Below are 115,343 nucleotides of genomic sequence, written 5' to 3' on the forward strand. Positions count from 1 at the left end.
GTGGTGGGTCGTGCTGGATTCGAACCAGCGACCAATTGATTAAAAGTCAACTGCTCTACCAACTGAGCTAACGACCCACATATCAGATTGTTTTAGATAGATTTTGCAGAAGAAGTGGTGGGTCGTGCTGGATTCGAACCAGCGACCAATTGATTAAAAGTCAACTGCTCTACCAACTGAGCTAACGACCCTTCTTCATGTGCCTCTCGGCGACGGACGCGTATAATACTGAAATCTTAGCGAGGTGCAAGGAGAAATTTCACAAATATTGCAGAAACATGATCGAACGGTGAATATCTCCACAGTTCGACCATATTTACATCACTAATTCGCACCGTCTCTGATATTTTTAAGGCGCGTTTCCGCAAGGCGTTTTTCCGACGCATCGGGATATTCGGCAATCACCTGCTCAAATAACTGAGTGGCTTTGGCGATATTAGAACGCCGTTGGGCAATCACACCGAGTTTCAGCAACGAATCTGCACGCTTTCCTGAATCTGGATAAAACTTAACAACCTGTTCAAAGTGTTGCTCAGCATCGCCAAATTCACGCTTATTGAACAATAACTGCCCTAACCAATAATGTGCATTGGGTGCGTATTCTGATTGCGGGTAGCTCTTCAAAAACGCACGAAACTCAGGAATGGCTTCGTCGTATTTCTTTTCTTTGAGGATTAGGTTAACGGCACCATCATACATTTGTGACTCAAGCTGAGTTTCATCTACCACCGTTTCCGGGACCGCAGGTTCGCTGGCCGGGCTTTGAGCCAGAGACTCAACCCGCCGGTCTATTTCCAGATATAGCTCTCGCTGCCGTTGTAAAATCTGTTCTAACTTGTGGGTGTGTAACTCTACTGCACCACGTAACTCGTTGACCTCCAATTGCATTTCATCCAACTGGGTCTGAATCACTTGCTGAGCATCGTTACGTGCCGAAATAGTCCGTTCGAGGATGGTGAGCCTTTCCTGAAGGCTTTTTGAGTTCAGGTTTTCTACTGGTGCCTGGGCAGCCGCATTGGCTCCCCACAACACCAGAGTACAACCAACTAGCTTGTTAAGTTTCATTAACATTCAGCTTAGTTGTATACCAGAACTGCTCTACGGTTTTGTTTGAAAGCGCGTTCTGTATCACCCATAGCGACAGGTTTCTCTTCTCCGTAAGATACGACAGAAATCTGTGAAGCGCTCACACCCGCATTTTGCATGAATGTCTCGATAGACTTAGCACGACGCTCACCCAGCGCAATGTTGTACTCAGGTGTACCACGCTTGTCACAATGGCCTTCGATAGTAACGCGCTGAGAAGGATTGTTACGTAGGAACTCAGCGTGCTCATTCAACAGGCTGTAAAACTCACTGCTGACACTTGAACGGTCGAAGTCAAAATACACAATCTGGTTGCGCATCAGAGCTTCTTTTTGCTCCTGACGAATTTCTTCAGGCGATTTTTCTTGTGCTACGGTGCCAATTTCAACACCGGTATTTTCTGAACCAGAGGTCTGTGAACTCGCAGCAGACTCGTTTCTCGCTTTTTCAGCATCAGAAGAGCTCGGGCTAGATGAACAGGCCATAAGCGTAACGATTGGCAGAGCGATGAACACTCCTTTCATGATTTTATTTAGTTGCATCCTCTTGATCCTTATTATTTATGAATCTTATTAACAAATTGTTCTACAGTAGAAAGGGTGACCAGCTTGGAGATTTCACCTCGCCTTCTACTGCAGGTATTCTTGCTTTAAATCGACCATCCAGCGACACCAACGACAACACTTGCTGACCTTGATGTAACGTACTGTATATGATCATAGCTCCATTAGGTGCAATGCTCGGAGACTCATCCAGATAAGTCTTCGTTAAAACTTGCATTGTACTGGTTTTAAAATCTTGTCTGGCGATATGATAGTCGCCTCTCGTCCGGTTTACCATAACCAGCTCATTGCCGTCAGGGGTCACAGTACCGCCGAGATTCATTTCACCTTCGAAAGTTATTCTACGAACTTTACCAGATGCTAAATTTACGCGATAAATCTGAGGTTTACCACCCCGTTCTGAGGTAAATATGATGCTTTTTCCATCCGGAGTCCAACTTGGTTCTGTATCTATATACCTGTTACGGGTCAATCTGCGGGTTTCTCTACTTGCAATATCCAATAAATAGATTTCTGCGTTGCCATCTTTTGACAGCACCATAGCGATTTGCCGACCATCAGGCGAAAACACCGGAGAACCATTAATCCCTTCAAAATCCGTCAGTCTGGTGCGGCTTCGCGTGTAAATATCCTGCATAAAAATTTGCGGACGACGATTCTCAAAACTGACATACGCCAACTTGTTTCCGTCTGGTGACCAGCCCGGAGACATCAATGGCTCAGGAGATTTAAGTAAAACATTTTCATTTTCACCGTCATAATCAGCCACAACTAACTGGTAAGGCGTTTTGTTGCCTTCTTTAATATTAACCGTCACATAAGCGATTCGGGTCCGAAAGGCACCTTTAATACCAGTTAATTCTTCATAAATAACATCACTGATGTAATGGGCATGACGCCGGAACTTATTGCCATCCACCACAATCTGACGTGTATCTAAAATGTGATCTTGTGAATCTACCAGTTTGCCGGCACTCAACACCCGGGCATTACCACCGGTAATTTGACCGCGGATCACATCAATAAGTTCGAAGCTAACCAGGTAGCGGTCCAGTGAATAAGGCTCCACCGTACCCACAAGGATCACTTCGACACCTTTAGACGCCCAGGCTGTGTAATCAACTTCGGCATCAGCTGTGGGAAACTGTGGCATATCTTGCTGCGACAGCGGATTAAATTTACCGCTGCGCATCAGGTCAGCAGAAATAACATCGGCCAAAGTGCCGGGCATAAGCCCCTCGCCCTTCCATTTAAAAGGAACGATACCCACCGGACGAGCGGAATCGATCCCTTCAGTTATGACGATTTCCAGCGCAGCATTAGCTTTGCCAGCAGCAAGTATAAACAGCATTAAGCTGTATATTTTGAGTCGGTTTTTTAGCGCTTGAATCGATTTAATTATTGTCATATGTACTTAAACACCATTAGGGTTTTAATGTTAAATTAATTTCTTTCATTTCCGCAAACACGTCGGGATCGGATGAAACCGGCAAGGTTTCCGCTTTTAACACCGCAGATTGCGCTGACCGGCATACATTAGCATCCCCCGCTAATTGGGTCACCTGTATTACCAGGCCGCTCGAAGCCAGACGTATGTTCAGGCGACAAGACTTACCTTTCATCGAAGGGTCCACGATCCAGTTGCGTTTGATAGTTTGCTCAATTAACGCGGTATACTTTCCTATTTCTGACAGCACCTGGCGTTGTTTACGCGCATTTCTGGCCGCTTGTTCTGCTTTCAGTTGCTCTTCTAATATGCGTTCCTGCTCTGCCATTTCAAGCGCTTCCTGTTCTTTGCGCCTGGCTTCCTCTTTGGCCCGCTCTTCTGCTTCTTTTTGTTTTTTTGCTTCTTCGGCTTTTTTGCGCTCAGCTTCTTTTCGATCTCGCTCTTTCTTTTCCCGCTCTTCTTTCAGACGCCTGGCCTTTTCCTGCTCAGCAATTTTTCGTTGTCTGGCCTCTTCAGCAGCGCGTTGCTCCTCTTCCTTCTTTTTGCGCCGCGCTTCTGCTGCGGCCTGCTCTGCCCGCCGAACTTCTTCTTCCCGTTCCCGAATTCGGCGTTCCTGTTCTTCTTTTTTGCGCCGCTCAGCATCCTGCTTTTCACGTTTTTCATCTTCTATTTTTTGCAATTGCTTGTTTATTGCTGCAGCGTCTACCACCACGGCCTCAATGGGCTGCACTGACGCGTTCAACTGAGGCACATCGGGTGTCGGCGAAAAGTGCACGCTGGTGACCAGTACGGCCCCCAACATAAAATGTAACGCAACGGATTTCCCGACGGGATGCTCAATAAATTTCATTGTTCAGGCATGTCAGTCATCAGCCCAACCGATGGCGCACCGGCTCGTTGCAACAGCACCATTAGCTGGATCACATTATTGTAGGGGACATTACCATCACCTTTTACCACTACAGGAGTTCCGGGCTCTTTCTGCAGATGCTTTGCCACCAGTACCGCTAAATCCTCAGCACTCATGGGGTCTTTTTGGGTATCCCCGACATTGAGATAATATTTCCCCTCGGCATCAACAGACGCAATCAAGGGAGGTTTTGTGTCTTCTTTCAAAGGTTCAGCTTCAGCTTTGGGTAAATCAACTTTTACCCCCTGAGTAACCAGTGGCGCTGTCACCATAAAGATAATGAGCAATACCAGCATCACATCAATGTATGGGACTACATTGATTTCAGAGACCGGACGTCTGCGCTTTCTGACGTAAACAACCATGCGTCGCTCCTGTCTTTATTGCTCTTCGCGGCTATTCGCCAAAGCCTGTCGGTGTAAAATACTGGAAAATTCTTCCATAAAATTAGCGTAGTTGTTTTCCAGCTTTTCAACCTGATGACTAAAGCGGTTGTAAGCGATAACCGCGGGTATGGCGGCAAACAATCCCATCGCAGTTGCAATCAGTGCTTCCGCGATACCCGGAGCCACCATGGCCAATGTTGCCTGGTGTTGTCCACCTAACGCGATGAATGAATTCATGATCCCCCAAACCGTGCCAAACAGGCCTATATAAGGGCTGATAGATCCTGCGGTAGCAAGAAAGGGCAAATGGCTTTCAAGATTGTCTACTTCCCGGGACAATGACACACGCATCGCTCTGTGAGTACCATCCATGATGGCATCCGGATGTGTTGTTGAGCTCTTACTCAAGCGAACAAATTCTTTAAAACCAGCGCAGAACAAACTGGCCAGCCCGCCAATGGATTGTCTCGCTGAGAGTTCCTGATAAAGACGGTTCAGATCTGCCCCCGACCAGAAGCGATCTTCAAACTTTTTAATCTCTTTGCTGGCCTGCGATAACGCCTTATTGCGTTGAAAAATAAATGCCCAGGAAACCACCGAAGTAATTAACAGGGTTAACATTACCAACTGTACTAAGATACTGGCCTGCCAAAACAGGTCGAAAAAGGATAGCTCAGACGACACGAGAAAGTTCCCCTAAAATTGATTTTGGAATAGCCAGCGGTTTCATTTTATTTAGATCTACGCAAGCTACTCTAATTAACGCACTGACCAGCTTATTATTGCTTTGATTTCGTATTTCCTGTTGGAACACTAAACTGGCTCGTTTTAATTCTACAATTTGACTGGAAATACACAACAAATCATTAAACCTGGCGGCTTGTATATTTTCCATTTCCACGTGTCTGACAACAAAACCGACAGATTGTTGCAATAAATCAGTTTGTTCTATGCCTAAACTGCGCAACCACTCCGTTCTGGCACGTTCCATAAACTTTAAATAGTTGGCGTAATAAACAATACCTCCAGCATCAGTATCTTCGTAATAGACTCTGATTTGCCAATTGTGCATCTTATTCCTCATTGCGCGTTTGAAATGGCTAAATTCCTGCTGCATGTAAGATAGCACATTTGGTTGGGAATCCGTTCAGCCAGGATTCATTCTGGTAAAAGGCCTTATTTTAATAACCATTGAAGTAGAATCAGTCCAAACAACTAAAAACCCCGAAATAACACCCTATCCTACTGTTTTTATTATTCTTTTAACAAACATTAAATAATTAATAGCTTAGAATGCTGTAATAACGAGGATTTTTATTATTTAAATTTTGATACAAAATCCATGATCACTGCAAGCAACACCAATACCTCACCAAAAAAGCCGCAGCAAAACTTAAATTAATAACAGGATGGTTTTATTCAAAAAGATATACAACATTGTTTTATATAGGTTTTATTTTATTTTTGTTTAAATATGAGTCAAATCAAAAAATCTTTAACCATTTTTTAACATTAGTTAATCTAATCTGAAGTATTAATTTATTTCAGTTGAAGGAAAAGTGCAGCAAGGTACAATGCTCGCATCTTCAGAGAGGCAAGCAACTGTTTAAATTTGCACAGCAGTTCTTCAAAACTTGATTCTCATGGATATGTTCCTTGGATTTATTTTCCTTCAACACTTGTTGTTTTCGCCCGCTTTTTAGCGGGCATTTTTCTTTCTGCCACCAGCAAAAATTACTTTCGTGTTTTACCGGCCTTGCTCTGGATTTTCGTAGCTCAATCCAAAATGGGTGAATGTGCGCTGTGTGGCAATTCGGCCACGGGGGGTGCGTTGCAGGAATCCTTGCTGGATCAAAAAGGGCTCTATCACATCTTCGATTGTATCTTTGGCTTCGCCAATTGCAGCGGCTAAATTGTCTAAGCCCACTGGCCCGCCTGAAAATTTCTCCAATATCGCAGTTAGTAACTTTCTGTCCATGTAGTCAAACCCCTCCACGTCAACATTCAACATATCAAGGGCTTTTGACGCAATATCTTTATCTACGACACCATTGCCCTTAACATCGGAATAATCACGCACCCGACGCAATAACCGGTTGGCAATTCTGGGGGTACCGCGCGAACGCGCTGCGATTTCAAATGCACCGGCTTCGCTCAAATCCATATTCAAATAGCGCGCGGACCTGGCCACAATACAGGCCAGGTCTTTGACGTTATAAAACTCCAGGCGCTGAACAATGCCAAATCGGTCCCGCAGTGGCGACGTTAATGACCCTGCCCGAGTTGTCGCGCCGATGAGGGTAAATGGCGGTAAATCTAACTTAATAGAACGCGCTGCGGGGCCTTCGCCAATCATAATATCCAGTTGATAATCTTCCATTGCCGGATAGAGTACTTCTTCCACCACAGGACTCAGACGATGGATTTCATCAATGAACAAAACATCGTGAGCTTCCAGATTGGTTAACATAGCCGCCAAATCACCGGCTTTCTCTAACACCGGGCCCGACGTCGTTTTTATGTTTACATCCAGTTCGTTGGCGACAATATTAGCCAGGGTGGTTTTACCTAATCCGGGTGGGCCAAAAATCAACAGATGATCCAGGGCGTCCTGTCTTTGCCTCGCCGCCTGAATAAAAATTTCCATCTGGGCACAGACGTGATCCTGTCCGGTGTAATCCGCCAGCATTTTTGGTCTGATAGCGCGATCAACGGCTTCTTCGTCGTTCCGTACATCGCTGGAAATAATGCGATCAGCTTCAATCATAAATCGTTGTGGTCCTGGCCGTTAAGCGACGCTTTTAAGTGCATCGCGAATTAACTCTTCTGCCGAAGCAGCATCATTAAACACTGTCTTCAGCATTTTCTCCGCCTGTGGCGGTTTGTAGCCCAGAGCCAGTAAGGCGCTCATGGCTTCGTCTCTGGCACTACCAGCAGTGCTGGCCACCGCCACTTCGCCAATATCCACTGGCGTAATCGTCATGGCATCCACATCACCAAATACGGTTTTAAGTCGGTCTTTCATTTCAACCAACAATCGCTCAGCTGTCTTTTTCCCTACACCGGGAAGTTTAACCAGCGATGAGACATCCCCCTGGTTTACCACCTGCGCAAATTGTGCAGCAGTCATGCCTGACATAATAGTCAATGCCATTTTCGGTCCGACCCCGTTTGCTTTAATAAGCTCCCGAAACAATGCCCGCTCCTGACGATCAGCGAAGCCAAATAACAGTTGCGCATCTTCACGAACCACAAAGTGCGTATAGACAATCACTTCAGCACCTAATTCCGGCAATTGATACAGGCTGGTCATTGGCATCTGGATTTCATAACCGACACCAGATACATCAATCAATACCTCTGGTGGTAACTTTTCAACCAGTTTGCCTCGAATACGGCCAATCATGCAGTTCCTCTTTCATTCACTTTGAAACTGTTTTTTTATACAGTATTAATACTGTTAGCGCAAGCGGCCCCTTACTGTTTTAGAGGCCTGGCCAGCCAGTTTGATTAAATTTTGTTGAGTATGCAGATGACACATGGCCACAGCCAGGGCGTCTGCAGCATCGGATTGTGGCTTTTTATTAAGCGAAAGCAAATGCATGACCATATGCTGCACCTGGGCTTTTTCGGCGCTGCCTTTACCCACCACAGATTGTTTTATCTGACGTGCGGAATATTCACTCACCGGTAGCTGCTTTTGCGTAGCTGCAACAATAGCTGCGCCACGGGCCTGTCCCAGCTTCAGGGCTGAATCCGGATTTTTGGCCATAAACACCTGTTCAATCGCAAATTGTTGCGGCTGGTATTGTTCAATAACCTGGGTGATTCCGGCAAAGATCTGTTCCAGTCTGCCGGCTAAATCTTCCCCCTGCACTCTGATACAGCCACTACCCACGTAGCTGGTACGGTTTGCGCGTTGTTCTATGATGCCAAAGCCCGTCACCCTGGACCCGGGATCAATACCTAAAATAATAGCCAAATTGATTTTGCCTGCGCCAACATGACGAGGCTCCGTTTATTGTGGTTGTTCTGAAGGTACAACAATCGAGAAGTGTCTTGCAATGGCGTCTTTGTTACTTTGAGACCAGACTTTATGTTGCGCCTGCTCTGGCGTGATCCAAAGGTGCGCCAGGTGTTCGGTTAACGTGAGAGGCAGCGCACTGTCAACACAAACACTGAACACATATTCAGTATTTGTGAACTCACCTGGTGGGTACTTGTAACGCCATTCCGGACGAATCTGGTATTGATTAATAACCCGGGTATCCACCAAGTCATAACCACTGGTCACAATATCAATGCCGGTTTCTTCCAGCACTTCCCGAATTGCCGTTTCGATGGGCAATTCATCCGCTTCAATAGTACCGGTCACTGACTGCCAAAACTCAGGATCGTCTTTGCGCTGCAGTACCAGAACCTGGCCCAGATGATCATAAATCATCACGAGCACAGATTCGGGTCTTTTATAGTTCATGGCTTAGTCGTTTTCTTTGGCAATCGAAGCTATCGCCAGTTCCTGCAACTGTTGTGGATTTGCAAATCCGGGGGCGTCGGTTAACGGACAGGCCGCGGTAGTGGTTTTCGGGAATGCCATAACATCGCGAATAGAATCGGAACCTGTCATCAACATTACCATGCGATCTAAACCAAAGGCTAAACCAGCGTGCGGTGGCGCACCAAACTTTAAGGCGTCTAATAAGAAGCCAAATTTCTCTCTGGCTTCCTGCTCATCAATGCCCAGAATTGAAAACACCTGTTGTTGCATTGTCTGATTGTGGATACGTACCGAACCACCACCTAATTCAACACCGTTTAACACCATATCGTAGGCATCAGACAATGCCGTGCCTGGTGACTGTGCCAGTTCCTCTGGCGTCATATTACGCGGTGCAGTAAAAGGATGATGTAATGCGTGGAACTGACCGTCGACTTCTTCAAACATGGGGAAGTCAACCACCCACAGTGGACGCCAGTCGCCTTGCAACAATGACAAATCATTGCCTAACTTGAGGCGTAAAGCCCCTAACGCTTCGCACACTACGGTATAGCTATCAGCACCGAATAACAGGATGTCACCAGTTTCAGCGCCTGTGCGCTCCAATAGGCCTGTGGCTACTTCTTCCTGCAAGAATTTCAGAATAGGTGATTGTAAGCCGTCCATACCAGCGGACTTATCATTAACTTTTAACCAGGCCAGGCCCTTGGCACCGTAAATACCCACAAACTTGCCGTATTCGTCAATGTTCTTACGGGACAGGCTGGCACCGCCTGGTACCCGAATCACGGCAACACGTCCTTTAGGATCGTTGGCCGGGCCACTAAACACCTTGAAATCCACGTCTTTCAGCAGGTCAGCAACGTCCACAATTTCCAGTGGATTACGCAAATCAGGCTTATCACTGCCGTAGCGCTGCATGGCCTCGGCATAGGACATTTTAGGAAATTCCCCAAACTCCACGCCGAGTAAGTCTTTAAACAAACCACGCACCATCTCTTCGGTTACCGCCATCACACCGTCGGCATCCATAAAGGTAGTTTCAATATCTATCTGAGTGAATTCAGGTTGTCGGTCAGCACGCAAATCTTCGTCACGGAAGCATTTTACGATCTGATAGTAACGGTCCATGCCTGACATCATCAGTAATTGCTTAAACAACTGTGGAGACTGAGGCAGAGCAAAAAACTGGCCTTTGTGGGTACGGCTGGGTACCAGGTAATCACGGGCACCTTCCGGTGTCGCTTTGGTCAGGATTGGGGTTTCAATATCCAAAAAGCCATTTTTATCCAGAAAATTGCGTACCGCGCTGGTGACTTTGGCGCGAAACTTAATCTTTTCAGACATCTCCGGACGACGCAGGTCCAGATAGCGATAGCGCAGGCGCTGCTCTTCAGAGTTTTCCTGATTAAAGTCTAATGGCAGTACATCGGATTTACTTAAAATTTCCAGGCCTTTACCCAGAATTTCAATTTCACCGGTGCGCATATGCTTGTTAACCTGGCCTTCAGGGCGTGCTCTGACCAGACCTTCGATTTTTACACAAAATTCCTGACGCAATGAATTGGCGGTATCAAACAATTCTGGCAAATCGGGATCATAAACCACCTGGACTATCCCTTCTCTGTCGCGAAGATCAAGGAAAATAACGCCTCCCAGATCCCGTCTGCGATTCACCCAGCCACACAAGGTAACAGTCTGGCCTACATAACTTGCATCTATGTTTCCGCAATAATTCGTGCGCATTAAAAAACCTTTATTTCTTAATATTTGATGGCAACCGGCGTTGCTGTAACTGGCAACGCCATATCAAAAAGCGACCCGGCAAAAGCAGTCGGGCCAAAAATCAGAGGATTATAAACTAAAGCGTGCCACAGCACAGCATAGAAATCAGGCGTCTGCGCATTAATCGCTAATAAATAACAGTGACAAGGCAGGCCAGTAAGTGATAATCAACAATGAGAGCAATAAAACGGCCATAAAGCCCAGTGTTGCTTTGTAAATTTCGGTGATGGGTTTGCCAAACCGGTAACTGGCGATAAACAAATTCATCCCCACCGGCGGGGTCAGATAGCCAATCTGCATGTTTGCCAGAAAGATAACCCCTAAATGCACCGGGTGAATGCCAAAGGAAACCGCGATTGGCAAAAGTAACGGCACCATAATCACAATGGCAGAGAATATGTCCAGAAAGGCGCCGAGCACCAACAAAAATACATTCAGAGTAATCAAAAAGCTAAGCGGACTCTCAATTTGTTGGCTAACCCAGTCAAACAATCGGGTAGGCGCTTCGATTTCAATAAAATAGCTGGTTAACACCAATGACGCGGTGAGAATAATCAGAATTCCACCCACCATCACCATAGATTCGCAAATCAGACCAGGCAGTTTTTTAATGGCTATATCGCGATAAATCAGTACCTGCACAATCAACAGATAAACCACGGTAACTACCGCAGCCTCTGACAGCGCAAACAAGCCTGAATATATTCCGCCTAGCAGTACCACTGGCAACGGAATTTCCCATTTTGATTCTTTAATCGCTGCGCAAAGTTCCTGAAATGAGAACGCCTGACGCGCAATGCGATTGCCCCGCTGCATCCACATACTCCAAAGCGACAGCATGGCGATCATCAGCAGGCCCGGCAACAACCCTGCCACCAGCAAATCTTCGATGGTCATGGATACCGGCATATCCAGTTGCAGCGCAATTACACCGAACAAAATTAAAGGTAACGAAGGCGGAAATAGTAACCCCAGGCTGCCTGAGGTAGTTACCAGACCGAGACTAAACTTTTGTTGATAGCCTGCCTGTTGTAAAGCCGGATACAATAAAGCACCAAGCGCCACGATGGTGACACCGGATGCCCCGGTAAAAGCGGTAAACAACGCACAGGTGATAAAGGCGACTATCGCCAGACCACCGGGTATCCAGCCCAAAATGGCCTGGGTTAGTTTAACCAGACGTTTTGAACTTTGACTGGCACTTAATAAATATCCGGCAAAGGTAAACAGTGGGATGGCTTCGATAAGAGGTGTTTCTGTAATACGGTACATATCTATGGCGATCACCATAAGATCAATCTCTACCGCATAAAACCCCAACATAGCAATAGCCAGAATACCGGCAAACAAAGGCATGCCCATCAGGAGCATAGCCACCACCAGTGCCATCATTAATAAAATCATGAATGCTCCGGTTCAATTTCTTCGGGCAGAAATATACTGACCCACACAAATCGCAATGCCATCAGACTGAGAACCAACGGGATAATAGCCTGTGTGAACCAGGTGGGTACCTGTAAAAAGGCAGGAGTTGGGTCTTCCAGTTCCAGCAGAACAAACTGAAAACTGGACCAGGCCGCAGTCACACATATCGCGGCGGTTAACAGGAATAAAGAACGTCGAATTAACCGGGCAGACGCCAGTGGTAAGAATCGGGTGACGACATCAATACTGATATGCCGGGCACCTCGGGTTGCATATAACGCACCGGTCATTGCCACCCACAAAACCAGGACTTTGATGGCATCGTCGGCCCACACCAATCCCGAATCAAAGATGTTGCGCAACAGGATTTGCGTCAGCGTCAATCCCAGCAACGAGAAAAACAGCATCACCACAATCGCTTGTTCCAATGCCATAAGCAACCGTGTAACCGCTGGAAACTTCCCTTTTTTTGGTTTCATCACACTATTCAGCGTCCGCTAGTAAGCTTTCCAGTTTGTTCACCATTGGCTGCGAGACAGCCCCCTGCGCTATCATCGCCTGGGCCGCTTTATTCCCCAGCGCTTTCCAGGCAGCAAGTTGCTCAGCGTCAGGAGTTATAATATTGATCCCCTGGCCTGCCAGCGCTGCCAGCGCCTTTTCATTGTCTTTTTCACTTTCTTTATCCAGTTCGACAAACGCCTGAGAAAATACCTTGCGTACAATTAGCTGATCTTCGGTTTTGAGTTTATCAAAGGCTTTTTTCTGTACTGCCATCACCGCATACAGGTAAATCAACGGCACTTTAGTTACATGCTTTATCTGTGTGTGCCACTGCAGTGTGATCGCCGCCACCGGAGAAGTGGCAACAGTATCGATCAACCCCGTCTGCAACCCCGCCAGTACATCGCCAATGCCCAAGGGGATTGGCGAAATTGAAAAGGTATCAAATGCGACGACTGTGGCAGGATCGGCATTAGGTGCCCAACTTTTGGTACCGCGCAAATCTTCAGGGTGAGCAATGGGCTTTTGTGACATGATGTAGGCGAATCCGCCACCAGCCAGTCCAAATGAAACAAAGCCACCGTCTTCATAACCCTGCAATATTTCGGCGTCTATTGCTTCCCGCACCTGACTAACCTGACCCAGGCTGTCAAATTTGAGGGGCAATGAATATACCTGACTATCCGTATAATAACGCGCTAACGAGCCGCCCGTCATGGCGCCCCCATGCAATTGTCTGATTTTAATTTTCTTCAGTACGGCTTCATCGTCGCCCATGACGCCGCCTGGGTAGAACTTAATTTTTACCCGCCCGTCTGTCTGCGATTTAATGTCAGCAGCAGCTTTGCGAAACTTCTGCATCCAGGCAGAGCCTTCCGGCGACAAAGTGGCTATTTTTAATGTGGCTGCCGAAACGGACACAGACAGCACAGATAAACAAATAATCAGAACTCTGAATAACATTGGGAAATTGCTCATAGTTAAAAGTAATCTTCTGCACTGGCCAGCAATTGCTGCGCAGCTTGCTGCGCCAGTGTATTGTTTAAAGTTAAATCAGGTACCACCGGATCTGCAGCCAGCACCTCATTGAGAAGTTGGTCATGCAATTCCTGGTCAAACATCATACGGGCATATTGTTGCGCGTAAGTGACTTTGACCATCAGGTTCTTCCCTTCAGACAACTCAATTGCGCGCTCAAAGTGCAGCTTAGCGAGTTCTGGTTTGCCACCTACTGCGGGCGGAGTCAAAGAATGGATTAATCCCAGGTACAAATGCCCGTTACCCTGCTGGAAATCATCTTCGATGGCCACCAGACGTTCCATTAATCGGGTAACTTTCGGAAGATCCGCTATCGCATTAAAGTCGTCACTGTTGGCCTTTAGCCAGTTTCCCCAGGCAACGCCGAAAGTGGCCAAAACGGCAACGTCGTCTTCTTCCACCTGCTCAAGTAGCGTTAAAAAACCGGCATAATCGCTAGATTTTAGCTCACAAAACTCTTCATTGTGCTGACAAACAGCGAGTTTTGCGTAGTCAAATCCCCGCTCGGATAACTTTTTCTGCCGGTCAATATCCTCAACAAATGCGCCACTGTAGGCGATATACATTTCTGCCGCAGCCAGCAGCATGTCGGTATCGGGTTCTTCTTCATCTATAAAGCTCTCCAGCATCAACATATAACCGGGTAGCGCAGCTTTAATTAATTGCGGATCATTGTGATTGGACATGGTTGTTTGTAGTTTTTGCGCCAGGTCGCGTGAAGCTTCCGACATAACAGAGGAGCATCCAGACATCAGGAGCGTTGTTACCAGCAGCGCAAGAACGCCGTAAAGCGAAAAGTAACCTTTGTAAAACATATATTTACTTTTGAACCGTCAAAGTTAAAACAGCCACACCTGGTGATCGGAAGGCCTTAAAAATGCAGGCGCACTGTACCATCAAGTGCGCTTTTGTTGAAGTATACGATGGTCTTATTACTTAAGTCATCGGAGCATTAAGATGGGTATTCCACAAGCGAAAACTCGGTACCACCGGGGGCATCGATATAGATATGACATTGCCCCCAGGATTCAGGAATAACAAAGCCTTGCTGCTTAATGCCACCATACGTTGAGCGTTTGTTTTTGCAACGAATTTCAATGCGTTCAAAGGCGGCACCTTTGGAAACTAAATCAAATTTATTTAGTAACAATTGATGATACCAGGCTTGGTTCTCTGAAATTTTACCTTCGACATAAATGGCATCCTGCGTCGCCACGAAATGCTTTACTTTTGCCACCAGGTCATTGATGGCTGCCAGCCCCTCAGCATCCGGGCTTACAGTTTCATTAACCTTTTCAGCCAATTCATAGACGTCGGAGATCCTGTTTTGCTCGATCAACAGCAGGAGTAATTTACCGGTCATGGTAATGTAAGTTTCATCCCCAAGATAACCGTGGCCGTTGTTGGCGACAGTCTGCAGTTCCCTTTTGAGGGCCGGTAGCTCATGCTTTGCTTCGTAATACATGGCGGAAACCACAGCGGCGTGAACTGTTTCAGCAAAATTGTGATGCGCCTCATCGGTAAACTCAGCAAACAACCTGTCCGCTTGTGCTTCATCGCCGGAAACAATGGCATCTTTAAGTGCCTGGTATTGACTGCGAAAAGTGCGGGTTACGCCTTTTTGAGAATTATAGAGTTTAAAGTCCAGTTGCACTTTAGAGTCACACTGTTCCACCGGCTCCCCATCAAAACTCGCCGGACTGTACTTCCACTTTTTTACCGCCTTAATTGCGGCTTTTTCAAAAGCTTTAATGCCAGAAGAGTCGTGAACAATGGGATCCTGAACATTGCCGTCTTCATCCACCACAAAACTGACGCGAACCCAGCCTTCCTGACCTTTGCGGGCGGCCATTTTGGGATACTTGGGAACGGCGCGATCCACTGGCTCAGCATTGATTAAGGTAGCCAGTGACATATCACCTGAATCGTTATTGTCAGCAAATGATGAAGCACTGCCCAGTGCCAGGGATAAGGCCAGCGGTAATAACCTGAATTTCATAAATCCATTTTTCATTGAGTAATCCTTTATAGCTATAGCAGAGAAATTAAGTTTGCCGGGAATAAATTACCCGGCCACCGGCCGGGATGTCAATTCTCAGGAAGACTTTTTCTTAACGTTGCGGGTCTTGTGCTTTTGAATAGAGCGACGCATGCGCGACAGGCGAACATGATCCAGTTTGCCTTGTTCCTTTTTGATTTTGGTTTCGGTTTCAGGCGGCAATTGCACACTGCTGCGCAACTTGTTGATGTCCTTTAACTCCATTTCGACCCAGGCACCTTGCGGCAAGCGCTTGTTCAGTTCAACGCTGCCATAACGAGTGCGTACCAGGCGACTCACCTGAACGCCTTGAGACTCCCAGATTCGGCGCACTTCGCGATTGCGACCTTCGGCGATAGTGACACTAAACCACTGATTGTGGCCGGTATCTTCCGGATTGCGTCGTTTAACATCTAAAAATTTGGCCTCGCCATCTTCCAGCATCACACCTTTTTTTACAGTGCGCAGCATAGCGTCATCCACTTCGCCAAATACTCTGACTGCATATTCGCGCTCTACCACATGACGGGGATGCATAAGCCTGTTAGCTAACTCACCATCATTGGTGAACAGCAATAAGCCACTGGTGTTAATATCCAGACGGCCAATGGAAATCCAGCGTCCTACAGCAATATTGGGTAGACGCTCAAAAACGGTGGTTCGGCCTTCGGGGTCTTTACGGCTACAAATCTCACCTTCAGGCTTGTTATACATTAACACCCGACAAAAGGTTTCGGCCGGATTTTGTCTCAACGGTTCACCATCCACCCGGATGTCATCGTTGCTTTCAACGCGGGCTCCCAACGTGGCAATTGTGCCATTCACGGAGATGCGACCGGCTTCAATCCAACGCTCCATTTCTCTGCGGGAGCCAATACCAGCGTTAGCCAGCACTTTCTGTAATTTATCACTCATGCTTTGTTATTTCTCAATAATAATTAGTGTATCAGGCTTCTTCCCGGACGGGTTCGTCAGGGAAAAGCGGTTGATTATCGTGTTTCTGATGCTCTTCAAATAAAGCAACAGATGGCAGTTCTGCCAGTGTCTGTAAACCAAAATAATCCAAAAATTCACTGGTAGTGGCATACAACGCCGGTCTGCCAGGGACTTCTTTATGGCCAACGGTTTTAATCCAGTCGCGTTCCATCAACGTTTTGATGATATTGGAACTGACACTGACACCGCGCACCTGCTCTATTTCACCCCGGGTAATGGGCTGTCGATAGGCAATCAGGCTCAGTGTTTCCAACAAGGCACGTGAATAACGCGGCACCTGCTCCTGCCACAATCGCCCCACCCAGGGGTTTAAACTGGCGTCAGACTGAAAGCGATAACCGGAGGCCAACTTAACCAAATGGATACCTTTGTCAGCGTAGTCCTTTTCCAGCTCATTGAGCAACTGCGTCAGGTATTTTTTCGACAGCTCAAATTCAGCCAGTATCGACTCCTGCAGCAACTCATGGGTTACCGGTTTATCGGCCACAAAAATAGCGGCTTCGATAATCTGTTTTAACTGTGCCTTTTTAACCTTTGCCACGTGCTTATTTCGTTTTTCTGTCAGCTGTCGGAATATTCGTCATCATTGTACAGTTTAACATGAATCAGACCATAGGGTTCCTGTTGTTGCACCATCAACATTTTTTCTTTTACCAGTTCGAGGATCGCCAGGAACGTCACCACCACGCCGGCTTTGCCTTCTTCAGCGCTAAAGAACGCTTCAAACCCGGTGTAGCTGTGCTCCGTTACCATATCTAAAATCTGGCTCATGCGTTCCCGAGTGGATAAGGCTTCGCGTTCGATTTGATGATGTTCAAAGGCGGCCGCGCGTTGCAATGCTGACTGAAAGCTATATACCAGCTCCTGCAGGCTGACGTCTGGCAAAATTTTAAGCGGCTCACAGGCTTCATCAGCCATGGCTTTGGCTCGCCGGAAATCACGCTCCATACGCGGAATGCCATCCAGTTCTTCAGCAGCCCGCTTTATCAATTCATATTCCCGCAAACGACGTACTAATTCTGCGCGAGGATCTTCTTCTTCATCATCGTCATTAATAATTTTAGGAAGCAGCAAGCGGCTTTTGATTTCTGCCAGAATGGCCGCCATTACCAGATACTCTGCGGCTAATTCCAGTTTAATATCTTTCATCACCTCAACATACTCCATGTACTGTTGTGTGATCTGCAAAATGGGCAGGTTCACCACATCAAAGCGTTGCTTCCGGATCAAATACAAGAGCAAATCCAGCGGCCCCTCAAAAGCCTCCAGAATCACTTCAAGTGCATCCGGAGGAATGTATAAATCCTCCGGTTTATCCAACAACGCTTCGCCATTGATAAAGGCTAAGGGCAATGGCTGTTGCTGGGTAATTTGTTCGGAGCCTGACTCCTGAACTTCTTCGCTCAACTTAGAATCCCAATTTCGTCAGATCACCGCTTCCTTCGCGGACCAGTTCAATATTGCCTTCCGACATATCCACTACCGTTGTTGGCTGTTCACCCAGATAGCCGCCGTGCACAATCAGTCCCACCAGCTTTTCTAACTTATCGCGAATTTCATCAGGGTCCGATTCGGCCATTTGCTTGCCGGGCAATATCAGGGTGGTGGACATCAGGGGTTCGCCCAGCTCTTCCAGAATCGCCAGAGCAATCGCATTGTCCGGCACCCGGATTCCAATGGTTTTCTTCTTGGGATTCAGTACCCGTTTGGGCACATCTTTCGTGGCTTTTAGGATAAAAGTATAGGGACCCGGCGTGTTGTTTTTAATGATGCGAAACGCTTCGTTATCCACCCTGGCGTACAGGGACAGCTCCGACATATCACGACACATCAGCGTAAAGTTATGATTTTTACCAATATCACGAATGCGGCAAATTTGTTCCAGGGCGTTTTTATTGTCCAACTGACAACCCAGTGAGTAGCCGGAATCGGTTGGGTAGACGATGACTTCACCGTCTTTGATCAACTCACAGGCCTGGCGTACCAGTCTGGCCTGCGGATTATCCGGGTGAATGTAAAAAAATTGGCTCATGATAATACTTCTTTGTTGTTATCGTTGGTTATAGAAGACCAGTTATGCCAAACCGGCGTCAGGTGTGCTGGAATGTTTAAGTGTCGCCCCAGCTCAGTCCAACGTCCAGGTGCGTGAAAATCAGAACCGGCAGAAGCCAACAACTGATATTCCTGTGCATAGGTGGCCATCTGACGCTGCCTGTCTGGCGGCAAATGAGGGTGGCATACTTCCATGCCATCTCCGCCGGCCTGTTTAAAGTAGACAATCAGGCGTCTGAGCCATTTGCCGCTGAGATCATAATGACCCGGATGCGCCAATACGGCACTGCCTCCGGCTTCCTGAATCCACTGAATGGCCTCGTCGATAGTGATCCACCTGGGGCTGACATGAGCCCGCTTGCCCTTCCCTAAATACTTTTTAAAGGCGGCATCAAAATTGTGTACATGGCCCTTTTCCACCATCACTCTGGCAAAATGAGCACGGGTGATTTGCCCTTTTCCGGCATAACGACAGGCCGCATCATAAACGTCATCAAGCCCACATTTAGCCAGCTTTTCAGCAATGGCCAAAGCACGCTCCTGCCGTGCCGCAGCTTGCTGCTCCAAACGCTGTCTGAACACAGTATCTTCACGGTTCACATTTAAACCCAAAATATGAATATCGAATCCATGCCAACCAGTGGATAATTCTATCCCGGGAATAATTTTTAGTGCCCGTTTTTGCTGCGCCTGAAACGCCATGGCTTCATCCAGTGCAGCAACGGTGTCATGGTCAGTAATTGCCAATGCATCCAGTTGCATATTGTGAGCACGCAGGATCAATTCTTCCGGACTGAGTTGACCATCAGAGTAGTAAGTGTGGCAGTGTAAATCGATTTTCATTCAAATAATCTGGTGTGGGGACAAGATGTTTGCAGACAGGCACGAGTAAAAAGCGGCAAATTCCTGCTTGACATAAAACCCATTTTGTTTTCTTCTATATATCATAACGGCAAACAAAGTATTCACCAAAAGAAAGTCTGCATAAAACATAACCAGACGCGACTTTGTAAGCAGTAATCAGACAGAATTATTCATAAATTATAAGATTTAAAAGCAATGCAAAACGTAACAGTAAAAACAATCTGGTGGTGGCACGTCCTGACATATCGCGGGTTGTGACCTTTTTGCATTGCTGAAATTTGTGAAAAACCCGCTCCAAGAGCGGGTTTTTTAGTTTTTATCCCTGGAAAATATAGAGAACAACATGAGTCTGGCAGAATTAAGCGAGCAACCGGGAAAGGTTGCCACAATAGAGAGTGAATGCCCCTATATTCACGATCCACTGGATACCTTTATCAGCCTGTGCGCCAAACAGTCTAATTGCATGCTGTTGGAATCGGCGGAAATAGACAGCAAGAACAGCACCAACAGTTTGATTATGGTAGATGCCGCCGTGAAACTCACCTGTCAGGGCAACAGGGTATCTGTGGAAGTGCTTAGCGACAACGGTGTGCCGGTATTGAGCTTTTTACACAATCAGTTGCTGTTGTTGCAGGGTGCAAATTGCACTCTGGACAATCGGGTATTAAACGTTGCGTTCTCCGGCACTGAAAGCATACTGGATGAAGATGCCAGACTTAAATCCGCTTCGGTGTTTGACGTTTTGCGTATCTTACAACGTCAACTGGAAGCCTTAAGCTCCCATCCAATGGCAATTTTTGTGGGTGGTACCTTTGCCTATGACTTATTAGCCACCTTTGAAAACTTACCTCAGGTGGATGAAGGCGACAACGATTGCCCTGACTATGTATTTTATCTGGCTGAAACCCTGATCACCATCGACCACCAGCAACAAACCTCACGCATTCTGGGCAGTGTGTTTAGTGGTGAACAGGTGGCGCAATCCTATTTTCAGTTAAGCCAGCGCATTGAGTTTTTGAAACAACAACTGCAGAGTTCTACCACAGCGGAGTCGGATGAGCAGATTAGCCAAATCGATAATACATTGCGGGTTAACCAATCTGATGAGGTGTATTGCCAGCATGTGCGAAACCTGAAAGAAAATATCCTGGCAGGTGATATTTTCCAGGTGGTTCCCTCCCGAACTTTCTCATTGCACTGCCCTTCTCCCTATCTCGCCTACCGCAAATTAAAACAAAGTAATCCCAGCCCTTATATGTTCTACATTCAGGACAGCGATTTTGTGATTTTTGGTGCCAGCCCGGAATCCGCCCTGAAATATCAAAAAGATAACAATGTAGTAGAGGTTTACCCCATCGCCGGTACCCGCCCCAGAGGTAAGCGCGAAGACGGCAGCATCGATCACGACCTGGATAGCCGCATAGAACTAACCTTGCGGGAAGACGATAAAGAAAAATCCGAACACTTAATGCTAGTGGACCTGGCGCGTAACGATATCGCCCGGGTATCCACTCCCGGCACACGTCACGTCAAAGACCTGTTAAAAGTGGACAGATATTCTCATGTGATGCATCTGGTATCCCGTGTAGTAGGACAACTTCGGGAAGACCTGGACTGTCTACATGCCTACCAGGCTTGTATGAATATGGGCACCCTGGTGGGCGCTCCGAAAGTGAAAGCCGCTACCCTGATCCGCGAAGTTGAACAAAAGCGTCGTGGAAGCTACGGAGGTGCGGTGGGTTATATCAATGGTCACGGAGATATGGATACCTGTATCGTGATACGTTCTGCCTACGTCAAAAATCAGACCGCCTATGTACAGGCAGGTGCCGGTGTCGTTTACGACTCAGATCCCCAATCTGAAGCCGATGAAACACGCGGTAAAGCTCAGGCCGTTATCAGCGCCATTCAACAAGCCAACCAATCATTAACGGTAGAGGGATAGCACCATGTCAAACGTCGTTTTATTGGATAACTTTGATTCGTTTACTTATAACCTGGTGGATGAACTCAGGGCAGCGGGTATGTCTCTGACCGTATTTCGCAACAACGTACCGGCCGAACACGTACTGAATAAAATGCAGGAATTAGGCCCTGACACCCTGCTGTTGTTATCCCCCGGACCGGGTAACCCGGCTAGCGCCGGCTGTATGTTAGAACTCATTGCATTAGTCCAGGGTAAATTCCCGATTTTGGGTATTTGCCTGGGTCATCAGGCCATAGTGCAGCATTACGGCGGTGAAATTGTCAGAGCGCCGGAAGTGCTGCACGGCAAATCCTCTTTCATCAATCACTGCGGCGATAAAATGTTTGCCGATTTACCCAACCCTTTCCCTGTTGCGCGCTATCATTCATTGGTAGCGGAAAACATGCCAGAAGAGTTGCAGTGTATTGCCCGATACGAGCCAGAAGATGGCAAAGATATTATCATGGCGGTATGGCATGAGTCCGACAAGATGCTGGGGATGCAATTTCATCCGGAATCCATTTTAACTTCTCAGGGTAGTAAACTGCTTAAACAAAGTATTTTATACCTCACCAATAATTTTAGCGGAGCATAAACCATGGCGGATATACATGCGTTACTGGAAAAGATTTACGCACAAGCGGATTTAAGCCAAAGAGAAAGCCAGTGCTTTTTTAATGCGGTGATGCAGGGTGATTTAGACGACATCATTTTGTCTTCAATGCTGACCGGATTAAAAATCAAAGGTGAAACCCCGGAAGAAATCGCCGGTGCCGCTGGTGCCATGATAGAAAATGCAGCGCCTTTCCCTCGTCCGGAATATGCTTTTGCCGATATTGTTGGCACAGGTGGCGATGGTCATAACACCATTAATATCTCATCGGCATCGGCAATTGTTGCGGCCAGTTGTGGATTACCCGTGGCTAAACATGGCAATCGCAGTGTGTCCAGCAAATCCGGTTCGGCAGATTTATTTCGCGAATTCGGTTTAGATCTCACCATGACGGCAAAAACAGCGCGTCAGTGTCTGGATGACAGTGGCTTATGCTTTCTGTTTGCGCCGAATTACCACGCCGGTGTGCGTTACGCCATGAACGTGCGCACCACCCTGAAAACCCGCACTTTATTTAATTTATTAGGGCCATTGGCGAATCCGGCTAAACCCAGTCACATTATGATTGGCGTTTACAGCCCGGAATTAATTTCGCCTTATGCCGAAACGTTGCAATTACTGGGATATCAAAATGCCATGGTGGTACACGGTGACGGCCTGGATGAAATCGCCCTGCATGGCACCAGTAAAGTGGCCGAAATCCATGGTGACAAAATCAGTTACAGTGAAATCAGCGCCAAAGACTTTGATTTACCGGCTTATCCTTTGGAGGCTATCAAAGGCGGTGAACCGGAAGAAAATAAAAAGCTGATTGAAGCCGTATTACAAGGCAAAGGCGAACCAGCTCACATGGCTGCGGTTGCAGCCAATACCGGTGCCCTGTTGAAACTGGCCGGTATCGCCCAAAGCTTTGCACAAGGGGCTGAATTAGCCATGCAAAGTATGCAACAGGGTAAGCCTTTACAAACCATCGAGCTGGCAGCACAAATCAGCCAGCACAATCAAATCCAGCACGACACAGTGGAGTAATGGCAAACACGATGAATGTATTACAAAAAATCGTCGCCGATAAAGAGGTTGAATTACAGCAGTGCAAAGCTGAATTGCCGCTTGAATCATTTGTAGCGCAACTCACCGCGTCTCAGAAAAGCCTGTTTGAGGCGTTAAAACAGCCTAATGCCGGCTTTATTCTGGAGTGTAAAAAAGCCTCGCCATCAAAGGGGTTGATTCGTCCAGTATTCGATTTGGATGAGATCCTGCAAGCCTATACCCCGCATGCGGCGGGTATTTCAGTACTGACCGATGAAAAGTATTTTCAGGGCAAGTACGAGTATCTTGAATATGTCACCAGTCGGGTGCCACAGCCGGTACTCAACAAAGACTTTTTTATTGACGAATACCAGGTGCACCTGGCGAGAAAGTATCAGGCCGATGCCATTTTGCTGATGCTTTCGGTATTGGATGATGAGCGCTACAAAGCGTTAGCCACCCTGGCTGAACAGTATCAGCTGGATATTCTGACTGAAGTCAGTAACCAAGAAGAGGCCCATCGAGCGGTGGCATTGGGCGCTAAAATCATTGGCATTAACAACCGCAATTTGCGGGATTTAAGTACCGACCTTGGGGCCACTGAGCACCTTGTGCCACTCATCAAGCAACAACTGGATTATGATGCAGTGATCATCTCAGAATCTGGTATTTATACTCATCAGGACGTGTTGCGTCTGGCGCCACTGGTAGATGGCTTTTTGGTGGGCAGTTCGCTCATGGCTGAACAGGATCTCAATCAGGCAGTGAATAACCTGGTATTAGGCAAAACCAAAGTTTGTGGTATTACCCGGGTTGAAGACGCAGCAAAAGCCAAATCGCTGGGAGCCAGTTATCTGGGACTCATCTTTGCACCTAAATCCAAACGTTGCATTGATAAGCAAACGGCACAGCAAATAGTGGCTCAGGAGCCGTTTGACTATGTAGGCGTGTTTGTTGACGCTGATATCAAAGACGTAGCGAATCTGGCCACAGAACTCAAGCTGGAAGCAGTGCAATTGCATGGTCATGAAGACCAGGACTACATCACTGAATTACGGCATTTACTGCCGCAAAGCACGGCCATTTGGAAAGCGAAAGGCGTAGAAAATGTCCTACCGGAATTCCATGAACAACAGGTGGATTTGTTTCTGCTGGATTGCAAAGTGGGCAACGAAACAGGCGGTACCGGGCAGCAATTTCCCTGGCACCTGTTACAAAGCCTGACACAAACCGATCGTTTTGCGCTGGCAGGCGGTATAAACCCCGGCAACATTAAAAGTGCAGTGGCTCAGGGATTACACCTGATTGATATCAACTCCGGTGTGGAATCGGCACCTGGCATCAAAGATCACCAAAAATTAACTGCGGCCTTTGCCGCCTTACGAGAATATTAAGCTAAATCCGAGTATTAAAACCTTATGAACAAATTAGACAGTAAATTTGGCGATTTTGGTGGTATGTATGTACCCGAATTGCTGATCCCCGCGTTAGATCAATTAGAAGCTGCTTTCATCGAGGCGCAGGCCGATCCCGAGTTTCAAAAACAATTTTATGAGTTGCTAACCGACTATGCTGGTCGCCCTACTCCGTTATTTTTGACCCGCAACCTGGTCAGCAACCCCAAGGTTAAGCTGTACCTGAAACGCGAAGACTTGCTACACGGTGGTGCGCACAAAACCAATCAGGTATTGGGACAAGCGCTATTAACCAAACGCATGGGTAAAACCGAAGTGATCGCTGAAACCGGCGCCGGTCAACACGGTGTAGCTACAGCATTAGCATGTGCTCTGTTAGGCTTAAAGGCCCGAATTTACATGGGTGCAAAAGACGTAGAGCGCCAGGCACCCAACGTATTCAGAATGCGCCTGATGGGGGCCGAGGTGATTCCGGTAAATGCCGGTTCTGGCACCCTGAAAGATGCCGTAAACGAAGCCATGCGCGACTGGTCTGCCACCTACAACGACGCCCACTACTTATTGGGCACAGCAGCTGGTCCACACCCGTTCCCCACCATTGTGCGAGAGTTTCATCGTATGATCGGAGAAGAAACTCGCAAGCAAATTATGGAAAAAGAAGGCCGCCTGCCGGATGCCGTTGTGGCCTGTGTCGGCGGTGGCTCCAACGCCATTGGTATGTTTGCCGATTTCATTGAGGAACCCAGCGTACGCCTGATTGGTGTAGAACCCGGTGGTAAAGGCATTCACACCGCAGAGCACGGCGCGGCTATTGCGACAGGCAGCAAAGGTATTTTGCACGGTGCTTACAGCTACATTATGCAAACCGAGGAAGGTCAGATTGAAGAGTCGTATTCAGTTTCTGCCGGTCTGGATTATCCGGCAGTTGGACCACAACACGCCCATTTACACGCTACTGGTCGCGCTGAATACGTGGCCATTGATGATGATGAAGCCCTGAACGCCTTCCAGATCCTGGCGCAAAAAGAAGGCATTATTCCGGCTCTGGAATCTTCTCATGCGCTGGCACATGCGTTAAACATGGCCGATGAAGCCGAAGAAGAAACCATCATAGTCGTGAACCTTTCCGGTCGCGGAGATAAAGATCTGACCCATGTTCACTCTATCCTGGAAGCTCGCAACAAGGAGGCAAAATAATGGCTGACAAAACCCAACGCTACGACAATTTATTCAAGGCTCTGGCAGAAAAAAACCAGGGTGCATTTGTGCCATTCGTCACCATTGGCGATCCGGATAAACAAACCAGTGTTGATATTATTTGTGCATTGGTGGACGGCGGTGCAGACGCGCTGGAACTGGGTATCCCCTTTTCTGATCCCATCGCTGATGGTCCCACTATTCAAAAGGCCAGTATCAGAGCATTAGGTGAAGGTGTTTCACCCAACGACTGTTTTGATATTATCAAAGCTGTGCGTGAGCGCCATCCAGAAGTCCCCATTGGTTTATTGTTGTACAGCAACCTGGTACTGGCACAGAGCATCGAAGGATTCTACCAAAAGGCAGCCGACGCTGGGGTGGACTCCATTCTGATCGCCGATGTTCCGGTACGGGAATCTGCGCCATTTATTCAGGCAGCCAACAACACCGGTATTCAGCAAATACTTATCGCCCCACCTAACGCCAGTGAAGAAACCTTAGCCACTATTGCAAAACACAGTGAAGGCTACACCTATTTACTGGGTCGTGCCGGGGTAACAGGGGCGGAAACCAAAGCAGAAATGCCCGCCTCTGAACTGGTAGACAGACTAAGTGCCCTGAAAGTAGCCCCACCGCTATTAGGCTTTGGCATTTCTAAGCCGGAACAGGTGAAAGAAGCCATCAGTGCCGGCGCAGCCGGAGCCATTTCTGGCTCTGCGACGGTTAAAATTATTGAGGACAATCTGGGCGATAAGCAGGCAATGCTGACAGCACTTAGAAACTTTGTTGCTGAGATGAAGGCCGCAACCAACAAATAATCCCCTCGCCAAGTAAATGCGGTCGAGGTTTATACAACTCATTCGAACAGCGTTAATTGAACGCTTCGGACTTGCCGGCTCTGTGTCCGGCAAGTCATTTCCCCCTATTAGTTCTTGTTTTACAAAGACAAATTCCATACCATAGTTTGGTATCAAAATTACCCTCACCGCTGTGTGAATTAAAAGGAATTTGCTTATGTTGCAACGTCGTGCTTTAGCCTGTTTGATATCCGTGCTATTGATTAATGGATGTGGTTCTGACAGTGTCACCAACATTACCATTATCGAAGTGCCCAAATCGCCTCAGGCTCCGCTGGTATTTAGCGCAGCTACGCAGAGCTATTACATCGACGAAACGCCCGAAGCCAATCGTGTTTCCGGAGGCTCCGGTGCGGGAAACCTGGTATACACCAGTAGTAACCCTGAGATTGCAACAGTGGATGCCGACACAGGCATCGTAACCCTGTTAGACGATGGAGCCGTGACCATCACCGCCACTAAAGCAGGTGATGATATTTATGGCGCAATTTCCGCCAGCTATGCGTTAACGGTCAGCAAGTATGACAGATGGTATAACACCCAGTGGCAATTTGTAGAGCAGGAGTACAGGGTTGCTATGGCTAACAATGAAGTCGCCGGGAACACCTTTATACCCACCAATCAAACCCCCGTAGCGACTACACAGGTAAGGCTGGAAGCGAATCTACCGGCTGCAGAGAGCTACATCGACCCGGATGATTTCAATCCTGACGATACCAGTACCTACAACGCCTCTGTGTCCTGGACAATTTACGATAGTCTGGGCGAGTCTCACCTGCATTCGCTGTATTTTATCAAAGAATTTGGCAACGAATGGTTGATGGTAACGGCGATAGATGACGAATTTTATGATATAACCAATGCTGACGGTTCTGATCCTGCAGATGCATGGGGAGCAAACGATGGCCCGAGGGCAGGAGTACCTCAGAATTACGTAGGATTTGGGCAAACCTTATCCACGGCAGGTGGTACAACAACAAACCGAGGGATCTGGGGAAGCCGCCTGGTCTTTGATTCATCAGGAGACTATATCGCTATTCAGGCTGCAGATGGCAAAAGTCTGCCTACCGGTGTAGCAGGCGATATGATCCTGCCCACAACGGTTGCTATAATGGGCCTGACCACCGGCGCAGATACTTCACAAACTATCGCTTTCAATACCTGGTTAGACACCAGCGGCCCGCAAAACGACGGTTTTAGCCAATATGCCAGCCCATTCGAAATATCGCGCCTCGAACAAGACGGGCTACCCATCGGCACATTGGAACCCGCGTTAGTAAGCTATCACTCTGCTGATACCAACATTGCCCTGGTAAATGAAAACACCGGTTGGTTAACGCTGATCAGCAATGGTGAAACAGATATTACGGCCACCATTGCCGAAGATGAATACTATGCAGAAACGCAACTATCTTATCGACTCATTATCCAGTAAAGAAAGCTTGTCATCCACGCATTTAGTGACTGAGCGTCGTGTAATAAACGCAGTAAGCAACGGGATTTGGACGTGTTTGGAGGAATTGGGAGGAATTTGGAATCAAATTGATTCCAGACTCAGATCCCGCTTTTGATGGTTCTCAACAAACGCGAAAGCCTGCTCCGCGGTTTTAAACACCCCTACCGGATGCAGGTGAATGTCCTTAAGTTCAGACGGTGATTTCATAGTATCGTCTACCCAATCACATACCGGCTCTACTGCGAAGTCCCGTTGCTCCTCACACCAAAGCACAACAACCGGTGCGCCTTGTTCCAAATCTTTAAAAATCAGTTGTTCCGCCATCATGCTCAAAAAACCGACAAAAGGTTATTTTATTAACCTTAACGCCACAACGGTAAATTTTCAAGGCTTTATGATGTGATCAGCCGATGATTTAGCCTTGCAGCAAACTCACCGCACTGAGCACCAGCATAATGGCAATCAAAAAATTGAAAGCTTGACGATTAGTGCGGTTTTGCAGTTTAACCATCAGTAAACTCCCCGCCCAGGCCCACAGTGCGATAGAAATAAAGCAAACAACGCAATAAATACCTAAAAATGTGGCAAACTCCAGGTCAGTTTTACCGATAACAAAACCTGAGGCACCGGCAAGACACGCTACCCAGGCTTTGGGGTTTAGCCATTGCATCATGGCTCCACTCATAAAACCCTGTTTCTTAGAATTCGACTGATCACTAATCTCACCACTTCGGATCACTAAACTGGCCAGATAAATCATGTAAAGCGCCCCGGGATAACGCAGCAAACTGGCATACTGCTCTATATAAGTACTCAACAGGCCCCCGGTAACCCCTACAACAAACAATAACAGGATAAATCCCAGCGTCGCTCCCGATACAAATAACAACGAAAATCTAAATCCGTGCTTACTGGCGGTATTCATGGAAATCAGGTTAACCGGTCCTGGGGAAATAGACATAGACAATGAAAACATAAACATGGCAAGTAACATGAGTAACCTATCCTGATTTAAAACTGGATAGTCAGCTTAATCGCCTTTATTATCCACAACAATACAGAACATTGAGAACTTACTGTTCGGATTTCTTGCATAATGATTGATGAATTAAAATCGCTGGCAATATTCAGAGAAGTGGCCAGGCAAGGCTCTTTCAGGTCCGCCGCTCATTTTTTACATTTGTCCCCATCCGTCATCAGCCAACACATTTCCAATCTGGAGGAAAGGCTGGCTACGAAACTATTGCACCGCACCACACGCAAGTTGCAATTAACGGAGTCAGGACGTTCACTGTTGCAACACGCAGACGCCATGTACCAACACGCACAGACAGGATTGGCATTGGTAGCACAAAATACCGGCGAACTGGTAGGTAAACGCGTCATCACCCTGCCCTCAGCACTGTTGGAATCCAGCTGGTTAAACGGTCTTGCCGAATTTTCCAGAAGCCAGACAAAACTAAACTTGATATTAGAATTTACTGATAAACAGTTAGATCTACTGGAACACAATATTGATTTAGCCTTCAGAACAGGGCGTTTAACTGACAGCCTGATGAAATGCAAAAAAATTGGTAGCATTGCCCGAAAGTTAGTCGCGGCACCCGGTCTGCTAAAATCTCACCCCTTACCAGCTCACATTGAACACTTGCAGTCATTTCCATGGGTCTATCTGGACCGCCTGCCGGCTAACCGAGAATTTATACACAAGACGGGTAATAAAACGACTGTCAGTATTAATCCCACAATCACAGTAAACAGTGTCATCGCTATGACGGAGCTGACCAAAAAAGGCTTAGGGATTAGCTCGCCGCCGAGTCATTTGATCCAACAAGAATTGCAGTCGGGAAGCCTGGTTGAAATTTTTCCTGAATGGAAAATCCCCGACATTCCCTTATACCTGGTCTGGCTGGACAGCCCCGAAAACAGTTTACTGGTAGAGCGATTGATGGAGTATCTGGATAACCAAAAGACAACTTGAATCGGAAAAAATCTGAATACTCCCGGATAACATAGCGGATATGTCGCAAAACCAATGTTATACGACATTTTCCCATTTATCGGTCATTCTGTATTCTTTTTGCCAGGGAGAATGTCAACCACCAGAGTTAAACCCAATTGAATTTTGACTACTTGAAGTAGATTAATGGCTGAGCGTCAATTTAAGGGTTAAATGGCACCCAACATCAAACAATACAGTGTAGCCCTATGCTGAACCCAAACCTGTTAATACTCGCTCCCCTTTGCCTTTAATTTATGCTTCAATGCGTTAATTTCAAAAACAGACCAGAGTACGATGTATTACCTTATTTATTCCGAAGATGTTGAGAACAGTTTACCGCTGAGAAAGCAAGCCAGACCGGCTCACCTTGCGCGCCTGAATGCGCTTAAAGAAGAAGGTCGATTATTTGTGGCGGGTCCTTGCCCTGCTATCGATGCGGAAGATCCAGGTGAAGCCGGATTTACCGGTTCCATGGTGGTGGCAGAATTCGCCGATCTGTCGGCTGCCCAAGCATGGGCAGATGCCGATCCTTATCTGGATGCCGGGGTCTATCAGCGCACGATAGTAAAACCCTACAAAAAGGTTCTGCCTTAAGTCAGAATGTAACCTATTCGTTGGGCGGTGCTGTGGATTTGCATCGCCCGTTAAATCCCCCGTTGTGGGGCCAGCTTTGCTCTGGCCTGCCGGAGATAAACTCATGTCGGGCATCACGCCAAATCATTAACTCTGCTCTTCTCTCAAGAACACCAGCTCTTTCCCGGAACTGTTGGCTTCACTGAAATAATAACCGGCTGAATTAAAGTGTTTCAATTGCGCCACTTCTGACAACTGATTTTCCAGAATGTACCGCGCCATCAGGCCCCGTGCCTTTTTCGCGAAAAAGCTAATCACTTTGTATTGCCCGTTTTTCTTATCTTTAAATACCGGCGTATAAATTTGTGCTGCTAACTTTTTCGGTTTTACAGACTTGAAATACTCGTTGGACGCCAGATTGATCAGCACGTTATCCCCCTGCTCTGCCAGTACGGTATTCAGTTTTTCTGTGATCTGTTCGCCCCAAAACTCATAGAGATTCTTGCCTTTGTCAGTGTCCAGTTTAGTGCCCATTTCAAGGCGATAGGGCTGCATCAAATCCAGAGGTCGCAACAATCCGTACAAACCTGAGAGTATACGCAAGTGCTGTTGGCTGTATTGCAATGTATCTTCGCTTAAACTATTGGCATCGAGTCCGGTATAGACATCTCCGTTAAATGCCAGCACAGCCTGTTTTGCGTTTTCCTGCGTGAACGGAGTTTGCCAACTGGCATAGCGCTCGGCGTTGAGCAGCGCCAGTTTGTCACTGATATGCATCAGTGAGCTGATTTCATGCGGTGCCAGTTTTTTGCAACGCTTAATGAGTTGCTGTGCCGGTTGCAGCATGTCGGGTTGCGTAAAATGAGATGTGGTGGCCGGGGTTTGGTAATCCAGATTCTTAGCGGGGGAAATGACAACTAACATAAAACAAAGGCACTCCAGTCAAAAAGCGTTAATGTTGTGGCTTTTTACTGAAAATCAATGCACCTGGATCGATTGCATAGCCCGAATGTATGCTTGATAAACCTGCTCATCAAAAGCACAAAAGATCACTTTGCGGATATCCGGATAATAGCTGGTTTGTTCAACCACCGTACTCATTGCAATTTCACAGGCCTGCTTAACAGGATAACCGTACACTCCGCAGCTTATGGCCGGAAACGCGATACTGCGCAACTGGTGCTCCGCAGCCAGTGTCATTACCCGTTGATAACACCGGGCTAACAGTATAGCTTCTTGTTGCTCCCCCCCCTGCCAGATAGGTCCAACTGTGTGAATGACTTTTTTACAGGGCAACTGGTAGGCATCCGTGATTTTGGCCTCCCCGGTCGGGCAACCCCCTAAGGTTTTGCACTCTGCCAATAACTCCGGGCCAGCCGCTTTATGGATGGCACCATCCACGCCGCCGCCCCCTAACAAACTATTGTTAGCGGCGTTCACTATAGCGTCTACCGGCAATCGGGTTATATCTTCCTGAATGACTGTAATTTTTGCTGTCATTTGAAACTTCACACTTCATTGAGTACTATGCACAATTATAATCAAACTAGCTCATACTGCTGCATCCGTGTTGCTTGAGCTAATTTGGGTATCTGTGATACTTTGACTATCAACATCACCTTTTTTGTCATCACTGCGCGTTTTTATTCGGGATCACCAGGGTTCCGATATCACGAAATTTCATTCTGTAGTAACAATAAAAGGTTATACCCTGTGTAATACCAATAAGTTATTTAGACCTGTAAAATAACATGATTATTATGTCATGTTAGTCCATATTCGGAATACTTTTGAGGAAATTATGAGTAACCAACTTGAAGCCCTTCGTGCGGTAACAACGGTTGTCGCCGACACCGGTGATATCGAAGCCATTCGTCAATATCAACCCGTTGATGCCACTACGAACCCCTCTTTGCTGCTGAAAGCAGCACAAATGGAGCAATATCAGTCATTAATTACCGAATCTGTTGAGTGGGCAAAACAGCAATCTGATGATGTAACACAGCAACTGCAGGACGCCAGTGATAAATTAGCGGTTAAATTTGGCTGCGAGATATTAAATATTGTACCAGGTCGTGTTTCTACCGAGGTGGATGCCAGATTGTCTTTTGACAAACGCGCAACCATCGAAAAAGCCCATCGACTGATCGAGTTGTACAAAGAAGCCGGCATCAGTAAAGAACGCATTTTAATTAAAATCGCTTCCACCTGGGAAGGGATTCAGGCGGCTGAAGAACTGGAAAAAGAAGGAATCAATTGTAACCTGACGCTACTGTTTGGTTTTGCCCAGGCGCGTGCCTGTGCTGAGGCGGGTGTATTCCTGATATCTCCGTTTGTTGGCCGAATTCTGGACTGGTACAAAGCCAACACCGATAAAAAAGACTATGCGCCTGCCGAAGATCCTGGTGTGCAGTCAGTTACCAGCATTTATAATTATTACAAGCAACACGGTTACAAAACCATCGTAATGGGTGCCAGCTTCCGCAACATCGGTGAAATCACTGAATTGGCTGGTTGTGACCGTCTGACCATTAGTCCGGCACTGTTACAGGAGCTGAAAGACAGCAATGCTGAGCTACCGGTTAAATTGCAGGACGGTGGTGCCACGACTGAAGCACCGGGTGCGCTTTCTGAGCGGGAATTCCGCTGGCAGATGAATGAAGATGCCATGGCCACAGAAAAACTGGCAGAAGGTATCCGCAACTTCGCAAAAGACCAGCTTAAGCTGGAAGACATGCTAAAAGCCAAACTATAAAAATAATAATACGTTAAAGCCATCCAAGGGGTATAGCTCTGATGTGATGGCTTTTTAAATGGCTAAAAATAAGCTGGCAAAGGCCCTACAACGATCCAACAAGTGTTTAATTAACGAGGAAGATTATGGCCCACCTGAACGAACAACCCGCCTGGCAAAAACTGTCAGACATTGCTGATGCCATTAAATTTGAGCACATGCGTGACTGGTTTAATAATGATCCACAACGCGCCGTAAAATACACGGCTGACGCCGTCGGCATTACTCTGGATTACTCCAAAAACCGCATTAATCAGGAAGTGATGGACTCTTTGTTTGAACTGGCAGAACAATGTCAGGTTGCTGAAAAGCGAACGGCGATGTTTAGCGGTGAGCAAATTAACTTTACCGAACACCGTGCAGTACTCCATACCGCGTTACGTAACTTTTCCGGTAATCCTGTGATCGTAGATGGCACTGACGTGATGCCCGAAGTACTGGCCACCCAGGCCAAAATGAAGTCCTTTGTATCCAGCATTTTGACCGGACAACACAGAGGTTATACCGGTAAAGCCATTACCGATGTCGTGAGTATCGGTATTGGTGGCTCCTTCCTTGGGCCTAAGATAATGTCAGAAGCGCTCAAGCCTTATTGGCAGTCGGATGTCAAAGTGCATTTTGTGGCAAACGTTGATGCCTGCCATATTCAGGATGTGTTGGCCGAACGCGACGCAGAACAAACCTTGATACTGATGTCGTCAAAGTCCTTCAGTACTCAGGAAACCTTGCAAAATACCCTGACGGCGAAAAAATGGTTTTTGGCCCAGGGCGGCACTGAAGCCGACATTGCCAAACACTTTATGGCGGTATCCTCCAATATCAAAGCGGCCACTGAATTTGGTATGGCAGAAGAAAACATCTTCCCTATGTGGGATTGGGTAGGTGGTCGTTATTCACTGTGGTCAGCCATAGGGCTGCCTTTGGCATTAACCATCGGCTGGGAACACTTTGAAGCCCTGCTCAAAGGTGCCTACGAAATGGATTGCCACTTTCAGACAGCTCCGGTGGAACAAAATCTGCCAGTGATTCTGGCGCTGATTGGGCTTTGGTATCGCAATTTCTTTAATGCCCAAAGTTATGTATTGCTGCCTTATTATCACTATTTGCGAGGCTTTCCTGCTTATGTACAGCAACTGGATATGGAAAGTAACGGGAAACAGGTAGCCGGTGATGAAACTGTCGATTATGAAACCGGACCGATAGTCTGGGGAAGTGAAGGCACAAATGGCCAGCATTCATTCCACCAGCTTATTCACCAAAGCAATACCCTTATCCCGGCGGATTTCATGCTGCCACTCAATGTGCCAAAGCAGGACAATACTCACCACGCAATGTTAGCTTCTAACTGTTTTGCGCAATCCCAGGCATTAATGCAGGGCCAGTCCCACAAAGAAATAGTGGAAACTTTAAAAGCCAAAGGGGTCAAAAAAGCAGAAGCTGAAGTATTGGCCACCCACAAAACCATGCCGGGCAACAAACCGTCAAATACCCTGTTATTTGAGCAACTGGACCCTAAAACCCTGGGCGCACTGGTTGCGCTTTATGAGCATAAAGTGTTTGTGCAGGGGGCAATTTGGGGAGTGAATTCCTATGATCAATGGGGGGTTGAATTAGGTAAGGTATTAGGGAATCAAATTCTGGATAAAATTCAGTCTGAAGACAGTGCTCCTGGATTTGACGCCTCGACTAACCAACTGATAGCTCGCTTTGTTGACAGTTTGAAATAACATCACAGAGACACTGCAGCGCGTCTGTGACGAACTGCAGTGTCCCTGTAGCCATGGCATTTTCGCTTTAAACTCCTGCCATTTTGATCATTTTACCTTCAATTGTTGAACCTCCCCCACAAAAAACCCGTTAACTGTTCATTTTTCAGTCACTTATTATTCCATTCTTATTAGTTTCATGGTTTGTTAATAAAAAGTTAACATTAGCCCTTTACTTTTACCTCGCCTGTGATAAAACAGGTATCGAAACTGGCTGTTAAACTATTGTTAAGCCGGTATTTTTAGCGGTGTGATGTAAGGAGTTTACCGTGGATAAGAATGACTTAATGTCCAAACTAGACGAAGAAACTCGCTCAACAAAATCTCGTAAGAAAAAGCGCATGTGGCGTGAAATTGAAGCTATCAAGGACAAATATAAGCTTCGCAAAGAACTCGAAGACATGGACATGTTCAATGAGTACGAACTAAGCCAAATCGACATCTGACCGCAAAAGCCCCTGTTATTGGGGCTTTTTGGTTTTTGACGATAAGGAAATTATTGCGGGCTGATCTGTAGCGCCCGCAATGTTCGGCTTTCTGATATATCAGACCTGCCAGTTAATGGGGCTTAGTCCCTGTTGCTCAAGAAGTTGGTTGCATTGGATAAAGTGACCACAACCTAAAAAGCCGCGGTGAGCAGATAGCGGTGACGGGTGTGTCGTCTTTAGCACATAATGCTTTTGGTTATCAATATGAGCGCCTTTTTTGTGAGCATGACTGCCCCAAAGCATAAAGATCAGACCTTGCCCATGTTGATTTAGCGCTTCGATAACGTTATCCGTAAATTGCTCCCAGCCAATCTTGCTGTGGGAATGGGCTTTGCCCTGTTCAACAGTGAGGACAGTATTGAGCAACAATACCCCCTGCTCTGCCCATGGTTGCAAATTGCCATGTGAGGGGATCTCAAAACCGGGAATCGATTGCTTCAATTCCTTATACATGTTGAGCAACGAAGGCGGTGTTTTCACACCCTGCTTTACCGAGAAGCACAGTCCATGGGCCTGACCGGGTCCGTGATAAGGATCCTGCCCCAGAATAACCACTTTAACTTTGTCAAACTCAGTGGCTTTGAATGCGTTAAACACGTCGGCCTGAGGTGGGAATATGCTCTTGCCGGCCTGCCTTTCCTGCTCAACAAATTGCAGAATTTGTTGAAAATAAGGCGCCTGTTTTTCGGCGCCTAAAACATCCTTCCAACGGGTCATAGCTACTTAAGAATTTCAAACAGATGGGCTTTCAGCGTCTCGTAGGCGGCATCCTTATTGGCGGAAAGAATCTCTTTGCCGGCACATTCAGCCAAAGGTTGCGGCAAGCTGATGGGTTGTCCCAGTACATTTTCCACCGTTTCTTTAAACTTAGCCGGATGCGCAGTGCCCAGGAAAATACCGGTTTCCCCTTCCAGCAGCTGACGCTTCAGGCTCTTGTAGGCGATAGCGGCGTGAGGCTCGCTAACATAGCCGTCTTTCATCAGCTGGCGCATCGCCACCTGAGTGTATTCTTCGTCGATAGCTTCAGCAGATAAAATCTCTTTGTCCAGGTAACCGTATTCAAACAGGGCTTCAATACGCGGCCAGTTATTGGGCTGGCTTACATCCATAGCGTTAGACATAGTGGCCACTGTTGGTTTAGGCGCCCACTCACCGGAAGCCCAGTAACGTGGTACGGTATCGTTTTTATTGGTAGAAGCAATAAAGCGCTTAATCGGCAGTCCCAGCGCTTTGGCAATCATGCCAGCGGTTAAATTCCCAAAATTACCGCTGGGCACAGAAAATACCACGTCACTGCGTTTATCTTCTGGCACCTGCGAAAAGGCTTCAAAGTAGTAACAAACCTGAGCCAGTAAGCGGCTGATATTAATAGAGTTTGCAGAATTAAGGTGCAAACCATCGCGCACTTCCGGGTCGTCAAAGGCCGCCTTGACCAGCTGCTGACAGGCGTCAAAGTCACTTTCTACCGCGACAGTGTGAATATTGCCGCCCAGGGTAGTAAACAGTTTTTCCTGCAAGGTGGAGATTTTCCCCTTGGGATACAGGATAACCACCTGAATATTGTCGATACCATGAAACGCATGCGCCACTGCCGCGCCGGTATCTCCTGAGGTTGCGGTCAGAATAGTAATGGGGTTGGCTTTTTCTTTGGTGAGGTGTGACAAACACTGCGCCATAAAGCGGCCACCAAAGTCTTTAAATGCCAGGGTCGGACCGTGGAACAACTCAAGACAATAGATATCATCTTTTACGTGTGCCAGTGGCGCCGGAAAACAAAACGCATTTTCCACTAATTCAGCTAATACATCAGCGGGGATATCATCACCAATCAGATGCGACAGAATGGCTGCACTGCGCTGAGTAAAGGGTTGCTGTAGCAAGGCTTCGACATCAGCTAATGGTGCGATGTCTTTTGGAAAATACAGACCCTGGTTCTTACCCAGGCCTTTTTGCACGGCCTCACAGAAATTAACGGTATCGCTATTGTCTTTCAGATTGAATAATTGCACTTAAGATTCCTTCACAACTGTTGAACCTTTCAGGTCCAATTTACAGACATGACTAAAACCATCTTCGTTCTGGATATAATTTTCGGTTAGCCAGTCACTTATTTTATTGGCCTCGTCGAGGCTCTCACATACGGCAAAGACAGTGGGACCTGACCCGGAAATACTAAAGGCCAACGCACCATTATCTAACGCAAATTTTCTGGATTCATCAAATTTAGGTAACAAACTCTTACGGTATGGTTCAGCAATCACATCCTGCATCATGCTGGCTGCCAGCTTGCCATTGTTTTGATGCAGGGCATCAACAAACACCCCCAATTGCTTGCCAAATTGTAATGCAGTTTTAACACTGACTTCTTTCGGTAAAATCTCGCGAGCGGCAGAAGTGGACACCGAAATACCGGAATAACAACTTACCCAGTACCAGCTGTCTATCACTGGTAGCTGCGTGGTAATTTGTTCGCCATTTTCCACCATTAATGTCATGCCACCCAGATAGCAGGGGGCAACATTGTCGTAATGGATACTGCCACTGATCTGTCCTTCCAGCTCCCCCATTAACAACAGCATCTCATCTTCACTGAATGGCGTGTCGTAAAAGCTGTTCAGACCATCCAGGGCCGCTACGATGGAGCTGGCACTGGAGCCTAAACCACTGCCGATGGGCAAGTGCTTGTCGAGGGTCATTTTACAGGCTGGCGCTTCGATGTTGCGCGCTTTTAGCTTTTCGTGAAAGGCATTGTAACAGTGAGTCACAATATTCGTGGAGGTATCGGTTGGCAATTTATGAGCAAACCGACCAACAACAGATAAGCTGAACTGCTCAGCGTGTTCGAGTGTTACCGTGTCACCCAACGGTGAGCCATCTATAGGGGCAATTGCAGCGCCAAGGATATCAAAACCCAGGCAGACATTTCCTATCGAAGCAGGCGCGTAGGCGATGTGCTTCATCGAGATTTTCCTATCAATTTGATAAAAGGGTCATAAGGCTACCACACCCAATCGGATTGTACAGTGTCGCCTTATGCCTAATATTTAGTTTTAATTTAACGCGGGAATTAATGTACTACAACGCACACTTAATGAGTTCCCGCCCAGGGCATGGTGCGCAACACATCGGCAAATACACCGGCGGCGGTTACTTCAGCTCCTGCGCCATAACCTCGGATCACGAAGGGAATTGGCTGATAATATTGACTGTGAATGGCCAGCGCGTTTTCACCGTCTTTAATAGTGTAAAGTGGATGAACTGCATCGACTGCCAGCACTTTCACCGCACAGTGCCCTTCTTTGATGGTTCCCACGTAACGCAGCACTTTGCCTTCTGAGGCAGCTTTGTCGATTAGCGACGCAAAATGGTTGTCCAGCTCCGGTAATCTGGCGACAAACTCGTCCACCGAACCCGAAGCGTCAAAAGACTCCGGTATTACAGATTCAATACTGATATCTGACAGCTCCAACTTGAGACCTGACTCACGCGCCATGATCAGCAGTTTACGGGCCACATCCATACCGCTTAAATCGTCTCTGGGGTCAGGCTCGGTAAACCCGTTTTGCATGGCAATTTTGGTGGCTTCAGAAATGCTTAGTCCTTCATCCAGTTTGCCAAAGATAAAAGACAGCGAACCAGACAGGATTCCTTCAAATTGCAATAATTCGTCCCCGGCATAGATCAGGTTCTGCAGATTATCAATCACCGGTAAGCCTGCGCCTACCGTGGTTTCATAGAGAAACTGACGATTGTTCTGACGTGCCACCTCTCTTAGCTTTTTGTAAAAAGCCAGGTCTGATGTATTGGCCTTTTTGTTGGGTGTCACTACGTGAAAACCGGCTTCCATAAAATCGATGTACTGCTCAGCAATATCATCACTGGTGGTGCAGTCGATGATCACCGGGTTTACCAGACTATTGTCATGTGCAAATCGCTGTAAGGTTCTGACATCCAGATTTTCTTCACTGGCTTCCAGTGCTTCACGCCAGCCATTCGCCAGATCAATACCGCCCTCTCTTAACAGCAAATTACGACTGTTAGCGATACCATAAACCCGCAGACTGATATCGCGCTTTAACAGCGCGGCTTGTTGTTTGCTAATTTGGTTAAGTAGTTCCGCGCCCACGGTGCCACACCCCACCAAAAAAGCATCAATGGTGTGGAGGTTAGAGAAAAAATTCTGATGGATCACCTTCACTGCCTTTTTCGCTTTTCTGGCTTCGATAACCGTTGAGATAGAACGCTCTGATGACCCCTGGGCAATGGCCACATTATTCACCCTGGCCTGCGCCAGTGCGCTAAAGAAGCGGGCAGCCAAACCTTTAGTGTGACGCATACCATCGCCAACCAATGTCACAATCGCCAGGTTTTCCTTGGTTTGAATTGGCTCTAACAGATGGTTGTCAATTTCCAGAGCAAAGGCATCTTCCAGTACATTTCTGGCCCGCTCCTGATCTTTACCCTGAATACAAAAACTGATGGAGTACTCAGAAGAAGACTGCGTGATCAGGCTGATAGAAATATTGGCGTTGGAGATCACTTCAAAAACCCGTGCAGCCATGCCCACCATGCCTTTCATACCTGGCCCGGATATGTTGAACATAGACATGTTTTCCAGTAGGGAAATACCCTTAACCTGGACCCATTTCTCACTGGCTTCATGGCTGATCAAAGTGCCTGGTGCCGCAGGATTCAGGGTATTGCGGATAAGGCACGGAATGGAGTATTGAGCGATAGGACCAATGGTTTTAGGGTGTAATACCTTGGCACCAAAGTAAGATAACTCCATCGCTTCCTGATAGGTCAGCTTATCAAGTAGTACTGCACCTTCTACCTGACGCGGGTCTGCGTTATACACACCATCAACATCGGTCCATATTTCGCAACACTCAGCGTCAATACAGGCAGCTAAAATGGCAGCAGAATAGTCAGAGCCATTGCGCCCCAGAGTGACTTTTTCTCCGGCATCATTTGCCGCCACAAAGCCAGGCATGATCAACAAACAATCTTTATCGGTATTGAGCTCGGCAAAACGGGCGCGGCTGGCGCTAAGGTCAGCGATAGAGTCCAGGTAATCGCCTTCTGCAACAACATACTCTACCGGGTCAATAATATGGTTTTTTACCCCTGAAGCGGTCAGGATTTGGCTGAATATGTTGACACTGACATATTCACCCAGACTCAAAATTTGTGCGGTGATGGCGGCCGGACTGGCATTGAGTAAAGCAATGCCTTGTAGATGCTTTACCAGACCATTGAGTTTTTCGGTAATCAGGGTGTTAAGTGCTTGATAATTGAAGTTGTCGAGAGAGTCATTTAAGTCGGAGGCGATACTGGTGAGGGTTTGTTTTAAAGCGGCAAATTCCACCTCGTAATTCTCACCCTGCTCCGCTTTGTGACACAGCGTCTCCAGTGTATTAGTGACGCCTTTCGGAGCTGACAATACCACCCCCGCACCTGATTCTTCATGTGCCTGCAGACTGATATCCCTGACACTCAGATATCTGACCGCATCCGCCAGCGAGGACCCACCAAACTTCAATACTTTCATTTTACACTCCGCTTACCGCTTTTTTACCGATTTAACTTTTGACTCCGACAGAGTCTCTAATTTTGAAAACCTAAAAAAAAAGCCCGTTTCCTGGTAGGTCACGGGCTTTTGCTATTCTTATGCTTGCACTAGCCAGTGACCCTCTCCGTGGAGATGGTGCCGGTCATAATAATCGTCATCATAATGCTGGTGATAAGGTGCATGTGAGTCTTCCGATTGAGTGCCTGTGCAAGCTTATTTATTGAACTTGAGATGAGATTGCCATCTAGACGTCTAAATGTCAACAGCCATTTTTTGACAATTTTGCGAAAGTTAAGACTCGCTTCAGTTTTGAATCCATTTTCCTGCCATCAGATAGCGATAAGATTTTCTTTTAAAGACAAAATATTTGCTATTTACCAGTATAAATAGTAAACCCAGTGTACTACTCGGTTTTTAAGTGCTTCGATATCTCAAACTTTACAGCGAAACGTTAGCAAGAGAGTCTGAACTATAAACAATGTTTAACTTCAATGTAACAAGACCTAACTCATTAAACAAAAGCCAGTTACCACAAATATCGTATATCCCCCGAATAATTGGTTATGTAATCATGGGGATTATGATGCTGGCGGTATTTTACCCTGTAGAATCTTTCAATGTGGTAATAGGGTTAATAGCTAACTGTTTAGTCTGGCCTCATGTTGCACGTCTGCACAGTAAACTCGCTGGCGAAACCCGGCAATCAGAGCTGATTAATCAACACTGCGATGCCTTTTTTTATGGTTTATGGTCTGCAGTAGTAGGGTTTCAATTGTGGATAGTATTCGCATTATTAATTGTAACTTCGTTAAATAGCCTTATCGCAGGTGGATTAAAAAATTACGCTATCGCTATCCTGCTTATGTTGCTGGGAATGCTGTCAGGTGGATTGTGGCTTGGGTTTGAATTAATTGAGTACACCCCTTTCAGTGGAAAAGTTATTGCCGCCACGAGTATTTACCTCTACTGCTGTAATGTCGGATATTTCAATAGTCAATCCACAAAAATCATTAATCGCTCCAGGAAAGAAATAAAACGGCAAAATCAAGAGCTGAAAAGCGCATGGCTTAAAGCTGAGGAAGGTTCCAGAGCAAAAAGTGAATTCCTGGCTAACATGAGCCATGAAATTCGCACACCCATGAATGGAATTTTAGGGACACTGCAGTTGATACAGCGAGATTTGCAAGATAAAACGTTGCAACCACTGGTGTCCAAAGCCCTGTATTCGACCAAGTCGCTGTTAACGATTATTAATGACATATTGGATTTTTCAAAAATAGAAGCCAATAAACTCTCGCTGGAAAGCGCACCGTTCTCAATGGTGGAAGTGGTCGATTCGGTGAGTGCAGATTTAACCCCTGCCGCCGGCAAAAAGGGTCTTCAGCTAAAAACGGAAATAGTGCCCGGATTCCCTGATGGTTGGTTAGGTGATTCTGTCCGGGTCAGGCAAATATTGCTTAACCTGGCATCAAATGCGGTCAAGTTTACCCATGAAGGCAGTGTCAGTATTGGACTCAAAACCGTGCAGCAGCAAGGCAATATGGCTATCCGATTCACGGTTTCAGACACGGGTATTGGCATGAGCGAAGCTGCACAACGTAAGATCTTCGAGCGTTTTACTCAGGCCGATACCTCAACCACCCGAAAATATGGCGGTACCGGATTAGGCATGTCGATAACCGTCAGCCTGGTACATTTAATGAATGGCGAGATCAGTCTTGATAGTGATGAAGGCAAGGGAACATCGGTACAGGTTACCCTGCCATTAGCACAAACTGACCTGCAAACCGCTGGCAATGATGAAACACCGACAGGTATTCCTGATCTGAGTGACGTTCAGGTGCTGATAGCAGAAGACAATGAAATTAACCAGGCTATCATAGAATCTATGCTGGAAAAGACCGGCGCCGCCCTTACCCTGGTTGAAAATGGCAGGCTGGCTGTGGAGGCTTTCAAAGCCCAGCAGTTTCACATTGTACTCATGGATATTCAGATGCCCGAAATGGATGGCATTGAAGCTTTCAGTCAAATCCAGCAAATTAACCCCGAAGTCCCGGTTGTTGCTCTGACAGCCAATGTCATGGCAGATGACATACAGCGTTATCAGGCATTAGGCTTCGTGAACCATGTGGGCAAACCCTTTAATATGGACTATCTGTATCAGGTGCTCACGACAAGTCTGACAATGTCTGAACACAGAAGGTAAAGTGCAATGGCGCAATTTCTCATTGTGGCGTTTATCGTCATTGTTTGTCTGACTGTCATTGCCATAGTCAAAAACGCGCGTCGGCTCAAAAGAGAAAACTTAATCGATAATTTTGAATTTCCCGCCAGCATCGCACAGAAAGTGAATGACAAATACCCGCACCTGGATTCAGCAGAGGTTGATATGGTGATGGATGGTCTGCGCGGGTATTTTCATATTTGTAATATAGCCGGTCGAAAGAGGGTATCCATGCCCTCCCAGGTGGTTGATGTAGCCTGGCACGAATTTATTCTCTTTACCCGGTTGTACCAGAATTTTTGCTCGCGCAGTTTTGGCCGCTTTTTACATCACACACCCGCTGAGGCCATGAAATCTGCCACAGAAGCACAAAAAGGCATAAAAACCGCCTGGCGTATCGCCTGTTTCAGAGAAAACATCCAGCCCAAATCCCCACACAAACTGCCCTTGTTATTTGCCCTTGATGCTAAACTGAATATACCCGATGGCTTCAACTATGCCCTTGATTGTAGCAAAGCGGGCAGGCACCCTTATTGCGGCTCACATATCAGTTGCGGTAGTGGTTGTGCAGGAAGTTGTTCAGGAGACAACAGCGGATGCAGCAGTGGCTGCGGAGGTGGCGACTGAAGGCCCAGGCTGCATCAGTCAAACCAATTTTTGGCTTTTTCGAAACCGGATTATTGCAACAACTGTAAAAACAATTCAGGTTGTTCAATCATCACCAGGTGCTCCTGACTTTCCAGTACCAGCAGCTGTCTGTGGTTGGCTTTGGTCAATGCTTTGTAATGAGCCCGCGCATCTTTACGCCATTGTTGCAAACCTTCAATGGCTTCAGCATCATCACTGCGGTTGATATAGCCCTGTTCAAAATCAGTATCAACAATCACAATTGCTGTTTTTTCCGGCCAGGTCAGCTGGCTTGCTGTCTGCAGATCCTCGCCATAAACCGCTATCTCCTGAAATAAGTTCACCTGATTCGGGATCTGCTCACGGGCCTCCATAATCTGCTGCAGCCAGCTTTGTTGCGCTTCGCTCAGATTCGGAGCCAATTGCTTGATGTGTTCCAGTTCAACGGTATTCTTTTCCTGTACACGCGCAATATATTTGCCCTCAGATAGAAATTCAGCGTACTTTTGCTGGTTTTCAACAAAAGGGCTGGCATCGGACTGATAACGTGCCACAGAAAACTCGGTTAATACATCCGGGTCCACCAGTAACACCTTCTCAGGAGACCACTTAGGGTAATCAGATAACAGTTTTAAAACCGTCATATTGGATGAAGCAAAGGCCAATATCGAAAACTGCTTAACCCTATATTCTTTGAGTGCGGTATCAACCTGGCTGGCAAAAGCGATATAACCAAGGCCCGGCGATTCACTGCCCAAACCGATTGCCGGTCTGTCGATGGCCAGAACGTTAAATTGCTTTTGCAGTAACGGGGCTACAGTTACCCACCATGCGGCATCGGAATTCCAGTGATCATTTGGGCCTGAAAGTAATACCACCGTGTTATCCGATGGTTGAGAGGCTGGCCAGTAAAATGTTTGAAACTGCTGTTCGCCATCGGAGAGTACTTTTTTATCAGACGAGGCGAAACTACACATAGTCACAACGAGTCCCAATAACAGAAAAATTGAACGACACATTCTGTTGCTCCAGTTATTTTTCGGTCATTTGTGACATAGCCAACAATAAAATCAAAGTCTCAAACGGTCAGCGTCATACTTTTCCGACAAATGACATCAGACAGGCGTTATTGTTGTACATCTGAAAAGCGAGCATTCAATAATTTGGCAAGGTCACCAGGGGATAATTCAATTTCAAGGCCGCGCCGTCCGGCACTGATATAGATGCTTTCCTGCGATTCAGCGGTGCTGTCGATAACAGTGAATAATCGCTTTTTTTGTCCCAGCGGGCTGACCCCTCCCAGGACATAGCCGGTTGCACGTTCCACTTCGACTTGCTCCGCCATTGCCGCCTTTTTAGCCTGACAGGCTTTAGCCATAAGTTTCATACTCAGCATCGAGGATACCGGTATTACCGCCACGGCCAAACGGCCATTGTCCAGTTTAACCACCAGGGTTTTAAATACCCGATTTTCGGCAACACCTAATTTTTCAGCCGCTTCACCACCCCAGGATTCGGCTGCTGTATCATGTTGATATTCGTGGATTTTGTGCGCTACTCTGGCCTTTTTAGCCAGGTTAATTGCTGGGGTCATGATCTTCCTTAATATCTTCGAGATAAGGTTTAAACAGAATTATCAGGCAATCGCCTTTTCATATTGGTCACGGCGGATTTTTAACACGTAGCAACTCTCACCCTGAATTTTTTTGCTTTCAACAAACTTAAAGCCCAGACGGGCATAAAATCGCTGAGCTTTGATATTGTTGGCTATCGGATCCACCAGCAAGGCATGCACATCCGGATTAGCAAAACACAACGCCATGGCAAGTTGCATCATTTGAGTACCGTAACCTTTATTGAGATTCTCCGCTTCTCCAATCCAGATATCAATAGCCCTTAACCTTCGAGAGACATTACCCCAGCGGTGTGCTTCATCGTCATAAGGATCGTAAATTTGCAAAAAACCAATAGGCTGACCATCTTCTTCTGCCATGAGTTGCTCGCGCCACGGTGGTTTGCGTTGCAATTCTTTTTGCCAGTTATAATTGGCGTCTGAGCCCGCATCCACCACATGGGCCTGTTGATGCCACCATTGTAACACCTCAAGGTCTGCTATCGAGGCTGGCCGTAATTGCATGAATATTCCTGGTTAAAAACAACGCGTTAATAACCCAAGTATTGACGATATCAGAGAATTTGCATTACACATAGTCATCAAAGTGCTTCTGACCATCTTTGTCCTTGTATAATCCAGGAGAATCATCTTCCTCAACGATTTTTTGTTTGTGATTAACTTTGGCCGATAATTGTTTCTCTTCGTCATTTAAAGGCCGAAAGCGAGCTTCCTTGTCAACAGGCTTAACGTTTCTTGGCTCGGGCTTGTAGGGAACCCGGCTCAGTCTGGGCAGAATATAAAACAACATATCCCCGGCCATAACATCGCTCCTTTACAATAAGCTTACTTTCTATATCGGTCATATTTCATACAAATCAAGTGTAGAGACCTGTTTTATTCCCGTTTTTGTTTAAAACTTGTATAAAAGATACGATTTTGGAATACCCGTGCGTAAAACAGGCGATTGCATTTTGTCAGAATGTTCGTTATTGTTTTTCACGAAATTTATTACAGCTACCTATTTGGAAAGAATTACCGAATTATGTTTAACCTGAAAGCCTACTCTCACCACCATCATCCAGCGTGACCTTTCAGGTTTATGCCGGAAGGTCTATATGATTGCCTTCCGGAGACTAAATTTAATTGCCCCCGGAAGGAGACTTTCGGGGGTTTTTTCGTTTTAGGGGCCAAACTTTTTAGCATTGATTAACAGGAATGAACCATGACAGATGCCAAAAGACTCAGAATTGCAGTACAAAAATCTGGACGACTTAGCGAGAAAAGTATCAGTTTACTCAAAGCCATTGGCGTGAAACTGGCAATTCAGGATCGTTTGTTAATGGCGCATTCCACCAACATGCCTATCGATCTGATGCGGGTGCGCGATGACGACATTCCCGGTCTGGTGATGGATGGTGTAGTTGATCTTGGCTTTATCGGTGAAAACGAGCTGGAAGAAAAGATGCTGGAACGCCAGTCCGCCGGTAAAAACTACAAATACGAAGTATTGCGCCAACTGGACTACGGTGGTTGCCGTTTATCTATTGCGGTGCCCAATGAGTTTCAATACAACTCGGTGAACTCACTTGCCGGTAAAACGGTAGCAACGACCTACCCTTACCTGCTGGAACGCTTTTTTAAGGAGCAGAAAGTGGATGCCACCTGCGTCATGTTGACAGGCTCAGTAGAAGTGGCACCGCGAGCCGGGCTGGCTGATGCTATCTGCGATCTGGTTTCTACCGGTGCCACACTGGAAGCCAATGGTCTGAAAGAAGAGGAAGTCATCTTCCGCTCCACCGCAACCTTAATTCAAAGACCGCAACCGTTAAGCACTGAAAAGCAAAACCTGATTGACCGACTACTGCCCAGAATCAATGGTGTAATGCAGGCAAAAGAAAGTAAATACATCATGTTACACGCCCCGATTGCCTGTATTGAGGAAGTGAAACAATTGTTGCCAGGCTCTGAAGATCCAACCGTACTGCCATTGGCCGGAAACCAGGAAAGCGTAGCCGTACACGTAGTCAGCCCGGAAAATCTGTTTTGGGAAACCATGGAGCGCTTAAAAGCCCTGGGCTGTCGTTCTATCCTGGTGATGCCCATCGAAAAGATGATGGAATAACCATGTCAGCAATCATGCCAAACCTAATCGACTGGCAACAGGCTGGTCCACAACAGCAACAGACGGCCCTGGCTCGTCCGGTAGCCAGCAATGCCGACAATGTCAGAGTGGCGGTTGCACAGATACTGACCCGCATCAAAAACGAAGGAGACACTGCTCTAAAGCAGCTAACTCTGCAATTTGATAAAGTGCAATTGCAATCGCTGCAACTGAGTGCCGCTGCAACGCAGGCATTAGCCGACAAACTCGATGCTAAGGTGCAAAAGGCCATTGATGTGGCCTATGACAACATTCTGAAGTTTCACCAGAAACAGGCTTATCAGGACTTCGCTACAGAGACATCACAGGGAGTAACTTGTGAACTGCGCTACGCTCCGATAGAGGCCGTGGGTCTGTACATTCCCGGTGGTACAGCGCCCCTGCCATCAACCGTATTAATGGGGGGCGTTGCTGCCAAAGTGGCCGGATGTGAAAAGCGTATTCTGTGTACCCCCCCCAATCAGCAAGGCGAAATCCATCCCGCGATTGCCTATGCCGCTTTGCGCTGCGGTATTACAGAAATCAATCTTGTGGGCGGCGCTCAGGCCATCGCCGCCATGGCATTTGGTACTGAGACAGTCAGCGGCGCTGATAAAATATTTGGCCCGGGCAATGCTTTTGTGACTGAAGCCAAGCAGCAGGTGAGCACCCTGCCCGGTGGCCCAGCAATTGACATGCCGGCCGGCCCGTCAGAAGTATTAGTACTTGCCGACAATACCGCCAATCCAGATTTTGTGGCTTCTGATTTGCTGTCTCAGGCTGAGCACGGCACAGATTCCCAGGCCATCCTGGTGTCTGACAGCCAATCGCTTATTGAAGCAACACAACAGGCAGTTACCCAACAATTGCAAACCTTGAGTCGCAACGAAATTGCCACAGCGGCAATGCAAAATGCCCGCTACATCCTGACCGATTCGGTGGCAACCTCAGTTGCTGTGAGTAACCTGTATGCGCCAGAACATCTGATTGTACAAACTCAGGATGCCAGAGGGTTATTACCCGCCATTAAAAATGCTGGCTCTATATTTCTTGGGAAGTGGTCACCTGAATCAGCGGGTGACTATGCCAGCGGCACTAACCACGTATTGCCTACCTACGGCTATGCCCGCAATTACTCCAGTCTGGGCGTCGCCGACTTTTTGCGACGTTACACAGTACAGGAATTGAGTTTTGACGGACTGCAATTAATTGGTGACGCCATCATGGACCTGGCCGATGCAGAAGGTCTGGATGCCCACAAAAATGCCGTCGCCATACGCTTAGCGGCTCAAGAGGACAAGTAACCTCATGGACAAACAATTTATCGATAATTTAACCTGCGACTTCGTTCGGGATCTCACTCCCTACGAGTCAGCCAGACGTTTATTCAGTGGCGGTAATGATTGGCTAAATGCCAACGAGTCGCCCTTCAGCAATGATTTTAGTCTCGATACACAGCGCTTTAACCGCTACCCTGACTGTCAGCCTGAATCCGTATTAAACGCCTATGCACAATACGCCGGTTTAGACAAAGAACAGGTTCTGGTGTCTCGCGGTGCTGATGAGGGCATTGAGCTATTGATCCGTGGCTTTTGTAATCCGGGCAAAGACAGCATATTAATCTGTCCGCCAACCTATGGCATGTATGCCATCAGCGCCCAGACCTTTAATGTTGATGTGCAAAAAGCCCCGTTAAACAGTGACTTTAGTCTGGATCTTGCGGCACTGGAGAACATTGCTCAGTCAGGTAACTTACCAAAACTGGTATTTTTGTGTTCCCCGAATAACCCGACAGGGACAGTGATCCCACAAAATCAAATTCTGGCGGTGCTGGAGCTGTTTGCCGGAAAATCACTGGTGGTGGTTGATGAGGCATACATCGAATTTAGTAAAGATCAAACCCAAACCCGCTTATTAGCACAATTTCCGCATCTGGTAATTTTGCGCACCCTGTCAAAAGCATACGCACTGGCGGGGATCCGCTGCGGATTCACTCTGGCCAGCAACGACATCATCAAAGTGTTACTCAAGGTTATCGCACCCTATCCGGTGTCAGATCCCGTGGCCCAGATAGCCAGACAGGCGTTATCCAGCTCAGGCGTCGCATTGATGCAGGAGCAGGTAAGTTATCTGCAAAATGAGCAGGAATGGTTGCGCACGCAACTGGCAAGCCTGCCGGGTATGCAACTGCAAGGTGACAACAAGGCTAACTTTTTGCTGTATCGCTGCCAGAGAAAAGACGCTCTGATGCAATACCTGGTGCAAAATGGCGTGCTTATCCGCGACCAGTCAAAACAAATTTTATTACAGGATTGCCTGCGCATCACAGTGGGTAATCGCGAAGAAAACCAGCGTCTGGTGGCGCTTATTCAACAGTTTTATCAAGAAGGACAAGCCGCATGAGCCAGCAAGCTATTTTATTTATCGACCGGGACGGCACGTTAGTAGAAGAGCCGCCCATCGACAAACAGTTAGATACCCTGGAAAAGCTGGTGTTTGAACCCAATGTCATTCCGGCACTCCTAAAATTACAGTCTCAGGGGTTCAGACTGGTTATGGTGTCCAATCAGGACGGTCTGGGAACCGACAGCTTTCCACAGGCTGACTTTGATGCGCCTCACGACAAAATGATGCAACTATTTGAAAGTCAGGGCGTGCACTTCGACGAGGTATTAATCTGTCCGCATTTTCAGGAAGACAACTGCAGTTGCCGCAAACCAAAGCTGGGACTGGTACAAAGTTACCTCACAGAAGGTAAAGTGGATTTTACCCGCTCCTGGGTTATCGGCGATCGCGATACCGATATTCAACTGGCACAAGCCATGGGTATTCGCGGCATCAAATACAATCGCGAAACCCTGAACTGGTCTCACATTGTAGAACAATTTAATCAGTCAGAGCGCACCGCAACTGTGGTGAGAACCACTTCAGAAACCGATATCCGTGTCGACGTGGACTTAGACAAGCAAACAAAATCCAGTATCAATACCGGCATTGGCTTTTTTGATCACATGCTGGACCAGATTGCTACTCACGGCGGTATTACCCTGAACGTCAATGTTGACGGAGATTTGCACATAGATGACCACCACTCAGTAGAAGACACCGCACTGGCTATTGGTGAAGCATTGCGCAAAGCGCTGGGCGATAAACGCGGTATTGGCCGTTTTGGTTTTGCCCTGCCAATGGATGAATGCCGCGCTGAGTGCGTACTGGATATTTCGGCCCGCCCCTTCTTAAAGTTCGATGCTGATTTTAGTCAGGAAAATGTCGGTGAGCTGAATACTCAAATGGTGGGTCACTTTTTCCGCTCGCTAAGTGACAGCATGGGCATCTCCTTACACTTATCCACGACCGAAGGTAACGCCCACCATCAGGTAGAGAGCCTGTTTAAAGTGTTTGGCCGGGCATTACGTCAGGCGGTTACTAAACAAGGTGATGTGTTACCCAGCAGTAAAGGAGCGTTATAAATGAGCCAGAATCTGGTTATTGTGCACACCGGCTGTGCCAATATTTCCTCATTACAATTTGCGGTAGAGCGCCTGGGTTATAAAGTATTAGTTACTGATGACCCGGCCAAAATTACCGCCGCTGATAAGGTATTTCTGCCGGGTGTTGGCGCCGCCGCCGCGGCCATGCAACAAATTACCGAAAAAGGACTGACCGACTGCTTAAAGTCTTTAACTCAACCTGTTTTGGGAATTTGTCTGGGCATGCAGTTACTCACTCGACATTCCGAAGAAGGCGATGCTGAATGCCTGGGCCTGGTGGATACACAAGTCAAATTGATGCAATCAGACACCCTGACTCTGCCTCACATGGGCTGGAATCAAATTCAGGTAGCACAAGATAGACCACTGTTTCACAACATCGACAGTGGCAGCTGGTTCTATTTTGTACACGGCTACTGTGTACCCGTGGGGCCACATACATTGGCCAGCACGGATTACAGCCAGCCATTTTCTGCCAGTATCCGCAACAACAATGTCTATGGGGTACAGTTTCACCCTGAGCGTTCTGGTGATGCCGGTGCACAACTGATTAAAAACTTTATTGAGCAGATTTAAGGACACAGCGTGATTATTCCAGCAATTGATTTAATAGACGGCAGTGTCGTCAGGCTCTACCAGGGCGATTACCAACAACAAACACAATACCAACTGGCCCCGGTGGACGTGGTGCACAGTTATGCCGATCAAGGTGCCGAGTGGCTGCACATCGTTGATTTAACCGGCGCCAAAGATACCGATAAACGCCAGCTTAGCCTGATCAAAAAAATGGTGGCGACTCAACGCATGCAATTTCAGTGTGGCGGCGGCATACGCAGCGAACAGGACGTGCAACAACTTCTCGATATCGGTGTGGCTCGTGTGGTGATTGGCTCACTCGCGGTCAAAAACCCGGACCTTGTGCAATCCTGGATGCAAAAATACGGTGCCCAACACTTTGTACTGGCCCTGGATATCAACATCAACGCAGCCGGTGAAAAACGCATCGCGACCCATGGCTGGCAGGAAGACAGCGGTGTTGAACTGGGTAAGCTGTTACAAAGCTATCTGGATTTTGATGTCGAACAGGTACTGTGTACCGACATCAGCAAAGACGGTACCCTGCAAGGCCCCAACTACGAATTGTATCAGGAGATGGTGCAGCAATTTCCTTCAGTGAACTGGCAGGCTTCCGGTGGTATTGGCAGCCTGGACGACATCGAAAAGCTGAAGCCTACGAAAGTTCAGGGCGTGATTTTAGGCCGGGCCTTGTTGGAAGGTAAGTTTACTGTCGAGCAGGCCATCGCTTTATGGCAGCAACGGGGAGCACAATAATCATGTTAGCAAAACGCATTATTCCCTGTCTGGATGTGCGCGATGGCCTGGTGGTCAAAGGCGTCCAGTTTCGCAATCACGAAATCATTGGTGACATAGTACCACTGGCAGAAAAATACGCCGAAGCCGGTGCCGATGAGTTGGTATTTTATGATATCACAGCCTCCAGTGATCAACGGGTGGTTGATAAAAGCTGGGTGACTCGTATCGCTAAAGTCATCGACATCCCCTTTTGTGTCGCGGGCGGGATCAAAACCCTGGAGGATGCGCAAACAATTCTGGAAATGGGGGCTGACAAGATTTCTATTAATTCGCCAGCGCTGGCCAATCCAGAATTGATCACCCAACTGAACCAACGCTTCGGCAAGCAATGTATTGTAGTGGGCATAGACAGCTATTTTAATGCTGATAGCAATACTTACGAGGTGTACCAGTTCACCGGTGATGAAAAGCGCACGCAAAATACCGGCAAGCAAACCGCCGACTGGGTAAAAGAAGTGCAACAACGGGGCGCCGGAGAAATCGTGTTAAATTGCATGAACCAGGACGGTGTCAGAAAGGGCTACGACCTGGCGCAATTACAAAATATTCGTGCCATTTGTTCAGTACCGCTTATCGCTTCAGGCGGTGCAGGTGAAATGGTGCACTTTAAAGATGTATTTGAACAAGCCAATGTCGATGGCGCATTAGCCGCATCGGTATTTCACAAGGGCATTATTGCTATCCCTGACCTGAAACAATATTTAATTGAACAACAAATAGAGATACGTCCATGCGCATAACTACAGACAATATTGAACAACTGGCCTGGGATAAAATGGACGGCTTACTGCCTTGCGTAGTGCAGGATAGCTATACAGGTTCTGTACAAATGTTGGGCTATATGAATCAGGCAGCGCTGGAAAAAACCCTTACTACAGGTAAAGTCACCTTTTACAGTCGCTCCAAACAACGCCTCTGGACCAAAGGCGAAACCTCGGGAAACACGCTGGATTTAACCAACATAAGCGCAGATTGCGACAAGGATGCCTTGCTGGCGCTGGCGAAACCCAATGGGCCAACCTGTCATTTGGGCACGCCCACCTGCTGGGATGCGGCCGAAAGTGCGGATTTCACCTTTTTAGCTGAGCTGGAAAAGTTACTGGCTGAACGCAAAAATGCCGATCCGGACAGTAGCTATACAGCAAAGCTGTACCAAAAAGGCATTAAACGCATAGCCCAGAAAGTGGGTGAAGAAGGCGTTGAAACCGCCCTGGCCGCTACGGTTAACGATCTGGAAGAGCTCAAAAATGAATCCGCTGATTTGCTTTATCATTTGATGGTATTGATGCAGGCCAGTGATCTGTCGTTGCAGGACAGTATTCAGGTGCTCAGAGAGCGTCATAAATAAGCGAATAATGAAAAAATATGAGGCTGGCCTCCGCTGTCAGCCTCAGTTTTTGTGAAAACCAAACTATTTATCCCCTAAAACCATTCACTTATCCCAAATTCATGTTTTGGCATAATTTATTTCACATTTTGATGTTATATTGGCCGATAACAAATAATAAACAACGATGTTGATGATTAGTCATGGTGAATCTGGAATACAAGGGATTTCTGGGGAGTCTGAATTTTCATTCTGATGCCTGTTATTACTTTGGTAATCTGCAACTTAAGCGGGACAAAGTGATGTATCAGGCCGCGTCTATTGCTGAACTGGAAAACAGCTTCAGAAATTCTGTAGATAATTATTTGGCAGACTGTGCCGCCTTTGGAATTGAACCCGGTTAGTGATCCTTTTTATAACCTGCGGCGTAACCAATTACAGCACCCTTCAGTGCTATTTGTGTGTTCTTCTCAGCTCGTCTTATGGCGAGCTTTTTTATCCACATTCCCTTTGCAGATCATAATAACCGGTCTTTAGTATTTTATTAACTCTGGCCTTCACTGAAGCCACTTCAGTATCGTCTACACGTTGTAACAAGCTGGCCACTTCTGACTGATAATAAGGATACTGCAATGCCACTTCGTGGATACCATTGTAAGCCCAGGCCCGTACAAATTTCCGGGAATTATCGAGCAGCGCTTTTAAGTTTTGAAACAGGTTATGGCTGACTTCACTGGCGATACTGATTTGGGATAATGATTGCAGAATGTGTAAGCGACTTTCCCAGTGCTGCATCTGCATAAAGCAATCCAGAACCTGAGTGCTGTGCGCTTCATCCAACTGGAAACCCTGTTCAAGATGGTGTTTTAGAATCCATGAGGCTGCCTGATCGCTTTCAGTTTGTTTCAGGCAGGCAATCAGCTTGCTCTCAAAGCGTCGGGTACACTTAAAATGCTCATAGGTATTGAGCAATTCTTGAGTATTTGAGGCATCACACCACATCAGAGCTTGCTGAAACGACACCGGTCTGGCTTCCTGAAATCAATGAGCAGCCACATTACCATCAAGCCGGTAAGATCACAAAGCTTTGTAGATATTTTCAGCAACGGTGCAAACGACAAATACTCCGGATATGCTTTACCAGTCGATACCCTTTTGCACTTTAATACCGGCTTCAAAAGCATGTTTTGTATTGTTGATCTCGCTGATTGTGTCTGCCATTTCGAGCAATTGCTTATGGGCACCGCGTCCTGTGACAATCACATGCTGTTGTTCCGGTCGATGACTGATAGCGTCAAGCACTTCGTCTAAATCCAGGTAATCGTAGGACAACATATAGGTGATTTCATCCAACATCACCACATCAATCGTCGGATCTGCTAACAACTTTTTAGCTTCTTTCCAGACCGTTTCAGCGGCTGCAATATCCTTTTCCCGATCCTGAGTGTCCCAGGTAAACCCGGTATTCATTACAGCGAAACTTACACCGACTTTTTCCAGTAAGTTGCGTTCACCACATTCCCAGTTGCCTTTAATAAATTGCACCACACCCGCTGACAGACCATGGCCAACAGCTCGCGTAATCATGCCAAATCCGGAGGTTGATTTGCCTTTACCATTGCCTGTCAGCACCAGCAACAAGCCTTTGTCGTCCGTTGCGGCGGCAATTTTAGCGTCTACCTTTTCCTTCAACCTGGCCATTCTGGCCTTGTGCCGTTCATTGCGAACTTGTTGTTTTTTATCCGTGTTGTCCAATGATATATCTACCTTATTTCTATTAAATATATTATTTATCAGCTAGTTACGATTATTTATAGATTTTTTTAAATTTTTCTCTTGAATGAATCGGCCGCCAACCTATCTATTTATCAACGACGCTGATGAGGGTCGTAAAACTGCCGCCATAACGGGGCAATTTTTTAACATCTTAACATATTGCTTAACGAGGATATGACTATGCGTACTATTGATTTATCACCACTATACCGTTCTTTTATCGGTTTTGATCACCTGGCATCCATGATAGATGCGGCTTCTCAAAACGAAAAACAAACCAGCTACCCTCCCTATAACATTGAGTTGTTAGAGGAAGACAGATATCGCATTACTATGGCCGTTGCCGGTTTTGGTCAGGACGATATTACCATTGAAGTGCAGGAAAACACCCTGACAGTAACAGGTAAAAAAGACAGCAAAGAAGCACAAAACGAAAAACGCTTTTTGCACAAGGGTATTTCCGAGCGTAACTTCGAACGCAAATTCCAACTGGGTGATCACGTAAAAGTGTTAACTGCAGATATGGAACATGGCTTATTGCATATTGATCTTGAACGGATCATTCCCGAAGCGAAGAAGCCAAGAAAAATTGAAATTGGCAGCAATTTGCTGGAAAGCAAATAAACGCAACTTAGTGAATTGTGTGTTTCCCATAAACCCCGGCTTGCCGGGGTTTTTCTGGTTTAGATACGCGATGATTCGGTATACAGGGGTAACAAGTTGGCTACGATCAAAATCAGGAAAATAATAAAGGTAGAAAGCGTGCCAAAAAAACGCTGCCAACTGACACCAAAATGATGGCGCAATCCATAGGCATGCATCAACCTGGCAGCGATTAGCCACCAGCCACAGACATGCAGTAAGATTCCCGTGGTGCCATTGAGTTCGGCAATACACATTAACAGCAGTGCAAAAGGCACATATTCCACAAAGTTGCCGTGGGCGCGCATCACCTGCAACATATGTTTGTCACCACCATCCCCCAGTCCCACCTGACTTGAGCGTCGCTGAACAATTACCATAACTGAAAGATACAAATAAAATGCGGCTAAGAGACTGCCGTAGAAGGCCGTTATCGGAAGTAACATAGGGTTGCCTGAGTGTTTTTTATAAATTGTAGCCCTGAATGAAGATAAAAAAAAACCCACTGACGTGGGTTTTTCAAACACTTTACAGTTTAGCCAAGTAATTTACCTAACTTTTCGCTGACTTCCGCAACGGGTTGTGAGCCATCAATCTTGTGATATTGGCAGTTTCCGGCGTCCGCCTCCGCTTTGTAATAGTCTACTAGCGGTTTGGTTTGCTCGTGGTAAACACCCAAACGCTTGCGCACTGTTGCTTCTTCATCATCAGGACGGATAACTAAATCATCGCCGGTTACATCATCTTTACCTTCAACTTTAGGTGGATTGTAGCTGATGTGGTAAACGCGACCTGAACCTGGATGCACACGACGGCCAGCCATACGCTCAACGATAATTTCGTCATCAACGTCAAACTCAATACAGTGATCGACTGTAATACCGGCATCTTTCATTGCATCAGCTTGCGGAATGGTGCGAGGAAAACCGTCTAACAGGAAACCTTTCTGGCAATCTGCCTGAGCAACACGCTCTTTAACCAAACCAATAATAATTTCGTCAGAGACAAGTTTACCCTCATCCATGACTTTTTTGGCCGCTAAACCTAACTCTGTACCCGCTTTAATGGCTGCGCGCAGCATATCCCCAGTTGAAATTTGAGGAATACCGAACTTGCCCATCAGAAATTGGGCCTGAGTGCCTTTACCTGCACCGGGTGCACCGAGAAGAATGATGCGCATACTGTTTGTCTCCCTAGACTGAACCGACAAAAATTAAAAATTAATCCGAAACTTTACACATTCAATGACAGCGAAACAAGGCTAAATGCCCGACTTACGGAGAATTAGTGGTAAAGCCAGTGAAATTTACATTTACACCAATAAAAAAGGGCAGATACTTCTGCCCTGTTCAGGATAAATTATGGTTATTTAGCCAAATCTAACAACAGACTGTTCAACTGCTTCACAAAGATGGCTGGATCTTTCAGATTACCCTGCTCGGTTAATGACGCCTGATCCAGGATAACATTGGCCCACTTGCCAAACTGTTCTTCATCCTGCACATTCGCCATTACCTTAATCAAGGCGTGCTCCGGATTGACCTCCAGATCGTACTTCATCTCAGGAACGGCCTGACCAGCTGCTTCCATCAACTTCTTCATCTGAGTTGTCATACCAAATTCGTCAGCCACCACACAGGCCGGAGAGTCTGTCAGACGATGAGAGAACTTCACGTCTTTCACCTTATCGCCCAGTGCTTCTTTGATGCGGTCAGTTAAACCTGCCACTTCTTTTTCAGCTTCTTCCTGTGCTTTTTTGGTTTCTTCGTCTTCAAGATCACCTAAATCCAGGGCACCGCGTGCAATAGACTGGAAAGACTTTTCGTTAAACTCCGTCAGGTGTGACATTAACCATTCATCGATGCGGTCAGCCATCAACAATACTTCAATGCCTTTCTTCCTGAAAATCTCCAGGTGAGGGCTGTTTTTCGCTGCTTCATAGCTGTCAGCTGTCACATAGTAAATCTTTTCCTGACCTTCTTTCATCCGTCCGATGTAGTCTGCCAGCGAGACGGTTTGAGCGCTGGAATCTTCATGAGTAGAAGCAAAACGCAACAGGCCAGCAATCTTTTCTTTGTTAGCGAAATCTTCGGCCGGGCCTTCTTTTAATACATTGCCAAACTCATTCCAGAAACCCTGATATTTTTCTGCGTCATTTTTAGCGATGCGTTCCAGCATCTGCAATACTTTCTTGGTGCAGGCCTGACGCATAGACTGCGTCACTTTATTGTCCTGCAGAATTTCACGAGATACGTTCAGTGGTAAATCGTTGGAATCTAACAAGCCCTTCACAAAACGCAGGTAAACCGGCATAAATTGCTCTGCGTCATCCATGATGAATACGCGTTGAACATAGAGTTTAAGACCGTGACTTTGATCGCGATTCCACAGGTCGAATGGCGCCTTGGTTGGGATATACAGCAGTGATGTATATTCGTTTTTACCTTCTACCTTGTTGTGCGACCAGGTTAGCGGATCGCCAAAATCATGGGAGATATGTTTGTAAAACTCTTTGTATTCTTCTTCGCTGATATCTGACTTGTCGCGGCTCCAAAGCGCAGTTGCTTTGTTAATTGTTTGCCACTCGCCCGGTACCGCTTCGATTTTTTCACCGTCTTCGCCTTCAGACTCAGGTACTTCCTCTTTCCAGGTTTCTACCGGAATAGAAATGTGGTCAGAATACTTAGTAACGATAGACTTTAAACGCCAGTCATCGAGGAATTCTTTTTCATCGTCGCGCAGGTGCAGAATGATGTCAGTACCACGGTTGGCCTTTTCAATAGTGGCAACCGCAAACTCACCTTCACCTTCAGATATCCATTCAACACCCGCAGCAGCGTCATCACCGGCTTTACGGGTTCTGACAGTCACTTTGTCGGCGACGATAAAGGCAGAATAGAAACCAACACCGAACTGACCAATCAGTTGCGAGTCCCGTGCCTGATCGCCAGACAACTTGCTGAAAAACTCTGCAGTACCTGATTTAGCGATGGTACCCAGGTGAGTGATAACTTCGTCTTTTGTCATCCCGATACCGTTATCGGAAATCGTCAGAGTACCGGCGTCTTTGTCGATGCTTAAACGCACCCGCAAATTACCATCATTCTCATACAGGCTATCGTTCGACAACGCGTTAAAACGCAATTTGTCTGCCGCGTCTGCAGCATTGGAAATAAGTTCACGTAGGAAAATCTCTTTATTAGAATAAAGAGAGTGAATCATTAATTGCAGAAGTTGTTTTACTTCTGTTTGAAAACCGTGGGTTTCATGTTGCACAGCGTCAGCCATTGCTTTTCTACTCCTGATATAACTTGAATATCAATAAACCAATGCAAACTGAGCGGTGACACAAGTCTGCGTCAGGCATTGCGAGAGCCGCGGCTTAATTTGCATTGCTTATTCATATAGGTCTTACCGACCTGATTCTGGAAAACTGCCAGATCACATTTTTTTTACATGGAAGGAAATAGGGGCAGCAACATTATTTTCAATAGTAAATTGCCAGAAATCTGAGACTTTCCTTTCAGGAGTAATTATCAGGACAAATGTGATTGCATTCTTAGCCCGTTCTCTGAGTAAACAGACAGCTCTGCGTCAGGATTGGCAGTTTTTTACTTCTGTCAGGGTCGAAAAATTGATAACCCGATACTTTTGATTTCCAGTTCAGAGACTCTTATATACTTTGGATCTATGTGCCACTTTAACTACATTGATGATTAGCACTTGATCTCGAATTTCGTAAATAATTCTATATAACCCTTGTCTGACTCTATAGTGCTCTGAGCCAGAAAGCTTTTTACAACCCTCCCCTCGGGGATCCTCCGTCAGTCTTTCAATAGCATCCAGAATTTTTTTAACATCTTTGTTAGGGATACTTTTAAAATCTTTACTCACAGATTTTTTAAAGGTGACTTTATATTTTGCCATCGCTTCTTAGCTCATTCAGAAAATCCTCATAGCTGACATCAGGCTCGTTAGAGCGCTCTGATATGGCAGATAAGTCTTCCTGATCCTCTCGCATAAATAAACGAACAGCTTCGTCAACTAATTCAGATACGGACACATCTGAAGATGCAGCTCGCATTTTTAACGCTTGATGGATAGCTGGTTCAAAGTAAACAGTAGAACGCTTTGATAAATTGCTCATTGTAAAACTCACCATTAATTCGGAGTTAAAACATCATAACACCACAATATTTTACTGCCAATTTTACAAAGTAACTAAAGAATAATGTCCTGCGAAGGCGTTTGGAGTACTGATAGCGAAGTATTTTTGCGAGATAGGTCGAAAGGGAAAAGTAAAGCACTAATTTGGTTAATGCTGTTGGAATAAGTTCTGAAATGAAGTTATAAACCCTGGTATTAAAGAGAGCTGCGGGTTTTGAAGGCCCGGCCCAATGTATTGCTGTCAACCTGCTCTAATTCACCACCAATAGGTACCCCCTGAGCCAGGCGAGTGACAGGAATATCCAGCCCCTTGCACATCTCAGTGATGTAATAGGCCGTGGCCTCTCCTTCCATGGTGAAGTTGGTGGCTAAGATCACCTCATTCACAGCGCCCTCAGTCAGACGTTGCTGTAATAAAGGCATCCCAATTTCAGACGGACCTAAACCATCAAGTGGTGACAATTTCCCCATCAGCACAAAGTACAAACCAGAAAATTCACCACTTTGCTCTATGGCAATAACATCCTGTGGACTTTCCACTACACAGAGCAATCCCGAAGCTGTGCGCTCTTCATCACTGCAAATCTCACACAAACGCTGCTCGGTAAAATTCCGGCAAGTTTCACAATGCTGTACGTGCTCCATCGCATCGTGTAGCGCTGCGCTCAACTTTAGCGCTCCGGTGCGATTTTTTTGCAATAACGAGAATGCCATGCGCTGGGCACTTTTTGCTCCAACGCCAGGCAAACAGCGTAAACTGTCGATTAACTCATTAATCAGTGGGCTGAACTTCATCCGAATTTATCGCCTGTCAGACCCTTTAATTAAAACGGCATTTTAAAGCCGGGAGGTAACGGCATACCACCCGTCGCTTCTGACATTTTTTCCTGAGAAGCCTCAGCAACACGGCGCACTGCGTCATTAACCGCTGCCGCCATTAAATCTTCAATGAGCTCTTTGTCGTCTTCCATCAGGCTGTCGTCCAAATCAACGCGCTTGATGTTGTGATTGCCCATCATGGTAACTTTAACCATGCCCGCACCGGCTTCGCCTACCACTTCCAGGTTGGCGATATCTTCCTGTGCTTTTTGCATTTTTTCCTGCAATTGCTGGGCTTGTTTCATAATGTTGCCCATACCACCGCCTTTAAACATAATCTTCTCCGATGTTATCTTGGTTCAATTGTATCGTTGAGTACAGAGCCGGAAAAAGCCTCACAAAGGGCCGTGACGCCTCTGTCCTCATGTATTGTTTTTTCAGCATGTTGCTGACGCATATTATTTATTGCATATTGCACGGCTGCCGGCGTATCGATGACTTCCCCAATGTGGGCAGAAACGCGCACATCGTGCTGGAGCGTTTCAGATAGCGCTTCTTCAATAGCGTTTAGTGCAGTATCTGTAAACAGATGCCGTTGATGCTCCGACACCATCAGCTTTACATTGTCGCCCTGTAAAACATAATTACTATGCAGGGCCAACTGTTTGTTTAATCCACCAATGCCAGATTGTTCAATTAGCTGACTCCAGGTATCCAGTTGACTGGCTTTTGTCACCTTTTTGTCATTGACCTTAAAGGGGATCTCAAAATCCACGGATACCTTAGGAATAGGCCCGGCAAAGAGTTCATGATAATCTTCTTCATCATCCTCAGAGTGGGATTCAGTGTCCCCGGTATCTGCAGATGCTACAGACGTATCTGCCTGTTCATCATCGGTATCCCAGGGAACATCATCATCACCGGCCGACCATTCAGCTGCATAACCGGCACCTGCAGACGCCGTGTCCGCGTTGTCAGTATCGCTTTCTTCCGGTAGCTCGCCCGCTTTTGCCTCTGCCAGATGTTCATTATCTCTCGCAGCTTCACTGTCGTTTAGTTGCGCGTCAGGATGTTCCTGTACAAAAGACTCCGCCGAAAATAATTCTTCCGGCTCTGCTGTTTCGTCGGTTTGTTCCAACTGTGCAGATTCTGAGTGGCTATGTTCCTCAGTATCAGAGATATGAGGTTGAACAGCGTTATTTGCAAGACCTGCTTCGGTCGTTGCTGACAAAGTCGACTTAACAGCCTCACCCGTTTGTAATATGTCATCCTGGTAGACCCCGGGACCAGGCTTATCTGCTGCCCTGCTTTGCTCATTGCCAGCGTCAGAAAGCGCCACCTCGTCATTGGTGACCTCAGGTGCTTTAACGGGAGGTTTGCTGTCATTACTGACTACTGCCCCGGATTCCCGTGGCGCTTTTTCACTCTCGTAACTGCTGGGTTTCTCGGTACTTTTTTCTTCTTCAGTGACCTTTGCCAGGGTGCCCATTAATTCCAGTAATGAATGGGTATTTTGAGACGATGACTTTTGATTTTCAGCGGCTGTTTTAGCCTGACTTCCTGAAACGGGTTCAACCATAGCGGTATGATGACTGTCTTCAGGTTGCACATTCTCATAACTGACCGACATATCCCCCATTGCCGAGAGCATCTGATAATCATCGACGGTTGATTCCTCAGCGTAGTCGTGCTCCGGATAGAGATTAGCTTCGAACGGGTTGTTTATGTGGCTATGCCCTTCTGCGCCTGAGTGATTGCCAGTATTACTGACTGTTAAGGCTTCAGAATCATTATTGTTCGCTACGCTTGCTTGCCGATGATCAGCATTTTCCGCCTCAGGGGCTCTGTCGTCCCCGGAGAGATTGTCAATATCAGAAGATTCAGACTTGTGTGTATCGGCAACCTGAGCTTTAGCTGGTCTAAGGCTTTCCGCCTGCTCCAGAATTTCTGTTATTTCAGTCTGCAGAACAGTAATTGTGGCATCAGACTCTTCCTCACTTTCCGGAAAACTGTCATCACCGCCGTCCAAACTGTCTTCCAATGACGAGGCTACTTGTTGAGTAACTTTGTTTGGGTCACTTTCTGCAGGAGACGGCTCTGCGGAGATTGCATCAATCAACGGCGTCAGAGTTTTTTTTTCAGCCTCTTTGTCTGATATTGTGTCCTCTGATTCAGGCATCAGCGCATCATTTTCTTGTTTACCAGCAGATTGAGCCGTTGGGAATTGCGCAAGCGAACCAATATTTTCTGCGGCTTCGCTCGCTGCAGTTTTGAATTTCTCCAGATTAGCGGCGATGTTATCTGGCATAAATGCCAACATTCGCAACACTGTCATTTCGAATCCAATTCGCGCTTCCTGAGCCCAGTCAATATCTTTGCGCCCCTGCAAGGCAATCTGATACAAAAGCTGCACCTGCTCAGGAGGAACAGAGCGAGCCCAGTTAAATACCAGCCGCGCCTGAGTTGTTTCCAGTTTGCAGGCTTCCGGTACAAACTGAGTTAAGGCAATCTGATGGAAAGCACTCATGAGTTCTGATAGCGCGCTCTTAAAGTCAGCACCACTGAGGGCCAACTCTTCCACCAGCTGAAACACCTGGTGCTTTTCTTTTTTTAGTATGGCCTGAATGATTCGGCTGATTTTATCGTTATCAATCAAACCCAGCATGTCAGTGACCACTGCCGATCTGACTTCACCATTGCCCTGCGCAATTGCCTGGTCGGTCAGACTCAGTGCGTCACGCATGCTGCCGTGAGCTGACTTGGCTAACAGCGCCAGGGCTTGTTCGTCAAAGGGCAAATGCTCTTGCTGCAGAATGTAAGACAACTGACCACTGATTTGTTCTCTGGTTAAGGCTTTCAGATTAAACTGCAAACAACGAGATAAAATGGTGATCGGTAACTTTTGCGGATCTGTGGTGGCCAATAAAAATTTAACGTGCGGTGGTGGCTCTTCTAAGGTTTTTAACAGAGCGTTGAAACTGTGCTTAGACAGCATGTGTACCTCATCAATAAGATACACTTTATAGTCCCCGCGCGTTGGGCGATATTGCACATTGTCGAGCAACTCTCGGGTATCTTCCACTTTAGTTCGGGAAGCGGCATCGATTTCTAATAAATCGACAAAATTGCCCTGCTCAATATCTTTACAACTTGAACATACCCCACAAGGGTTGGAAGACATGCCCTGTTCGCAATTGAGACTTCGGGCAAAGATACGGGCTATCGTGGTTTTCCCCACCCCTCGGGTGCCGGTAAACAAATAAGCATGATGTAGTCGGTTGTTGTCTAAGGCATTACTGATAGCGTTAACAACGTGTTCCTGCCCGACTAATTCAGAAAACTTTCCTGGACGCCATTTTCTGGCCAGCACCTGATAACTCAAGGGAATTAATCTCCGTCAAACTGACACAAGGCAGCACTCTTGATACCGTGTTCAGCTAACTTTTGCTCTCCACCTAAATCCGGTAATGACACCACAAAACCTGCGTGCTCGACGACACCGCCCAGCTGGCGTATCAGGTTTGCAGTGGCCACCATAGTGCCACCCGTCGCCAGCAAATCATCAATCATCAGCACTTTTTCGCCGTGAAAAACCGCATCCTTATGCATCTCAAGACAGTCTTCGCCGTATTCTAATTGATAGCTTTCACTAATCACTTCTCTGGGCAGCTTACGAGGTTTGCGAACCGGCACAAAACCAATGCCTAATTCCAGCGCTAAAGGTGCGCCAAAAATAAATCCTCGCGCTTCAGTGCCTGCGACACGGTCAAAAGACATGCCGGAAAATTGTTCAGCCAGTAACTGGATAGACAATTTAAACGCTTTAGGGTCCTGCATCAGCGACGTGACGTCGCGAAACATGATACCAGGCTTGGGGTAGTCCGGTACGGTTACAATTGCGGATTTAACGATTTCAGCAGTCAAAATAACGTTTCCTTGAATATCTTGTGTTACAAAAACACGCCAATGCCAACAATAATATGCATTAAAGGAAACAATACCGCCGCTACAAGAATTGCGACAACATACTTCATGTTAAACGGGTCGTGTGGACCGTCATGTGGTTCGTGTGCCATGTTACTTTCACCTGATAAAACAATGCCTCAATGTTAATCATTTTAGCCCTGCGAGGCAATCAGATGCGGTGAAACTTGCTGATAACTGTACAGAATCAGAACAATTATATTTAAGTGGGTATAAATATTTGTTTTTGGAGCATTTCCAAAACGATATCCTGGGTGGCTTTTTCCACCTGTTCCACGGGTAAGTGGGGTAACACTGTCTGCATGATTTGTTGCAATTCAGACAAACTACTTACCTCCTGCTCTAACAATTGATTAATTAAAAAAGCGGTAACCTGATTGATCTGAGAAAAGTGAACACTATCACTGTGGTCGCGATGCACGACAAAGTAGTTAGGTTCTGCAGACAATTGAGTAGGAATAAACTTCGCAGAAATCTGATGAACCGGCCAATGATAGCTCACCAATTCGGCTAATGGTGACACCCTGATGGACGAGAACGCATCGCCGGTTTGCCACCTGATAAAAGCCTCAGTCTTTCGAACACTCAGATCAAGTTCCAGCCACTCATAATGTGCCAGCTCAGCGATAAATGGATAGGGATACTCCTGTTCCAGTAACTCATTTGCCAGGTACTCTACAAACTCTTTACTGATATCAACGAAATAAGGTGAACGACAATCATGGGTTTTAAAGAAATGTCTTGCCATTGCCAGCCATTGCGCCTCATGCACAACGGCAGTTAGTACGGGAAACCCGGAATTTAAAAAGCCCAGAATATTGTTAAAAAACAAATCCCGGTAAATCTGCATTCGGCGCTCTTCAATATCGGGCAAAGTGGCCACATTATCCGGGTCTCGTATATGCGCCATAAAATCAGCCTGAGTTTGTTTAAAGCCCATTATCAGGCCCTCATACTGTTTGTTTGTTGATATTTAGCCTGAATACGTTTTATTTTATGTACTTCTTTGAGTAGTTCCTGCATGGGTGGAATATTAAAGTCCCGCTCCAGTAAGGTGGGAAAAACACCATGAATTTGATAGGCCCTGTCCAGCAAACTCCAGACCTCCTCTATCACATCCGCACCATGGGTATCAACAATGAGGTCTTCTGCTTCATTGTAGTGTCCGGCAATATGACCATATGCGATTTTTCCAGTGGGTAGTGCTTCAAGGAATGAGACCGGGTCATAGCCATGGTTAATGGCATTAACATAAATATTGTTTACGTCCAGAAGCAATAAACAGCCTGACTGTTCCAGCACCTGTTGGGTAAATTCCAACTCAGACATTTCCTGTCCCGGCGCAGCATAATAAGACACATTTTCTAACACCAGTGGTCGTTGCAAAATTTCCTGTACCTGATGGATCCTGCTAACTACGTGCTGCACTGCTTCAGGAGTAAAAGGAATCGGCATAAGATCATACATATGACCTTTGCCTGAGCAATAACTTAAATGCTCGCTGTAGTACAAGATATTGTGTTGCTCCAGAAAAGATTTCACCTGTTTGACAAAGTTGACATCCAGCTTTTCAGGTGACCCAATGGATAAAGATAAGCCATGACTGACAAAACGCTTATTGTCAGTATAAGCCTGTAGTTGCCTTGCGTATTTTCCACCAAAGGGTATCCAGTTTTCAGGGGCCACTTCCCAAAAGTCCACATCGGCAGGCAATCCATCGTGTAACTCTGCTGACATTTCTCGCCTGAACCCCAGTCCTGCGCCTGACAATTGATGCATTTATATTCTCCTTTGATGACAGCCCGCCCCTGGACGGAAGCCCGGATCAAAAAAGGCTGGTACCCCAGCCTTCTTAACTTGTCAGTGAGGGGTTAGGCCTGTCCACCGCATTTACCTTCACCACACTTACCTTCTTTGCCTTTTTTATCTTCTTTTTTGTCGCCGCCGCATTTGCCTTCGCCACACTTACCTTCTTTACCGGATTTGTCGCCACCGCACTTGCCTTCGCCGCACTTACCTTCTTTACCGGATTTGTCGCCGCCGCATTTGCCTTCGCCGCACTTACCTTCTTTTTTGGTTTTACCTTCTTTTCCAGACTTGTCGCCGCCACACTTGCCTTCGCCGCACTTACCTTCTTTTTCGGTTTTACCTTCTTTGCCAGACTTGTCGCCGCCACACTTGCCTTCGCCGCACTTAGCTTCTTTTTCCGACTTACCTTCTTTACCGGATTTGTCGCCACCGCACTTGCCTTCGCCGCACTTACCTTCCGCGGCACTTTGCATGTAACCAGAATCCAAAGTACTTATAGCGAAAGGACTGGCATTTGCCTGTACGCTAACGGATGCCAAAGAACCGATGACTACAGCACCTAAAGCTGTTGCAATACCTGACTTTTTAACTTGTTTCATAGTTGATTCCTTAAATCAATGTTGATAAGCACGACATCTTTAAATCGTTTCCATCAGTATAGACCTGGTTAGATAAAAAACGATTTCATTAATCGTTTTATTTGGGAGTTTTAACCTAAAAATCCAGAATTTGAGACGATTCGAACCAGGGGCTGTTAAACTTTGCGGTACAATTTTACAGCGAAGAGCAACAGCCCCTGATAGCTATCAATAATAATATATGTGCGGAAAAACACGCCTGCACTGAAAAGCAGACATAAAAAAAGCCCTTTCGGGCTTTTTCTAAATTAAATCGATATACCTCGATTTTTAGCTTTTTCTTTTATGTAAGGCTCCCAGGCTTTGGCATTTCGGGCAACAGAGCTATCTTTAGCTGCTTCCTTAACATGCACATAAGCTTGTTTGAACTTACCTTGATAGAAATATGCTTCCATTATTGCCATCTGAATTGAGCCGGTTTTATCACTGCCAGCGTCCAGCGCTTTTTGTAATGCAGTAATAGCTTCCGGATACTTTTCAGCTGACAACAGCAAAGTGCCTTGCTTGCGATAGTGTTCAGCATCGTTTCCGATAGCTGCAGCACGACCATAATAATCAGCAGCCTTCAGGTAATCCTTCGCGCGATGCCAGGCATTGGCAACACGAGATAATGTATCTTCGTCGGCTTTTAACAAACCGGACTTAAGATATTTTTCCTGAATTACAGCAGACTTATAGGGGACTTCTAATGTCCCGTAAAGCTGTGCTAACGCTCTGATCTCAGACGCTTTCTCGAGATAGCCACGAGTATAAGCTAACTCAAACGTCTGCATTGCCTTATTATAGTCTTCTACCAACATGTAGAAGAAACCTAACTGCGTCCACCATTGTTTGTTTTCGGGGAATAATTTAACTAAGATTTCCGCCACTTCAATGGTTTCTTTGTACATCTTGCGCTCATAGTAAGAGGTCAATTTCAGTACATAAGGGTTTTTGTTAGGTTTGTCGTACATTGCAATTGCTTTATTGGCAGGTGCAATCATCTCTGGCAGTTGTTTATTTTCGTAATGAGCCTGAGCCATACGGGTATAAACATCAGCATCTTCTTTACAGGTAAAGTCCATCCATTTGTTGTAGAACTCAATTGCCTGCTTGAAGTTGCGTTGCTGCATGTTCAAATCGCCGATCAAACGCAATGTTTGAGCATGTTCATTGTCATTCAGCTCTTGGTCTTTAACCGCTCTTAGCAAATAATCTAATGCATTTTGCCCCTGGCCTTCCTGTGAAGCGAGCAAGTTACCCAAAAACCGATCGACATACGCGCGGTCAAATGGGTCACTGGTTTCGATTTCTCTCAAAATCTCAATTGCTTCATCAATCAGGTCAGCAGAATAAGCTTCAAACGCGCCCTGCACCTTTTTACCGGTTCTTTGACCCGGTATGCTGGTTGGGCCACGCTTGTAATCTGGACACAAAATAGGTGGCGTTTGGGCCTGAGCAGTGCCTGTGGCCAATAACCCCACAGACAACACTGATGCACCTAAAAGCTTAGCGATTGATGATTTCACGTTAATCATTGATCACCCTCCAATTTGAAGTCCAATTGCACTTTCATGTTAAATTGCTTGACCGGTTTACCGTCAACAATTTTAGGCTTGTACTTCCACTTTCTCAACGCGCGTTTTGCTTCGCGATCAAATACACGCTTTGGTTCAGCTTCGATTACTTCAACATCTTCAACTCCACCGACTTCATTGATGGTAAACGACAGTCTTACCCATCCTTCTTTACCATCCCGGGCAGCCTGAATTGGGTATCTGGGTTCAATACGCACGATTGGTGTTGCTTCACCATCGCGCTGCATTGAGCCTGGACCACCGATATCAATGCTGGCACCACCTAAGTCCACACCCGGCATGTTAAATGACATACCATCAGTGTTTGCATCGGCAACCTCAGGTTCTGTAGGTTGCACCTTTGGCGGCTGTTGTGGTGGCGGCGGTGGCGGAGGCGGAACGCGTGTTCTGGTTTGAACAGATGCGTCCGGCTCGTTCATCACGATGTCGATAATTGGCGGTGGTGGCGATTCTTCTGGCGGACGTTGTGAGTTAGAAATTAACTCAGCCATTACGAAGAACAAGGCAAAAGTAATCGCAGCACCAACGATGATTGAAACGATAATTCTACCCATAATTAACCACCTATCGCCGCGACCGCTATGCGATTAACACCTGCGGCTTTTATCTGATCCATAACGTCGACCACTTTTCCGTGTTCAGCGTCTTCATCCGCCTGAACTATAACTACCTCTGAAGCCTGCTCAGCTAAAAGACGTTCAATATTGGCCCTTACCGTACCAGGGTCAATTTGTCTTTTATCTAACCACACATCACCATCAGCAGTTATGGCCACGAAAATGTTGGCACCTTTCTTCAATACCACAGTCTTGGCTGTAGGTTTGTTAACTTCGATGCCTGCTTCTTTGATAAACGATGTAGTAACAATGAAGAAGATAAGCATGATAAACACGATGTCCAGCATGGGCGTCATGTCGATCGCTGCGTCTTCTCCCTGTTCACGTTCTTTGCGAGCCATATAATTCTCTCTCTAGTGATGAGGCAAACTGTCAATCAACTTTTCTTTTGCGATTTTCACTTTGGTTTCGAGACGAGAACTGAAGAACAGTCCTGACAATGCTGCAACCATTCCTGCCATCGTAGGAATTGTCGCCATTGATATACCTGCGGCCATCAAACGAGGGTTACTTGTCCCTTGTGTAGCCATTGTCTCGAATACGGATATCATACCGGTTACCGTACCCAACAGTCCGATTAACGGACACATCGCAACTAGTGTTTTTATTAACAAGATGCGCTCATTTAACTTATCCGATGCTTCGGAAATCCAAGCGTCACGAATTCTATGCGCATACCAGGAAGTGGTGTCTTCACGAGAATCCCATTTAGCAACAATACCTTTGTGCATACCTGGAAAAACTGCGTTAAGAAACCAAAAGCGCTCAATCATAAAAATCCACATTAAGAAGAGCGCTCCTGCGACGACATACAAAACGTCGCCGCCAGTAGCGATAAAATCCCTGACAGATTCCCATGTCTCTATCAGGAATAACATCTTACGCTTTCTCCCCTTCTGCACGTGAAGCTACGATACCAGCAGCTTGCTCGTCGAGAATGTGCAATATGCTCTTGCTCTTACCTGCAGTAATAGCGTGAAGCAGGATTAGTGGTAATGCCGCGATAATACCCTGAGCTGTTGTTACCAACGCCATAGAGATACTTCCCGCCATGATTCTTGGGTCACCTGTACCGAACAAAGTAATTTGCTGGAAGGTCGCGATCATACCGATAACGGTACCCAACAGACCCAATAACGGGGCGATTGCAGCCAAAATCTTAATAATGTTGATACCACTTTCAATCGAAGGCAGTTCTCTCAAAATAGCTTCGTCAACTTTAAGTTCAAGCGTTTCAGTATCTGCACTCTTGTTCTCTTCATAAACTGTCAGAATGCGACCCAGAGGATTTTTAGTTGACGGCGTGTCAATGTTTTTCAATTGCTTTCTGATTGCGCCGCCCATCACTGTCAATGTTACCACTTTATACAGTGCGATTAGCGCACCGATAGCTAACATAACGGTAATGATATAACCTGGGATACCACCTGCGTGGTAACGGTCTTCAAGCGTAGCTGCCTGAGTCAACAGACTCAGAATAGAACCCTGAGACGGGTCAACAAAAAGAGGATTCAGTCCACTTGCTGTCGTGAAAGACTTAGCCGAAGAAACCATGTGACCATCTGGTTGTTTACCCAAAGGCTGTACTTGTTTAAGGTCATCTTTGTACAACAGGTAACCTTCGTCACCGATCAGGTTAAAGGTACCTATACGAGTCACTGTTTGTGTGGAAGAACCGCCGTCCAGACTTACAACGTCTGCCTGGAACTGTGTAATTTTACCTGATTCAGTCATTTCAGTTTGCAGAGCAAACCACATCTCTTCCAGCTCGTTAATATTAGGCAAGCCTTTAGATTCATTGGACAATTTTTCCAACAATTCTGTACGGCCAGGATACTGAGCACTTACGATTGAAGTAGAAATACGTCCATAAGCCTCAGAAGCAGCAGAACGTACTACACCAAACATCTCGCCTAAGGTGCCCACTGCGTTATCCAGCTCAACTTCTTTGTTAGCCAGCGCGATTTCATTGTCTGCGAATTGCTTCTTCAGACGCTCACCGCGATCAGTTTCTGCTCTCAGATCTGCGCGAGCCTTGTTTAATAAGGCTTGCTTGTCCGCACGAGCTGATAAAAATTCAGCTTCGCGTTGCTGATTGATTTTTGCTTCAGAAACGCGGTTTTTCTTAACTTCGTCCAGAAGCTGGTCAAGTGAGCTTTGTGCCATCGCTGGCATCGAAAGTGCGGCTACAGAAGAAGCCACTAATAGTGCTTTAATAGTATTCTTCATTATTATTTACTCCGCCGCGACGATAGGTAGCTTCACCAGGTTCACTGGTTCTAACTTCTTAGCCATCTTGATAGCTTTGTTAACCGAGGACAGGTAACTGTCTTCCATTGCATTCCAGGCACGTGCATTGTTGTCCCAAACCCAACCATTTTTCTGGTCAAGTGACAGAGCAACTAAGGCGGTACGACCTAAATTGAAGAAGTCAGCAGAGATTGTCTGACCGTTGTAATCCAATTCACCCTGATAGGCGTTGATGGTGTTGCCGTAATCCAATTCGATTGAATAGGCGTCCAGAATCAGACGGAACTGCTCAGAAACAGTTACATTGGAGTTACCCATGACTTCTTTCAGGCGAGCGATGCGGTCTTTACGTTGTTGATAACGAATTGGAACGTCTAAATCGACAAATTTTTCCAATGAATCGATCATGTTATACATAAGAGGCACTACGCCCTTTTTAACACCATCGATACCGTCAATTTGACGTTGCAGATCGTCGATTGCTTCTTGTTGGTCTGCAACAAGACGAGCAATATGATCGTTGTATACTTTCAGATTTTCAGTTTCGTCAACCACCTGACGATATTCAATAAGCAAATCTTGAGTTTGCTCGTAAATGCTATTGATTCTTTCTTGGGCTTTCGCTGCAGCCGCGTGATTTTTACCAGCCTCATTTTGCAGATCTTTTAATGGATCTGCTGAGACCAAGGTACTGCCGCCAAGTGCTAAAACACCTACGACAGCTGAGGCAATTAAATTTCTCTTGCTCATCTTGGACATAGTTCCCAACCAATTAAACTTTAATCCTTGTTACATTTGGAATCGCATAACAAGGGACGATATTTGAAAAATTTTTTGTTATTGGAGTCAGTGCCTACTTATTTAATACGGCACTGGGACCCAATGATATTCACATGGATATACAGACTAAGTCAAGCAGCCAAAGGCTCACAGATCAACAATAGCTTAAAAAAAATATAACAAAAATATGAATTTCATCAGCCATTTGTTTAATTATTATGCGAATAAGCTGTAACAGATTGTAAATTTTTGAAACAAGGAATCAGGAGTGCTGCGACAAGGGCTTTGTATACATAAGCTTGCAAGAAATTTGCATAAAACGCTAAAAGATCCGAATAAAATTATAGCAATCCGCAGCAAATTTTTTTTCAGGAAAATTTGGGTGAGTTAATTTCGAACGATACGGTGATTTGTTGACCAGCATCCCCCAATGGCGAAGTCGCGTGCCAAAAGTATGATGGGAATATATATAACCGCCCCACTTCGGCTTTTAGCAATTTCATTACCGATGATGATTCCGGATTTTGCAGCGGCGCTTCACCGATTTTTAGATATCCCCCCTCCTCAGTACCAGAAGATGGTGCTTTATAAGTGGTTAAATAAAACACCCCGGTAAGCTGACTTTCAGCATGTATTTTCGTAGTTTGATAGCCATTGCTATTGAGTTTTACAGAACAAGCCGAGGTTAGCTCAAAATGTGCCTTGTCTGGCCACTGTCGCAATTTTGCGGTTTCCGGCCTGCCTTCTAAATAACTTGCCACCCTGTCGAGCATCCGTTTTTCCAGCTCGTTCAGACAGGAAACTTGAGACTTCCGGAACAAATGGCCCCGCGTTTGAGTCCCATTGTGTAATGACTTGTCCCGGACAGGTTCATTGGCGCGGTGCTTTCGGCTTAGCTCGTCTACCAGATCCCGATAAAGGTTGCCGTCTGTGTTTTTGTCAAACAGCTGGTAACTGCCAATCAAATGCTCAAAATCATAGAGTTTATCAACTTGCTTATCCTTGCTTTGCCCCAGACAAACGGCCCACCATGCCAATGCCTCTGTGTGGTTTGGTGCCGTCTTTAAGATGTCGGTGCAAATAGTCATTGCCTCACTGAACCTTGCCTGGTCCAGGTATATCCGACACACCTCTAACTTATCAGATAAAGGGAGCTCTCGTCCCAGCAGCGACTTTTTAAAACAAGTATTAGCCTGACCTGTATCTCCGGTTGCCAACCAGCAGTTAGCCAGCAAAAATTGGAATATCGGGTCAGTGCCAGAAGCACCCTCACGGCTTTGGAGCAGATTAAACGCCTGTTTGTATTGCCCGACACGCCACAGTCGTCGTATAAAACTGTAGAGTAACCTGGTTTTATCAGGGAATTTGAGTACTGCCTTTTCAAAGCTGCTTAAAAACAACTTGTCTTCCCCGGATTGCCACAAGGTTTCGCTCAATCCGATATGAGATTCCAGACTGGAAAAATTAAGCTTTAGTGCGTTGCGGTAATAAGTGGCAGCTTGTTCAAAGTGCCCCAGATCAAAATAGGTATCTCCTAAGTTGTGCATTAGCTGATAGCTGTGTTTACCACTATTGAGAACAATTTGATATTCTTTCAGGGCTTTTTCAGGTTCGCCATTTTGTCGATAGGCTAACCCCAGATTATGTCTGGCGACGTCGGAGTTTGGTCTTATCTTTAACGCTTTCTGGTAAGCTCTGATGGCTTTTTCAAAGTGCTCACATTCAGAAGCAACCGCACCCAATAAATTATACAGTTCATAATGGCCGGGAAATTTATGTATCTGTGCATTGAGCTCCTGATAGGCCCTTTCATAATCGCCCATCTCTACCAATACGAACATACGGCATTTGAACGCGCCAAAATTGGCGGAATCGCGACGCATTAATTGCTTTAACGTTGTTAAGGCGCCGCTGTAGTCTTGCAACTGTCTTTGGCAAGTTGCGACATTGAGCATGACCTGGGGCTGGTCAGGTTTTATATTCAGAGAGGCCTGCAGATACTTTAATGCCGTTGCGTTGTCACCCTGCGCATGAAAAACCCCTCCGAGAAGTTGTAAAGCGTTGTGCTCCCGCGGAACTCTTTGCAATACCTTCTGATAATATTCTGAGGCACTCCGAAGATCACCAGACTGATGAGCCTGTAACGCTTTTTTAAATAAATCTGCACTCATTCGCTAACTAATACCATTAAACAGTAAGTAACCGGGTTTAAATCCTTAATTCAGCAATCATTAATGGCGTACTGTGCACTATTTTTGAATGCGTCATAACAATATAGCAAGGCGACCAGCCATTTAACCAATACTTGTTGGGCAGTTCTGCGATAAAAAGGCTGACGTTTACAGGCTTTTATATAGGGTAAAATGCACTATATTTCCAGGCTGCTTATAATCCCAGCAAGCCGCTGCTTTGATCATACCTTTACAACCGATTTAGGTCGTGATATTTCGGATTGCAGCTCCCAAAAATACTGATGTGAATCATATTGCGTGGCATTGAGATCGATATCCACCAGAGAATTGGGATCAGAAACTGAAAACTCACTCTTGCCGTAGGCGCTGAGCGGTTGGAACTGTTCTTTCGCTGCAACGAAGTAAGCGACAAAGTCATGCTCGGTCTCGACTACGTAGGGATATTGCAATCCATCATCTGGCATTGAGGCAGCACTGACGGCCAGCACCGTAGCTAATCGGCTATCATCGGCTATCTCATACCTGTTAATCAGGTAGCTGGCCAGTTCGCGATAAAAAGCGTGCCAGCCACCCGGAATGTTCTTTTCTACATTAAAATAATGAACTCCCCAGGTCAGCAGTGGGTAGGTATTCGGATTGGCATTGACGTCGATAAGTAATGTTTCCAAAAACTCAATTGCCTGAATCTCATACTCCCACTGTAAGTACCGAGTGAGGTATCTCAGTAAACCATAACCCTCTGCCATTTCATAAACCTGAAACAGCCCTTTCATGTGCACCAGCTCTTGCTGGGTAAAGCTGTAGGTGGAAAGAATAAAATTATTTTTATCCACTTTAATCTGGTACTTCTTAATGTACTCAGGGTCAGCCATGGGGCTGTTAGGCAGTAATTGAGTTGGATAGGCCTTAACCGAAATATCTTTATCTATATAGCGCTGCAAATCCAACTTAAACGAATCCACAGTTATACCAGGCAGGCCAATCATCAAATCGGTTGAAAGCGGCAACTTTTGTTCAGCAAAGATCTCAGACAATTCATCATAGCGTTCTGTGCGAATGTTTTTGCGGTTGATAACTTCCAGGGTTTTCTCATCTGTGGTTTGTATGGAAATAATCCCCTGACTAATTATCCCTCCCTCGCTGAAAACCTTGATAATATCTACGAGTTTTCGGGTTGAATTCTTTGTGTAATTAACGACAACTTCTTGTGGAAAGCCGTATTTCTTTTTCGTGGCAACAATGTGTTTGGAAATATCAATATCTCTTTCGTACAAACCATAGTTGGCATCGGCAATCCAAATAACCCGGATCTTGTTTCGACCTATCCAGGTAATTTCGTCATACACCCGCTCGAGGTCGAACTTGCGTATTTTCTGGTTAGTGGCTGACCCCCAATCACAAAATGTGCATCCGTAAGGGCAACCTCTGTTAGTCTCTATTATCGCTGCTTCCACCCTGCCCTGATAATTGTCAAAAACGCCAGAAAGATAAGGTGATGGCACGCTGTCCGGTTCTTTCATGCGTTCACGACTTCCGGTGCGAATAATATTGTTGGCAATGGGATCTTTAAAGGTAATGCCCGTCACTTTACTGAGTCTAAAACGATCTATATCGCCATCAGCAGTAAATGACTGCGCCAGGACTTCAAATATTTCAGTGATTGTCACTTCACCTTCACCATGAACGGCAATATCAACCGAAGGATTATCTTTCAGAAAAGTTTCACACGCTTCTGGATAATCGGGTGTACTGGGCCCGCCATGAATGGTGAAATTACCCGAATCATGTTGTTTAATCGCATTGCTGATTTGCATATTCAGGTCTATTGACCACATATAATTGGAAAACAACCATATCCCGGTACCGAATTTTCGATATGGACCATTGATCAAATCAGTCGGTTCCAGATAGGTTATGGGCAAAAACAGAAACTTATCTCGTAACACTCCCGAGTTATGTTCATTTAAGGCATTGAGTAATACCCCTAAAGCCAGCGGAAAATGATTTTCCATATGGGGTACAAAATAAACGGGAATTCGACCGTCCGAATCAACGGCTTTCCAATCCAATTCAATGGTAGGATTGTCAGTGGATTGCGTTGAGAATGAACTTAATTTTGCTTTCTGGGGTGTTTCAATAACAGATTTAGTCACCAGCACCCCGGCATTTAGCATACTTTGCAACCAACAGAAAAGCGCCTGTTGGTCTGCACCGGCAAAATTATTATGGGAAAACAAGGCATCTGGCTTGGTGCCGCCGGCAAATGACAACAGCAAAATTGTTTGTTCACCGGTCAGGCTGACATAGGTGCCCATAGCCGGGGCATAACACACAAACCCGGATTGCGCCAAATAGACACTGTGGTGCATGCTTAGGTAGAATTGTTCATCCATCGAAGTTAGTTTGCCACTATCGGTTACTGGCTGTTCAGATAATGGCACGACCTCAATATCACTGAATGCGTTACATTGATGTTTAACAACTTCTAATTCATTTATTCTGTTTAGTATTTGAGCATCACTGACGCTTTGTCTTAAGCGCTTCCCCATAGCAGTGGAGAAAAAACTTCCAATCACATCACGGTTTTGTTTGTGTCTCAACATTGCATCAATAAGCAGTACGTCCGCCAGCGACAGATTAATTGCGGGATGCACACCAGAAAGTGAAACCAGCATCAGCGTCGACTGACGATAAACAATGGCGGAAGCATGGCTTGGAAAGATGTTTGGCATAAGTGTATTAATTCTATTCAGTCTATAATTTTGTCTGCGCTAGTGCTGGATAACAAAGTGAATAAAACGCCCTATTTCACCATAACTATTAAACAATATCTCATCAGTTTTTATATGATGACCCGCATCTGCCAATGCACCGTTTAACAGTTCACTGTTTTTAGACGCTGCTAATTGCTGCTCCAAACGCAACTTATGCATACTTAATTGCTCAAAGTAATGCAACAACTGCTCTACGTGCTTTGACTTCTGGCTCAGATTTATGGAACTAAACAAGCGCTGTAATCGTTCCGCCACCGTGTGCAGGTCGTACATCAACTCAGAACGCTTAAGTCCAATTACCGCGTTAAGGTTATTGAGTACAGTTGTCTCGAACATTTTAATGTTAGTTGTCTTTTTGAGTTTTCTCAGGGCCTTATCAAGGTCTTTATTTAAAAACAAACGGTAAAAATCCAGAGTGTGCCTGGTTTTTTCAGTGATGATTGAGCCGGGTGTGTGCATCAGAAAAATGCAATCCAGTTGTCCACTATGTAATGACTGCAGTGCTTTCAGGACTCTGTTGAACTGGCCATACTCCGCTGCAAACATTGCAAAGACAACGTCAAAGCACAGCTCTGACTTCAGTACATGACTCAGTGATTCAAAGTTATCTTTGACAATTTTGCTGTGGCTATCAATTTCCATGGTTGGAATTGCAGCATCAACTCCCACTATATGAAGGGGTTGATTTATCTGAACGGGTAACATCTCTCTTAACCATTGAAAATGCTCACCTTTACCACATCCCAAATCCAATAAAGTCTGCACTTCACTGTTTGTCAGTGTAATCTCTTTTAGTTTTACTGCTAACGCATCAGCAACCGGATTGCCATCAGAAAAGGATTTACCAAAAGTATCGAAGTTGCCGTCTTGCCAGTAGGACTGCCAAGGAATAGTTTGCTTATGCATGATAGAAAAGATACCGAGTCTCAATGGTCAATAGCATTGCTTACCATTGCGCCCTTTCGGGTATTGTATGGGTTAATCTTATTGTTATTTGTTTTCATTATATCGGCCCATAAATAAAAAGCCAGCTTGCGCTGGCTTTCTCATTTATGTTTCTCTCTAAGTCAAATTAGAAAGATTGTACGTATCTCGCGTAAACGATACGTCCGTAACCATCGTACAAGTCGAAGTTATAAGAACGGCTACCACCGCCCCCACGGAATGATTCAAGAGGTGGCTCTTTACCGCCAACGTTGTTCACACCAAGAGTAACTTTAGAGTTAAACGGCGTGTGGTAAGTTACGTTGATATCATGAGTAACCCAAGAACCAACGTGACCAATTTGCTCACCGTCAACTACGTTCTCAGCGTTGTCACCGATGTAGTTCAGGTTGTATGCAACGTTGAAGTCACCTACCGCTAATGTGTTTGACCAAACACCTCTGTCTTCTGGCTGACCGATATCACCGATCTCGTTTCTGCCACCGTCAGTTCTGTAATCGAATACATAAGAGTATTGCAGTGAAGAAGTCAGGTCACCAAAACCAAGGTCTTGAGAGTACTTAACGTTCAAGTCAACACCAGAAGTTTCAAGTGTACCATCGTTACCATAACCCTGAACGATACGAGTAATCGCACCAGTAGGTAATCTTTCAACACCTAAACCAGCTGGGATTGGGTCGCCTGCGGCTTCTCTGTTTACCAGCTCCTGAGCATCGAAGAAGTTAATACGTTCTTCAATCTCAATATCGAAGTAATCTAATGAGAAACTTAAGCTGTCAAGCGGTTGATAAGCGATACCCACAGACAACTGCTCAGATTGCTCTGAACTCAGGTTCGGGTTAGCAGTACGCAAACCGTTGATCTGTACAGAACAACCTACTGGCAAACTCAATGCCGCACAGTGAGTGTCATCAGACACAGAGTCAGCTGCGAAAGAATCTTTCTGAGTCAGGATGTCCAGTGTTGGTGCGCGGAAACCTTGTCCCCAACCACCACGAACAACTAAATCTTCCATTGGTTCCCAACGAACAGAGATCTGAGGAGAGAAGTCATCACCATAATCACTGTAGTCATCGTAACGACCCGCTAAGGTGACTTCCAGGTTGTCCATTACTGGCAACAAAGTCTCTACGAAAGCTGCACGTGCAGTACGACCACCACCTGCAGAGTTACCAGAAGAACCACCGATTGCACCAGCTTCAGACAGTGAATCGTATTGGTCGTTGTAATCTTCTTCCCGCCATTCAACACCGAAGATGATTGAAGACATGCCGCCGCCCATTTCGAACAGATCAGTTTGAGCAGAAGCGAAAACTTCGTCCTGGTCATAGATACTGATACGAGAAATGGTTGCTTTCATCGCGTTCAGAACTGAATCTGGGTTTGCGCTTGGGTTTTGCAGATCGTAAGTACCGTCGTTGATGTAAGCTTCTGCAGTGGTACGTACTAAGTAGTTACGACCGATATCGTAAGTTTTGTTTTTAGTACGACGTACACCGAAGTCTACGAAAAAGTCACCCACTTCACCTTCAACCATAACCATCAGGTTCTGCGTATCGTTTTCAACTTCGTTGTCACGATTACCTAATGCGTCAAAACGGTGCCACCAGAAAACTGGTACGTTTGGACCAAATGCTGGGTCATACATCGCACTTTCTGGGTTAGTTGGGTTGTTCGGGCTATCAACCGGGATTGGGTTGCCAGTACCACCAGCGAACGGTGAAGGTGAATCTGGAACTGGTGCATAACGACCGAATGAATCAGTTTTGTTCCAGTTCATTTTAGACAGTAGTTTCCAACCGTCAGCGATTTCATATTCGCTGTTCATGAACAAGCTGGTTACACCAGTAGATGCTTCGTCAGCAGATACTAATGCAAAGTTATAAGCACAACGCTGGCCAGTGATAGAGGCTGCATAGTCAACTTCGTAGAAACCTTCACCGTCGTTACAGCCGCCTGGGAAAGAAGTTACGTTGAAGTCATCAGTGTATGTGCCGTCACCGTTGTCAGTCGCAGTAGAGAAGCTGTTACCGTACAAAGATGCACCTGGTGCATACCAAGGGAAGTCTCTCTGGAATACGATGTCACGATGGTTCCATGAAACACCACCTACGATGTTACCTTTGTCGCTTGAAGTACCGATAATGATCGAGCCTTCTTCACGGTCACCACCTTCGTGCTCAATTTCATGCGCACCAAGTTTGATTTCAACGCCGTTGAATTCTTTTCTGGTGATGATGTTGATTACACCTGCTACTGCGTCAGAACCGTATACCGCTGATGCACCCTGAGTTAATACTTCGATTCGCTCAATGATAGCAGTTGGGATTGAGTTAAGGTCAGCAGAAGAACCTGTTGAAGGCGACTTAGGTAAACGACGACCATCGATAAGTACCAAAGTACGCTCTGAACCTAAACCTCTCAAATCAACAGTAGAAACACCCTGTGCTGAGCTACCTGATTGAGGTCTGAATGAACCAGCAGCGTTGAAGCTGGTGTTACGAAGAAGGTCAGATACAGAAACTTGACCGGAGAACTCTAACTGAGTTCTGTCAATCGTAGTAATTGGAACAGAACCTTCAAGGTCCGCTCTACGTAGACGAGAACCTGTTACTGCGATTTTTTCTACAGCTTCTTCTTGGGCTGCTTCTTCCTGGGCCATTGTTGAACCGCTGAATGCAGCAGTAGAAACGGCACCAAAAGCCATAGCTAGTCGAACTGACTTAGCCAGTTTGGATTTAATATACATGTGTTGTCTCCCTGGACCACTAATTTTTTAATTTATTTAGTGTTATTGCCGCTCGTGTCGCGGCGATTATTGTTAGGTAGTGAACCTAACGGGTAGTGAACCCGCAAACAATATACACAAAGGAAAAGAGCGGGGTCAAGCTGAAAACTTTTTAAAAATCAGTGAAAGTTCAAATTTACAATTCCCTAACATTTCAATTGACGTAATAAAAAGTTTACACTTTGTAACAAGGCTAAACCGAAAACAGTGAAAACCCAAGGTTTTTCTTTACGTTTACGGGAAGTGCAGGTAAGACCTCTTTCGGCAACAGGAAAGTCGCCATATTGAAAAAATCTTTAAAAATTCGGTTGGATTCAGTGGTTTTTTTCAAATACTCGTGCCCTGAGGATCCACCTGTGCCTATTTTCGTTCCCAGCATCCTTTGTACCATCATCGCATGCCGGTACCGCCACAAGGTCAGATTTTCATCAATCTCAGTTAAACACGTCAGAAACTGAAACGGCAGATTAAAGACTGGCTCTTCGCTGTATTGATGAATAAATAACGCTGACATCAGTGCATTTTGAGAAAGCCTGTAATGCCCTTCTTCCATCAGCTTTTGATAATATTGTTCATCAAAAATGGCGTTAAAGCTGGCTTCGGTTTTTTGCAATTCCAGCAGTTCTTTTTGCCTATCCTCTTCAGAAATCATATTGTTATTTTTTATGATTTCCCGATCACTCTTCAACATTTCCTTAGTGGCAGATTCATAGTGTTGCCAAAACTTAAAATTATCAAACTCCAACAAAGGTAGTCGCTCTAACCAGGCGTTCACCAGTTCGAACAAACTTTGTTTTTGTTCCAGGGCTTCAAGAAAATGCCGATCTTTTTCTTCCAGCCGTTGGTAAAAAGACTGCTTGTCAAAATCGATGCGATACTGCGACTTCAAACCCAGTCCAATTTCCAGCATTTTAAACTGAATGCTCTGAAATCCCGATGCGGGAACTAAATAATCTCTGAAAGACAAAAATTCCTGTGGAGTCATGGTTTCCATGATGCTGATTTGATCATTGAGTAATTTCTGGATTTTTATTACCCGGTTTAACCGGTGCACCACGGTGGACAATTGATGATCTTCCACGGCCTGTTGAGAAAACACGTCAATAACCGTACTCAACTCATGCAGAATTTGCTTGAACCAAAGCTCATACACCTGATGTACGATAATAAATAAGGTTTCATCGTGAGCGGCAGTTGCATACTTTTCACTTTGAAGTTCCTGAGCACTTAAAATGCGATCAAGATGTAGGTAATCGCCGTAATATACCGGGGTCGTGTTTTTTTTCATTTTGTTCTCCTGCACGACATTTGCACCACGCTCTGTAAAACGAGTATGTTGCTCTTTGAAGTAAGCTGGTCTATATAAAAGATTAGGTTAAAACTGTTTCAATTGAACAACCAACAGCGGTTATTTAAATTGATACAAGGTCAACGATTAATTACTGAGTTTAACATCACTGTGGCCGGTCATGAAACTTGATGATGATATTCACAACTATTACGAACACCTGGTTTTAGAACGCATTGAAAAGCTCAACTTACCCAGGAAAAAAACGGCAGATTATATTGCCGATTTATGCTGTCTGGCATTGAATAAAGTGCCGCCGAGATACATCAGGTACGAAGTAGACATGGCTTTTTTTCTGCCGCAGTTAGAACGGATCCAAATGGAGCAGGAAGTCGAAGAAGCCATAGATTTGGGTATTAAGATTTTAGACGAAAGGGAAAGCAGAGGCGAAAAATAAAAGCAAATTTGAGGGTGGCAATCCCGCCAGCCACATCCCGGCACATGAGTCATCTGCTGCGGCTGCTCCCTTCCGGGCCTGACCGAGTTCACAAATTATCATTGCGGGAGGACCAACAGGACCGCCATTGAAATCGCGGCGCGCATTATGCCCAATTCAGCCAGGGACTGCAAATTTAATTCAGCCCCTGCGGGGTATTACCAGGATTTTCCGAATCGCTCTTCAGCGATCAAATTACTCACGCGATTAGTGGGCAACTGCTCCTGATCAGCACGGGTGTATATTTCGCGCAGGGTCAGGGCAATACCCTCAAGGTGAGTTTTCAGCGCCTGTGCGCTGCTGTCTTCCTGGTTCTGATGGTAAATATCAATGATGCCACCGGCATTCAACACATAATCTGGAGCGTAAAGAATGCCCGCCTCCACCAACAGTTTTCCATGCTCTTCTTTAGCCAACTGATTGTTAGCAGCACCGGCAATTACCTTGCATTTTAACTGCGGGATGGTGCGTTCATTCAACACCGCACCCAGTGCACAGGGAGCAAACACGTCGACATCTTGCTGCACAATTTCTTCCGGACTTACAACAATAGCACCAAGCTCTGCTTCCGCGCGCTTTAGTTGCTGCTCGTAGATGTCGGTAACAATCAGCTCTGCGCCTTCATCTTTTAATTGTTGTGCCAGACGGTAGCCTACGTGGCCCAATCCCTGAATTGCCACTTTGAGGCCTTTTAAGTCTGTACCTAACTTGTATCTGACGGATTCTTTCAATCCAACAAAGACACCGTAGGCGGTCGCCGGCGCCGGGTTGCCATCGGCATGGCCGCCATGAAAACTATAACGAGAATGAATCCCTGCGACATACTGACTTTGCTCAGACATCAGATTTAAATCATCAATACTGATACCTGAGTCTTCAGCGGTAATATAGTCGCCCTGAGCAGCGTTCACAAAACGCCCCATCGCGGTCATCATTGCTGGCGTTTTATCTGTATGAGGATTACCAATAATAACAGCTTTACCACCGCCTAATTTCAGATTGGCCATGGCTGCTTTGTAAGTCATGCCTTTTGACAGGCGTAATACGTCAGTTAATGCTTCACTACTATCGGCGTAGTGCCACATTCTGCATCCGCCCAAGGCCGGGCCAAGATTGGTGTTATGTACTGCAATAATCGCCTGCAAGCCCGACGACTTATCTTTGCAAAATAACACTTTTTCGTGTTGATCAAATTCATGATGTTCAAATACAGACATAGGACTCTTTCTTTTCAATTATTATTGCGTTGTTCGGATTGTACTTATTTTGACACAGTCGTAACCTGGGATCTCAAAGAAAATCCGGGGTAAGACCAGAATAGCTGTAAGGAAAATATTCCATGTGGATTTCGCGATTTTCAGGAATTAATATCTTTCACCCAATTTTGCCATCAGATACACGATAAACGAGTTTTTTGTACTAAAATTCTTTCTGAAATAGAAAAATCCTGTTACCTTTCACAAAAAATAAAAACCCTATCTCCTAAATGAAATTAGATAAGTTTGATCGTGAAATCTTACGCGTTCTGCAAAGAGACGCCACCGTATCCATGGCTGACCTCAGTCAATTGGTTGGTCTGTCGCATACCCCCTGTTGGCGACGCGTTAAAAAGCTGGAAAGTGCCGGCATTATAAAAAGCAAAGTAACACTGCTAAACAATAAGTTGCTCAACTTAGGTGTCAGTGTTTTCATTTATGTGACACTTAAAAATCACGATACTGAATCGCTGAATGCCTTTGAAGAGGCTGTACAAGACATTTCAGAAATCATCGAGTGCCACACCACCAGTGGTGAAAAAGATTATTTATTGAAAGTGATTGTTGAGAGTATTGAAGAATACGAGCATTTATTAAAATCTAAACTGACTCACCTGCCCTGTGTTGATCACCTGAGTTCAACGTTTGCATTGAAACAGGTGAAAAACACCACAGAACTGCCGATTAAATCTCAGTAGCGTCTCGACCGCTACTGAGCATCAGGTTGTGCTTCCGGTGCAGCCTGAACAAAAGCCTCCAGCTTATTACAATTATCTACAACTCTTTTTATCAATGGATAGTGGCTCATATCAACACCAAACCTCTGTGCGTTGTAATATTGGGGCACCAGCACCACATCAGCCATTGACACATTAAATCCGAAACAAAAATCCGCTGCCGAGTTTTGAATTCGGCGCTCAACAGAGGCAAACGCCTGTTCTATCCAATGCTTTGCCCAGGCTGTCTTGGCATTTTGATCAGCATTAAAGTGCTGCTCAAGGTACTGCAACACCCTCAGGTTTTGAATAGGTTGCGCATCGCAGGCCAAATCATAGGCCACGGCTCGAACCCGGGCTCGATCCAGTTTGTGATCCGGTATCAACTTATTCGTTTCGGGAAATCGTTCATCCAGATATTCGATGATTGCCAGAGACTGATTAAGGATAATGTCTGATTCATTATCGCTGTCCACCAGTGTTGGCACTAATTCGGCAGGGTTAAGCAATTTGTATTCATTACTATGCTGCTCTCCTCCGTCTTTGACGAGGTGAACGGGGATATACTCATAATCAATCTCTTTCAGATTGAGCGCGATTCTAACCCTGTAACTGGCCGATGAGCGCCAATAGCCATACAGTTTCATATCTATCTCCTGTCGTTAAATACTCAGCAACTTCTTCGGTCACTTTTCAGAATTTAATTATATTTTAATTGTTTTGCGACTAATGCCATATTCACGCAACTTATTCGCAATTGCGGTATGGCTCAAACCTAATTTACGCGCCAACTGTCGGGTACTGGGATAACTAGGATAGAGTTGTCTTAGCAATGACTTTTCGAATTTTTTAACGGCTTCATCTAACGTCCCTTCAAAGTCACTGGAGGAAAAGTTAAAGCTGGAAGCTGCGCCAGGTAGCTGAATATGCTCCTTGTGAATTTCCCGGCCAGACACCGTCAAAAGTGCCCGGCAAACCGTGTTTTCCAGTTGTCTGACATTGCCAGGCCAGGCATGAGATTGCAATAACTCAACACAAGATTTGGATAACTTGGGGACTCGCTTGCCCATTTTCATGGCTTGTTGTTTCAGGAAATATTCAGCTAAACCAATAATATCGCCTTTCCTTTCTCTCAACGAGGGTACAACAATGATCAACGAGGTAAGTCGGAAATACAGATCTTCTCTGAAGCGATTTTCAGCAACTTTTAAACTTAAATCTTGTTGTGTTGTGGTCATCAACCGCGGTAGCTCTTCATCCTTATTCGGCGCCTTGCTGCGCAGTTGTTCAGCATGCTCCAGCCAGGCGCACAATTTTGCCTGGGTAGATTCCGCTAACTCGCACACTTCTTTGAGTAAAACAGTGCCAATACTGACGTTATTGAGCACACCACCAGACGCAGAATCACCAAACAACATCTCTTCCAACTCTTGTGGTGAATGGCCCGAAACCACAATCTGTTCGAACGGTTTATCGCGTCCCGCTCCGACAGAGTGGCTGGCTCTTGCCAACGTTTCTTTTCCGCTGCCTGTTTCACCGGCGAACAACAGCGGCAGGGCAGACTCAGCAAACTTTTTGGCCTCCCTAATCGCTCTTTTCATTACCGGGCTTTGCGCCAAAATATGATTAAAGCTCTCTTCGTTGGGTTGATGAAAGGCACTGAATTGCTGGCCTAACCTGAATTCTGATTTAAGCAGAATTACCGCACCAGCCAAAATGGATACCTGATTAGAATCAGGAACATATACCGGAAAAAAGTCAGCCAGGAAGTCCTGCTCAACGAACTTTACTTTGTGGGTCTGAACGCCAATATCACGCCCCTCCAGCCACTTTACAACATTAAACCCTTTAACTAATTCCGCGACATGAGTACCCAGCAAGCTCTTTCTGTCGACATCCAGGCTGGAAGCGGCGGCATCATTTGTCAGCATGACTTTACCTTTGGCGTCCACAGAGAACACGGGATCAGGCAGAGTTTCCAGAATCGCGGTTAATTCATTGCGTTCACGCTCAATGGGCATAAAAGGTGTTGTTTTTACGTCGGTGACACCACTGAGTTTACGAATTTCAGGCATCAGGTGTTGAAACTCATTGAACTCAATGGTGGGAAAGCTCAGAAATATTTTTCCGTTAGGATCGATTTCGATCCCCCTGAGATCGATATTATATTTAACCAGAATGTCTAAAACATCCTGCGTGATCCCGAGTCTGTCATGACAGGTAATCTCCAGACGCACTTCGTACCCCAAAAATCTATTGTAAAGATAATGTTACGAATTTATCTCATTACCCTGCAAAAAGGAAGCATCAGTCAGTAACAAAAACCTCATAACATAGAAATAATTTCAGCAAAAAGCGCTTATCACTATCCTCACAGGTTGTCCGGCACTAAGTTAACAAACGCTCATCACACATTTCAGCCACTAATGATGCGAAATCTGTACTTTCGACAATAACCTGCTGCACCCTGCTCATCTGCTGCACAAAATGGGCAAGTTGATCTTCTGCGTTGTGTAGCCCTGCAAAAAACTGCTCCATGGGTTGTATCAAAGCCAACGGGTGATACCAGTTAATGTTCTGTATACCTGATTGCTGTGGCTTGTTAATCACTTTCCAGTCAGCATTCAGTGCAGCAATCCGCTGGCAAAAATCCAAACTAAAACACCTGAAAGTATCGCTTTTACGTAACAACTGATGTGTTCTTCGGTCAAAATCAAACACCACTGCGACATGCAAACGATTGCCCATGTCCTCATTAAAATGGTGGTCACTTCCATCAAAAATCACACCGTGAAAAATCCCGGGAAACCAGCCTCTTGCTGAGCCATTTTCTATGGGGCGAAACTCAATACCAAAGCGTTGCTCCACTTTTTTACTGAGGTCGTTAATCACAGTGCCAAAACCGCTGCCTAGTGGCCAGTTATTCTGAGGCAATGTCGCCATGCGAAACAAAGACGCTAACTGATCATCCAGGGCTTTTGCTTCCAGATAATGTTGAATTGCGATTGGATTGATTGGCGCAACGGGTCCGAGACTTTCAGACTTTAGTAACGCCATGAACTCCTTGGCATACCAGATAACATCAGGTTCAATATGCGCTAACTGCTTTTTAATTAAGCTGTAAACGTTATTCCAGCAAAAGGCACAGTCAGGAGATTGTTGATGCTGATACTCACGCTCGGTGATCAGCACCAGACGATAGTCGCTGAAATTCTCAGCGGCGTAATTCCGGTAATGTTCGAGTTGTTGAAAATGCAAATCAGCCCGGACCTTGTGCTCGAAGACCAAAACCCCCGACTCCCACTTAAGCACCATATCAGGGTATTTGTTGGCGAAATTTTCCTGCGTGGAAACCTGGTAATCCGGCCCGTGCCAGGTAATTTCGTCCTCCAGTAACCCATTGATGTAAGTCACCAGTGCACCGGTGATAACTTCACTACTGCGTAACAAGTGTGCAAACGCTTCAGTAATAAAGTTCTCAAGGGGATTCGTATTTTCCCTGGGGCGGTACTTCCTCAAATTGACCAGCAGGTTATTTTCCATCTTCCTTTTCCTCTTTCAAACTGCAGGAACATTTAACGTGGCAACGTTTGCCGAAGTGGCATTGTGCACTGCCCTTTGTTTAATAATCAAGGCTGCTCCGGTACTGCCACATTTATACTGCGGGCGATACATTCCCCACACAAGACTTGCCTGACCGCAAGCTGGCGTATATATCTATCCATCATCAGATACCCTGTGAAAATGCCGATAGTGCGGATCCGTTTGCCAGAGACAGGCTGCAACCGGAAACGAGAACCGCGCGGCAATACGCTTCTTTATTGTCGATGCCATAACACTGCGATCCGCGTAAACAATAAAATGCTGTCGCCGGGCATTATACAGCACTCGTCCTCTGGGTAGCTCCTGATATTCCGATCCGTAAAGTTCCGGAAAATCAGGTAAATACAAGTGCTTGTGTTCCCAACTATCGATATGTTGAAAGGAACTATCCACTATTCCCAGAGAGTCTGTAGCAACGGCTAGTCGTGGTGTTGTTTCTGCAATGATGTGCTGTCTGTAACACCAAAATATGCCTACACAGGGTTCCGGTTTGTTCAACCTGTTCTCCAAATCTTAAAATTGCCTGCTCAGCACTGATTTAAGAGATGTTTACAACCCTTACAGGATGCAACGGGCTAAGAAATGGCGTTAGAAGTATTAGATAAAAAAGTGAGACTGTAAAAAACAAAAAACCTCTGTGCAATTCAGAGGTTTTTGCCGGAAGAGGCATTGTTAAAGCTTGTTGATTTCCCGGTTTAACTGGTACTCAGAAGATGTAACGTAACATTCCAGTTTACGTAATCTGAGTTCCAGTTTGCCAAATTGATTGTGAATATCTTTAAAAGCCTGTTTAGGGGGTTCACCGGCTTGCCAGACTTTAGATTTGACCTCGACCTTTGCGTCCTCACCCAGGTTAGATACCCAACCTTTGGATTTATCAGCCGCAACTGCGAAAGCGCTCTTTTTTATTTCTTTGTCGGACTTTTTATCCAGTATGAACCAACCAATAACATAAGCCATGAAGAAAAAGGAGCCGGTTAATAAAAACCCAGAGATGAAAATGATTCGAACTAACCATAACTCCCATCCAAAGTAGTCAGCCAGCCCGGCGCAAACGCCGGCTACTTTTCCTTTTTCAGTGTCTCTGTAAAGTTCTTTTTTCATAACTACACCTTACTGCGCCATTCTGGAGACTCTTCGTCCAATATCGCTTCCAGGGTTTTGATTCGATCGGCCATTCCTTCGGCCTGACGCGCCAGTTCATTGAGCGTTTTGATTTCAGCTTCTGACAGTCCCTGGCTCAACTGCTTTTTGCTGCGGTAATGTAAAATTAACCATATAGGCGCTACTATGACTAAAAATACCACTATGGGTGCGACAATAATTCCAATGACATCTTCCACGGTCAGTTACCTCTGCGTCTTATTATTTAATTACTTACTGGCTTTCTTTTGATTTTTTAGCTTGGCTTTCATAGCCGCCAGTTCGTCATCAACTTTGTTTTCGGACTCCAGCTCCGCAAACTCGTCAGAGAGGGTTTTCTTACCCAGATCATAGGCATCCACCTGTGACTCAAGACTGTCAATCTTCTGCTCGTAACGCTCGAATCTGTCCATCGCATCATCGACTTTACTGCTGTCCAGACGCTTCTTAACTTCAAGTCGAGAACTCACCGTTTTTTGGCGCATAATAATGGCTTTCTGACGAGACTTGGCATCCGCTAATTTTTCCTGCAGTTGCTCAACTTCAGCCTGAAGTTTACTCAATTGCTCGTCGAGTAGCCCCAATTCATGTTTCAGGCTCTCAGCATGTTCCTGACATTTTTTCTTTTCTAGTAAAGCGGCGCGTGCCAGATCTTCGCGGTCCTTACTTAGCGCTAATTCAGCTTTTGCTGCCCAATCTTGAGATTCCTGCTCCATTTTGTCGATCTGACGGGTAATATCCTTTTTGTTTGCCAGGGTTTTAGCAGAGGCTGAACGCACTTCTACCAGGGTGTCTTCCATTTCCTGGATGATGAGACGCACCATTTTTTCCGGATCTTCGGCTTTGTCCAGTAATGCGTTGATATTTGAATTTACAATATCGGAAAAACGAGAAAAAATACCCATAATCATTTACCTCTTAGTTTTTATCTCATTCTGATTGCGAAAATGTTGGAGTTTGTTATTCAAATAACAGGCCAATCTAATATTTTGTTTAAACCACTGAATTACATAGTATTATTTGGCTTAGCAATTTAAAGGGAATTGACCTATCATTGTCTTCTAACCACAAATTGGTTAAATACACCAAATAATAAGGTTTTTCATGAGTCGATATCGCCAACAAGATAATTTAATCGGTCAGGCTAATAGCTTTCTGGAGGTTTTGGAACAAATTTCTCAGATCGCAACACTTACTAAACCGGTATTAGTGATAGGAGAAAGAGGGACTGGTAAAGAGCTTGTTGCTGCGCGCTTACATTACCTCTCGAAACGCTGGGATCAACCCTACATTAAATTGAATTGCGCCGCCCTCAGTGAATCTTTGCTGGAGTCCGAGCTATTTGGTTACGAAGCCGGGGCTTTTACCGGTGCCAGTAAACGACGCGAAGGACGCTTCGAAGTGGCTCACAACGGCACCTTGTTTTTAGATGAATTGGCCAATACCTCGGGGTTAATTCAGGAAAAGCTACTCAGGGTAATTGAATACGGTGAATTTGAACGTGTCGGTGGATCTCGCTCTGTCAAAGTCGATGTGCGCCTAATTGCCGCCACCAATGAAGATTTACCAACCTTAGCAGAAACGGGCGAATTCAGGGCAGACCTGTTAGACCGACTGGCGTTTGATGTCATCACACTACCCCCTTTGCGAGAAAGAAGAGAAGATATCATTATTCTCGCTGAACATTTTGCCATTAATATGATTAGAGAAATGGAACTTGAGTTGTTCAGCGGTTTTACTGAAAAAGCCAAGCGGGTGTTGTTGGACTATGACTGGCCCGGTAACATTCGGGAATTAAAAAATGTGGTGGAACGATCCGTATACCGTACCAACAACCCTTATGTGCCGGTGCATGAAATTATTATTGACCCTTTCGAATCAAAATTTCGCCCAAATACCCGAATTAAAACTCAGGACAGAATTACACAATCACCCTCTCAGCCACAGGATAACGACACGCCGCCCAATCCGGTGCAGCACAGTCAACCGACACCGGCCGTTGCTGACATTAACCCGGCGTTTGATTTTGAGTTTCCGGTGAACTTAAAAGAGCTGAGTCAAAGTTACGAAATTGATATGATTAAGCAAGCGCTGGCGGACAGCCATTACAATCAAAAGAAAACCGCCGACAAACTCTCTCTGACCTACCATCAGCTCAGGGGATACCTAAAAAAATACAACCTGCTGGATACTTCTGTTGAAGATTAAAGTGTTTTATCGTCAGATTATAGCCACCTTGCTCACTTTAACAGGTGTGGTGGCATGTGGCGGTAATCACGACCTGAAATTTAAAGATGAGGGCCTGATTTATTGTTCAGAAGGCAGCCCTACCAGCTTTAATCCGCAACTGGACACCTCCGGGACCACCGTCGATGCCACCTCACACCAGCTTTACGACAGGCTGCTGGAATTTGACCCGCAAGACAGTAAAATCATCCCGGGCATTGCCGAAAGTTGGCGCGTCAGTGAAAACGGGCTGCACTACACTTTTCAGTTACGTAAACAGGTGGCGTTTCATGAAACAAATTATTTCACCCCCACCCGGCACCTGAATGCTGATGACGTGATTTTTAGTATCAATCGCTGGCGGCTAGAATCGCATCCTTATCACGACATCGATGTCAGTGGTTATCCTTATTTTGTCAGCTTAGGCCTGGATAAATTGATCAAAGATGTGCGCCGCATTAACGGCTATCGCATCGTGATTGACCTGAACAAGCCTGACAGCTCTTTCCTGGCAAATCTGGCTACGGATTTCGCCATCATTCTTTCCAAAGAATATGCCGAATTCTTACTGGAAAAAAAACAGCCTCAATTACTGGACGAAAAGCCCATAGGCAGCGGCCCCTTTAAATATATCAATTACCGAAAAGGTCGTTTTATTCGCTATGCAAAACACGAAAACTACTGGAAACACGACCGCGCAGTAAAACAACTCATTTATGACATCACACCGTCGAGCTCGTTGCGCCTTGCCAAACTAATGACTGGCGAATGTGATGTTATGTCTTTGCCGGCACATAGCGAACTGGATATCATCCGGGATCGCAATAATTTAGTGCTGGATGAGAAACCAGGACTCAATGTGGGATTTTGGGCCTTTAATACCAGCAAGCCCCCATTTGACAACCCGGAGGTAAGGCGGGCCTTGGCGATGGGTATCGATAAAACCACCTTACTGGAAGCCGTGTATTTTGGCAGCGCGGTAAAAGCAAACGGACTGGTTCCCCCCAGCAGTTGGGCGTTTCAGGAAGATTTACGAGATAACAGCTACAACCCGGTACTGGCCAAAGACCTGTTGCGCAAAAATGGCATCGAGCCGGGGTTTACCATGAATATCTGGGCAATGCCGGTTGAGCGGGCCTACAACCCCAATGCCACCATGATGGCTGAGCTTATCCAGGGTTATCTGGAGCAATTAGAGATTAATGTTGAAGTGATAAGCTTTGAATGGAGCCTGTTCAGAAGACGTCTGGACAGCGGCGCACATGACTCAGTATTAATTGGCTGGTCAGCAGACAATGGCGATCCCGACAACTTTTACCGACCGGTGTTAAGTTGCGCGGCCATTGAATCAGGTACAAATCGCGCGCGCTGGTGTAATGAAACGTTCGATGAAATTATCGATGAAGCACTGACCTACTCAGACACTGATACCAGAGCGGCACTGTATCAAACCGCGAATGCCATCATTGCAGATCAAATTCCAATCGTGCCTATCGCCCATGCATATCGCTTTCAGGCCTACCGGCAAGGCTTGTCTAACCTGGAAATCAACCCATTTGGCGGTATCCGATTCGGTGATGTGGAGAATACCCAGTGAGTTTCTATTTTTTGCGCCGCCTCAATTTATTGGTGTTCACCCTATTCATGTTGGCAATGGCGTCTTTTGGATTGGCTTACCTGTTTCCGGGTGATTACCTGACGAACCTCACCGGAATTCATTTCGAGTCCGAACAACAACGGCAGCTGTACGCTACCTTGTACAAAGAAAGTGATGGGGTTTTCTGGCAATTTATCGCTTATCTGGACTTATTATGGCAAGGAGAATGGGGGCAGAGCTTTAGCTCCAACCAACCCTTGTATCAGGAGGTAACCACCTATCTTCCGGCCAGCATTGAATTGAGTGCTTACGCACTTTTTGTATCGCTGGTTGTCGGTATTCCTCTGGGATTTCTGGCCGGCTTGCGTCACAACAAGCTGGCTGACTACAGTATTTTGTCAATGAGTTTTATTGGTTACTCAATCCCGGTGTTCTGGTTGGCCTTAATATTGATCTTAATTTTATCGCTGCAAATGGGCTGGTTTCCCATTTCTGGTCGCATCAGTTTGCTCTATGACATCCCGCTGGATACCGGTTTCATATTAATTGATATTATTCGCTCAGATGTCAGTTATAAATGGGATGCGTTCAACGACGCACTGCGGCATTTATTTCTGCCCACGCTGTCGATTTCAATTGTAACCAGCACCATTATTTTACGCATTACCCGACGCTCGGTAATTGAAGTTATGGGCAGTGAATATATCAAAGCGGCTACTGCACGCGGATTGAATCGCTACCAGGTCATCTTGAGACACGGTATTCGCAATACTATTATTCCCATTATGCCGCAGTTAGCCTTACAATTTACAACCTTGCTTACCAATGCCATGATCGTTGAAAGTATTTTTTCCTGGCCGGGCATAGGCAACTGGCTTATTCAGGCCATTTATCAGGGTGACTATCCGTCAATAAGAAGCGGCATGCTGGCAGTATCAAGTTTAGTGGTCATCTTTACGGTATCCATCGATATAGTCCATAAAATCATCGACCCACAGAGGTTATACAGACAACGTGTTAAAATCTAATCTGTATCAGGAAGAACAATTTCCGTCTCCACTTCGCCAAACCTGGTATGAGTTTCGGAAAAGCCACCTTGCTTTTATAGGCTTGTGTATCCTGGCCAGTATTACGCTGATAGTAATACTGGGGCCCTTTGTCACCCCATATTCACCACTGACTCAGAATACAGACGCCCTGCTGGTACCCCCCGCCTGGGATGGCAATGGCGGTATATCCCATGTTTTGGGTACGGACGGACTGGGCAGAGATGTATTGACCCGGGTCATTCACGGTAGCCGGGTAACCTTTGGCATCAGTGTTTTTCTGGTACTTGTGGCCATGCTGATAGGGGTTTTGATTGGCGCGTTTGCCGGTATGAATACCGGTATGCGCAGTAGTATTTTAAATCATTTGTTAGATTCAATGATGGCCATCCCCACGTTGTTAATTGCCATTATCATCGTTGCGATATTAGGACCCGGCCTGGTTAATTCCATGTGGGCCATAACGTTGGCTTTAATTCCGCAATTTATCCATTACACACGAGATTTCGTAAGAACAGAAGTCAACAAAGAATATGTCATTGCGGCGCGACTGGACGGTGCTTCGCCCGCCAGAATTTTCGTATTTTCACTTCTGCCAAACATGGTGGAAATGTTGGTGGTACAGGGCACGTTGGCGTTGTCTATCGCCATTCTGGATATCAGTGCATTGGGTTTTCTGAATCTTGGCGTTCAGTCCCCCTATGCAGAATTGGGTGCCATGCTCTCTGAGGGACTGGATATCGCCTATATCGCTCCCTGGAGTATCGCAGCACCCGGTGCCGCAATATTTATTGCCATAATCTCCATCAATGTTGTGGGTGATGGCTTGCGCTCAGCCCTCAGAAACAGGTTGAAATACTAATGCCGCTGTTAGACATCAAAAACCTTACCCTGGAAATTGATACCGCGGGTGGCCGGGTAAAAGCGCTTGATAAGGTCAACCTGACCATTGATGAAAGTGAAATTCGCGCTTTAGTGGGAGAGTCCGGCTCAGGAAAAAGCCTGATTGTTAAATCAATCGTTGGCGCAATCAATGACAGCTGGACTCTGACGGCCGACCGGCTGAACTGGAAAGGCTCGGATCTGCTCGCAATGTCTAAAGAGCAGCGCCGCAAGATCACCAAAGATGATATTGCCGTTATCTTTCAAAACCCGGTGAGTTCGTTAGACCCCACCGCTTCTTTAGGGGAACAACTGGAAGAGAACATTCCGGATCATTTGGTGGGCAAAGGCTGGTTCTGGCAGCGTCAGGAAAAACGCAAACAGATAGTGTCCAGACAACTACACAAGGTGGGCATTAAAAACCATGAGTTGTGCTTGTCCAGTTTCCCACATCAGATTTCAGATGATGTTTGCCAGAAGTTTATGATAGCAATGGCGCTGGTGTCAGAACCTAAGCTACTGATCGCCGATGAACCCACCATGGGTATGGAAACAACAATTAAAAGCCAGATCCTGAAACTACTGTCCCGGCTAAATCAAAACCGTAACCTCAGCATCTTGTTTGTCAGTCACGATCTACTGGCGATTTCTTCTATGTGCCACTCTATGACGGTATTGTACTGCGGACAGACTGTGGAAAGTGGCCGAATGACTAACTTGCGCAAAAGGCCTTTGCATCCCTATACCAAGGCCCTGCTGGATAGCGCGCCAAGTTTTAGTAAAGACTTACTACCCAAATCAAACCTGTCAGCGCTGGATGGCACAATTCCCACCTTACAACACTTACCAATAGGATGCAGATTGGGGCCACGTTGTCCAAGAGCGCAAAAAGAGTGCGTCAAGATCCCGGCTCCGCGACACATACACAATCATTATTACAGTTGCCACTTTCCATTGCACAGGCCATTAAAATGACCGCGCTATTAACCGTAAAGAACTTAAAGTTCAAACGTAAAGTAAGGAAAAATTGGTGGCAAAAAGCTGAGAAGTTTGTCATCGGTCCCATCAACTTCGAATTAAATGCCGGAGAAACACTGGCCATTATCGGCGACAACGGTTCAGGGAAAAGCACGCTGGCGAATCTGCTCGCGGGTGTTGTTACCCCCAGCTCAGGTCAATTATTGCTAAATGGGCAAAAACTAAGACACAGAAATCTAAAACAACGCAGCCTGAATATCCGGATGATATTTCAGCATTCCAAAGAATCATTAAATCCGGCATTGACCGTGGGCACAATTCTGGACGAGCCACTAAAGTTGAATACCAACCTGGATGCCAGGGAGAGAAAAGAGAAAATCTCAACCACATTGCGACAGGTGGGCTTACTCCGAGAACATGCACACTTCTATCGCCATATGCTCTCAGACGGTCAACGACAACGGGTTGTTCTGGCACGAGCCTTAATCCTAAACCCACAAGTCATTGTAGCAGACGAGCCTTTTGCCGCGTTAGATCCTTCAGTACGGTCACAAATGGTAAACCTGCTTATGCGCTTGCAACGGGAGCTGGGCCTGAGCTACATCTTTATATCCCACAATTTAGGGATTGTGCGCCATATCAGTGATCGCGTGCTGGTATTACAAAATGGCAAGGTAATCGAATCCGGGAAAACCGATGTGGTATTCAACTGGCCGAAAAGTGATTACATGAAAAAATTACTCACCGCCCATCAATCATTGGTACTCAGTAAGCTTTTAGATTAGCGAAAGTAAACGAAGAGAATTAGGGAAGCTGAATTGCACAGCTTCCCCAAGGCAAGACTTATTGCGTAACAGTTTTCACTTCTGCGTTAGCATTTAGTGCATCCATCAAAGCGGTAAATCCGGACTGCCCGTAGTCAGAACTCAATCGCTGTTGAATCGCCTGCAGCTCGGCACTATCCAAGGCTTCCGGCTGATTAATTGCGCGCAATTGCACCACACCGACATTGCCGTTGTTCAGTTCAACAGCTCTGGCGGCGCCAATTTCACCCAGTTTAAACAACTCTGAACTCAGCGAGCTATTTAGCGAGCCAGAATAACGTTCCACTGCCTGCTCTTCTGACCAGCTGACACTTTTCTCAGCTAACAGCGCATCAACGTCTTGCTCGGAGCTGAGGCTTTCAATAACCGAATCTGCCCACTGCATTGCCAGTTCCTGAGCCTTCTGAGCCGTCAATGTCGCAACGATATCGTCACGCACCTCTGCCAGTGGCAACGTTCTCTCCGTCTCGTGTCCGGTAACCCGAAAGACCACAAAGTGCTCGTCATTCAATTCAATAATGTCGCTGTTTAAACGATCTTCCAGCATCTCATCAGAAAACGCTTTGCTTTGTAACAGCGCATTATCAAAAGGTACTGGTGCCTGGTCGCGAGTAACGCCTGTCAATCGCTTAACTTCAACATTTCCGGCAGCTGCCACCTCTTCAAGAGAATCAGGCATTTCAAATGCCAATTGCGACATAGTTTGTTGTACTGCTAAATATTGCCCCAGAGCGGCTTCTTGCTTTAATTGTGCTTCTATTTCAGCCCGTACGTTTTCCAGTTCTTCCACTGATTCCGCTTTCAGACCGGTAAGTTTGATGATGTGAAAACCAAATTCACTGCGCACAACCCCGGTAATATCGCCTTCTGCGGCCAGTTCAAACACTGCGGTTTCGAAAGCTTCATCTGTATCACCACGACTAATCCAGTCCAGGTCACCGCCGTTTTCACCGCTGAAACTGTCATCGGACTCTGCTTTTGCCAGCTCTGCAAAGTCTTCACCGTCGTTCAGTCTTGTTAGTAGCGCATTGGCGCGCTCTTCGCTGGCTTGTTCATCTTCACCAAATTCCACCAGAATATGAGAAGCCCGGCGCTCTTCTTCGGTTTTATAATTGTTCAGGTTTTCTTCGTAATACAGCGCTACATCTGCGTCATCTACCACGGCTTCTGCCAGAAAATCACTAACCTGTACTTCTACGTAAGCCAGGTCCACCTTTTCCTCGGTATCATACTGGGCAATGTTTGCCTGATAATGGTCATTGATATCCTGATCCGTCACCGTAACTTCAGATTCGAACAAGGTGGCGTCCACTTCAAAAAATCGCGTGTCTCGGGTTTCGTTTTGAATTTTCAAAAACATTTCTGCTTCAGAGCCTAACGCAAAATCAGACTGACCTAATGCGATGCCTAATTGCTGACGCGCCATTTGACCACGTAAATAGTCTCTGAAATCAGCGGGAGTGTACCCTGCTTGTATAAGCAATGCCTGATAGCGATCGTTGTTGAACTCACCACCCACGGCAAATTCAGGCATACTGACAATCGTTTCACGCAGTTCAGCATCACTGATACGAATGCCCAGCTCTCTGACTTTCTGATCCATCAGTTTATCGTTTATCAGGCGTTGCAAAACACCTTCCCGAAACGATTTTAAATATTCACTATTGGCCGTCAGTTGCGTGAATGTGTCACCCAACTGAGCTTCCATTCTGCCACGTTCAGACTGATAGGCTTTCTCAAAGGTAGAAGCACTAATTTCTTCGCCATTGACCGTTGCCGCTGCACTATCCGCGCTGGAGTTGATGTAGCCACCAACACCTGCAAATATAAAACTCAGAATGATAATACCGAGAATAATTTTGGCCGTTATTCCCGTGGCCCCTTCTCTTATTTTTTCCAACATTAGGCTTTCTCTTCATCACCTCAAAATCAATTTCGCGCGGGATTATACCGCAACACCAGGCCAATTTGCACACCAGAAATAGGATTAATTTTGGACTTTTGACAGGCAGGAGTTACAGAGTGAGTTCACGGACGAAAGAAGATTCAATTTTAGGATCAAAAAAGGGCGAGTTATCGCCCTTTTTAATTATTCAAATAAGTTGCTCTTAGTTACATGCATCTTTCAATGCTTTACCAGCTTTGAAAGAAGGAACCTTAGCAGCAGAGATTTGAATAGTCTCACCAGTTTGTGGGTTACGGCCACTGCGAGCAGAGCGTTCACGAACTGAGAAAGTACCAAAGCCAACTAAAGCGACCTGGTCGTCGTTTTTAAGAGCCTCTGTTACAGCGTCAGTGAAAGCGTCTAAAGCTCTGCCAGCAGCGGCTTTAGAAATGTCAGCGTTCTCTGCAATCGCGTCGATAAGTTGAGACTTGTTCACAATATCATCCCCTTCAATTGTTATTATTTATTGTTCCGCATTTGTTGTTGCGGAACCGTTATAACAAGCTTGAACACGAACTTCAAGCGATGTTTAACAATTTTTTCAAAATTAACGATTTACCGCCACCCCTTGCGTGGCAAGGGTTCTAGCGGGACACATCAAAAGGCTACCACAAGTTTACGGATTGGGAAGCCTTAAATGTGCTTTTATCTCAAAAAATTGCATATGTGTTTATTTTTTAAGCAATATTAGCCTGAACAGGTTCAAAACCTTGCGGGTTCTCTTCCAGAGCCAGGTTCAAAACTTCGTCAATCCACTGTACAGGATGAATTGACAGGTCTCTTTTAACATTCTCAGGGATCTCTTCCAAGTCTCGCTCGTTATCCTTAGGTATAACTACGACCTTGATTCCACCGCGGTGTGCGGCTAATAATTTTTCCTTGAGTCCGCCAATTGCCAGCACTTCACCACGCAATGTGATTTCCCCGGTCATGGCAACGTCGCATTTCACCGGGTTACCGGTCAGACTGGATACCAGTGCCGTGCACATAGCAATACCCGCACTTGGACCATCTTTAGGCGTAGCGCCTTCAGGCACATGCACATGGATATCTCTTTTTTCGTGAAACTCTGGATTAATGCGCAATTTATCAGCGCGGCTGCGCACTACCGTCATGGCGGTCTGTATCGATTCCTGCATGACATCGCCCAGCGAGCCGGTAAAGGTTGTTTTACCTTTTCCAGGTACTGAGGTTGCTTCAATCGTAAGCAAGTCCCCGCCGACCTGTGTCCAGGCCAATCCGGTAACCTGGCCAATCTGATTATTTTTGTCCGCTTTGCCATAATCGTGGCGTTGTACACCCAGGTACTCTTTCAGGTTGTCCTGATTCACCACAACTTTATCGGCTTTTTTGTTCAATAAGATCTGTTTAACTGCTTTGCGGCAAATCTTGGATATTTCACGCTCCAGCGCCCTGACACCAGCCTCGCGGGTGTAATAGCGAATGACACCAATGATCGCTGACTCTTCGATTTCCAGCTCGCCCTGTTTGAGGCCATTGCGAGACATTTGTTTTTTCACTAAGTGCCGCTGCGCAATGTTAAGTTTTTCATCTTCGGTGTAGCCCGACAGACGAATCACTTCCATCCGGTCCAGCAATGGACCAGGTATATTCATACTGTTTGAAGTGGCAACAAACATAACGTCGGATAAGTCGTAATCCACTTCCAGGTAGTGATCACTGAAACTGTTGTTCTGTTCCGGATCCAGTACCTCCAACAGCGCTGACGCCGGGTCACCGCGCATGTCAGATGACATTTTGTCAATTTCATCCAACAAAAATAGCGGGTTTTTAACTTCCACCTTGGCCATTTTCTGAATCAGTTTGCCAGGTAAGGAGCCGATGTAAGTTCGGCGATGGCCGCGAATTTCTGCTTCGTCTCTGACACCACCTAAGGCCATGCGTACGTACTTCCGCCCCGTTGCTTTAGCGATAGATTGCCCCAAGGAGGTTTTACCTACACCGGGAGGTCCCACTAAGCACAAAATAGGCCCCTTGAGCTTACGGACCCGTTGTTGCACGGCTAAATATTCGATGATGCGCTCTTTTACTTTCCCCAGACCATAATGGTCCTCATCCAGAATCTTTTGCGCATTGTTTAAATCTTTTTTCACTTTACTGCGTTTATACCAGGGGACATTGATCAACCAGTCAATGTAACTTCTGACCACAGTAGCTTCCGCTGACATGGGTGACATCATCTTCAGTTTATTCAACTCAGATGTTGCTTTTTCTTTGGCCTCTTCAGGCATTTTGGCGTCAGCGATTTTTTTGTTTAGCGCTTCAAATTCATCAGGTGCTTCATCCAGCTCACCCAGTTCTTTCTGAATGGCTTTCATTTGCTCATTCAGATAGTACTCACGCTGGCTTTTTTCCATCTGCTTTTTAACCCGGGTGCGGATCTTCTTTTCCACCTGCAACAGGTCGATCTCACCTTCCATCAGCGCCATCAGATATTCGAGCCGCTCTGCGACATCGTTCATCTCCAGCACTTTTTGCTTTTCGGCCAGTTTAAGTGGCATATGAGCCGCCATGGTGTCAGCCAGACGCGCGGCATCTTCAATGCCGTTCAGCGAAGTCAGTACTTCAGGTGGGATCTTCTTGTTGAGTTTGACATAGCCTTCAAACTGCGACACCGCGGAACGTATCAATACTTCCTGCTCGGATTCAGACAAAGACGCACTGTGCGCGGTTTCCACACTGGCTACGAAATAATCGTCAGTTTGCAGATACTCAGCGATTTTGCCCCGTACTGTTCCTTCTACCAGAACCTTCACGGTACCGTCTGGTAACTTTAAAAGCTGTAAAATGGTAGCAATGGTACCAACCGAATAGATATCCTCTTCTTTAGGGTCATCTACTGCGGCATCTTTTTGCGCCACCAGAAAGATTTGCTTATCATTATCCATTGCCGCTTCTAAACAACGGATCGACATTTCTCTGCCGACAAATAGGGGAATAACCATGTGGGGGTAGACCACCACATCTCGCAACGCCAGTACCGGCATTTCAATGCGATTTTCTCGCTGTTCACTCATGCTGATTAACTCGTTTACATTTTTGTATGAATATGGGGCTCGAAAGAGAAAGATCAAATACTGATTTGTGGAGCCCTCGAATAAAAATAATAAAGGCTCTTAAGAGCCTTTTTATTATTCTGAAGCGGCCTTTTTATCGGCGGTGTTGTCATAAATCAGTATCGGTTTCGATTCTCCTTTTATGACACTGTCGTCGATTACCACTTTGCTGACATCTTTTAACGATGGCAGTTCGTACATCGTATCCAGTAAAACGCCCTCGACAATAGAGCGTAAACCTCGGGCACCTGTTTTGCGCACCATGGCTTTTTTGGCAATAGCGTTCAGTGCATCATCCCTGAACTCTAATTCAACATTCTCCAGAGAGAATAAAGCGCCATACTGCTTAGTCAGAGCATTTTTAGGTTCTTTAAGGATTTGAATTAAAGCTTCTTCGTTTAATTCTTCCAGGCTGGTCACCACCGGCAGACGACCGATAAACTCAGGAATTAACCCATATTTAACCAAATCTTCAGGCTCTACCTGCTGAAACAAATCACTCACTGAGCGGCTGTTGTCAGCACTTTTTACCTGCGCACCAAATCCAATGCCTGTTCCGGTATTGGCTCGCTGTTCGATGATTTTATCCAGGCCTGCAAACGCACCACCACATATAAACAGGATCTTTGAGGTATCAACCTGCAAAAACTCTTGTTGTGGGTGCTTGCGCCCGCCTTGTGGCGGCACCGAGGCAACCGTACCTTCAATCAGTTTCAGCAACGCCTGTTGCACACCTTCACCGGATACATCGCGGGTAATCGACGGATTATCTGATTTACGAGAAATCTTGTCGATTTCATCGATATACACAATACCGCGTTGCGCCTTTTCTACGTCATAATCACATTTCTGCAATAGCTTTTGAATGATGTTTTCCACATCCTCCCCCACATAACCAGCCTCGGTTAGTGTGGTGGCGTCGGCCATTGTAAATGGTACATCTAACAATCTCGCCAAGGTCTCTGCCAGCAGTGTTTTACCGCTACCAGTAGGACCGATCAGCAAAATATTACTTTTACCCAGTTCAACCCCATCGTGAACATCGCCATTTCTCAATCGTTTGTAGTGATTGTAAACAGCAACAGACAGGACCTTTTTCGCGTACTCCTGCCCAATCACATAGTCATCAAGGTGACTGTGAATTTCCTGAGGTTTGGGTAAAGCGTCTTGCTTTTTCTTGGGTGAAATCTCTTTTATTTCTTCCCGAATAATATCATTGCAAAGCTCAACGCATTCATCACATATAAAAACAGATGGTCCGGCAATTAACTTTCTTACTTCATGCTGACTTTTGCCACAAAAGGAGCAATAAAGTAATTTATTGTCGCCTTCACCACTTTGTTGATCACTCATTTACCACGCCTCTAGTGTATTAGAGTCTAATTCCTAACATTTACCACAAATGGGGGATTATTTACAATTATGATTCATCCCCACCTAAAGTTTAGCTTATTCTTTGGTTTTTAATACATCATCACGACTGGATAATACCTGGTCAACAATACCATAATCCTTGGCTTGTTTGGCGGACATAAAATTATCGCGATCGGTATCTCTTACAACCGTTTCATAGTCCTGGCCGGTATGATCAGCCAATAAGCGGTTTAACTTCTCTTTGATGGACAGTGTTTCTTTGGCATGTATTTCAATGTCAGAAGCCTGGCCCTGGAAACCGCTCAACGGTTGATGAATCATTACCCGGGAGTTATTCAGGCAATAACGCTTACCCTTAGCACCACCCGATAACAAAAATGCGCCCATGCTCGCGGCTTGTCCAATACAAACAGTGCTCACATCGGGTTTAATAAAATTCATGGTGTCGTAAATTGCCATACCGGCAGTGACAGAGCCACCCGGAGAATTAATGTATAGATAAATATCTTTTTCCGGATTCTCCGCTTCCAGGAACAACAACTGCGCTACGATTAAGTTTGCCATGTGGTCTTCTACCTGACCCACCAGGAAGATGACGTTTTCTTTAAGCAGTCGAGAATAGATATCGTAAGAACGCTCACCTTTAGCAGTTTGCTCAACCACCATGGGAACAAGTGCATTGTCGACAGAGGAGTTTTGTAGATTTAATGAATTTTGCGGAGTATAGATCATATTTTTTTTGGTTCTCAAAATAAAAATGCTCGGTAAGTACCGAGCATTTATGCAGTTTGCTAAACAGAAAGTCAAACAATAAAACGGTTATGCTGTTTTATTCATCACTTCGTCAAACTTTTTAGCAACTTCGGTGACATTCGCTTCTTCTAAGATAATGTCAATTGCCTGATCTTCAAGTGCCAGATTCTGCATTTGTTGCATTAATTCCTGATTGGTTTTGTAATACTCAATCACTTCTTGCGGATCTTCATACGCAGAAGCATTGGTTTCAATCAGGGCGTCAACTTTAGCCTGGTCAACTTTTAACTCTTTAGACTTGATCACTTCACCCAGAATCAGACCCACTGATACGCGCTTCTTCGCGTTGTCTGCAAACAGGTCATCAGGTAGTTCAGGCATGTTCTGCGCGTTACCATTATTACCAAAGCGTTGCATTGCTTGCTGCTTAAGTGCGCCAATTTCCTGCTTGATCAATGCTTCAGGTAAATCCACCTGATTGTTTTCGATCAAACCGGTGATCACCTGCTCTTTTAATTGAGAGCGCAAAGTCTGATCCAGTTCACGCTTCATGTTGCGGGTAACTTCAGCACGCAAAGCGTCTACACTACCGTCTTCTACACCGAATAATTTAGCGAATTCTTCATTGATCTCAGGTAATTCCTGAACTTCAACTTTTTTCACAGTAATCGCAAATTTAGCGTCTTTACCTTTCAGGTTTTCAGCGTGATATTCTTCAGGGAACGTCACTTCTGCAACCAATTCTTCACCGGCTTTTTTGCCAACGATTGGATCTTCGAAACCAGGAATCATGCGAGATTTGCCCATCTCCAGGACGAAATCTTCAGACTTGCCACCTTCAAATTCTTCGCCGTCAATCGTACCAACAAAGTCAACAACTACGCGAGAGTCAGCCGCAGCAGCATCCTGAGATTCAACCCAATTAGCATGTTGCTTGCGCAGCGTGTCCATCATAGTGTCAACGTCTTCATCGTTGATTTCAACAACCGTTTTTTCAACTTTGATGGCATCAAGATTCTTTACTTCGAATTCTGGGTAAACTTCAAAAGAAGCCACAAACTCCAGATCTTCACCGTCTTTGTCGGACTTCATTTCAAAAGCAGGCATGCCGGCAGGATTCAATTTTTCCTGCATAACTGCCTGATAAAAATTGCGCTGCATCACTTCGCCAGCGATTTCCTGACGAACAGCTGTGCCAAAACGCTTTTTAATAACAGAAACCGGCACTTTACCAGGACGGAAGCCATTAATTCTTTGAGTCTTTGCTAATTGTTGCAAACGGGATTTAACTGCAGAATCGATTGTATCTGCAGGAACAGTAATAGTGAGACGGCGTTCTAAACCTTCCTTTGCCTCGACTGATACTTGCATTCTTCTACCTCTATAGTGCCTGAACGCACATTTAATTGTAATTTAGGCCAGATAACTCAACTTTACGAATAACCGTTTAAGTGAAGGTAAGTCGCTTGGGAAACGGGCTCCCGAGTTAGCTTTTACACGATCTGGCGCGTCACCTGATAAAAAAGACGCGATATTATAGCGGCAGTCTGGTTGATAGTCGAGACTAAACAGGAGAAATTATAAAGCTGAGACTTTATTGCTGCGGATTCGACCATCCAGTGGTGTCTAAATCTGACTTAAGCGTGTGGGGTTTCCGTTTTGGAAATGGTCGGTGAGACAGGATTTGAACCTGCGACCCCTTGGACCCAAACCAAGTGCGCTACCAAGCTGCGCTACTCACCGAAATATTAGGAATTTTTTACAGACGACAGGAAGTCAAATGGGGTGGACGATGGGACTTGAACCCACGACAACCGGAATCACAATCCGGGGCTCTACCAACTGAGCTACGCCCACCATTTGGACTTTTACTATTTCGCCGAAGCAACACTGAATGGCGCGTCCGGCAGGATTCGAACCTGCGACCCACGGCTTAGAAGGCCGTTGCTCTATCCAGCTGAGCTACGGACGCACGGTCACTTCTCAGGAGTGGTCGGTGAGACAGGATTTGAACCTGCGACCCCTTGGACCCAAACCAAGTGCGCTACCAAGCTGCGCTACTCACCGTATCCTGACGTAGCCAGCAATATCTGCCTTGCTACGGGGGGCGCATATTACTGATTTGCCCCCCACCAGTCAAACACTTTTTATCAGGTTTTTTTTACATGCTGAAAAAAGCGTCATTTCGGACAAATCCCGCACAAACCAGGTTGCATATTCAACCTAGTGAATCATTCCCTCGTAGGTCCAGATCCCTTTTCCGGCAGGTTTAAAATTGAGCGTTTCTAAATATCGTTCGTGTTCGACACTGTCTGCCTTTGCCCCGATTAACTCATATCCGGTGAGTTTTTTGAGGCCCTGTTCGGCACCTAAAGCAAACACTCCTAAACGACAATCCCGATATTGTGGCACAACAAAATCAAAATCAACAACAATACCGGTGGGTGCCTGTGCCTGATTTTTAATGCCGGAGAGTACTCCCACCACCTGAGTTCCGTCCAGTAAGACATAAAACTCGCGATTATCGTCTTCCAGGCGTTTAAAGAACTTGGGGAAAAACTGATTAATTTCATTGCGATGATAATCCAGAAAAAAGCTCATGTAGTGGGATCTGGATTGTGTTCTTAAAATCGTGAAGTCGTGATTTGTGTGATACACAAATTTGCGTATATAAAAAATATTGGTCAGTGTGATAAACGCGTTCAGCACTACCACCGGGTAAGCGTTGATGATAACCCCGTACAAACACATTGAGGATGCGCCGAACAGATTGATCCAACGCAATTGCACAATGGAACTGCGGGTCAGTGAAAACGCAATAACCGCAGAAGCGCAATAGCCAAATATTTCAGCGTAATTAATATCCACCTTGTTCCCTTACTGATTCAGGTTGGCCCCACACTTAGGCCCAATTGATTTTTGCCCGGATGAAAGATTGCTTAACAGCAAGCGATCATGAGAAAATAAACTGCATTGCAATCTCATTAGTATATCAAAAAATATGTCCGCTCAATTAATCGATGGAAAACTTCACGCAAAACACATTCGACAGAAAGTCGCCACCCAGGTTGATGCCATAGTTTCGGCAAACAAACGTGCACCTGGCCTTGCAGTAGTGCTGGTAGGTGCAGATCCAGCCTCACAAGTATATGTTCAGAATAAACGCAAAGCCTGTGCCGAAGTGGGCTTTGTTGAGAAGTCATATGATTTGCCGTCAGATACCACGCAGGAAGAACTGCTCAATACCATTGATAAACTGAACGAAGACAAAGACGTTGACGGCATTTTAGTGCAACTTCCCTTGCCAGCAGGCTTAGACGCAAATCTGATTCTGGAGCGCATCCATCCCAATAAAGACGTGGATGGTTTTCACCCATACAATATCGGTCGTCTGGCGCAACGTATGCCAGCGCTGCGCCCATGTACCCCCAAAGGCATTATGTCGCTGATTGATTCCACCAAAAAGCCGGTAAAGGGTTTAAATGCCGTTATCGTGGGTGCATCAAATATTGTTGGCCGTCCCATGTCGCTGGAATTGTTACTGGCTGGATGCACCACTACTGTGTGTCACAAGTTTACCAAAGACTTAAAAAGCCATGTCGCTACGGCGGATATTTTAGTGGTCGCTGTCGGCAAACCCGAATTTATTCCTGGTAGCTGGATTAAACCTGGTGCCATCGTTATCGACGTGGGCATTAACCGCGTTGACGACGGCCGTTTGGTGGGTGATGTTGAATTTGACAGTGCCAGAGAACGGGCGGGCTGGATTACACCGGTGCCGGGCGGTGTTGGTCCCATGACGGTAGCCAGTTTGATTGAAAATACTCTGGAAGCCTACGTAAACTATCGCACCGAATAATGCTCACCCCATTATCAGAAGCGGAATCCGGCGCAGTGTTGCGCTGGATTGAAGACATCATTATCGGCCTCAATTTATGTCCATTTGCTAAAAAACCTTATATCGCCAACAAAGTTGCGCTTCTGGGTGTTTCAGGTAATAAACTGCCGAAAATAGCCAATGAGGTGTTGCAAGCCTGCAAACAGCTTGATAGTAATGAGACTATAGAAACCACGTTACTGGTTTTCCCACAAGATTTAAGAGACTTTAATCGTTATCTGGATGCGCTTGAATACTGTGAAATTCAGTTAGAAGAAGCAGGTTATAGCGGCACCTATCAATTGGCCAGTTTTCATCCGGAATATGTATTTGCCGGAGAAGACCCGGACGATGCCAGCAATTTCACCAACAAAGCCCCCTTTCCGATTATTCATATCATCAGAGAGTCCAGCATTGACGCGGTACTAAAAACCTATCGCAATCCGGAAGCTATTCCGGAACGAAATATTGAGCTGATGCAGCAATTGGGGATAGAACATTTGCGCAAGCGTTTTGCAGCTTTTCTGAAATAACCCACTTTCCGCGGACGAAAAAAAAGCTGGTAAAAACCAGCTTTTCTTCGGAAACATCGATATTAGCGACGCAGACCTAAACGACCGATCAGAGACTTATAACGCTCTTGATTTTTGCCTTTCAGGTAGTCAAGCAATTTACGGCGCTGACTAACCATGCGCAACAAACCACGACGAGAGTGGTGGTCTTTTTTGTGATCGCTGAAATGAGATTGTAGCTTGTTGATGTTGTGAGTTAACAACGCAACCTGTACTTCTGGTGAACCAGTATCACCTTCTTTTACACCGTATTCAGCGATAATGTTCGCAGTTTCATTTTTACTTAGTGACATAATATTCTCCAATTGATTAAGACTCGCCGATCACTAATTCAGTCAAGTCGAAAAGAGCGGGGATTATAGCGATTTTCAGCCACAACGCAAGGCCCGCCCAGCATAAACTTGCAGAACCTAAGAAACCAGTCGCTTAGGTTGTAATTTCCCATTATCAACCTGCGCAACTCCGAGAAATTGACTCTCGTTGTATACCCGCACATCCGAGGTTTCAGGGTGCTCACAGGTTATCGGTTGACCATGTAAAAAGCGTGCAGCATCAGCTTCTGATATTTGCACCTGAGGTAAATGCACAATGGGGGCATCCACCGGCAGTTTCAGCGCGTCCAGTGCGGCAAAGTTATCCTCTCCTTTAAGGCTTTCAAGGTACTCAGGTGTAAACATAGGTAGACCAGAATAACCGGCCACATCGGTGCGGTGTAACCGGGTTACATACGCACCGCACCCCAGCTCCTGCCCCAAATCGTCCACCAATGAACGTATATAGGTGCCTTTGCTACAGTGCACTGTCATGCTCACCTCAGTGCCGGTAAATTCGTCCAGGGTCAGCTTGTATATTGTAATAGCACGGGCCGGGCGCTCTATCGTGATGCCTTGTCGGGCATAATAGTAGAGCGGTTTACCTTCGTGTTTTAGCGCCGAAAACATAGAAGGTACTTGCTTAATATCGCCTCTGAACAGGTTTAACGCCTCGTCCAGTTGCGCCTTGCTGACATCCACCGGTTGTTCAGAAACCACTTCACCGTCAGCATCTGAGGTCGTGGTTCTGATACCCAATTTCGCCGTAACTTGATAGGTTTTGTCAGCGTCCAGGGAATATTGTGCAAACTTTGTAGAATTACCAAAACAAACCGGCAACATACCGCTGGCCAATGGGTCTAAGGCGCCGGTATGTCCGGCCTTGTTGGCATTAAAGATCCAGCGTACTTTTTGCAATATTTGATTTGAAGAAGCCCCTAAAGGCTTATCCACCAATATCACGCCGTCGATTTTACGGCCTGATTTGCGTCTACCCATTGCGCTTATTGCTCTTCGTCTTGTTCAGGATCACGACCTGAATTCTTTGCCTTTTCGGCATCGGCTTTGACGGTTTGCGTCACAATGTTAGAGATCCGCATCCCCTCGGTAATAGACACATCGCGCATAAAGTGCAGTGCCGGTACCGAACGCATGCGTATGCGTTTAGCCAGCAAACTGCGTACAAACCCTTTATTCTCTTCTAAGATCGCTAAATCTTCTTTGATCTTTTGTTCATCATCAGTGAAGAAGGTTACGAAGATTTTTGCGTGCGCTAGGTCACGGGAAACATCCGCGCCAGAAACGGTAATAAACCCGACTCTGGGATCGCGATTTTTAAACTCGTTTTGCAGAATGCTGGCAACCTCTTTATGGATTTGTTGCCCCACTCTGTCGGTTCTTGAAAATTCTTTTGCCATAATAATTTCATTATCCAGACACAAACGGAGGCAAGCGCCTCCGTTTTCATTATTGTTGTGCATTGACGTTAGCAAGCAATGAAAAGCCCTTGCTCAGCGTCCTGTATTTGGCGCAGATTAAAGCTCGCGCTTAACCTCTACTGTTTCGAATACTTCGATTTGGTCGCCAACTTTAACGTCGTTGTAGTTCTTAACACCGATACCACATTCCATGCCGTTGCGAACTTCAGCCACATCGTCTTTAAAGCGACGCAATGACTCCAGCTCACCTTCATAGATGACAACATTATCACGTAATACACGGATTGGGTTACTGCGCTTAACGTTACCTTCAACGACCATACAACCTGCAATAGCACCCAGTTTTGGTGACTTAAACACGTCACGTACTTCAGCCAGACCAATGATTTCCTGTCTGAACTCAGGGGCTAACATACCGCTCATCGCCGCTTTAACTTCGTCAATCAGGTCATAAATAACGCTGTAATAACGCAAATCAACATCTTCGGTTTCAAGCACTTTGCGCGCAGTTGAATCAGCACGAACGTTAAAACCAACCACGATTGCATTCGATGCAGCAGCCAGCGTGGCATCTGTCTCAGTGATACCACCGACACCACTACCGATAATGTTAACGCGAACTTCATCTGTAGACAGCTTAGTTAAGGAATCGGAAATCGCTTCCACTGAACCCTGTACGTCAGCTTTCATTACCACATTTAGTTCTTTCACGTCACCGGCTTCCATGTTGGCAAACATGTTTTCCAGTTTCGCTTTTTGTTGCTTGGCCAGTTTTAAATCACGTTGTTTAGTGTGACGCTTATTGGCAATTTCACGTGCTTTGCGATCATCCGGTACCACCATGGCATCTTCACCAGCCTGCGGAACTCCGGACAGACCCAGAATCTCAACCGGCTTAGACGGACCAGCAACTTTAACTTCATTGCCGTTTTCGTCACGCATCGCTCTGACACGACCGTACTCATTCCCACACAGCAGAATGTCACCGGTACGCAGTTCACCTTGCTGAACCAAGACTGAGGCTACCGGTCCACGGCCTTTATCAAGACGCGATTCAATAACGATACCCTTGGCTGCACCCGTGGGGATCGCTTTCAGATCCAGTACTTCGGCCTGTAACAGTATTGCATCCAGTAATTCATCAACACCCATACCCGTTTTGGCAGAGACATTAACGAACTGGTGCTCACCGCCCCACTCTTCAGAAATAACTTCTAATTGTGACAGTTCGGTTTTCACACGGTCCGGATCGGCCGCTTCTTTATCCATTTTGTTTACCGCAACAATCAGCGGTACGCCTGCAGCGCGCGAGTGCTGCACAGCTTCTTTAGTCTGAGGCATTACACCATCGTCGGCAGCAACAACCAGGATTACGATATCCGTCGCTGTAGCACCACGCGCACGCATTGCAGTAAATGCGGCGTGTCCCGGTGTATCCAGGAAGGTGATCTCACCGTTTTCAGTTTCTACGCTATATGCACCAATGTGCTGGGTAATACCACCTGCTTCGCCTTCGGCAATCTTAGCCTTGCGAATGTAATCCAGAAGCGAGGTTTTACCATGGTCAACGTGTCCCATGATAGTCACAACAGGTGCACGACCTGCAACTTCACCTTCTGCGATGTTGGCCAACAATTCATCTTCTAATGCATTGTCGTTTACCAACTCATATTTTTGCTCAAGTTCTTCAAGTACCAGAACCGCAGTGTCTCGGTCCAATACCTGATTAATGGTTACCATCTCACCCATTTTCATCATCACTTTGATGACTTCAGTGGCTTTCTTAGCCATTTTACTGGCCAGTTCGCCAACGGTGATGGTTTCACCTAAACGAACAACCCGGTTAACCGGTTGTGCGGGCATATTGAATCCTTGTTTTAATTTGTCGGAAGCTTTTTTCTTCTTATGCATCCGACGTCTGGAGCTTTTCTCAAGCGCCATGTCTTCTTGATCTTCGGCTTCTTGCGCATAGCGGTTACTGTGCAAATGCACTTCTGCCGCTTCTTCTTCTTTGCGCTTACGCTCTTCTTCTTCCCAACGTTTGCGGTTCTGTTCCGCTAACTTTTTGGCTTCTTCAGCGGCTTTCGCAGCTTCCTGCTCAAGCTTACGCTTGGCTTCTTCTTCCTGTTGGGCTTTCAGCTTCTCAGCCTCTTCACGGGCTTTGGCGCGTTCTGCTTTTTCTTCATCAGACAGCTCTGCATCGGCTTGCTCGTCGGCTGCTGCCTGCTCTGCTTTACGCTTTTCTTCCGCCGCTTTTTGTTCCGCCTTGCGCTTTTCATCAGCGGCTTTACGCTCAGCTTCCTGACGCGCTTTTTCTTCAGCGGCTTTACGAGCGGCTTCTTCGGCTTCTAAACGCGCCTTTTCTTCCTGCTCCGCTTTCAGACGGGCTTCTTCTTCCGCAATGCGCGCTTCTTCAACGTCACTGCGTTTAACGTAGGTGCGCTTTTTACGCACTTCCACTTTAACCTGTCGGGATTTCCCGGCGGTTAAAGTACTGGTAGTTTTGCGCTGCAACGTCATTTTCTTTGGTGCAGCATTGGCTGAGCCACCGTGCTGTTTACTTAAATGATCAAGTAACGCGGCTTTTTCTGATTCAGTCACATTGTCTTGTGGCTGCTTAGGAATACCTGCATCAGCAAATTGTTGCAGCAATTTCTCTACCGAAATACCGACATCATCAGCTAATTTTTCTATCTGGACTTCTGGCATGTTGATTTGTGCTCCTGTGCTGATTTTATTCTTCGTTGAACCAAACGATATTTCTGGCCGCCATGATGAGCTTTCCAGCTTCTTCATCGGACAACTCTTCTATATCACTGATATCATCGATACCCTGCTCAGCCAGTTCTTCCAGGTCCGTAATGCCCCGACTGGCTAATACAAATGCAACATGTCTGTCCATTCCTTCCAGGTTCAACAATTCTTCTGTTGGTTCAGACTTCTCCAGTGACTCTTCATTTGCCAAAGCTTTTGTGGTTAACGCGGCCTTTGCACGCTCGCGCAACTCTTCAACGATATCTTCATCCAGGCCATCAATTTCCAGCAGTTCACTGACCGGAACATAGGCCACTTCTTCTAACGAGGTAAATCCTTCATCTACCAGAACAGAAGCAAACTCTTCGTCGATATCCAGCCCTTCCATAAACACGGTAAGCACTTCGGCGTTTTCTTCTTCGTGTTTGGCTGCTAATTCTTCCGTCGTCATGACATTCAGTTCCCAACCAGTCAACTGACTGGCAAGGCGAACGTTCTGACCATTTTTACCAATGGCCTGCGCCAGGTGATCACTCTCTACTGCGACATCCATTGAATGGGCATCTTCATCAACAACAATCGATGCCACTTCAGCAGGTGCCATAGCATTGATAACAAATTGCGCCGGATTTTCATCCCACAATACGATATCAACTCGCTCGCCACCCAGTTCGCCGGACACTGCCTGTACCCGGGAACCGCGCATCCCAACACAGGCTCCAACCGGATCTAAACGCTTGTCATTGGTCTTAACCGCGATTTTAGCTCTGGAGCCCGCATCACGAGCTGCAGAGCGGACTTCTAAGGTTTCTTCAGCGATTTCAGGTACTTCAATGCGGAAAAGTTCAACCAGCATGTCTGGATGAGTACGACTGATAAACAACTGCGCGCCTTTTGCTTCAGGGCGAATGTCGTACAACAAACCACGAACGCGATCGCCCGGTCTGAAAGTTTCTCTGGGCAACATATCTTCGCGATACATAACACCTTCAGCGTTGTTACCCAAATCAACAATAATATTGTCGCGATTTACTTTTTTCACCGCACCGGTAATCAAATCACCCACCCGGTCGCGATATTCATCAATCATTTGTGCACGTTCAGCTTCGCGTACCTTTTGTACGATAACCTGCTTAGCTGTTTGTGTCGTGATACGGTCAAAAGCAATGGACTCTATTTGTTCTTCAACAAAATCACCCACTTTAATTTCTGGCTCATCAATTTGAGCTGCGGAAACCGTAATCTCTGCGTAAGGGTTTTCCTGTGGCTGATCATCTTCAATAACTAACCATCTACGAAACGTATCAAAATCA

The 115,343-nt window shown here is 46.0% G+C and carries 114 protein-coding genes, 6 tRNA genes, 1 other RNA gene and 1 other annotated feature (1 of these 122 running past the window's edge); of the genes, 34 read left to right on the forward strand and 87 right to left on the reverse strand.

Features of this window, described 5'->3' with window-relative positions:
- Nucleotide 1: 1 nt before the first annotated feature.
- The 24 genes from AC0J20_RS10240 to AC0J20_RS10355 form a co-directional block, all read right to left on the reverse strand.
- A tRNA-Lys gene (locus AC0J20_RS10240) sits at nucleotides 2–77 on the reverse strand.
- Between the two features lie 38 nt (nucleotides 78–115).
- A tRNA-Lys gene (locus AC0J20_RS10245) sits at nucleotides 116–191 on the reverse strand.
- Between the two features lie 133 nt (nucleotides 192–324).
- Nucleotides 325–1,071 (reverse strand): tol-pal system protein YbgF, encoded by a 747-nt coding sequence (gene ybgF / locus AC0J20_RS10250; RefSeq protein WP_229528825.1) that lies wholly within the window; start codon nucleotides 1,069–1,071, stop codon nucleotides 325–327.
- Nucleotides 1,072–1,076: 5 nt separating this feature from the next.
- The gene (gene pal / locus AC0J20_RS10255; RefSeq protein ID WP_473021589.1) at nucleotides 1,077–1,628 is read right to left on the reverse strand and encodes a peptidoglycan-associated lipoprotein Pal; all 552 of its coding nucleotides are present in this window, start codon (nucleotides 1,626–1,628) and stop codon (nucleotides 1,077–1,079) included.
- A 43-nt stretch (nucleotides 1,629–1,671) separates the two neighbouring features.
- A complete protein-coding gene (tolB, locus tag AC0J20_RS10260) occupies nucleotides 1,672–3,000 on the reverse strand; it encodes a Tol-Pal system beta propeller repeat protein TolB (RefSeq protein WP_473021649.1) in 1,329 nt (442 codons plus the stop codon).
- Nucleotides 3,001–3,073: 73 nt separating this feature from the next.
- The gene (gene tolA, locus AC0J20_RS10265; protein ID WP_229528822.1) at nucleotides 3,074–3,946 is read right to left on the reverse strand and encodes a cell envelope integrity protein TolA; all 873 of its coding nucleotides are present in this window, start codon (nucleotides 3,944–3,946) and stop codon (nucleotides 3,074–3,076) included.
- Nucleotides 3,943–4,371 carry a protein TolR gene (gene tolR / locus AC0J20_RS10270; protein WP_473021590.1) on the reverse strand — a complete coding sequence of 143 codons (429 nt, stop codon included), beginning with the start codon at nucleotides 4,369–4,371 and terminating at the stop codon, nucleotides 3,943–3,945. Before tolR ends, tolA begins: the two co-directional genes overlap by 4 nt.
- Before the next feature lie 15 nt (nucleotides 4,372–4,386).
- Nucleotides 4,387–5,076 carry a protein TolQ gene (gene tolQ, locus AC0J20_RS10275; protein WP_229528820.1) on the reverse strand — a complete coding sequence of 230 codons (690 nt, stop codon included), beginning with the start codon at nucleotides 5,074–5,076 and terminating at the stop codon, nucleotides 4,387–4,389.
- Nucleotides 5,066–5,464 carry a tol-pal system-associated acyl-CoA thioesterase gene (gene ybgC, locus AC0J20_RS10280; RefSeq protein WP_229528819.1) on the reverse strand — a complete coding sequence of 133 codons (399 nt, stop codon included), beginning with the start codon at nucleotides 5,462–5,464 and terminating at the stop codon, nucleotides 5,066–5,068. The genes tolQ and ybgC overlap by 11 nt, the downstream gene beginning before the upstream one ends.
- 675 nt (nucleotides 5,465–6,139) lie before the next feature.
- Complete coding sequence (gene ruvB / locus AC0J20_RS10285) at nucleotides 6,140–7,159, reverse strand: Holliday junction branch migration DNA helicase RuvB (RefSeq protein ID WP_229528818.1); 1,020 nt, start codon at nucleotides 7,157–7,159, stop codon at nucleotides 6,140–6,142.
- A gap of 21 nt (nucleotides 7,160–7,180) precedes the next feature.
- The gene (gene ruvA, locus AC0J20_RS10290) at nucleotides 7,181–7,798 is read right to left on the reverse strand and encodes a Holliday junction branch migration protein RuvA (protein ID WP_229528817.1); all 618 of its coding nucleotides are present in this window, start codon (nucleotides 7,796–7,798) and stop codon (nucleotides 7,181–7,183) included.
- A gap of 54 nt (nucleotides 7,799–7,852) precedes the next feature.
- Complete coding sequence (gene ruvC / locus AC0J20_RS10295) at nucleotides 7,853–8,374, reverse strand: crossover junction endodeoxyribonuclease RuvC (protein WP_229528816.1); 522 nt, start codon at nucleotides 8,372–8,374, stop codon at nucleotides 7,853–7,855.
- 36 nt (nucleotides 8,375–8,410) lie between these two features.
- Complete coding sequence (gene nudB, locus AC0J20_RS10300; RefSeq protein WP_473021591.1) at nucleotides 8,411–8,869, reverse strand: dihydroneopterin triphosphate diphosphatase; 459 nt, start codon at nucleotides 8,867–8,869, stop codon at nucleotides 8,411–8,413.
- A 3-nt stretch (nucleotides 8,870–8,872) separates the two neighbouring features.
- A complete protein-coding gene (aspS, locus tag AC0J20_RS10305; RefSeq protein WP_473021592.1) occupies nucleotides 8,873–10,636 on the reverse strand; it encodes an aspartate--tRNA ligase in 1,764 nt (587 codons plus the stop codon).
- A gap of 159 nt (nucleotides 10,637–10,795) precedes the next feature.
- The gene (locus tag AC0J20_RS10310) at nucleotides 10,796–12,079 is read right to left on the reverse strand and encodes a TRAP transporter large permease (RefSeq protein WP_473021593.1); all 1,284 of its coding nucleotides are present in this window, start codon (nucleotides 12,077–12,079) and stop codon (nucleotides 10,796–10,798) included.
- A complete protein-coding gene (locus AC0J20_RS10315; RefSeq protein ID WP_473021594.1) occupies nucleotides 12,076–12,534 on the reverse strand; it encodes a TRAP transporter small permease in 459 nt (152 codons plus the stop codon). The genes AC0J20_RS10310 and AC0J20_RS10315 overlap by 4 nt, the downstream gene beginning before the upstream one ends.
- A 49-nt stretch (nucleotides 12,535–12,583) precedes the next feature.
- Nucleotides 12,584–13,564 carry a TRAP transporter substrate-binding protein gene (locus AC0J20_RS10320; protein WP_473021595.1) on the reverse strand — a complete coding sequence of 327 codons (981 nt, stop codon included), beginning with the start codon at nucleotides 13,562–13,564 and terminating at the stop codon, nucleotides 12,584–12,586.
- A gap of 17 nt (nucleotides 13,565–13,581) precedes the next feature.
- On the reverse strand, nucleotides 13,582–14,370 hold the full coding sequence (locus AC0J20_RS10325) for a TRAP transporter TatT component family protein (RefSeq protein ID WP_473021596.1): 789 nt from the start codon (nucleotides 14,368–14,370) through the stop codon (nucleotides 13,582–13,584).
- Nucleotides 14,371–14,591: 221 nt separating this feature from the next.
- Nucleotides 14,592–15,653, reverse strand: coding sequence for an energy transducer TonB (locus AC0J20_RS10330; RefSeq protein WP_473021597.1), 1,062 nt, complete (start codon nucleotides 15,651–15,653; stop codon nucleotides 14,592–14,594).
- A gap of 81 nt (nucleotides 15,654–15,734) precedes the next feature.
- Entirely contained in the window at nucleotides 15,735–16,592 is an 858-nt protein-coding gene (gene rluB / locus AC0J20_RS10335) for a 23S rRNA pseudouridine(2605) synthase RluB (RefSeq protein WP_473021598.1), read from the reverse strand.
- A 31-nt stretch (nucleotides 16,593–16,623) separates the two neighbouring features.
- Nucleotides 16,624–17,214, reverse strand: coding sequence for an SMC-Scp complex subunit ScpB (gene scpB / locus AC0J20_RS10340; protein ID WP_473021599.1), 591 nt, complete (start codon nucleotides 17,212–17,214; stop codon nucleotides 16,624–16,626).
- A 20-nt stretch (nucleotides 17,215–17,234) separates the two neighbouring features.
- Nucleotides 17,235–18,080 carry a segregation and condensation protein A gene (locus tag AC0J20_RS10345; RefSeq protein ID WP_473021600.1) on the reverse strand — a complete coding sequence of 282 codons (846 nt, stop codon included), beginning with the start codon at nucleotides 18,078–18,080 and terminating at the stop codon, nucleotides 17,235–17,237.
- A gap of 1 nt (nucleotide 18,081) precedes the next feature.
- On the reverse strand, nucleotides 18,082–18,705 hold the full coding sequence (locus AC0J20_RS10350) for an L-threonylcarbamoyladenylate synthase (RefSeq protein ID WP_229528805.1): 624 nt from the start codon (nucleotides 18,703–18,705) through the stop codon (nucleotides 18,082–18,084).
- Nucleotides 18,702–19,568 (reverse strand): PHP domain-containing protein, encoded by an 867-nt coding sequence (locus AC0J20_RS10355; protein WP_473021601.1) that lies wholly within the window; start codon nucleotides 19,566–19,568, stop codon nucleotides 18,702–18,704. Before AC0J20_RS10355 ends, AC0J20_RS10350 begins: the two co-directional genes overlap by 4 nt.
- A 364-nt stretch (nucleotides 19,569–19,932) precedes the next feature.
- On the opposite strand from AC0J20_RS10355, the gene AC0J20_RS10360 reads away from it, so the two are divergent.
- The 7 genes from AC0J20_RS10360 (at nucleotide 19,933) to AC0J20_RS10390 (ending at nucleotide 28,101) form a co-directional block, all read left to right on the forward strand.
- A complete protein-coding gene (locus AC0J20_RS10360) occupies nucleotides 19,933–21,534 on the forward strand; it encodes an anthranilate synthase component 1 (protein WP_473021602.1) in 1,602 nt (533 codons plus the stop codon).
- 4 nt (nucleotides 21,535–21,538) lie between these two features.
- On the forward strand, nucleotides 21,539–22,150 hold the full coding sequence (locus tag AC0J20_RS10365; protein ID WP_473021603.1) for an anthranilate synthase component II: 612 nt from the start codon (nucleotides 21,539–21,541) through the stop codon (nucleotides 22,148–22,150).
- A gap of 3 nt (nucleotides 22,151–22,153) precedes the next feature.
- Nucleotides 22,154–23,197 (forward strand): anthranilate phosphoribosyltransferase, encoded by a 1,044-nt coding sequence (gene trpD, locus AC0J20_RS10370; protein WP_473021604.1) that lies wholly within the window; start codon nucleotides 22,154–22,156, stop codon nucleotides 23,195–23,197.
- Nucleotides 23,198–23,208: 11 nt separating this feature from the next.
- Nucleotides 23,209–24,591: a bifunctional indole-3-glycerol-phosphate synthase TrpC/phosphoribosylanthranilate isomerase TrpF gene (gene trpCF / locus AC0J20_RS10375; protein ID WP_473021605.1), complete on the forward strand. Its 1,383-nt coding sequence runs from the start codon at nucleotides 23,209–23,211 to the stop codon at nucleotides 24,589–24,591.
- 24 nt (nucleotides 24,592–24,615) lie between these two features.
- Entirely contained in the window at nucleotides 24,616–25,809 is a 1,194-nt protein-coding gene (trpB, locus tag AC0J20_RS10380; protein ID WP_473021606.1) for a tryptophan synthase subunit beta, read from the forward strand.
- Nucleotides 25,809–26,627, forward strand: coding sequence for a tryptophan synthase subunit alpha (gene trpA, locus AC0J20_RS10385; protein ID WP_229528798.1), 819 nt, complete (start codon nucleotides 25,809–25,811; stop codon nucleotides 26,625–26,627). The genes trpB and trpA overlap by 1 nt, the downstream gene beginning before the upstream one ends.
- 196 nt (nucleotides 26,628–26,823) lie before the next feature.
- Nucleotides 26,824–28,101, forward strand: a complete 1,278-nt coding sequence (locus AC0J20_RS10390; RefSeq protein ID WP_473021607.1) for a flagellar basal body FlgE domain-containing protein — start codon at nucleotides 26,824–26,826, stop codon at nucleotides 28,099–28,101.
- Nucleotides 28,102–28,203: 102 nt separating this feature from the next.
- Here the strand turns inward: AC0J20_RS10390 and AC0J20_RS10395 are convergent, their stop codons facing one another.
- A complete protein-coding gene (locus AC0J20_RS10395) occupies nucleotides 28,204–28,449 on the reverse strand; it encodes a hypothetical protein (RefSeq protein WP_229528796.1) in 246 nt (81 codons plus the stop codon).
- Between the two features lie 88 nt (nucleotides 28,450–28,537).
- The gene (locus tag AC0J20_RS10400; protein ID WP_229528795.1) at nucleotides 28,538–29,116 is read right to left on the reverse strand and encodes a LysE family translocator; all 579 of its coding nucleotides are present in this window, start codon (nucleotides 29,114–29,116) and stop codon (nucleotides 28,538–28,540) included.
- A gap of 102 nt (nucleotides 29,117–29,218) precedes the next feature.
- On the opposite strand from AC0J20_RS10400, the gene AC0J20_RS10405 reads away from it, so the two are divergent.
- Both AC0J20_RS10405 and AC0J20_RS10410 read left to right on the forward strand, forming a co-directional pair.
- Nucleotides 29,219–30,103 carry a LysR family transcriptional regulator gene (locus AC0J20_RS10405; protein WP_229528794.1) on the forward strand — a complete coding sequence of 295 codons (885 nt, stop codon included), beginning with the start codon at nucleotides 29,219–29,221 and terminating at the stop codon, nucleotides 30,101–30,103.
- A 315-nt stretch (nucleotides 30,104–30,418) separates the two neighbouring features.
- Entirely contained in the window at nucleotides 30,419–30,718 is a 300-nt protein-coding gene (locus AC0J20_RS10410; protein WP_473021608.1) for a YciI family protein, read from the forward strand.
- A 126-nt stretch (nucleotides 30,719–30,844) separates the two neighbouring features.
- Here the strand turns inward: AC0J20_RS10410 and yaaA are convergent, their stop codons facing one another.
- On the reverse strand, nucleotides 30,845–31,621 hold the full coding sequence (gene yaaA / locus AC0J20_RS10415; RefSeq protein WP_473021609.1) for a peroxide stress protein YaaA: 777 nt from the start codon (nucleotides 31,619–31,621) through the stop codon (nucleotides 30,845–30,847).
- A gap of 54 nt (nucleotides 31,622–31,675) precedes the next feature.
- On the reverse strand, nucleotides 31,676–32,197 hold the full coding sequence (locus tag AC0J20_RS10420; protein ID WP_473021610.1) for an O-acetyl-ADP-ribose deacetylase: 522 nt from the start codon (nucleotides 32,195–32,197) through the stop codon (nucleotides 31,676–31,678).
- A gap of 301 nt (nucleotides 32,198–32,498) precedes the next feature.
- Between AC0J20_RS10420 and tal the strand changes: the two genes are divergently transcribed.
- From tal to AC0J20_RS10435, 3 genes are all read left to right on the forward strand, one after another.
- Entirely contained in the window at nucleotides 32,499–33,452 is a 954-nt protein-coding gene (tal, locus tag AC0J20_RS10425; RefSeq protein ID WP_473021611.1) for a transaldolase, read from the forward strand.
- A gap of 125 nt (nucleotides 33,453–33,577) precedes the next feature.
- On the forward strand, nucleotides 33,578–35,218 hold the full coding sequence (gene pgi, locus AC0J20_RS10430; RefSeq protein ID WP_473021612.1) for a glucose-6-phosphate isomerase: 1,641 nt from the start codon (nucleotides 33,578–33,580) through the stop codon (nucleotides 35,216–35,218).
- 308 nt (nucleotides 35,219–35,526) lie between these two features.
- Nucleotides 35,527–35,703 carry a DUF3545 family protein gene (locus AC0J20_RS10435; protein WP_229528788.1) on the forward strand — a complete coding sequence of 59 codons (177 nt, stop codon included), beginning with the start codon at nucleotides 35,527–35,529 and terminating at the stop codon, nucleotides 35,701–35,703.
- Nucleotides 35,704–35,802: 99 nt separating this feature from the next.
- Here the strand turns inward: AC0J20_RS10435 and ung are convergent, their stop codons facing one another.
- From ung to thrA, 4 genes are all read right to left on the reverse strand, one after another.
- On the reverse strand, nucleotides 35,803–36,462 hold the full coding sequence (gene ung, locus AC0J20_RS10440; RefSeq protein WP_473021613.1) for a uracil-DNA glycosylase: 660 nt from the start codon (nucleotides 36,460–36,462) through the stop codon (nucleotides 35,803–35,805).
- A 2-nt stretch (nucleotides 36,463–36,464) separates the two neighbouring features.
- Nucleotides 36,465–37,754: a threonine synthase gene (gene thrC / locus AC0J20_RS10445; RefSeq protein WP_473021614.1), complete on the reverse strand. Its 1,290-nt coding sequence runs from the start codon at nucleotides 37,752–37,754 to the stop codon at nucleotides 36,465–36,467.
- Nucleotides 37,755–38,705: a homoserine kinase gene (gene thrB, locus AC0J20_RS10450; RefSeq protein WP_473021615.1), complete on the reverse strand. Its 951-nt coding sequence runs from the start codon at nucleotides 38,703–38,705 to the stop codon at nucleotides 37,755–37,757.
- Nucleotides 38,706–38,833: 128 nt separating this feature from the next.
- A complete protein-coding gene (gene thrA, locus AC0J20_RS10455) occupies nucleotides 38,834–41,296 on the reverse strand; it encodes a bifunctional aspartate kinase/homoserine dehydrogenase I (RefSeq protein ID WP_229528784.1) in 2,463 nt (820 codons plus the stop codon).
- A 499-nt stretch (nucleotides 41,297–41,795) separates the two neighbouring features.
- On the opposite strand from thrA, the gene AC0J20_RS10460 reads away from it, so the two are divergent.
- Nucleotides 41,796–43,523 carry an ATP-binding protein gene (locus AC0J20_RS10460; RefSeq protein ID WP_473021616.1) on the forward strand — a complete coding sequence of 576 codons (1,728 nt, stop codon included), beginning with the start codon at nucleotides 41,796–41,798 and terminating at the stop codon, nucleotides 43,521–43,523.
- 6 nt (nucleotides 43,524–43,529) lie between these two features.
- Nucleotides 43,530–44,168, forward strand: coding sequence for a glycine-rich domain-containing protein (locus tag AC0J20_RS10465; RefSeq protein WP_473021617.1), 639 nt, complete (start codon nucleotides 43,530–43,532; stop codon nucleotides 44,166–44,168).
- Between the two features lie 50 nt (nucleotides 44,169–44,218).
- Here the strand turns inward: AC0J20_RS10465 and AC0J20_RS10470 are convergent, their stop codons facing one another.
- The 4 genes from AC0J20_RS10470 to AC0J20_RS10485 all read right to left on the reverse strand — a co-directional run bounded on the left by AC0J20_RS10470 (nucleotide 44,219) and on the right by AC0J20_RS10485 (nucleotide 46,603).
- On the reverse strand, nucleotides 44,219–45,187 hold the full coding sequence (locus AC0J20_RS10470) for an alpha/beta hydrolase (protein WP_473021618.1): 969 nt from the start codon (nucleotides 45,185–45,187) through the stop codon (nucleotides 44,219–44,221).
- Nucleotides 45,188–45,294: 107 nt separating this feature from the next.
- The gene (gene ybaK, locus AC0J20_RS10475) at nucleotides 45,295–45,762 is read right to left on the reverse strand and encodes a Cys-tRNA(Pro) deacylase (protein WP_473021619.1); all 468 of its coding nucleotides are present in this window, start codon (nucleotides 45,760–45,762) and stop codon (nucleotides 45,295–45,297) included.
- A gap of 42 nt (nucleotides 45,763–45,804) precedes the next feature.
- Nucleotides 45,805–46,305 (reverse strand): GNAT family N-acetyltransferase, encoded by a 501-nt coding sequence (locus AC0J20_RS10480; RefSeq protein ID WP_473021620.1) that lies wholly within the window; start codon nucleotides 46,303–46,305, stop codon nucleotides 45,805–45,807.
- A gap of 64 nt (nucleotides 46,306–46,369) precedes the next feature.
- Nucleotides 46,370–46,603: a hypothetical protein gene (locus AC0J20_RS10485; protein WP_229528777.1), complete on the reverse strand. Its 234-nt coding sequence runs from the start codon at nucleotides 46,601–46,603 to the stop codon at nucleotides 46,370–46,372.
- A 245-nt stretch (nucleotides 46,604–46,848) separates the two neighbouring features.
- Nucleotides 46,849–46,962: a sequence feature (His leader region), on the forward strand.
- A 43-nt stretch (nucleotides 46,963–47,005) separates the two neighbouring features.
- On the opposite strand from AC0J20_RS10485, the gene hisG reads away from it, so the two are divergent.
- The 9 genes from hisG (at nucleotide 47,006) to AC0J20_RS10530 (ending at nucleotide 54,519) form a co-directional block, all read left to right on the forward strand.
- On the forward strand, nucleotides 47,006–47,905 hold the full coding sequence (gene hisG / locus AC0J20_RS10490; RefSeq protein ID WP_229528776.1) for an ATP phosphoribosyltransferase: 900 nt from the start codon (nucleotides 47,006–47,008) through the stop codon (nucleotides 47,903–47,905).
- A 2-nt stretch (nucleotides 47,906–47,907) separates the two neighbouring features.
- Complete coding sequence (gene hisD / locus AC0J20_RS10495; protein WP_473021621.1) at nucleotides 47,908–49,227, forward strand: histidinol dehydrogenase; 1,320 nt, start codon at nucleotides 47,908–47,910, stop codon at nucleotides 49,225–49,227.
- Nucleotides 49,228–49,231: 4 nt separating this feature from the next.
- On the forward strand, nucleotides 49,232–50,326 hold the full coding sequence (gene hisC / locus AC0J20_RS10500; protein WP_473021622.1) for a histidinol-phosphate transaminase: 1,095 nt from the start codon (nucleotides 49,232–49,234) through the stop codon (nucleotides 50,324–50,326).
- Nucleotides 50,323–51,393: a bifunctional histidinol-phosphatase/imidazoleglycerol-phosphate dehydratase HisB gene (gene hisB / locus AC0J20_RS10505; RefSeq protein ID WP_473021623.1), complete on the forward strand. Its 1,071-nt coding sequence runs from the start codon at nucleotides 50,323–50,325 to the stop codon at nucleotides 51,391–51,393. The genes hisC and hisB overlap by 4 nt, the downstream gene beginning before the upstream one ends.
- Nucleotides 51,394–51,990, forward strand: a complete 597-nt coding sequence (gene hisH / locus AC0J20_RS10510; protein ID WP_473021624.1) for an imidazole glycerol phosphate synthase subunit HisH — start codon at nucleotides 51,394–51,396, stop codon at nucleotides 51,988–51,990.
- A gap of 9 nt (nucleotides 51,991–51,999) precedes the next feature.
- Nucleotides 52,000–52,746: a 1-(5-phosphoribosyl)-5-[(5-phosphoribosylamino)methylideneamino]imidazole-4-carboxamide isomerase gene (gene hisA / locus AC0J20_RS10515; RefSeq protein ID WP_473021625.1), complete on the forward strand. Its 747-nt coding sequence runs from the start codon at nucleotides 52,000–52,002 to the stop codon at nucleotides 52,744–52,746.
- 2 nt (nucleotides 52,747–52,748) lie between these two features.
- Nucleotides 52,749–53,528 carry an imidazole glycerol phosphate synthase subunit HisF gene (hisF, locus tag AC0J20_RS10520; protein ID WP_473021626.1) on the forward strand — a complete coding sequence of 260 codons (780 nt, stop codon included), beginning with the start codon at nucleotides 52,749–52,751 and terminating at the stop codon, nucleotides 53,526–53,528.
- On the forward strand, nucleotides 53,519–54,136 hold the full coding sequence (gene hisIE, locus AC0J20_RS10525; RefSeq protein WP_473021627.1) for a bifunctional phosphoribosyl-AMP cyclohydrolase/phosphoribosyl-ATP diphosphatase HisIE: 618 nt from the start codon (nucleotides 53,519–53,521) through the stop codon (nucleotides 54,134–54,136). The genes hisF and hisIE overlap by 10 nt, the downstream gene beginning before the upstream one ends.
- A 182-nt stretch (nucleotides 54,137–54,318) precedes the next feature.
- A complete protein-coding gene (locus AC0J20_RS10530; RefSeq protein ID WP_473021628.1) occupies nucleotides 54,319–54,519 on the forward strand; it encodes a hypothetical protein in 201 nt (66 codons plus the stop codon).
- 91 nt (nucleotides 54,520–54,610) lie between these two features.
- Here the strand turns inward: AC0J20_RS10530 and AC0J20_RS10535 are convergent, their stop codons facing one another.
- Nucleotides 54,611–55,138, reverse strand: coding sequence for a hypothetical protein (locus AC0J20_RS10535; protein ID WP_473021629.1), 528 nt, complete (start codon nucleotides 55,136–55,138; stop codon nucleotides 54,611–54,613).
- 114 nt (nucleotides 55,139–55,252) lie between these two features.
- Nucleotides 55,253–55,870: a cob(I)yrinic acid a,c-diamide adenosyltransferase gene (gene cobO, locus AC0J20_RS10540; RefSeq protein WP_473021630.1), complete on the reverse strand. Its 618-nt coding sequence runs from the start codon at nucleotides 55,868–55,870 to the stop codon at nucleotides 55,253–55,255.
- 201 nt (nucleotides 55,871–56,071) lie between these two features.
- Between cobO and AC0J20_RS10545 the strand changes: the two genes are divergently transcribed.
- Nucleotides 56,072–56,515, forward strand: a complete 444-nt coding sequence (locus AC0J20_RS10545) for an Hsp20 family protein (protein WP_473021631.1) — start codon at nucleotides 56,072–56,074, stop codon at nucleotides 56,513–56,515.
- Between the two features lie 59 nt (nucleotides 56,516–56,574).
- On the opposite strand, the gene AC0J20_RS10550 is transcribed toward AC0J20_RS10545, so the two are convergent.
- The 24 genes from AC0J20_RS10550 to AC0J20_RS10665 all read right to left on the reverse strand — a co-directional run bounded on the left by AC0J20_RS10550 (nucleotide 56,575) and on the right by AC0J20_RS10665 (nucleotide 83,161).
- The gene (locus tag AC0J20_RS10550; protein WP_229528765.1) at nucleotides 56,575–56,979 is read right to left on the reverse strand and encodes an MAPEG family protein; all 405 of its coding nucleotides are present in this window, start codon (nucleotides 56,977–56,979) and stop codon (nucleotides 56,575–56,577) included.
- A gap of 89 nt (nucleotides 56,980–57,068) precedes the next feature.
- Entirely contained in the window at nucleotides 57,069–57,713 is a 645-nt protein-coding gene (gene adk / locus AC0J20_RS10555; protein ID WP_229528764.1) for an adenylate kinase, read from the reverse strand.
- A 185-nt stretch (nucleotides 57,714–57,898) separates the two neighbouring features.
- Entirely contained in the window at nucleotides 57,899–59,821 is a 1,923-nt protein-coding gene (gene htpG, locus AC0J20_RS10560; RefSeq protein ID WP_229528763.1) for a molecular chaperone HtpG, read from the reverse strand.
- Between the two features lie 375 nt (nucleotides 59,822–60,196).
- Nucleotides 60,197–60,460 carry a type II toxin-antitoxin system RelE family toxin gene (locus tag AC0J20_RS10565; RefSeq protein ID WP_229528762.1) on the reverse strand — a complete coding sequence of 88 codons (264 nt, stop codon included), beginning with the start codon at nucleotides 60,458–60,460 and terminating at the stop codon, nucleotides 60,197–60,199.
- A complete protein-coding gene (locus AC0J20_RS10570) occupies nucleotides 60,447–60,695 on the reverse strand; it encodes a ribbon-helix-helix domain-containing protein (protein WP_377307125.1) in 249 nt (82 codons plus the stop codon). Before AC0J20_RS10570 ends, AC0J20_RS10565 begins: the two co-directional genes overlap by 14 nt.
- Nucleotides 60,696–60,895: 200 nt before the next feature.
- Nucleotides 60,896–61,495, reverse strand: coding sequence for a recombination mediator RecR (gene recR, locus AC0J20_RS10575; protein WP_473021632.1), 600 nt, complete (start codon nucleotides 61,493–61,495; stop codon nucleotides 60,896–60,898).
- 29 nt (nucleotides 61,496–61,524) lie between these two features.
- Nucleotides 61,525–61,854, reverse strand: coding sequence for a YbaB/EbfC family nucleoid-associated protein (locus AC0J20_RS10580; RefSeq protein WP_229528759.1), 330 nt, complete (start codon nucleotides 61,852–61,854; stop codon nucleotides 61,525–61,527).
- A 14-nt stretch (nucleotides 61,855–61,868) separates the two neighbouring features.
- Nucleotides 61,869–64,901, reverse strand: a complete 3,033-nt coding sequence (dnaX, locus tag AC0J20_RS10585; protein ID WP_473021633.1) for a DNA polymerase III subunit gamma/tau — start codon at nucleotides 64,899–64,901, stop codon at nucleotides 61,869–61,871.
- Nucleotides 64,902–64,906: 5 nt separating this feature from the next.
- A complete protein-coding gene (gene apt / locus AC0J20_RS10590; protein WP_229528757.1) occupies nucleotides 64,907–65,443 on the reverse strand; it encodes an adenine phosphoribosyltransferase in 537 nt (178 codons plus the stop codon).
- A gap of 26 nt (nucleotides 65,444–65,469) precedes the next feature.
- Nucleotides 65,470–65,595, reverse strand: coding sequence for a hypothetical protein (locus AC0J20_RS10595; protein WP_267498185.1), 126 nt, complete (start codon nucleotides 65,593–65,595; stop codon nucleotides 65,470–65,472).
- Between the two features lie 110 nt (nucleotides 65,596–65,705).
- Nucleotides 65,706–66,443, reverse strand: coding sequence for an HvfC family RiPP maturation protein (locus tag AC0J20_RS10600; RefSeq protein ID WP_473021634.1), 738 nt, complete (start codon nucleotides 66,441–66,443; stop codon nucleotides 65,706–65,708).
- 2 nt (nucleotides 66,444–66,445) lie between these two features.
- Nucleotides 66,446–67,282, reverse strand: a complete 837-nt coding sequence (locus AC0J20_RS10605) for an HvfB family MNIO-type RiPP peptide maturase (RefSeq protein WP_229528755.1) — start codon at nucleotides 67,280–67,282, stop codon at nucleotides 66,446–66,448.
- A 92-nt stretch (nucleotides 67,283–67,374) separates the two neighbouring features.
- On the reverse strand, nucleotides 67,375–67,911 hold the full coding sequence (locus tag AC0J20_RS10610; RefSeq protein WP_473021635.1) for an HvfA family oxazolone/thioamide-modified RiPP metallophore: 537 nt from the start codon (nucleotides 67,909–67,911) through the stop codon (nucleotides 67,375–67,377).
- 287 nt (nucleotides 67,912–68,198) lie between these two features.
- Nucleotides 68,199–69,458 (reverse strand): tetratricopeptide repeat protein, encoded by a 1,260-nt coding sequence (locus AC0J20_RS10615; RefSeq protein ID WP_377307169.1) that lies wholly within the window; start codon nucleotides 69,456–69,458, stop codon nucleotides 68,199–68,201.
- Between the two features lie 5 nt (nucleotides 69,459–69,463).
- Nucleotides 69,464–70,081 carry an energy transducer TonB gene (locus AC0J20_RS10620; RefSeq protein WP_229528752.1) on the reverse strand — a complete coding sequence of 206 codons (618 nt, stop codon included), beginning with the start codon at nucleotides 70,079–70,081 and terminating at the stop codon, nucleotides 69,464–69,466.
- Nucleotides 70,082–70,083: 2 nt separating this feature from the next.
- Nucleotides 70,084–70,485, reverse strand: coding sequence for an ExbD/TolR family protein (locus AC0J20_RS10625; protein WP_229528751.1), 402 nt, complete (start codon nucleotides 70,483–70,485; stop codon nucleotides 70,084–70,086).
- A 12-nt stretch (nucleotides 70,486–70,497) separates the two neighbouring features.
- Complete coding sequence (locus AC0J20_RS10630; protein WP_229528750.1) at nucleotides 70,498–71,022, reverse strand: MotA/TolQ/ExbB proton channel family protein; 525 nt, start codon at nucleotides 71,020–71,022, stop codon at nucleotides 70,498–70,500.
- Between the two features lies 1 nt (nucleotide 71,023).
- The gene (locus tag AC0J20_RS10635; RefSeq protein ID WP_229528749.1) at nucleotides 71,024–72,373 is read right to left on the reverse strand and encodes a MotA/TolQ/ExbB proton channel family protein; all 1,350 of its coding nucleotides are present in this window, start codon (nucleotides 72,371–72,373) and stop codon (nucleotides 71,024–71,026) included.
- Between the two features lie 6 nt (nucleotides 72,374–72,379).
- Nucleotides 72,380–73,144, reverse strand: coding sequence for a DUF3450 domain-containing protein (locus AC0J20_RS10640; protein ID WP_229528748.1), 765 nt, complete (start codon nucleotides 73,142–73,144; stop codon nucleotides 72,380–72,382).
- A gap of 398 nt (nucleotides 73,145–73,542) precedes the next feature.
- Nucleotides 73,543–75,345, reverse strand: coding sequence for a 2OG-Fe(II) oxygenase family protein (locus tag AC0J20_RS10645; RefSeq protein WP_473021636.1), 1,803 nt, complete (start codon nucleotides 75,343–75,345; stop codon nucleotides 73,543–73,545).
- A 242-nt stretch (nucleotides 75,346–75,587) separates the two neighbouring features.
- Nucleotides 75,588–78,098, reverse strand: coding sequence for a B12-binding domain-containing radical SAM protein (locus AC0J20_RS10650; RefSeq protein WP_473021637.1), 2,511 nt, complete (start codon nucleotides 78,096–78,098; stop codon nucleotides 75,588–75,590).
- Nucleotides 78,099–78,137: 39 nt separating this feature from the next.
- Complete coding sequence (locus AC0J20_RS10655; protein ID WP_473021638.1) at nucleotides 78,138–79,046, reverse strand: hypothetical protein; 909 nt, start codon at nucleotides 79,044–79,046, stop codon at nucleotides 78,138–78,140.
- A gap of 166 nt (nucleotides 79,047–79,212) precedes the next feature.
- On the reverse strand, nucleotides 79,213–81,834 hold the full coding sequence (locus AC0J20_RS10660; protein WP_229528744.1) for a TonB-dependent receptor: 2,622 nt from the start codon (nucleotides 81,832–81,834) through the stop codon (nucleotides 79,213–79,215).
- Nucleotides 81,835–82,066: 232 nt separating this feature from the next.
- Nucleotides 82,067–83,161 carry a tryptophan 2,3-dioxygenase family protein gene (locus tag AC0J20_RS10665; RefSeq protein ID WP_229528743.1) on the reverse strand — a complete coding sequence of 365 codons (1,095 nt, stop codon included), beginning with the start codon at nucleotides 83,159–83,161 and terminating at the stop codon, nucleotides 82,067–82,069.
- A gap of 181 nt (nucleotides 83,162–83,342) precedes the next feature.
- Between AC0J20_RS10665 and AC0J20_RS10670 the strand changes: the two genes are divergently transcribed.
- Nucleotides 83,343–83,618 (forward strand): late competence development ComFB family protein, encoded by a 276-nt coding sequence (locus AC0J20_RS10670; protein ID WP_229528742.1) that lies wholly within the window; start codon nucleotides 83,343–83,345, stop codon nucleotides 83,616–83,618.
- Between the two features lie 21 nt (nucleotides 83,619–83,639).
- On the opposite strand, the gene ffs is transcribed toward AC0J20_RS10670, so the two are convergent.
- Both ffs and AC0J20_RS10680 read right to left on the reverse strand, forming a co-directional pair.
- Nucleotides 83,640–83,736: signal recognition particle sRNA small type (ffs, locus tag AC0J20_RS10675), an RNA gene on the reverse strand.
- 79 nt (nucleotides 83,737–83,815) lie between these two features.
- On the reverse strand, nucleotides 83,816–84,874 hold the full coding sequence (locus tag AC0J20_RS10680; protein ID WP_473021639.1) for a Glu/Leu/Phe/Val family dehydrogenase: 1,059 nt from the start codon (nucleotides 84,872–84,874) through the stop codon (nucleotides 83,816–83,818).
- Nucleotides 84,875–85,143: 269 nt separating this feature from the next.
- On the opposite strand from AC0J20_RS10680, the gene AC0J20_RS10685 reads away from it, so the two are divergent.
- Nucleotides 85,144–85,611: an Lrp/AsnC family transcriptional regulator gene (locus AC0J20_RS10685; protein WP_229528740.1), complete on the forward strand. Its 468-nt coding sequence runs from the start codon at nucleotides 85,144–85,146 to the stop codon at nucleotides 85,609–85,611.
- Between the two features lie 11 nt (nucleotides 85,612–85,622).
- Here AC0J20_RS10685 and maiA read toward each other — a convergent pair whose 3' ends face one another.
- The 7 genes from maiA to pspA form a co-directional block, all read right to left on the reverse strand.
- A complete protein-coding gene (maiA, locus tag AC0J20_RS10690) occupies nucleotides 85,623–86,282 on the reverse strand; it encodes a maleylacetoacetate isomerase (protein WP_473021650.1) in 660 nt (219 codons plus the stop codon).
- A gap of 51 nt (nucleotides 86,283–86,333) precedes the next feature.
- Nucleotides 86,334–87,866 carry a TyrR/PhhR family helix-turn-helix DNA-binding protein gene (locus AC0J20_RS10695; RefSeq protein ID WP_229528739.1) on the reverse strand — a complete coding sequence of 511 codons (1,533 nt, stop codon included), beginning with the start codon at nucleotides 87,864–87,866 and terminating at the stop codon, nucleotides 86,334–86,336.
- 151 nt (nucleotides 87,867–88,017) lie between these two features.
- A complete protein-coding gene (locus tag AC0J20_RS10700) occupies nucleotides 88,018–89,172 on the reverse strand; it encodes a hypothetical protein (RefSeq protein ID WP_473021640.1) in 1,155 nt (384 codons plus the stop codon).
- A 174-nt stretch (nucleotides 89,173–89,346) separates the two neighbouring features.
- Complete coding sequence (locus tag AC0J20_RS10705; protein ID WP_473021641.1) at nucleotides 89,347–89,730, reverse strand: hypothetical protein; 384 nt, start codon at nucleotides 89,728–89,730, stop codon at nucleotides 89,347–89,349.
- 174 nt (nucleotides 89,731–89,904) lie between these two features.
- Nucleotides 89,905–90,336: an envelope stress response membrane protein PspC gene (gene pspC / locus AC0J20_RS10710; protein ID WP_229528736.1), complete on the reverse strand. Its 432-nt coding sequence runs from the start codon at nucleotides 90,334–90,336 to the stop codon at nucleotides 89,905–89,907.
- 2 nt (nucleotides 90,337–90,338) lie between these two features.
- Nucleotides 90,339–90,575, reverse strand: coding sequence for an envelope stress response membrane protein PspB (gene pspB / locus AC0J20_RS10715; protein WP_229528735.1), 237 nt, complete (start codon nucleotides 90,573–90,575; stop codon nucleotides 90,339–90,341).
- 30 nt (nucleotides 90,576–90,605) lie between these two features.
- A complete protein-coding gene (gene pspA, locus AC0J20_RS10720) occupies nucleotides 90,606–91,280 on the reverse strand; it encodes a phage shock protein PspA (RefSeq protein WP_229528734.1) in 675 nt (224 codons plus the stop codon).
- A 199-nt stretch (nucleotides 91,281–91,479) separates the two neighbouring features.
- On the opposite strand from pspA, the gene pspF reads away from it, so the two are divergent.
- The 6 genes from pspF to AC0J20_RS10750 are packed head-to-tail and all read left to right on the forward strand — an operon-like array spanning nucleotide 91,480 to nucleotide 97,889.
- Entirely contained in the window at nucleotides 91,480–92,583 is a 1,104-nt protein-coding gene (gene pspF / locus AC0J20_RS10725) for a phage shock protein operon transcriptional activator (protein WP_473021642.1), read from the forward strand.
- A complete protein-coding gene (locus tag AC0J20_RS10730) occupies nucleotides 92,573–94,198 on the forward strand; it encodes an ABC transporter substrate-binding protein (RefSeq protein WP_473021643.1) in 1,626 nt (541 codons plus the stop codon). The genes pspF and AC0J20_RS10730 overlap by 11 nt, the downstream gene beginning before the upstream one ends.
- Nucleotides 94,199–94,245: 47 nt before the next feature.
- Entirely contained in the window at nucleotides 94,246–95,226 is a 981-nt protein-coding gene (locus AC0J20_RS10735; protein WP_473021651.1) for an ABC transporter permease subunit, read from the forward strand.
- Entirely contained in the window at nucleotides 95,213–96,106 is an 894-nt protein-coding gene (locus AC0J20_RS10740; protein WP_229528732.1) for an ABC transporter permease subunit, read from the forward strand. Before AC0J20_RS10735 ends, AC0J20_RS10740 begins: the two co-directional genes overlap by 14 nt.
- Entirely contained in the window at nucleotides 96,106–97,101 is a 996-nt protein-coding gene (locus AC0J20_RS10745; protein ID WP_229528731.1) for a peptide ABC transporter ATP-binding protein, read from the forward strand. The genes AC0J20_RS10740 and AC0J20_RS10745 overlap by 1 nt, the downstream gene beginning before the upstream one ends.
- A complete protein-coding gene (locus AC0J20_RS10750; RefSeq protein ID WP_229528730.1) occupies nucleotides 97,098–97,889 on the forward strand; it encodes a peptide ABC transporter ATP-binding protein in 792 nt (263 codons plus the stop codon). Before AC0J20_RS10745 ends, AC0J20_RS10750 begins: the two co-directional genes overlap by 4 nt.
- 58 nt (nucleotides 97,890–97,947) lie before the next feature.
- Here AC0J20_RS10750 and AC0J20_RS10755 read toward each other — a convergent pair whose 3' ends face one another.
- The 11 genes from AC0J20_RS10755 to AC0J20_RS10805 form a co-directional block, all read right to left on the reverse strand.
- A complete protein-coding gene (locus AC0J20_RS10755; protein ID WP_229528729.1) occupies nucleotides 97,948–99,831 on the reverse strand; it encodes a SurA N-terminal domain-containing protein in 1,884 nt (627 codons plus the stop codon).
- 205 nt (nucleotides 99,832–100,036) lie between these two features.
- A complete protein-coding gene (locus tag AC0J20_RS10760) occupies nucleotides 100,037–100,309 on the reverse strand; it encodes an HU family DNA-binding protein (protein ID WP_229528728.1) in 273 nt (90 codons plus the stop codon).
- Between the two features lie 241 nt (nucleotides 100,310–100,550).
- On the reverse strand, nucleotides 100,551–102,911 hold the full coding sequence (gene lon, locus AC0J20_RS10765; RefSeq protein WP_473021644.1) for an endopeptidase La: 2,361 nt from the start codon (nucleotides 102,909–102,911) through the stop codon (nucleotides 100,551–100,553).
- Nucleotides 102,912–103,025: 114 nt separating this feature from the next.
- Nucleotides 103,026–104,303, reverse strand: coding sequence for an ATP-dependent protease ATP-binding subunit ClpX (gene clpX, locus AC0J20_RS10770; RefSeq protein ID WP_229528726.1), 1,278 nt, complete (start codon nucleotides 104,301–104,303; stop codon nucleotides 103,026–103,028).
- Nucleotides 104,304–104,399: 96 nt separating this feature from the next.
- Nucleotides 104,400–105,056 (reverse strand): ATP-dependent Clp endopeptidase proteolytic subunit ClpP, encoded by a 657-nt coding sequence (gene clpP / locus AC0J20_RS10775; RefSeq protein ID WP_229528725.1) that lies wholly within the window; start codon nucleotides 105,054–105,056, stop codon nucleotides 104,400–104,402.
- Nucleotides 105,057–105,143: 87 nt separating this feature from the next.
- Nucleotides 105,144–106,448: a trigger factor gene (gene tig / locus AC0J20_RS10780; RefSeq protein ID WP_229528724.1), complete on the reverse strand. Its 1,305-nt coding sequence runs from the start codon at nucleotides 106,446–106,448 to the stop codon at nucleotides 105,144–105,146.
- A 295-nt stretch (nucleotides 106,449–106,743) separates the two neighbouring features.
- Nucleotides 106,744–106,820, reverse strand: a tRNA-Pro gene (locus tag AC0J20_RS10785).
- Between the two features lie 38 nt (nucleotides 106,821–106,858).
- A tRNA-His gene (locus AC0J20_RS10790) sits at nucleotides 106,859–106,934 on the reverse strand.
- 38 nt (nucleotides 106,935–106,972) lie between these two features.
- Nucleotides 106,973–107,049, reverse strand: a tRNA-Arg gene (locus tag AC0J20_RS10795).
- Nucleotides 107,050–107,067: 18 nt separating this feature from the next.
- A tRNA-Pro gene (locus tag AC0J20_RS10800) sits at nucleotides 107,068–107,144 on the reverse strand.
- Between the two features lie 156 nt (nucleotides 107,145–107,300).
- Nucleotides 107,301–107,945 (reverse strand): hypothetical protein, encoded by a 645-nt coding sequence (locus tag AC0J20_RS10805; protein WP_229528723.1) that lies wholly within the window; start codon nucleotides 107,943–107,945, stop codon nucleotides 107,301–107,303.
- Between the two features lie 133 nt (nucleotides 107,946–108,078).
- On the opposite strand from AC0J20_RS10805, the gene folD reads away from it, so the two are divergent.
- Nucleotides 108,079–108,936, forward strand: coding sequence for a bifunctional methylenetetrahydrofolate dehydrogenase/methenyltetrahydrofolate cyclohydrolase FolD (folD, locus tag AC0J20_RS10810; protein ID WP_229528722.1), 858 nt, complete (start codon nucleotides 108,079–108,081; stop codon nucleotides 108,934–108,936).
- Nucleotides 108,936–109,487: a DUF1415 domain-containing protein gene (locus AC0J20_RS10815; RefSeq protein ID WP_229528721.1), complete on the forward strand. Its 552-nt coding sequence runs from the start codon at nucleotides 108,936–108,938 to the stop codon at nucleotides 109,485–109,487. Before folD ends, AC0J20_RS10815 begins: the two co-directional genes overlap by 1 nt.
- 62 nt (nucleotides 109,488–109,549) lie before the next feature.
- On the opposite strand, the gene rpsO is transcribed toward AC0J20_RS10815, so the two are convergent.
- The 5 genes from rpsO to nusA all read right to left on the reverse strand — a co-directional run.
- Complete coding sequence (gene rpsO / locus AC0J20_RS10820) at nucleotides 109,550–109,819, reverse strand: 30S ribosomal protein S15 (RefSeq protein ID WP_229528720.1); 270 nt, start codon at nucleotides 109,817–109,819, stop codon at nucleotides 109,550–109,552.
- A 117-nt stretch (nucleotides 109,820–109,936) separates the two neighbouring features.
- Entirely contained in the window at nucleotides 109,937–110,836 is a 900-nt protein-coding gene (gene truB, locus AC0J20_RS10825) for a tRNA pseudouridine(55) synthase TruB (protein WP_473021645.1), read from the reverse strand.
- Nucleotides 110,837–110,841: 5 nt separating this feature from the next.
- Nucleotides 110,842–111,255, reverse strand: coding sequence for a 30S ribosome-binding factor RbfA (gene rbfA / locus AC0J20_RS10830; RefSeq protein ID WP_229528718.1), 414 nt, complete (start codon nucleotides 111,253–111,255; stop codon nucleotides 110,842–110,844).
- 117 nt (nucleotides 111,256–111,372) lie between these two features.
- Nucleotides 111,373–113,985 (reverse strand): translation initiation factor IF-2, encoded by a 2,613-nt coding sequence (gene infB, locus AC0J20_RS10835; protein ID WP_473021652.1) that lies wholly within the window; start codon nucleotides 113,983–113,985, stop codon nucleotides 111,373–111,375.
- A 25-nt stretch (nucleotides 113,986–114,010) separates the two neighbouring features.
- Nucleotides 114,011–115,343: the 3' portion of a transcription termination factor NusA gene (nusA, locus tag AC0J20_RS10840; RefSeq protein WP_473021646.1), read on the reverse strand. It continues 161 nt past the right edge of the window; 1,333 of the gene's 1,494 nt are visible here — the last part of the coding sequence; the start codon falls outside the window, past its right edge — the gene reads right to left on this strand; its stop codon occupies nucleotides 114,011–114,013.

Source organism: Planctobacterium sp. R6 (assembly GCF_055755215.1).

Bases quoted from the DNA above. Each gene is read 5' to 3' on its own strand.
- ybgF (WP_229528825.1), bottom strand. From the start codon at position 1,071: ATGTTAATGAAACTTAACAAGCTAGTTGGTTGTACTCTGGTGTTGTGG.
- pal (WP_473021589.1), bottom strand. From the start codon at position 1,628: ATGCAACTAAATAAAATCATGAAAGGAGTGTTCATCGCTCTGCCAATC.
- tolB (WP_473021649.1), bottom strand. From the start codon at position 3,000: ATGCTGTTTATACTTGCTGCTGGCAAAGCTAATGCTGCGCTGGAAATC.
- tolA (WP_229528822.1), bottom strand. From the start codon at position 3,946: ATGAAATTTATTGAGCATCCCGTCGGGAAATCCGTTGCGTTACATTTT.
- tolR (WP_473021590.1), bottom strand. From the start codon at position 4,371: ATGGTTGTTTACGTCAGAAAGCGCAGACGTCCGGTCTCTGAAATCAAT.
- ybgC (WP_229528819.1), bottom strand. From the start codon at position 5,464: ATGCACAATTGGCAAATCAGAGTCTATTACGAAGATACTGATGCTGGA.
- ruvB (WP_229528818.1), bottom strand. From the start codon at position 7,159: ATGATTGAAGCTGATCGCATTATTTCCAGCGATGTACGGAACGACGAA.
- ruvA (WP_229528817.1), bottom strand. From the start codon at position 7,798: ATGATTGGCCGTATTCGAGGCAAACTGGTTGAAAAGTTACCACCAGAG.
- nudB (WP_473021591.1), bottom strand. From the start codon at position 8,869: ATGAACTATAAAAGACCCGAATCTGTGCTCGTGATGATTTATGATCAT.
- aspS (WP_473021592.1), bottom strand. From the start codon at position 10,636: ATGCGCACGAATTATTGCGGAAACATAGATGCAAGTTATGTAGGCCAG.
- AC0J20_RS10310 (WP_473021593.1), bottom strand. From the start codon at position 12,079: ATGATTTTATTAATGATGGCACTGGTGGTGGCTATGCTCCTGATGGGC.
- AC0J20_RS10315 (WP_473021594.1), bottom strand. From the start codon at position 12,534: ATGGCATTGGAACAAGCGATTGTGGTGATGCTGTTTTTCTCGTTGCTG.
- AC0J20_RS10320 (WP_473021595.1), bottom strand. From the start codon at position 13,564: ATGTTATTCAGAGTTCTGATTATTTGTTTATCTGTGCTGTCTGTGTCC.
- AC0J20_RS10325 (WP_473021596.1), bottom strand. From the start codon at position 14,370: ATGTCGGAAGCTTCACGCGACCTGGCGCAAAAACTACAAACAACCATG.
- AC0J20_RS10330 (WP_473021597.1), bottom strand. From the start codon at position 15,653: ATGAAAAATGGATTTATGAAATTCAGGTTATTACCGCTGGCCTTATCC.
- rluB (WP_473021598.1), bottom strand. From the start codon at position 16,592: ATGAGTGATAAATTACAGAAAGTGCTGGCTAACGCTGGTATTGGCTCC.
- AC0J20_RS10350 (WP_229528805.1), bottom strand. From the start codon at position 18,705: ATGAGCCAATTTTTTTACATTCACCCGGATAATCCGCAGGCCAGACTG.
- AC0J20_RS10355 (WP_473021601.1), bottom strand. From the start codon at position 19,568: ATGAAAATCGATTTACACTGCCACACTTACTACTCTGATGGTCAACTC.
- AC0J20_RS10360 (WP_473021602.1), top strand. From the start codon at position 19,933: ATGAGTCTGGCAGAATTAAGCGAGCAACCGGGAAAGGTTGCCACAATA.
- AC0J20_RS10365 (WP_473021603.1), top strand. From the start codon at position 21,539: ATGTCAAACGTCGTTTTATTGGATAACTTTGATTCGTTTACTTATAAC.
- trpD (WP_473021604.1), top strand. From the start codon at position 22,154: ATGGCGGATATACATGCGTTACTGGAAAAGATTTACGCACAAGCGGAT.
- trpCF (WP_473021605.1), top strand. From the start codon at position 23,209: ATGAATGTATTACAAAAAATCGTCGCCGATAAAGAGGTTGAATTACAG.
- trpB (WP_473021606.1), top strand. From the start codon at position 24,616: ATGAACAAATTAGACAGTAAATTTGGCGATTTTGGTGGTATGTATGTA.
- trpA (WP_229528798.1), top strand. From the start codon at position 25,809: ATGGCTGACAAAACCCAACGCTACGACAATTTATTCAAGGCTCTGGCA.
- AC0J20_RS10390 (WP_473021607.1), top strand. From the start codon at position 26,824: ATGTTGCAACGTCGTGCTTTAGCCTGTTTGATATCCGTGCTATTGATT.
- AC0J20_RS10395 (WP_229528796.1), bottom strand. From the start codon at position 28,449: ATGATGGCGGAACAACTGATTTTTAAAGATTTGGAACAAGGCGCACCG.
- AC0J20_RS10400 (WP_229528795.1), bottom strand. From the start codon at position 29,116: ATGTTACTTGCCATGTTTATGTTTTCATTGTCTATGTCTATTTCCCCA.
- AC0J20_RS10405 (WP_229528794.1), top strand. From the start codon at position 29,219: ATGATTGATGAATTAAAATCGCTGGCAATATTCAGAGAAGTGGCCAGG.
- AC0J20_RS10410 (WP_473021608.1), top strand. From the start codon at position 30,419: ATGTATTACCTTATTTATTCCGAAGATGTTGAGAACAGTTTACCGCTG.
- yaaA (WP_473021609.1), bottom strand. From the start codon at position 31,621: ATGTTAGTTGTCATTTCCCCCGCTAAGAATCTGGATTACCAAACCCCG.
- AC0J20_RS10420 (WP_473021610.1), bottom strand. From the start codon at position 32,197: ATGACAGCAAAAATTACAGTCATTCAGGAAGATATAACCCGATTGCCG.
- tal (WP_473021611.1), top strand. From the start codon at position 32,499: ATGAGTAACCAACTTGAAGCCCTTCGTGCGGTAACAACGGTTGTCGCC.
- pgi (WP_473021612.1), top strand. From the start codon at position 33,578: ATGGCCCACCTGAACGAACAACCCGCCTGGCAAAAACTGTCAGACATT.
- ung (WP_473021613.1), bottom strand. From the start codon at position 36,462: ATGACCCGTTGGAAGGATGTTTTAGGCGCCGAAAAACAGGCGCCTTAT.
- thrB (WP_473021615.1), bottom strand. From the start codon at position 38,705: ATGAAGCACATCGCCTACGCGCCTGCTTCGATAGGAAATGTCTGCCTG.
- thrA (WP_229528784.1), bottom strand. From the start codon at position 41,296: ATGAAAGTATTGAAGTTTGGTGGGTCCTCGCTGGCGGATGCGGTCAGA.
- AC0J20_RS10460 (WP_473021616.1), top strand. From the start codon at position 41,796: ATGTTTAACTTCAATGTAACAAGACCTAACTCATTAAACAAAAGCCAG.
- AC0J20_RS10465 (WP_473021617.1), top strand. From the start codon at position 43,530: ATGGCGCAATTTCTCATTGTGGCGTTTATCGTCATTGTTTGTCTGACT.
- AC0J20_RS10470 (WP_473021618.1), bottom strand. From the start codon at position 45,187: ATGTGTCGTTCAATTTTTCTGTTATTGGGACTCGTTGTGACTATGTGT.
- ybaK (WP_473021619.1), bottom strand. From the start codon at position 45,762: ATGACCCCAGCAATTAACCTGGCTAAAAAGGCCAGAGTAGCGCACAAA.
- AC0J20_RS10480 (WP_473021620.1), bottom strand. From the start codon at position 46,305: ATGCAATTACGGCCAGCCTCGATAGCAGACCTTGAGGTGTTACAATGG.
- AC0J20_RS10485 (WP_229528777.1), bottom strand. From the start codon at position 46,603: ATGGCCGGGGATATGTTGTTTTATATTCTGCCCAGACTGAGCCGGGTT.
- hisG (WP_229528776.1), top strand. From the start codon at position 47,006: ATGACAGATGCCAAAAGACTCAGAATTGCAGTACAAAAATCTGGACGA.
- hisD (WP_473021621.1), top strand. From the start codon at position 47,908: ATGTCAGCAATCATGCCAAACCTAATCGACTGGCAACAGGCTGGTCCA.
- hisC (WP_473021622.1), top strand. From the start codon at position 49,232: ATGGACAAACAATTTATCGATAATTTAACCTGCGACTTCGTTCGGGAT.
- hisB (WP_473021623.1), top strand. From the start codon at position 50,323: ATGAGCCAGCAAGCTATTTTATTTATCGACCGGGACGGCACGTTAGTA.
- hisH (WP_473021624.1), top strand. From the start codon at position 51,394: ATGAGCCAGAATCTGGTTATTGTGCACACCGGCTGTGCCAATATTTCC.
- hisF (WP_473021626.1), top strand. From the start codon at position 52,749: ATGTTAGCAAAACGCATTATTCCCTGTCTGGATGTGCGCGATGGCCTG.
- hisIE (WP_473021627.1), top strand. From the start codon at position 53,519: ATGCGCATAACTACAGACAATATTGAACAACTGGCCTGGGATAAAATG.
- AC0J20_RS10530 (WP_473021628.1), top strand. From the start codon at position 54,319: ATGGTGAATCTGGAATACAAGGGATTTCTGGGGAGTCTGAATTTTCAT.
- AC0J20_RS10545 (WP_473021631.1), top strand. From the start codon at position 56,072: ATGCGTACTATTGATTTATCACCACTATACCGTTCTTTTATCGGTTTT.
- AC0J20_RS10550 (WP_229528765.1), bottom strand. From the start codon at position 56,979: ATGTTACTTCCGATAACGGCCTTCTACGGCAGTCTCTTAGCCGCATTT.
- adk (WP_229528764.1), bottom strand. From the start codon at position 57,713: ATGCGCATCATTCTTCTCGGTGCACCCGGTGCAGGTAAAGGCACTCAG.
- htpG (WP_229528763.1), bottom strand. From the start codon at position 59,821: ATGGCTGACGCTGTGCAACATGAAACCCACGGTTTTCAAACAGAAGTA.
- AC0J20_RS10565 (WP_229528762.1), bottom strand. From the start codon at position 60,460: ATGGCAAAATATAAAGTCACCTTTAAAAAATCTGTGAGTAAAGATTTT.
- AC0J20_RS10570 (WP_377307125.1), bottom strand. From the start codon at position 60,695: ATGGTGAGTTTTACAATGAGCAATTTATCAAAGCGTTCTACTGTTTAC.
- recR (WP_473021632.1), bottom strand. From the start codon at position 61,495: ATGAAGTTCAGCCCACTGATTAATGAGTTAATCGACAGTTTACGCTGT.
- AC0J20_RS10580 (WP_229528759.1), bottom strand. From the start codon at position 61,854: ATGTTTAAAGGCGGTGGTATGGGCAACATTATGAAACAAGCCCAGCAA.
- AC0J20_RS10595 (WP_267498185.1), bottom strand. From the start codon at position 65,595: ATGGCACACGAACCACATGACGGTCCACACGACCCGTTTAACATGAAG.
- AC0J20_RS10600 (WP_473021634.1), bottom strand. From the start codon at position 66,443: ATGGGCTTTAAACAAACTCAGGCTGATTTTATGGCGCATATACGAGAC.
- AC0J20_RS10605 (WP_229528755.1), bottom strand. From the start codon at position 67,282: ATGCATCAATTGTCAGGCGCAGGACTGGGGTTCAGGCGAGAAATGTCA.
- AC0J20_RS10610 (WP_473021635.1), bottom strand. From the start codon at position 67,911: ATGAAACAAGTTAAAAAGTCAGGTATTGCAACAGCTTTAGGTGCTGTA.
- AC0J20_RS10620 (WP_229528752.1), bottom strand. From the start codon at position 70,081: ATGGGTAGAATTATCGTTTCAATCATCGTTGGTGCTGCGATTACTTTT.
- AC0J20_RS10625 (WP_229528751.1), bottom strand. From the start codon at position 70,485: ATGGCTCGCAAAGAACGTGAACAGGGAGAAGACGCAGCGATCGACATG.
- AC0J20_RS10630 (WP_229528750.1), bottom strand. From the start codon at position 71,022: ATGTTATTCCTGATAGAGACATGGGAATCTGTCAGGGATTTTATCGCT.
- AC0J20_RS10635 (WP_229528749.1), bottom strand. From the start codon at position 72,373: ATGAAGAATACTATTAAAGCACTATTAGTGGCTTCTTCTGTAGCCGCA.
- AC0J20_RS10640 (WP_229528748.1), bottom strand. From the start codon at position 73,144: ATGAGCAAGAGAAATTTAATTGCCTCAGCTGTCGTAGGTGTTTTAGCA.
- AC0J20_RS10645 (WP_473021636.1), bottom strand. From the start codon at position 75,345: ATGAGTGCAGATTTATTTAAAAAAGCGTTACAGGCTCATCAGTCTGGT.
- AC0J20_RS10650 (WP_473021637.1), bottom strand. From the start codon at position 78,098: ATGCCAAACATCTTTCCAAGCCATGCTTCCGCCATTGTTTATCGTCAG.
- AC0J20_RS10655 (WP_473021638.1), bottom strand. From the start codon at position 79,046: ATGCATAAGCAAACTATTCCTTGGCAGTCCTACTGGCAAGACGGCAAC.
- AC0J20_RS10660 (WP_229528744.1), bottom strand. From the start codon at position 81,834: ATGTATATTAAATCCAAACTGGCTAAGTCAGTTCGACTAGCTATGGCT.
- AC0J20_RS10665 (WP_229528743.1), bottom strand. From the start codon at position 83,161: ATGAAAAAAAACACGACCCCGGTATATTACGGCGATTACCTACATCTT.
- AC0J20_RS10670 (WP_229528742.1), top strand. From the start codon at position 83,343: ATGAAACTTGATGATGATATTCACAACTATTACGAACACCTGGTTTTA.
- AC0J20_RS10680 (WP_473021639.1), bottom strand. From the start codon at position 84,874: ATGTCTGTATTTGAACATCATGAATTTGATCAACACGAAAAAGTGTTA.
- AC0J20_RS10685 (WP_229528740.1), top strand. From the start codon at position 85,144: ATGAAATTAGATAAGTTTGATCGTGAAATCTTACGCGTTCTGCAAAGA.
- AC0J20_RS10700 (WP_473021640.1), bottom strand. From the start codon at position 89,172: ATGGAAAATAACCTGCTGGTCAATTTGAGGAAGTACCGCCCCAGGGAA.
- pspC (WP_229528736.1), bottom strand. From the start codon at position 90,336: ATGAAAAAAGAACTTTACAGAGACACTGAAAAAGGAAAAGTAGCCGGC.
- pspA (WP_229528734.1), bottom strand. From the start codon at position 91,280: ATGGGTATTTTTTCTCGTTTTTCCGATATTGTAAATTCAAATATCAAC.
- pspF (WP_473021642.1), top strand. From the start codon at position 91,480: ATGAGTCGATATCGCCAACAAGATAATTTAATCGGTCAGGCTAATAGC.
- AC0J20_RS10735 (WP_473021651.1), top strand. From the start codon at position 94,246: ATGTTGGCAATGGCGTCTTTTGGATTGGCTTACCTGTTTCCGGGTGAT.
- AC0J20_RS10745 (WP_229528731.1), top strand. From the start codon at position 96,106: ATGCCGCTGTTAGACATCAAAAACCTTACCCTGGAAATTGATACCGCG.
- AC0J20_RS10750 (WP_229528730.1), top strand. From the start codon at position 97,098: ATGACCGCGCTATTAACCGTAAAGAACTTAAAGTTCAAACGTAAAGTA.
- AC0J20_RS10755 (WP_229528729.1), bottom strand. From the start codon at position 99,831: ATGTTGGAAAAAATAAGAGAAGGGGCCACGGGAATAACGGCCAAAATT.
- lon (WP_473021644.1), bottom strand. From the start codon at position 102,911: ATGAGTGAACAGCGAGAAAATCGCATTGAAATGCCGGTACTGGCGTTG.
- clpX (WP_229528726.1), bottom strand. From the start codon at position 104,303: ATGAGTGATCAACAAAGTGGTGAAGGCGACAATAAATTACTTTATTGC.
- clpP (WP_229528725.1), bottom strand. From the start codon at position 105,056: ATGATCTATACTCCGCAAAATTCATTAAATCTACAAAACTCCTCTGTC.
- tig (WP_229528724.1), bottom strand. From the start codon at position 106,448: ATGCAAGTATCAGTCGAGGCAAAGGAAGGTTTAGAACGCCGTCTCACT.
- folD (WP_229528722.1), top strand. From the start codon at position 108,079: ATGTCCGCTCAATTAATCGATGGAAAACTTCACGCAAAACACATTCGA.
- AC0J20_RS10815 (WP_229528721.1), top strand. From the start codon at position 108,936: ATGCTCACCCCATTATCAGAAGCGGAATCCGGCGCAGTGTTGCGCTGG.
- rpsO (WP_229528720.1), bottom strand. From the start codon at position 109,819: ATGTCACTAAGTAAAAATGAAACTGCGAACATTATCGCTGAATACGGT.
- truB (WP_473021645.1), bottom strand. From the start codon at position 110,836: ATGGGTAGACGCAAATCAGGCCGTAAAATCGACGGCGTGATATTGGTG.
- rbfA (WP_229528718.1), bottom strand. From the start codon at position 111,255: ATGGCAAAAGAATTTTCAAGAACCGACAGAGTGGGGCAACAAATCCAT.
- infB (WP_473021652.1), bottom strand. From the start codon at position 113,985: ATGCCAGAAGTCCAGATAGAAAAATTAGCTGATGATGTCGGTATTTCG.